This window comes from Streptomyces sp. RGM 3693 (genome assembly GCF_050471125.1).
Lineage (GTDB): Bacteria > Actinomycetota > Actinomycetes > Streptomycetales > Streptomycetaceae > Streptomyces.
This window is the reverse complement of record NZ_JBMPPQ010000005.1, coordinates 1-112979: the sequence shown is the minus strand read 5'-3', so window position 1 is coordinate 112979 and position 112979 is coordinate 1. Positions and strand designations below refer to the sequence as shown.

The following is a 112979-nucleotide window of genomic DNA, read 5'->3' as shown; positions in this document are numbered from 1 at the left end:
TCCGCATCACCGAGGCCGTGCGCGGCACGGTCACGCTGCGCACCGAGCACGGCGGCATCTCCGTCGGCGCTGCCCGCGGAGTCTCCGCCTCGCTGGACGCCGGCACCGCCTACGGCCGGATCCACAACTCCCTCCAGAACGCCGACGGCGCCACCGCCGGCCTGAACATCCACGCGACCACCGCCTACGGCGACATCACCGCCCGCAGCCTGTAAGAGCGGCACCCCTCAGGCACGGCGATCCCGTCAGCTCAGTCGAATTCCGCAACAGTTCTCAAGGAGCACACCACCATGTCCCTCACTCTTACCGACCAGGACCGCCCGGAGCTGCAGAAGGCCATCGAGGAGATGGTCGAATCCGGTTTCACCGGGGTGACGATGCGCGTGCACGACGAGCGGGGCGAATGGGTCGGCAGCGCCGGGGTGCGCAAGCTGGGCGAGACCGCGAAGCCGCCGACGAACGGGTATGTGCGGATCGGCAGCAACACCAAGACCTTCACCGCGACCGTGGTGCTGCAACTGGTGGCCGAGGGCGCGATCGGATTGGACGTCCCGGCGGTCGATTACCTGCCCGAGTTCGGGCCGGACCCGAAGATCACGGTGCGGATGCTGCTGCAGCACACCAGCGGGGTGTTCAACTTCACCGGCGAGTACTACAGCGACGGGACGTTCGCGCCGGGGATCCCCGCCACGAACACGGGCAAGGAGTGGGTGGACAACCGGTTCAAGACCTACCGGCCGGAAGAGCTGGTACGGCTGGCGTTGTCCAAGCCGGCGCGGTTCGAGCCGGGGACGGACTGGAGCTACTCCAACACCAACTACGTGCTGGCCAGGCTGCTGATCGAGAAGGTCACCGGCCACTCGCTCGCCGAGGAGATGCAGCGGCTGATCCTGGGGCCGCTCGGGCTGTCGGACACCGTGGTCCCGGACACCAGTCCGGAGATCCCCGAGCCGCACACCCACGCCTACTACCGGTACGAGGACGCCGGCCAGCAGAAGACGGTCGACGTCACCCGCCAGAACCCCTCCTGGATCTCCACCGGGGGCGACATGATCTCGACCACCCAGGACCTCCACACGTTCATCTCCGCGCTGATGGGCGGCAAGCTCCTGCCGGCCCCGCTGCTCGCCGAAATGTGCAAGCCGCACTCCAAGGCCGGCTACGGCCTGGGGGTGTTCGTACAGGCCACGGGCGAAAACGGCGGCACCGTCATCACCCACAACGGCGGCATGGCCGGCCACGCCGCGCTGATGTACAGCACGCCCGACGGCAGCAAGACCCTGACCGCCGCGCTGAACTACGTCGACGACGCCGCGCTGTCCATGGCGGTGGCATTCCAGAAGGCGGCGCAACGGCTCGTCGAGGAGGTGTTCGGCGGCGGGCACGCGGGGTCGGCTGACGCGGCCGAGCCGGCCCAGTAGGCAGGGTCGAGCGGTGCTGGCCGGGGTGTTCCGGGACGTGGTGGTGGCGGTGGCCGTCCAGGCGGCGGAGCCGGTGCGGGCCTGCCGCGTCCCTGGGGAGGGGATATTCCGGAAGTGTGGGTGTTGAAACTGCTTGTGGAGCAGGGGTGTTCAGCCGCGGGCGGCGGTCCACACTCGACCCACGAGCCGGGCCCAGCGCGGCATGGCTTCTCGGCGGGCCATCGCCACGACCATTCGCCCGGTTGTCGCAGTCAGGAGGGAAGCGTGTCTCGTCGTCCCAACTTCGACAGCCTCGTCCTCGATGCCAGAAGCGCGCACAGGGAAGGCGCCCCAGGGTTTCGGGTCAGAGTTCAGCCCCCTTTGGGCCTCAAGGTGTCCAAGCGGGATTGGCGACGTCACATCAACGCGCTCGTTGCGGCAATCGAGCAGGAGGGCTGGCGATTCGTCAGCCAAGACGTACTTTCCAGCGCGGCCGAAATAGTCTTCGAGCGAGCCTGAATCGTCAACGTCAACTCCCTGCGAACGCCCCCAGTTTACGGCTGAATCCGGTAGAATTCTTCCGTGCGTTGAGTCGACTCGACGAGGTGGGGGCCAGCAGGTGAGTGGTACGTCATCGCCGCATCCGAAGAGCGCAGCGGAGGGGATTCCTGATTCCGAGGCGCGGCGGCAGGCTCGGTCGAGCCAGCCTCCGAAGGGCCGCGAGACGGCGGGTTCACGGCTCCGGGCGACGGAGGCGAACGCGCCGACAGGGCCGCGCAGTTGCGCACCGAATCGTTCCGCAGTGCAGCGGATTGCGCTCAAGCCGCCTGCCCCCGGGCCTCTCCCCGAGGGCGGGCGCCGGCCCGGCGACGATGAACAGCCCGATCCGCTCGACTCGTTGCTGAGGAAAGTCGGACGGAGCGAGAAGATCGTCACGCCCGGAGGAATGCGAGAGAGCGGGGAACGGGACCTCTACGACGAGGAATGGCGCGCCCACGATAGTCGTGGTCCTTACGGCCAACGCCGGCGCCGTCGGAACTGATCACTTCCCTGGCCGGTATGCGCCGGGCGCGTCCAGGGTGCAGTGAAACGTGAATCATGGAAATCCCTGTGGACCAGCGGGAGCTAATGAATGTGGCTTCCTCTGGTCCGCAGGTATTTTGCGGTGAAGTTGAGGGACCGCCCCGGCATCGCGAAGTTTCTTTCTTGCGGGGTGGGGTTGTTGGGTTTGTTGGGTTTGTACGGCGCGTTTCAGGAGGGCTGGGGCGGTCGGGGCTGGTCGTCGTCGGCCCGGGGTGGGTGCTGGGCGAGGGCGGTCCAGGAGCGCAGGAGCAGGGCGTAGGCGTCGACGACGACGTCGTCCGGGAGGGCGTCCGGGGCCAGGAGGCGCTGGATGAGCAGCCCGTCCTCCAGGGCGTGGGCGATCAGGCCGAGGAACGCGGGGTCCGCGGGCGGGGTGACGTCGTGGGCGGCGAACGCCTGCTGCAGGCCGGCGGTGTGGGCGTCCCGGGCGAGGCGTTCGCGTGCGCCGAGCAGTGGGCGCAGATCCTCGTTCCGTAGGGCGTGCAGGACGAGTTCCATGCGTAGGGCGAGCCATTCGGGCAGGTGGGGGGCGCGGGCGCGGTTCCAGGCGCGGAGCTTGTCGAGGGCGTCGGCGCCGGAGGTGGCGTCCTGGGTGAGGGCGCGGACCTCGTCCAGTTCGCGGTCGGTGCGGTGCTGGAGCAGCTCGGCGACCAGGGCGTTCTTGTCCTCGAAGTTTCCGTAGAAGGCGCCGCGGCTGTAGCCGGCGCGTTCGGCGATCTGCTCGACGGAGGTGCCGTTGACGCCGCGTTCGGTGAACAGTTCGGCGGCGGCGGTCAGGAGGCGGCTGCGGGTCTGCTGCCGGCTCTCTTCGCGGGTCAGGCGCTTGCGTTGGGGTGTCACGGCGGCATCCTACGGCGCGGCTCGGAAGGAATATTCAGTTCTGCATTCAGATACGAGTGTGTATCTTCCGTGTCGAAGTGATCGAAGTAATCGAAGTGATCAGGGCGATCGGAGCGATCGACGTGATCGACGTGATCGGGATGGCGGGAGGGTCGATGGGGGCCGGTGAAGTGGGGGCGTTGTGGGCGTTGGGGGCGTCGGAGCTGGCGGGGCTGGTGGCGTCCGGCGAGGTGTCGGCGGCGGAGGTCGTGGCGGCGCAGCTGGAGCGGATCGCCGTGGTGAACCCGCAGGTGAACGCGGTGACCAGGCTGCTGGAAGACAGCGCTCGGCAGGCCGCGCGGGAGGTCGACCGGCGCCGGGCCGCCGGTGAGCGGCTGGGCCCGTTGGCCGGGGTGCCGTTCACGGTGAAGGAGAACATCCACGTCGCCAGATCGGCGACCACCCACGGTGTGCCGTACTTCCGTGACTGGGTGGCGGAGGCGGACGCGCCCCCGGTGCGGCGGCTGCGGGCGGCCGGGGCGATCCCGATCGGCCGCACCAACATGCCGGACCTGGCGATCGCCGGGGTGCACACGGTCAGCCAGCTGTTCGGGGACACCGTCAACCCGTGGGACCCGCGGCGTACCCCCGGGGGCACCAGCGGCGGCGACGCGGTCGCGGTGGCGACCGGTATGGCGCCGCTGGGCCTGGGCAACGACTCCGGCGGGTCGGTGCGCAATCCGGCGACCTTCAACGGCGTCGCGGCGCTGAAGCCGAGCTACGGGCGGTTCCCGGCCGACCACCGGATGAGCGACCAGGACCCCGTCCTCGGGCATCAACTCTTCCCCGTGGACGGACCGTTGGCCCGTAGGGTGGCGGACCTGCGCGCGGCCTACGAGGTGTTGGCGGGGGCCGACCCGCAGGACCCGCGGGCGGTGCCGGTGCCGTTGTACGGGCCGCGGCCGGACACGCCGGTGCGGGTCGGCGTGGTGACCGACCCCGGCGGCCGGGGCGACGTCCACCCGCACGTGCGCGCGGCGATCGAGGCGGCGGCCGCCGCACTTCAGGACGCCGGGCACCCCGTCGAGGAGGTGGAGGTGCCGCGGCTCCAGGACGCTCTGGACGGCTACGGCGCGCTCCTACGGACCGAGTTCTCCCTGGCCTGGCCCATGCTCAGGCGGCTGCTCACCGACGACAGCGCCCGCCACATCGAGCTCGACACGCAACGCCACCCGGCCGTCGACCTGGCGGGGTACGTCCGACAGGCCGGTGTGCGGCTCGGCGTTCAGCGGGCGTGGGCCGGCCTCTTCGAGCGCTGTCCGCTGGTGCTCGGGCCGGTGTTCACGCAGCCGACGCCGGCGCCCGTGGTGCCGAGGACCGTGGAGGAGCACGACGCGATGATGGCGCCGATGCGGCTGCTGACCGCGTCGACCTACGTGGGCGTGCCGGCCGTGGCCGTCCCCACCGGGGTCACGGCCGGGCTGCCGCAGGGCGTTCAGGTCATGGCGGGGATGTACCGCGAGGACCTGTGCCTGGACGCGGCACAGCGGATCGAGGAGCGGTTGGGCGTGCTCGCTCCGATCGATCCGGTTGATCTGGCTGATCTGGTTGATCTGACTGATCTGGCGGATTCGGCTGATCCGGTTTCTTAGGTGGCTTCGGGCGCTTCGGGCGCTTCGGGCGCTTGAGGCGCTTGGGGCAGATCGGCCGGCTCGGGCCGGGTACGGGCCTGTGGGGGGCGGGATTTGGCGGGTGGGGTGAGGGGGTGGCGGCGTACATTCGCGACATGGTGACTTCGATGACGCGGGACGAGTACGAGCGGCGGATGGCGCGGGCCGGGCGGGCCGCCGTGGACGCCGGGTTGGCCGGGCTGGTCGTCACGCCGGGGCCGGATCTGGTGTGGCTGTGCGGGTACCAGCCGACGGCCGTCACCGAGCGGCTGACGGCGCTGGTGATCGAGCCGGGGCGAGCGGCGCGGCTGCTGGTGCCCGTACTGGAGCGGCCGGACGCGGAGCGCGCCGCGGGGGCCGGGGCGCTGGAGGTTGTGGGGTGGTCCGACGGGTCGGATCCCTACGCCGAGCTGGGCAAGTGGCTGGCGCCACAGCGGCGTTACGGGGTGTCGGACGGGATGTGGGCGCTGCATCTGCTCGGGTTGCAGCGGTCGGTCCCGGGGGGTGGCTACGCGGCGCTGACCGAGGCGCTGCCGATGCTGCGGGCCGTCAAGGACGCCTACGAGGTGGAGCGGCTGGCGGCGGCGGGGGCGGCCGCGGACGCGACGTACCAGGACATCCTGGGGGCGCGGTTCGCCGGGCGGCGGGAGTGTGACGTGGCGGCGGATCTGGCGCGGCTGCTGACCGAGCACGGGCACAGCCAGGTGGACTTCACGGTCGTCGGGTCCGGTCCCAACGGCGCCAATCCGCACCATGAGGCGGGGGAGCGGGTCATCCAGGACGGCGACATGGTCGTGCTCGACTTCGGTGGGTTGAAGGACGGGTACGGGTCGGACACCACGCGGACCGTGCACGTCGGGGAGCCGGGTGCCGAGGAGCGGACGGTGCACGAGATCGTGCGGGAGGCCCAGCAGGCGGCGTTCGAGGCGGTGCGGCCCGGCGTCGCGTGCCAGGAGATCGACCGGGTGGCTCGGCGGGTGATCAAGGCGGCGGGCTACGGCGAGTACTTCATCCACCGGACCGGACACGGCATCGGGGTCACCACGCACGAGCCGCCGTACATGGTGGAGGGCGAGCATCTGCCGCTGGTGCCGGGGATGTGCTTCTCGATCGAGCCGGGGATCTATCTGCCGGGGCGGTTCGGGGTGCGGATCGAGGACATCGTGGTCTGTACGGAGTCCGGCGGGCGGCGGCTGAACGCGACGGGGCGGGAGTTGGCGGTGGTGGCGTAGGTGCGGGTGACTTTGGTCCCGGGCGGGGGTGACCTGGGGCGGATGGCGTGGGCCGTCGCCCCGGACGGCCGGGCAGGCGCGGCCGGGAGGTGCCGTGCCGGGCACCGTGGACCCCGGCCGTGAACCACCGGGCCGCCCCTACGGCACCAGGACGACCTTGCCCATCGTGCCGCGGGATTCCAGGGCGCGGTGGGCGGTCGCGGCCTCGGAGAGGGGGAAGCGCTGGACGGTGGGGACGAGGTGGCCGGCGGCGGCTTCGGTGAGGGCGGCGATCTCTAGGGTGCGGAGCGGGTTGATGCCGCCGACCCGGGCCAGCATCGGGGGGCCGAGGACGGATTCCGAGGTGATGCCGCGCTCCGCGAGTTCGGCGTCCGTGAACTCCAGCGGGCCGCCGGTGAGCGGGCCGCCGGAGGACCAGCCGAAGACCAGGTGGCGGCCGCCGTGGGCGAGGAGGTCCACGGCCGCACGGCCCGGGGCGCCGCCGACCGAGTCGAAGACGAGGGTGGCCCCGGAGGCGCCGCGCTCGTCGAGGAAACTGCGGGCGAGGACCGGCCAGTTGGCGTCGGTGTAGTCGAGGGCGAGGTCGGCACCCAGCTCGCGGACGTGGGCCACCTTGTGCGGGCCGCCGGCCAGACCGATGACCGTGGCGCCGGTGTTCCTGGCGTACTGGACGAGCAGTGAGCCGATGCCGCCGGCGGCCGCCGGGACGATCGCGATGTCGTCGGCGGTGAGGGCGGCGAAGAGCAGGATGCCCATGGTGGTGCGGCCGGTGCCGATCATGGCGACGGCCTGGGCCGGGTCCAGGCCGTCGGGGACGGCGTGCAGTCGGTCGGTGGTGGTGACGGCCAGTTCGGCGTAGCCGCCCGGGACCATGCCGAGGTGGGCGACGACGGGCCGGCCGAGCCAACTGGGGTCGGTGCCCGGGCCGATGGCGTCCACGGTGCCGGCGACCTCGCGGCCCGGCACGGTGGGCAGGTCGGGCAGCGGTACGGGGCCGCCCTCCTGGCCCGCGCGGAGGGCGGTGTCCAGGAGGTGGACGCCCGCCGCGGCCACGGCGATACGGACCTCGCCCGGCCCCGGTGTGGGGTCGTCGACCGTCTCGTGGACGAGGTTTTCCGCGGGACCGAAGGTGTGCAGCCGTATTGCGCGCATGGCGGAGTGGTCTCCTCTGGGGAGGGTCGGCAGGGGGCGCCGGTGACGGGCGACCGCCCCTGCCGGTGGGGATGGTCAACTGCCGCCACTCTGGTACCTCAAGTCGAGTTGAGGTCAAGATTTCGCTGGCGGGCGCAGGGGGCGGGGTGGTGGTCGTGGCCCGCGGGGAGGCGGTGGCGCGGGCTGTGTAGGCGGTGTCGGCGGGCGTTCACCGAGGGGACGGGCGACGGTGCCGGAGAGGTGACATGGCAGCGCGGGAACGAGGGTTTTCGCAGGTCAACGGGGATTGTCAGTGGGGTGGGTCAGCATGGGGTGTGGGCGTGGAGCGGTCCGCCGGGTGCGGGGGCCGGGCCGGTCCGCGGCAGGACAAGGGACCGGGCCCGGGGCCCGGACGGACGGAGGCGGTGAGCGCATGGGCGGTGAGCGCATGGCAGGGCGCGGCAAGGACACGGTGCGGGCGGTGCGGCGCCCGGAGGTGCGGCTGCCGGAGCTTCAGGCGTACGACGGCGGGGAGCTGGAGCCCGAAGGGGACTACGACGGGCTGGAGTTCACCGAGGTGGACTGCGCGGGGCAGTCGGCGCGGGGCGCCCGGTTCATGGACTGTGCGCTGCGCCGGTGCGCGCTGGACGAGACGGTGCTGAGCCGGGCGCGCATCATCGACAGCGTGTTGAGCGGGGCGCGCGGGGTGGGTACGGATCTGTCGCAGGCGTCGTTGCGCGACGTGGAGGTGGTGGATGGCCGGCTCGGCGGGCTCCAGCTCCACGGGGCGGTGCTGGAGCGGGTGGTGGTGCGTGGCGGGAAGATCGACTTCGCCAATCTGCGCCGGGCCAAGCTGCGGGACGTCGCCTTCGAGGGGTGCGTGCTGGTCGAGGCGGACTTCGGGGGTGCGGAGCTGGAGCGGGTGTCGTTCGACGACTGCACCCTGGCGCGGGTGGACTTCTCGGCGGTACGGATGAAGGACGTCGATCTGCGCGGTGCGGCCGGGCTGGACATCGCGCGGGGCATCGACTGCCTGGGCGGTGCGGTGATCCGTACGGCCCAACTGATGGATCTGGCACCGGCGTTCGCGGCCCAGGTGGGCGTGCGGGTGGAGTGAGGCAGGGGAGGGCGGGGGATGATTCAGATGCGGGGGAAGCGGGCCTGGAGTGCCCAGACGGCGGGGTTGTCGGCGAGGCCGTCGTGCATATCGGCGAGGTCGGCGATCAGGTCGTGCAGGAAGTCGCGGGCCTCGCGGCGCAGCGCGGCGTGGTTGAAGGTGAGGGGGGCTTCCTCGACCGGCATCCAGTCGGCGGCGACGTCGACCCAGCCGAAGCGCCGCTCGAAGAGCATCCGGTCGGTGGATTCGGTGAAGTCCAGCTCGGCGTGGACGGGGCGGGCGGCGCGGCTGCCCCGGGGGTCGGTGTCGAGCTGCTCGACGATGTCGCACAGCGCCCAGGCGAAGTCGAGCACCGGCACCCAGCCCCAGGCCGTGGACACCTCGCGGTCGGACTCGGTGTCCGCGAGGTAGACGTCGCCGCAGAAGAGGTCGTGGCGCAGGGTGTGCACATCCGCGGTCCGGTAGTCGGTCTGCGGAGGGTCCGGGAAGCGACGGGAGAGGGAATAGCCGAGGTCGATCACCTCTTGATGGTGTCACGCGCGAAGTCGCACCGGCGCGGCGGAGGGTCCGGACGGTCGGGCCCGGGCGGCGGGCGGTGCACGGGAGTCACACAACGGCAGACAGTCAGAGGGTGGGGTAATGATCGTGTCTGGTTCCTTGGTGAGACGTTCAGGGGTCGCGCTGGTGTCGGCGGCCACGTTGATGGCGCTGGCGACCGGGGCGGCGGCGCCGGTGCTGCCGGACGGCCCGGGCGCGCCGGCCGCTGCGTACGCGGTGGGTCGGGCGGGCGGCGCGGGGCACGCGGCGACCGTGCAGGGCGGCGGGCACTGGCGCGGTGGCTGGGCCGCCGCACCGCAGCAGCCGACCGAGGTGTTCGGGAAGAACTGGTCCGTCCGCGGGTTCGCGCGGCAGACCGTCCGGCAGGTCGTCAAGGTCAGCACGGGCGGCTCACAACTCCGGATCAAGCTGTCGAACCGCTACGGCACGGCGCCACTGACGGTCGCCGGGGCCACCGTCGCGCGGACCGACCGGGGCGCCGCGGTACAGGCCGGTTCGGTGCGCCAACTGACCTTCGGGAAGCGGAAGTCGGCGACCGTACCGGCCGGCGGCGAGCTGCTCAGCGACGGGGCGGGACTGACGGTGCGGGCCCTGGAATCGGTCACCGTGACGCTGTACTTCGACGCGCCGACCGGCCCGACCACCTTCCACGCGAAGGCCACCGCCACCAGCTATCGCGCGGCCGGTGATCACCGGGCCGATGCCGGGGCGGCGGCGTTCGCCGAGACCACGCAGTCCTGGTACTACCTCTCGGGCGTCGAGGTCGCCGGCGGCGCGGCCGCCCGACGGGACGGCATCGTCACCTTCGGGGACTCCATAACCGACGGGTACGGCTCCACGATCGACGCCAACCACCGCTACCCGGACGCCCTGGCCGAGCGGTTCGCCGCCGCGGGGCGGCCACGCAGCATCCTCAACGAAGGCATCAGCGGCAACCAACTGACCAACAGCACCGCCGACTTCGGGGAGAAGGCGGTGGTGCGCTTCCCGAAGGACGCGCTGCACGAGCCGAACGTGCGCACCGTGATCCTGCTGGAGGGCATCAACGACATCGGAATGAGCGTGCCGACGGGCGGGGCGAACAAGCCGACCCCCGACGTCTCGGTCCGCCAACTCATATCCGCCCAGCGTGAGTTGATCCGTCAGGCGCACCGCAAGGGCGTCAAGGTGATCGGGGCGACGCTGACGCCGTTCAAGGGGGCGGGCTACTACACCGAGCGCGGCGAGACCAAGCGGGTGGCGCTCAACCGCTGGATACGGACCTCCGGCGAGTTCGACGGGGTGGTCGACCTGGACCGGGTGCTGTCCGACCCCGCCGACCACGGGCGACTGGCTGCCGCGTACGACGGCGGGGACCATCTGCACCCGAACGACGCCGGCTACCGCGCGATGGCCGAGGCGATCGACCTCGACGCGATCTGAGACGGGGGCCTGCCGGCGCGGGCCACGCCAAGTGCCGCTGCCCGCGCCGAGCTTCGCTGCCTGTGCCGCTCCGAGCGTCGCGCCCGGGCCCCGGGCAGCGCACCGCTCCGCATGTACGGCTCCGCGCGCCCCGCCCGGCCCCGCCCCGCTCCGTATGTACGGCTCCGCGCGTCCCGCCCGGCCCGGTCCGCCTCATGTCCTCACGGCAGGGTGAGGATGCGCGGGCCCTCGTCCGTCACCGCGACGGTGTGTTCGAAGTGGGCCGCGCGGCTGCCGTCGGCGGTGCGCAGCGTCCAGCCGTCGGGATCGGTCAGGTAGTGGTGGCTGCCGCCGGCCAGGAACATCGGCTCGATGGCGATGACCAGGCCGGGCCGGAGCACGAAACCGCGGCCCGGCCGGCCGTCGTTGGGGACCTCCGGTTCCTCGTGCATCGCCCGGCCGATGCCGTGGCCGCCGAAGTCCTCGGGGATGCCGTAGCCGGCCGCGCGGCCGACGCTGCCGATGGCGTGCGAGACGTCGCCCATCCGGGCGCCGACCACGGCGGCCGCGATGCCCGCCTCCAAGGCCCGCTGGGTGGTCTCCATCAGCCGGCGGTCCTCGGGGCGTTCCGTGCCGACGGTGAAGCTGGTGGCCGCGTCACCGGCCCAGCCGTCGACGACCGCGCCGCAGTCGATGCTGACCAGGTCGCCGTCGCGCAGCCGATAGCCGTCCGGGATGCCGTGCACGATCGCGTCGTTGACGGACGCGCAGATCACCGCGGGGAAGGGGGTGGGGGCGTAGGAGGGGCGATAGCCGAGGAACGGCGAGGTGGCGCCGGCCTCGCGCAGCACCGCGCGGGCCACCTCGTCCAGGTCGGTCAGGCGCACCCCGGGGGCGGCCGCGGCGCGGGCCGCGGCCAGTGCGTCCCCGACGACCCGGCCGGCCACCCGCATCGCGTCCAGCGACGCGTCGGTCTTGATCTCCACCATCGGTATGCCTCCCCAATCCGCCGCCCGGCGCGTTGTGGTGTGCGGTGCGCGAGCGGTGTGGTGTTTCGTCACCGGCGCCGGAACGCAGCGTTCCGTCGTGCCGGGCCGGTATTTGTATACCGGTATTTGTTTACCGGTATTAGTATCACGGGCATGGTGCGGACTCCACTGACCCCTTGGGAACGCGAACGCGGTGAGCGGCTGGGCGCGCTGCTGCGTGTGGCGCGCGGCGAGCGGAGCATGGTCGAGGTCGCCGCGGCGGCCGGACTGTCCGCGGAGACGCTGCGGAAGATCGAGACCGGCCGGGCGCCGACCCCGGCGTTCTTCACGGTCGCCGCGCTCGCCGGGACGCTCGGGCTCTCGCTGGACGAGGTGGCCTCGCTGGCCGCGCCGCCGGCGGCGGAGCCCGGGGCCGCCGCACACGGCAGTGCGGCGGCGTAGCGCAAAGGCCGAGGGCCGGCCCCCTCTCGGGAGCCGGCCCTCGCTGCCGGGTGCGTCCGGCGGTGCCTCGTCGCTGTCGTGGCTCAGACGTTGACGCCGAAGTCCTGGGCGATGCCGCGCAGGCCGGACGCGTAACCCTGGCCCACCGCGCGGAACTTCCACTCCGCGCCGTTGCGGTACAGCTCGCCGAAGACCATGGCGGTCTCGGTGGCGGCGTCCTCGCTCAGGTCGTAGCGCGCGATCTCGGCGCCGCCGGCCTGGTTAACGATGCGGATGAAGGCGTTCCGCACCTGGCCGAAGTTCTGGCTGCGGTTCTCGGCGTCGTAGATCGAGACCGGGAAGACGATCTTGTCGATGTCGGCCGGCAGCGCGGCGAGGTTGACGTTGATCGACTCGTCGTCGCCCTCGCCCTGGCCGGTGGTGTTGTCACCGGTGTGGACGATGGACTGGTCCGGCGTCGCCTTGTTGTTGAAGAAGATGAAGTGCTGGTCGGAGTAGACCTTGCCGGTCGGGTTGACCGCGATGGCGCTGGCGTCGAGGTCGAAGTCCGTGCCCGTGGTCGTGCGGACGTCCCAGCCGAGGCCGACCGTGACGGCGGCCAGGCCCGGTGCCTCCTTGGTGAGCGAGACGTTGCCGCCCTTGGACAGGCTTACAGCCATGGGAAGTCCCTTTCCTCGTGGAGTCACGTCGACCTGAGGTCGGTGATGCCGTTGGTGCGAGTGGTGTCGGTGATACCACGGCGGACCTGCCCGGGAGCGGAGCCGCCGTCACCCACCTCAACGTGGCGGGGAGGCCAGGTGGTTCCAGCCCTCTTTACTTTCTTTGCCCAATCCTGATGGCCGGCCCGGGCCGCGCTCCTGAAGGCGGAGGGCCGTGCCGGCCGGGAAAACCGAGGTGACGGGCGGCCGTGAGAGCGGGATTATGGGGGGCATGTCCGGGCCCCATGTCATCCGAGGTTCGGTCGCCCTCCCGGAGGCCGAGCTGATGTGGCGGTTCTCGCGCTCCTCCGGCCCGGGCGGCCAGCACGTCAACACCAGCGACAGCCAGGTCGAGTTGCGCTTCGACCTGGCGCGGACCAAGGCGCTGCCCCCGGTCTGGCAGGAGCGGGCGCTGGAGCGGCTGGCCGACCGACTGGTCGACGGCGTGCTGACCGTACGGGCCTCCGACCACCGCTCCCAGTGGCGCAACCGCGAGACCGCGGCCGTCCGGCTCGCCGCGCTGCTCGCCGAGGCCACCGCACCGCCGCCCAAGCCGCGCAAGAAGTCACGGATCCCGCGCGGCATCAACGAGCGGCGGCTGCGTGAGAAGAAGCAGCGCGGCGACACCAAGCGCGGCCGCTCCGGCCGCGATTGGGGCTGAGGGCCGCCCCTGCCCGGGCCGTGCCCACGTCCGCCTCGGGTCGTGCCCACATCCGCCCCCGCCTCGGGCCGCGTCCGCCCCTGCCCCGGGCCGCGCCCGGCCCCGTTCACCCCAGCTGCCGGTACTTCCCCCGGAAGTACGTCAGCGGCCCGTCGTCGTCGGCCGACGCGGTCGCGGCCAGGACGCGGCCGATGACGAGGGTGTGATCCCCGGCCACCACCCGCTGCTCGGTCCGGCACTCCAGCGTCGCCAGCGCGCCCCCGATGAGCGGCGCACCGGATGCTTCGCCCCGAACGGAGGGGATGTCCTGAAAGAGCAATCGGTCGCTGATCCGGCCCTTCATGGCAAATCGCCCCGCTACGTGCCGCTGGTGACCCGACAGCACCGAAACCGCCCACAGCGGCTGCTGCGCCAGCAGGTCGTCCATCCGCGAGTCGTTGCGAACGCTCACCATTACCAACGGTGGGTCGAGGGACACGGAGAGGAACGCCGTGGCGGTCATGCCGGCGTCCTCGCCGCGCGGCCCGGCGTCCGGATCGTGGGCGGTGATCAGCACCACGCCGGCGGCGAGGCGGGACAGGGCGGCGCGGAACTCGTCGTCACTCACCCCCACAGCATGCGCGATCGGCCCGTCGCCCGGCGTGGAGGCGAGGGTGACGGTGGGCGCGGCGGTGGCGGTGGAGCCGGTGGCCGAGGTGGCGGCAGGAGTCTTCGTGAACACGCCATGAACGCTAACGTCGCCGGGTCCCCGTGTGCATCGGGCCCCGGGACCACCCGCGTCCTAGGTCCCGCGGCGGAGGCGAGGGCCGGCAAGGGGCGCGGCAATGGTCCGGACCTGGCTCCGAAGATGGCTGGAATTTGCGTTCAGGAAGTTTTCAGGAAGTGACCGGGCGGCGTTCGCGCGCGCGGATGAGTCCCTGGTCGGCGATACGTAACGACCCGTCACTGTTTGTGACTTGAGTCACATGGGCCGCTAATTGTTGACCCTGTGTACCGGGTGAACAGCTCACTGTGATTCAGTGAGCGTGGAATCGGACGACAAAGAAATCGGTGGAGTTGCTGTCGAGGTCTCAGGGAGAGCGAGCGATGGAGACCGAGTCGGAGCCCTATGTCCGTCTTGCGACCCTGCGGCAGCTGCATCAAGTGGTCGCCGAACTGAACACCGCACGCAGCCTTGCGGACACCTTGCAGTCCGTCGCCGACGGGGCGATCGTCGGGCTCGGCTTCGAGCTCGCCGCGGTCAACCTCGTACGGCCGGACGGCGATCTCGTGGTCGCCGCGGTGGCCGGCAGTGCGGGCGCGGAGGCGCTGATGGCCGGGCGGGTGGGCTCGCGCGCCTCGTGGGAGCGCCGGCTGTCCATGGGGGAGCGCTGGGGCGATCTGTGCTTCATCCCGTACACCGAGGGCTGGGTGCTGGACGACGACGACGTGCCGCAGTGGCACACCGCCGGACCCGCGCCCCGCTTCCCCGACGAGTGGCACCCGATGGACCGCCTCTTCGCGCCCATGTACACCGCCGCCCACGGCAACGGTGAACTGCTCGGCGTGCTCTCCGTGGACCGGCCGCGCAACGGCCGGCGCCCCGGCGCCTGGGGCCAGGAAGCGCTCCAGATGTACGCGTTCCAGTCCGCCATCGCGATCAGCAACGCCCGACTGCGGGCCAACATGCAGCGGGCGCTGGTCCGCCTGGAGCGCGAGCAGCAGGCGCTGCGGGCGAGCGAGGAGAGCTTCCGGCAGGCGTTCGAGTACGCGCCGAGCGGGATGGCCGTCGCCGAGATGGGCGGTGACCAGCACGGCCGGCTGTTGCGCACCAACGACGCGCTGTGCCGGCTGCTGGGCCGCCCGGCCTCCGGGATGCGGCGGCTGTCGTTCTCCGACATCTGCCACCCCGAGGACATCGGCACGCTGCTGCGCACCTCCGCCGAGGGCGGCCGGGCCGAACTCCGGCTGCTGCGCCGGGACGGCACCTACCTGTGGGTCTCGCTGCGCAACTCGGTGGTCGCCGACACCACCGACGGCCCCCGCTTCCTCCTCACCCACGTCGAGGACATCGAGGAGCGCAAGCGGCACGAGCTCCAGCTCGCGCACCGGGCCAGCCACGACTCGCTGACCGGCCTGCCCAACAGCTCCGAGCTGCGGGCCCGGCTCTCGGCCCGGCTGTGCTCCCGCCCGCCGAGCGCGCTCGCCGACGCCTACGCCTCCTCGGGCGCCGGGACCGATCCGCGCGCCCCGCACGGCTTCGCGGGGGACGGGCCGGAGCCGTTCGACGGGCTCGACGGCTTCGAGGGGGAGAAGCCGCGGGCGGTGCCGTCCGGCGCCCTGCCCTTCGACCACCACGTCCACCTCTCGGCGCCCGCCGACGGGGTCGAGGACGACGGTGCGAAGGGGCTCGCGGTGCTCTTCTGCGACCTGGACGGCTTCAAGTCGATCAACGACCGGTTCGGGCACAACACCGGCGACGCGGTACTGATCGAGGTCGCCCGCCGGCTGACCAGCGGCGTCCGGGACGGCGACACCGTGGCCCGGCTCGGCGGTGACGAGTTCGTGGTGCTCGCCGACGGGCTCGGCACGGCCGACGCCCAGGACCTCGCGGTCCGGCTGCGAAACGCGATCATCCCGCCGATCCGGGTCGAGGGTCGGGCCGTCCGGGTCGGCGCCAGCTTCGGCATCGGCTGGGCGAGCTGCGGGATGACCGCCGAAGAGGTGCTGGAGTCGGCCGACCAGCGGATGTACATCGAGAAGCGACGGTCGAAGAGCAACCGGCGGGCGGCCGGCTGAGCCGCCCCGAACGGTCGCGGCGCCGGAACCCGACCCGGTGCCGCGCATCTCACATCCGCGGTGTCCTGCCTGGGCACCGCCCGTTCACCGATCCGTAGTGATCTTGTGAACGTCGGGGACCGGCGTGGCCGGGTTCCGACGGGGTAGGCTGCGCCGATGCGGCGCGGCGGCGTCGGGTGGCCCGGAAAAGGCAATGCGCACGCAGCCCCGCGAACGCGTACGGACGCGCACAGACGCGTAGAGACCGCTTGGGAGTGACACGGAATGACGGCCGGCAACAACGGCGCGGACACGCCGGAGAACGACGACCCCTTCGCCCACCTGTACCGCTCGGAGGGCGGCGAGGGCGGTCCGGGCGCGTCGGGCGTCGGTGCCGCGCGGCAGCCAGGCGTCCCGCGGACCTCCTACAACCAGGTGCGCGCGGTCGGCGAGCGGCAGTACGGCAACCAGCAGGGTCAGCAGGCGTACGGCCGGCAGAACCCGAGCCCGCACTACGCGGCCCCCGAGACGCTGCCGGGCGGTGGCGCCGGCGAGCGCACCCGCCCGATATCCGCCCCGGAGCCCCGGAAGGGCCGCAACGGCCTGCTGATCGGCGCGGTCGCGGTGGTCGCGGTGGTCTGCATAGGCATCGGCGCGGCCATGCTGACCAACTCCGGCAACACGAAGAACGACGCCGGCGGCAATCCGGGCCCCACCGCCGCCGAGTCGGTCCAGCCCAGCAACCAGCCGTCCACCAAGCCCACCGCGGTCAACCTCCCCAAGGACGACGCGGGCGCGCTGCGCTTGGACGGCGGCGCCACCACCGCCAAGGACGTCCCCGGCGCCCGGACCGCCAGCGGTTCGTACGTCACCAACCTGAACAACCAGGGCGCGGCGGCCACTTGGACGCTCGATGTGCAGGCCGCCGGCCAGTACAAGCTCTGGGTCGGTTACGGCGTGCCCGGCAAGGACGCCAACCTCACGCTCAACGTGAACGGCCAGGCGCTGACCCGGCCGATAAGCCTCAAGAACTTCGCCGGCGCCCCCGAGGGCGCCTGGGACAAGGGCTGGACCAAGTCCTGGTCGTACGTCCAGCTCAACAAGGGCACCAACACCATCAAGCTGTCCTGCGAGAACGGCAACCAGTGCGAGGTCAACCTCGACCAGGTCTGGCTCGCCCAGCCCTGAGCCGGCGGGCCTGAGCCGACCGGCCTGAGGGGCGGGGCGTGAGCCGACCGGCCTGAGGGGCGCCGCCCGAGGGACGTTCAGGCCGCCGTGGGACGGTCCGTCACCACCACGCGCGGCAGCAGGTCCTCGTAGGTCGCCGCGTCGAACTCGCCGGCCGTGGTGGCCCGTACGGTCGCGGCGGAGAGTGCCACCGCGCGGCTCAGCCGGTCCGGCCAGGGCAACTCCTCGACCAGACCGGACAAGAGACCGGCCACCGCGGAGTCGCCGGCCCCGGTCGGGTTCCCGGCGTACCGGCGGGGCGGGGCGGCCTGCCAGGCGCCGTCGGCGGTCACCGCGAGCATCCCGTCCGGACCGAGCGAGGCGACCACCGCGTGGGCGCCGCGACGGCGGGCGTCGCGGGCGGCGCGCAGCGGTTCGGTGCTGCCAGTGAGGGCGGCCAGTTCGTCGGCGTTGGGCTTGGCGAGATCGGGGCGGGCGGCCAGGCCGCGGCGCAGCGGTTCGCCGCTGGTGTCGAGCAGGACGGGGACGCCGGCGGTGCGGGCGGCGCGGATGAGCCGGGCGTAGACGTCCACCGGGACGCCGGGCGGCAGGCTGCCGCAGAGCGCCACCGCCTGTGCCTCGCCCAGCAGTTCGCGGTAGGTGCCGAGGAAGGCGGCCCATTCGGTGGGGGAGACGGTCGGGCCGGGCTCGTTGAGCTGGGTGGTGTCGCCGGTGTTCCCGTCCACCACGGCGACGGTGCGGCGGGTGGCGCCGCCGACCGGGACCAAAGCGTCGGTGACGAGGGTCTCCTGGGCGAGCAGGTTGCGCAGCGCCTCGCCGGTGCCGCCGCCCGCGAAGCCGGTGGCGACCGTGCGGTGGCCGAGCGCGGCCAGTACGCGGGCGACGTTGAGGCCCTTGCCGCCGGCGCGTTCGGTGACCTCGGTGACGCGGTGGGTGGTGTGCGGGTGGAGCCGGGGGACGCGGTAGGTGATGTCCAGGGCGGCGTTCAGCGTGACCGTGAGGATCATGGACTCCCCTCCAGGAGGAGGCCGGCCGGACGGCCGTGGGTGAAGGCACCGCGTTCCGCGGTGACATACGGACAAGTGCGCGAGCGATCATGCCATCGCGAACGGCCGTAGGCCCAGACCCGGGTCGGCCACCCTGTGGGGCCCGGCCGCCGGTGCGGCGGCCGGGCGGGCACCGGTCCGGGCGGTCAGACGCCCGGCGGGCGGAGCAGCCAGGCACCCTGCCGGAGGACGCCCACGACGTCGTATCCGGCGTCCAGTACCACCAGGTCGGCGTCCTTGCCGGGCTCCAGGGAGCCGGTCCGGTCGGCGATGCCCAGCAGCCGGGCGGGGTTGGTGGAGAGCGCTTGCACGGCCTGTTCGACGGTGAGGCCGTCGAGCGTGACGGCCCGCTTGAAGGCCCGGTCCAGGGTGAGCGTGGAGCCCGCGATGGAGCCGGCGGTGGGGCCGTCGCTGATCCGGGCGACGCCGTCCTTGACCTCGACGCGCATGGGGCCGAGCGGATACATCCCGTCGTTCATCCCGGCCGCGCCCATCGCGTCGGTGATGAAGGCGACCCGTCCGGCGCCCGCCTGGCGGAACGCCATCTGGAGGATCGCCGGGTGCAGGTGGGTGCCGTCGTTGATCAGCTCGACGGTGATCCGCTCGTCCTCCAGGAGCGCGGCGACCGGGCCGGGGGCGCGGTGGCCGAGCGCCGGCATCGCGTTGAAGAGGTGGGTGGCGACGGTCGCGCCGGCGTCGATGGCCTGGCGGGTGGCGTCGTAGGAGGAGTCGGTGTGGCCGATCGCGGCGATCACCCCGGCGTCGGCGAGCAGCCGTACGGAGTCCAGGCCGCCGGGCAGTTCGGGGGCGAGAGTCATCATCGCGGCGGTGCCGCGGGCGGCGTCGACCAGTCGGCGGACCTCGGCGGGGTCGGGGTCGCGCAGCAGCTCGGGCTGGTGGGCGCCGCAGCGGTGCGGGGAGATGAACGGGCCCTCGAAGTGGATGCCGGCCAGATCGCCCTGCTGCACCAACTCGGCCAGGACGGCGGCCTGCCGGGTCAGGTCGTCCAGGTCGCCGGTGACGGTGGAGGCCACCATCGAGGTCGTGCCGTGCCGGCGGTGGGTGCCGATGACGGTCAGGCACTCCTCGGGGTCGGCGGACGAGAAGGAGCCGCCGCCCCCGCCGTGGACGTGCAGGTCGACGAAGCCGGGGACGATCAGGTGCCCGCTCAGGTCGAGGACGGTCGCGGTGGCCTCGTCGAGGCCCGGGTCCTGTGCCGTGTCGGGCGACCGGCCGCGGTCCTTGTCCCGGCTGCGGACCGCGGTGATCGAGGTGCCCTCGATGGTGATCCGGCCGTTGTCCGTCACGCCGGAGGGCCGGGCGATCCGGGCGCCGGCCAGGATGGTGCGCCCGGCGTCCGAGGGCCGTCCCGCGGACTGTTGCTGTGCCATCAGGCGGTTACCTCCGTGGAGAGAAGATCCCAGGCGAGCAGTCCTGCGCCCAGGCAGCCGGCGGCGTCCCCGAGGGCCGCCGGGACGATCGTGGGGAGTTGCTGGAAGGTAACGCGCCGGCGGACCGCCTCCCGCAGCGGTGCGAACAGCGTGTCGCCGGCCTCCGCGAGCCCGCCGCCGATGATCAGCGTCCGCGGGTCGAGCAGGGTCAGCCCGGTGACCAGGCCGTCGGCGAGCGCGTCCACGGCGCCCTGCCAGACCTCCCGGGCGCGCGGGTCGCCGGACTCCACGGCCTTGGCGCAGTCGGCGGCGCCGGCCTGCGGATCGCCGCAGACCGCTGCCCAGTCGCGGCCCACCGCGGCGGCCGAGGCCAGCGTCTCCAGGCAGCCGCGCTGTCCGCAGCCGCAGGCGGGGCCGCCGGGCCGGACGACGATGTGGCCGATTTCGCCGGCGCTCCCGTGGGCGCCGGCCTCGATGCGGCCGCCGATGCCGATGGCGCCGGCGATGCCGGTGCCCAGGGGCACGAACAGGAACCGGTCGGTGTCCCGGCCGGCGCCGATCCGGCCCTCGGCCAGCCCGCCGGTGCGGACGTCGTGGCCGAGTGCGACCGGGACCCCGTCGAGCCGTTCGGAGAGCAGGGCCCGCAGGGGAACGTCCCGCCAGCCGAGGTTGGCGGCGTAGACGGCGGTGCCGGTGGCCTCGTCGACGATGCCGGGGACGGCGACGCCGGCGGCCAGCGCGGTGCTGCCGAACCGCTCCCGGCCGATGTCGCGCAGCTCGGTGGCGAAGCCGAGGATCGTCTTGACGACCGCCTCGGGGCCGCGGTCCCGCCCGGTGGGGAGCCGCGCCTCGTACAGGAGGGTGCCGTCCGCTCCGGCGAGGGCGGCCTTCATTCCGGTGCCGCCCACATCAAGGGCGATGACGTGTTTCACGGGGAACAGTGTCGCGCGACCTGCCAAGAAAGGTCTAGTCCACTCACCGTGCTGAACGCCACGTGATGATCGTCAACCGGTGTCGCTGCCCGGATCCGGGCAGCGCGTACGCGTCGGTAGCCTCCCTCGGCCGCCATCCCACAGGGCCCCTGACCTGCGCAAGAGGCGGGGCGATACGGAAAGTGAATAGGGGGTGGTGTAGACCTTGTGGGGGACAGTGGGGAGACTCGCTGTTCTACGTCGATCGCGGGCGATCCCCACGACGGCGGAGGGAATACCCGCAAGCACGGAATTTTCGGGATAAAAGGGGCGGTATCAGCGGTGCGACGGCGGTACGTGAGCCTGGCGGCGGCGGGACTCGCCGCCACCATGACACTGACTCTTACCGGCTGCGGCAGCGGCTCCGGGGGCAACGGCGTCGCCCTCACGCTGATCGCCGCGGACTACGGCGACAGCAAGGCCAACAGCTCCCAGCACTACTGGGACGAACTCGTCCACGCCTTCGAGGAGCAGAACCCGGGCATCAAGGTCGACGTCAAGGTCTACAGCTGGACCGACGTCGACAAGAAGGTCGAGGACCTCGTCAACGCCGGCAAGGCCCCCGACATGGCGCAGATCGGCGCGTACGCCGACTACGCCGCCCACGGCAAGCTCTACAGCGCCGACGACCTGCTCTCCATCCCGGTCCAGGCCGACTTCACCCCCTCCCTCGCGGCGGCCGGCGAATACCAGCGGAGGCAGTACGGGATGCCCTTCGGGGCCAGCACCCGGCGCCTCTTCTACAACAAGAAGCTGTTCACCGAGGCGGGCATCACCGCCCCGCCGCAGAACTGGGCCGACATCGTCAGCGACGCCCAGGCGCTCAAGGCACACGGCGTGAAGATCCCCTTCGCGCTGCCGCTCGGCCCGGAGGAGACCCAGGCCGAGACGCTGGAGTGGCTGCTCGCCGGGGGCGGCGACTACACCGACAACATCGGTAAATACACCATCAATGCGCCCGAGAACGTCAAGACCTTCGAGTGGCTCCAGAAGGACCTCGTCGGCAAGGGCCTCACCGGCACCGACCCCGCCAAGCTCAACCGCGAGGACGCCTTCGCCGACTTCGCAAACGGCGACGTCGGCATGCTCAACGGCCACCCCACGCTGATGAAGCAGGCCGAGGCCAAGGGCATCGACTACGGCACCGTCGAACTCCCCGGCACCACCGGCAAGGCCAAGGCCACCATGGGCGTCGCCGACTGGATGATGGCGTTCAAGCAGAACGGCCACCGCACCGAGGTCGGCAAGTTCCTGGACTTCGTCTACAGCAAGAAGAACGTCCTGAAGTTCTCCGCCGACTACAACCTGCTGCCGGTCACCACCTCCGCCTCCCAGGCGATGCTCGCCGACGACAAGTTCAGCAAGCTGCACGGCTTCCTCACCCAGCTGCCCAACGCCCACTTCTATCCGTCCGACAAGACGTCCTGGCCGCTGGTCTCCAAGACCATCAAGTCACGGATGGGCGCCACGGTCGGCCCGCAGGGCAACCCCTCCGCGACCCTCACCGACATCCAGAACACCGCCGACACCGCCGACAACACCGGCGAATAGCGTCGCCCGCGGGCCCGGTGGACCACCCCGGGCCCGCCCCGGCAACGCCCTGCGCAGTGGGCTTATCGTGGGAACGTGACGACGGACGGCGGAGTGGAATGACGGACGGCACCGGTGAGGGCACACCGCGCGGGCTCTCCGCCCGCGACGAGGCGGTGCTCGCCGTCGAACGCCGCTCCTGGTCCGGCCCCGGCGCCAAGGAACGCGCCATCCGCGAACAGCTCGGCATCTCCCCGACCCGCTACTACCAACTCCTCAACGCCCTGCTCGACGACCCCCGCGCGCTCGCGCACGACCCGGGAACCGTCAACCGGCTGCGCCGCGTACGGGACGCGCGGCGGGCCCGGCGCTGAGCCGAACCGGCCCGCCCGCCCGGGGCCCGCGCCCCACCTCCCCGGCCCGCACCCCGCCGCCCCGCGGCGCCCCGACCACCCGCCCGTCACCCGACCTCCGCCCCCGGACGACGGTGCCGCGCGCCACCCCGCCGTTCCGATGCGCCCGTACACCCGGCATGCGCCCGTGTCCCGCCGGTAGGGTCGGCGTCATGGGCACCCCGAACGCCGCGCCACATCCCGAACCGGCACCGGACCCCGTGCCGGCGCCGCCCGCCGTCCCGATTCCGGACACCCCCGCCGGCCGCGAGGGCCTCGCCGCCCTGCTGGCCCACCCCGAACGCGCCGTCGTCGCCCTCGACTTCGACGGCACACTCGCCGACATCGTCCCCGACCCCACCAAGGCCCGCGCCCACCCCGGCGCCCGCGCGGCCCTCGCCCGCCTCGCCCCGCACCTGCGCGCCCTCGCGGTGATCACCGGCCGCCCGGCCGGGGTCGCGGTCCGCCTCGGCGGCTTCGACGCCCTGCCGGGCCTTTCCCACCTCGTCGTCCTCGGCCACTACGGCGCCGAGCGCTGGGACGCCGCGACCGGCGCCCTGCACGCGCCCGCCCCGCACCCGGGCATCGCCGCCATACAGGCCGAACTCCCCGGCGTACTGGACCGCTCCGGGGTCTGGCGCGGCACCTGGGTCGAGACCGCCATCGAGCGCAAGGGCGGCCGCGCCATCGCCGTGCACACCCGCCGCGCCGCCGACCCGCAGCGCGCCTTCGAGCTGCTGCGGGAACCGCTCACCGAACTCGCCGAACGCCACGGCCTGATCGTCGAACCGGGCCGGCTGGTGCTGGAGCTGCGCCCGCCCGGTATGGACAAGGGCGTCGCGCTCGCCGAATGGGTCGAGGAGACCGGGGCCGCCGCCGTCCTCTACGCCGGCGACGACCTCGGTGACCTCGCCGCCTTCGCCGCCGTCGAGAAGCTGCGCTCCGACGGGACCGGCGGCGTCCTGGTGTGCAGCGGCAGCAGCGAGGTCACCGAACTCGCCGACCGCGCCGACCTGGTCGTCGACGGCCCGACGGGCGTGGTCGCGCTGCTCAACGCCCTCGCGGACCGGATCGAGCACCGACCGGAGGCGGCGGAGCGGAACGCCGCGGGCGGAACCGCGGAGGCCCCGCCCGGGGACGGCCCGCCCGGAGACGGCCCGGCTACTCCTTGAGGCCCAGTGAGGACAGCGCCGTCGTCCAGTCGTGCGCGATGGCCTGCTGCGCCTTCGCCAGGTCGGTCTTGCCGGAGCAGATGGCGGCCTTGAGTTTGTTCTCCACGCCGTCCTTGGGGTTGTTGGGCCCGGCGCCCGGCTTGTGTCCCGGGGACGGCGGCTCGACCCAGAGGTTGCGCGGGTCGTTGGGGTCGCCGCCCAGCTGGAGGCTGATGAGGTGGTCGTACTCGGCGTCGTGCAACGGGCCGGTGTAGCCGTACGACTTGGCGTTGGCGGTCTTCTCCCGGCCGGTGATGCTCACCGGCGGCCGGATGCCCTTGGTGTACCCGCTCTGGCAGATCGTGGTCTTCAGCGTCTGCGGGGTGACCTTGGGGTTGGTGGCCCCGGGGGTGCACTTGGGGTCGGGCAGTGGCTGTTTGTCCGCGGTGTAGTGGACGTGGCAGGAGCCGGGGGCGGGCTGCTGCTGCACCGTGTACGCCGACTGCGGGCCGGGACCGACGGGTATCGACCCGGACGGGCCGGACGGCGCGGACGCGGAGGCGGACGCCGAACCGGGCGATGACGCACCGCTCTTGGGGTCGGCGCCGCCCTTCCCCGACGAACAGCCGGCGACCGTGGTCGCCAGGACGGTGGCGGCCGCAACCGCGGCCCACCGTGCGGAATGTGACCGTGCGCTGATTGGCATGGAAAAGGACTACCCCACTCCGGCCCGCCGCAGCCACGACACCGTAGCGCGGGGGAGCATCGGGGAGCGCCGAAGGGGCGGACGAGGGGCCGGCCCGTCCGCTGGCCAGCCCGTCGGCCCGCCCACCGGCCCGCCCACCGGGAGGACGCCGGGAGGGCGACGGCCGGACCGGGGCCGGACCGGGGCCGGTCCGGTGGATCAGGATCGGACGGGCCCTAGCGCCCCCGTCGGAACCGCTCGCCGACCTCGCCCTGGTCGGTCTCCCACCAGGGACGCGTCACCTCCGGCTCCGGAACCGCCGCCGCAGGTGTCGTCGCCGCCGGTGCTGTCGTCGCAGCCGGTGCCATCGACGCCGACGCCGACGACTGTGCCGGTGCCGCCGCGGCCACCGCCATCTCCCGGTCCAGCCGGGCGTCCAGCGCCCGCGTCTTCTGCCGCTCGTCCCGCACCCACTCCGCGAACACCGCGATCAGGAACGGCAGTCCGACCAGCTCGGCGATGGTCAGCATCAGCCCGCCGCCGATCATCTGGTCCTGCTGGAGGCTCGGGCCCCACGGCCGGTGCTGGGACGCGTACCAGCCGCCCGCGATCAGCGTCCCGCTGGTCATCACCACGATCCCGGGCACCGCGTCCACCAACCCGTCCAACAGGACCAGCAGCGCCCGCACCGGATGGCTGCACCACGACGGCAGCAACTCCTCCCGGGTAAGCATCGGCAGCACGAAAAGACTGCCGACGACCAGCAGTTGCAGATACATCAGCTCGTGCAGCGGACCGTGCCGCAGCGCCGTCGGGAAGTACGGCGTGAAGTAGATCGCCAACTCCGAGGAAAGCACCAGCACCGTACTGACCAGCGGGAACGTCAGGAAGCGAACGAGCCGGCCGGAGACCGTCGCGCGCACCCAACGGGCCGCCCGCCGCTCCGCCGGCAGCGCCTTGAGCGCCAGCGCTAGCGGGTCGCCCAGCGCCAGCCCCAGCGGCGCGATCAGGTCCAGCACGATGTTCTGCACCGCGGCCGGCCAGAACAGCTCGTGGTCGTAGACCGCCAGGCCCGACATCGTCGCCACCACGACGGCGCCCAGCCCCAGGCCGGCGAACGCCACCGCCCGGGCCACCGGCCAGCGCTCCCCGCGCCGCGCCAGCCGCACCACGCCCCAGGCGTAGAGACCACCCAGGACGAGGATCAGGACCAGCGCGTACGGGTCGAGCCGCCAGCTGTCGAGGAGGCGCGCGGCGGTCAGCTCCGGCAGACCGGACGCGACGGTCGTCGAAGCAAGCGTTGTCACTGTCACGGCCCACCACGCTAGCCCCGCCCGCAGACGATCTACCGGCGGGGCACCCTTCCGCACGCTCTCAAGGAGCAGCGGGACCGCTCGCGGCCGGTCATTCGCGCAGGGCCCGCAGCTGCTCCAGGAACCACCGCGCGGGCGGCAGCGCGGTCGCCGCCGCGGCCAGCCGGGCGGTCCGGGCGGCCCGCTCCTCGGCCGGCATGGTCAGCGCGGTGTGCAACGCCTCGGCGGTCTGCCCGACGTCGTAGGGATTGACCGTCAGCGCGTCCGCGCCGAGCTCCTCCCACGCGCCGGCCTCCCGGGAGAGGACCAGCGCGCACCCCGCGTCGGAGACCACCGGCACTTCCTTCGCGACGAGGTTCATCCCGTCCCGGATCGGGTTGACCAGCGCCACGTCAGCGAGCCGGTACGCGGCCAGCGACCGCGCGAAGTCGTCCTTGACGTGCAGCACGACCGGCCGCCAGGTGGCCGTCCCGTATTCCGCGTTGATCTCCTCGGCGACCTTGCCGACCTGCGCGGTGTAGTCGCGGTAGACGGCCAGGTCCTGCCGCGAGGGGTAGGCGAACGCCAGGTGCACCACCCGCTCGCGCCACTCCGGCCGGTCGGCCAGCAGCCGCCGGAAGGCCAGCAGCCCGCGCACGATGTTCTTGGACAGCTCCGTCCGGTCCACCCGGACGACGGTCTTCCGGTCGGTGCCGCCGATCTGCTCGCGCAGCGCCGCCATCCGCTCCACCACGTCGGGCCGCCGCGACCGCTCCCGCAGGAACTCCGCGTCCGCCCCCAGCCCGTGGACCCCGATCCGGGTCCGGTGCGCCTTCCGGTCCGGCGGCACCGCGACCACGCTGGGCGTCTCGTGCCGCGGCCAGTGCGCCGTGCAGTCCGGCCCCAGCGCCCGCTCGCAACACGCCGCGAACGCCCGGGCCCACCGCTGGGTCAGGAAATTCGCCCGGTCGGCGCCGAGGATGCCCAGCACCAGCTGCTGTTGGATGTCGTCGGGCAGCATCGCGAAGTACTCCGGCGGCGCCCACGGGGTGTGCGAGAAGTGCGCGATCCGGACGTCCGGCCGCACCTCGCGCAGCATCCCCGGCACCAACGCCAGGTGGTAGTCCTGCACCAGCACCGCCGCGCCGGGACTCGCGGAGTCCGCCAGCGCGCTGGCGAACGCCGCGTTGTATGCCTCGTAGGCCGCCCACTGGCCCCGGAAATCCGCGTCGAAGACCGGCTCCAGCGGCGTCTGGTACAGCATGTGGTGGACGAACCACAGCACGGAGTTGGCGACGCCGTTGTAGGCCGCGGCGTGCACATCCGCCGGGATGTCCAACATCCGGACGCGCTGTCCACCGGTGTCCGCGGTGTCCAGCAGGCCGCCGGTCCGCCGCACCGCCTCCCGGTCACCGTCACCGAGCGCCGCACACACCCACACCGCATCCGTCTCGGGCCCGATCGCCGAGAGCCCGGACACGAGCCCCCCGCCGCCGCGTTTGGCGGTCAGCTCACCGCCCGCTCCCACGGCGTACGAAACCGGCCCGCGGTTGGACGCGACGAGGACCTCGGCACCTGGCTGCACCGCACTGCGCTCGGAGACCATGTCGCGACATTAACCCGCAGGGGATCCGCGCAAACGTACGGATCGCCCCTCAGGCCGCCCGCCGTTCCGCGTACTCCGGTATTCCGGCCATCGGCGGCCGCTCCTCGGTGTCCACCTCCGTCGTCCGCGGCACGAAGCCGTTCTCCCCACGGTCGAACTGGGTCAGCCGGGGCCGCACCAAGTGCCCGCGGGCCAGCCGGAGTTGAGCGGTACGGTAGATCGCGGCGGCCATCCGGCCGAGCGCCTGGCCGCCCTGGTGGCGATGCTTGCGCACCCCTACGTCCACCTGGGCGAGCGCGTCCAGGCCGACCGTGTGCAGGGCGTCCACCAGCAGGCCCAGTTCCACCCCGTAACCGACCGGGAACGGCAGCCGCTCCAGCAGCGCGCGACGGGCCGCGTACTCCCCGCCGAGCGGCTGCACGAACCCGGCCAGCTGCGGCCAGTGGAGGTTGAGCAGCGGCCGGGCGACCAGCTCGGTGACCCGGCCGCCCTGCTCGCCCCGGCCGGCCGCGGGCACCCGGCCCTCCGCGGTCTCCAGCGGCCGGTCGTACATCGCCTTGACGAAGTGGATCTCCGGGTCGGTCAGCAGCGGCCCGACGATCCCCGAGACGAAGGTGGACGAGAATTCCCACAGGTCGGCGTCGACGAAACAGATGATGTCGCCGCTGGTCACCAGCAGCGAGCGCCACAGCACCTCGCCCTTGCCGGGCAGCGCCGGAATCCGGGGCAGCACACTGTCCCGGTGGACGACCCGGGCACCGGCCGCCGCGGCGACCTCGGCGGTACGGTCGGTGGAGCCCGAGTCCAGCACCACCAGCTCGTCGACCAGCGGCACCTCCTCGGTCATGAGGTCGGCACGGATCGCCGCGACGATCGCACCGACCGTCGCCTCCTCGTCGAGCGCGGGCAGCACCACGCTGACCGTCCGACCCGTTTGGCGCTTGGCCTCCACCAGCCGCTCCAGCGGGCGGTCCGCGGCGGACCAGGAGCGGCCGGCCAGCCAGCGCTCCACTTCTTCCAGCACGTCTACGACTCTCCTCGGTGGCCCCCGAACGGAAGCCCGTTATGTGATCCATCTCGCGGACCGGACGACTATCTCAACGGCGAGTGCCTTCGGTTACAGTCTTGAACAACGCGGATGACCCTCGCATGTCGGGGTCGCCGCGCAACAAACGCCTGGGTTTCGACCCAGCGCCATACCGCTCATCCAGAGGGGCAGAGGGATACGGCCCGTTGAAGCCCCGGCAACCCTCCAGCCGGTCTCCGCCGCAAGCCAGCACAGTGCGCGCGCGAGGCTCCCGGCTAGGGAAGGTGCCAAATCCGTCTCACGGCGAGATGCGTCGTGAGGAAGATGAGGAGAAAGGGCCTCGCCTCCATGGCTGTGCAAGTCACCGAATCCGCTCCCGCTGTCTCCCTCGGCCCCGCCGTCGCGCTGTCCTGTCGCGAATGCGGACAGCGCTTTCCGCTCGGCCCGATCTTCGCGTGCCAGGAGTGTTTCGGCCCGCTGGAAGTCGCCTACGAGCTCCCCGGCGGCGGGCCCGGTCAAGCAGCAGAATTGAAGAAGCGGATCGAGGCCGGACCCGCCAACATCTGGCGCTACGCCCCGCTGCTGCCCGTCCCCGCCGACGTGGCCGACAAGCCCAACCTCAACCCCGGCTTCACCAAGCTCGTCAAGGCCGACCGGCTCGCCGCCGAGCTGGGCGTCACCGGCGGCCTGTACGTCAAGGACGACTCCGGCAACCCCACCCACTCCTTCAAGGACCGGGTCGTCGCGATCGCCGTCGAGGCCGCCCGCGCCTTCGGCTTCACCACCCTGTCCTGCTCCTCGACCGGCAACCTGGCCGGTGCGGTCGGCGCCGCGGCGCGCCGCGCGGGCCTGAAGTCCTGCGTCTTCATCCCGCACGACCTGGAGCCCGGCAAGGTCGTGATGGCCGCGGTCTACGGCGGTGACCTGGTCGCCATCGAGGGCAACTACGACGACGTGAACCGCTTCTGCTCCGAGCTCATCGGCGACCCGCTGGGCGAGGGCTGGGGCTTCGTCAACGTCAACCTCCGCCCCTACTACGGCGAGGGCTCCAAGACGCTGGCGTACGAGATCTGCGAGCAGCTGGGCTGGCAGCTGCCGGACCAGCTCGTCATCCCGATCGCGTCCGGCTCCCAGCTCACCAAGATCGACAAGGGGCTGAAGGAGCTGATCGCCCTCGGTCTGGTCGAGGACAAGCCGTACAAGATCTTCGGCGCCCAGGCCGAGGGCTGCTCTCCGGTGTCCGTGGCCTTCAAGGCCGGACACGAGGTCGTCAAGCCGCAGAAGCCGAACACCATCGCCAAGTCGCTGGCGATCGGCAACCCGGCGGACGGCCCGTACGTGCTCGACATCGCGCGCCGCACCGGCGGTGCGGTCGAGGACGTCACCGACCCGCAGATCGTGGACGCGATCAAGCTGCTGGCCCGTACGGAGGGAATCTTCGCGGAGACCGCGGGCGGCGTGACCGTCGGTGTGACCAAGAAGCTCATCGAGAACGGCATCCTGGACCCGTCGCTGACCACCGTCGTGCTGAACACCGGTGACGGTCTGAAGACCCTCGACGCCGTCGCCGCCGGGCCCTCCGCCACCATCCGGCCGAACCTGGACGCGTTCCGCGCGGCCGGCCTGGCCGGCTGAGCCGGTCCGTCGCCCGCCCCGATTCCGCACTCGTACTTCCCTGGAAGGCAGAACCATGAGCGTCAAGGTCCGCATCCCCACCATCCTGCGCACGTACACCGGAGGCGAGGCCGAGGTGACCGCCGAGGGCGCGACCCTCTCCGAGGTCATCGCCGACCTGGAGAAGAACCACCAGGGCATCGCGGCCCGGGTGCTCGACGACGCGGGCAAGCTGCGCCGCTTCGTGAACGTCTACGTCAACGACGACGACGTCCGCTTCGAGCAGGGCCTCCAGACGCCGACCCCGGACGGTGCGGGCGTCTCGATCATTCCGGCAGTGGCGGGCGGTTGCTGACTCGGTAGCCGACGCTGACGCGCCCGCCGGCGCCGGTGTGGAACGCGCCGATCGAATTTGCGCCAACTCTTTGCCGGTAGTGACCGGAAATTGCCCCGTCCGTACGAAACGGACGGGGCAATTCCGTGTTGTGAAAGGGGATACCATTGGGGCGATCCCCCTCCGGTTATCTCCGCGTGCATGCCGAACGCATATGAGATCGCGGGGACTTGTGCGCAAGTTGTGTGCGCGTTTTGTCGTTTGCGCGGCTTATTCCCGGCCCGACTTGGCCTGGGATAACGGCATTTGAGCGCATACGGCCGATTCCCTGGCGCCAGAATTCTCGTCCGATTGACCTGTTGCGCTGGGCATTGGTCCAGATACATTCAGCGGCGGTCGACGCGTTCCGGCGCACATCCCACGGGCCATTTCCGGTGGGGTGAGGTCTGACCCGGGTCCGCGGAGTGCGGTCCTGCGCAAGGGCCAGTAATAGGGGAGTTAGGCATGGCTCAGGGCACCGTCAAGTGGTTCAACGCGGAGAAGGGGTACGGCTTCATCGCGGTCGACGGTGGTGCGGATGTTTTCGTCCACTACAGCGCGATCCAGATGGACGGGTACCGCACCCTTGAGGAGGGTCAGCGAGTCGAGTTCGAGATCTCGCAGGGCCAGAAGGGGCCACAGGCGGACATGGTCCGGGTCGCCGCCTGAGGCGGCGGCCGACTGCATCGTTGGAAGAAGGCCCGCATCCCCGAGTACGGGGTTGCGGGCCTTCTGTCGTTCCCGGACGTCATGGGCGCCCGCCGCTTCCGGGCGTCGCGGGCGCCTTGCCGTTCCCGGGCGTCACGGGCGCGCCTCGCGGGGTGGTACGCGGGCGCGCGCGGGCGGTGTGTAGCTGTCTCGGGGACGGGGTCCGGTCGCCTCGCGGACGGGGGCCCGGCCGTCTCACGGACGAGGGGTCCGACCGCCAAGCGCTTGCACTCGATGGGTGCGAGTGCTAATCATTGCGTTAGCACTCTCCCCGTGAGAGTGCTGAATGTGGACTGGGTCGGTGAGGCCCGCACGCCAGGTGGGGCAAGGAACCACACGGTATGCAGGCCGTCCGTCGCGGGCGCCAACACGGTCCGGTATTTCCGCCCCCAAGCTCTCGGCTTCGTTCGAGCACGGGGACCCCATCAGTCCGGAGGGACCACTTCACATGGCCAAGATCATCGCGTTCGACGAGGAGGCGCGGCGCGGCCTTGAGCGCGGTATGAACCAGCTCGCCGATGCCGTCAAGGTCACCCTCGGCCCCAAGGGCCGCAACGTCGTCCTTGAGAAGAAGTGGGGCGCCCCCACGATCACCAACGATGGTGTTTCCATCGCCAAGGAGATCGAGCTGGAGGACCCGTACGAGAAGATCGGCGCCGAGCTGGTCAAGGAGGTCGCGAAGAAGACGGACGACGTCGCCGGTGACGGCACGACGACCGCGACCGTCCTGGCCCAGGCACTGGTCCGCGAGGGCCTGCGCAACGTCGCCGCCGGCGCCAACCCGATGGCCCTGAAGCGCGGCATCGAGAAGGCCGTCGAGGCCGTCTCCGGTGCGCTGCTGGACCAGGCCAAGGAGATCGAGACCAAGGAGCAGATCGCCTCCACCGCGTCCATCTCCGCCGCTGACCCGCAGATCGGCGAGCTGATCGCCGAGGCGATGGACAAGGTCGGCAAGGAAGGCGTCATCACCGTCGAGGAGTCCCAGACCTTCGGTCTGGAGCTGGAACTCACCGAGGGCATGCGCTTCGACAAGGGCTACATCTCGGCGTACTTCGCGACCGACATGGAGCGCATGGAGGCGGCGCTTGAGGACCCGTACATCCTCATCGTCAACTCCAAGATCGGCAACGTGAAGGACCTGCTGCCTCTCCTGGAGAAGGTCATGCAGTCCGGCAAGCCGCTGCTGATCATCGCCGAGGACGTCGAGGGCGAGGCCCTGTCGACCCTGGTCGTCAACAAGATCCGCGGCACCTTCAAGTCCGTCGCGGTCAAGGCGCCCGGCTTCGGTGACCGCCGCAAGGCCATGCTCGGCGACATCGCCATCCTCACCGGTGGCACCGTCATCTCCGAGGAGGTCGGCCTCAAGCTGGAGAGCGCCGGTCTCGACCTGCTCGGCCGCGCCCGCAAGGTCGTCATCACCAAGGACGAGACCACCATCGTCGACGGTGCCGGCGACAGCGAGCAGGTCCAGGGCCGGGTCAACCAGATCCGCGCCGAGATCGAGAACAGCGACTCGGACTACGACCGCGAGAAGCTCCAGGAGCGCCTCGCGAAGCTGGCCGGCGGCGTGGCCGTCATCAAGGCCGGCGCCGCGACCGAGGTCGAGCTCAAGGAGCGCAAGCACCGCATCGAGGACGCCGTTCGCAACGCGAAGGCGGCCGTCGAGGAGGGCATCGTCGCCGGTGGTGGCGTGGCCCTGCTGCAGGCTTCCTCGGTCTTCGAGAAGCTGGAGCTGGACGGCGACGAGGCCACCGGTGCCGCCGCCGTGAAGCTGGCCCTGGAGGCCCCGCTCAAGCAGATCTCCGTGAACGCCGGCCTTGAGGGTGGCGTCATCGTGGAGAAGGTGCGCAACCTGACTCCGGGTCACGGCCTGAACGCCGCGACCGGCGAGTACGTCGACATGATCGGCGAGGGCATCATCGACCCCGCCAAGGTCACGCGCTCCGCGCTGCAGAACGCCGCCTCCATCGCGGCGCTGTTCCTCACCACCGAGGCCGTCATCGCCGACAAGCCGGAGAAGGCCGCTGCGGCCGCTCCGGGCGGCATGCCGGGCGGTGACATGGACTTCTGATCCGCCGCGGCTCCGGCCGCTGGTTGATCAACGTCCGCTCGTTCGCCGGGGCGGTACCTCCTCTCCCAGGGGGTACCGCCCCGGCGGCGTTTTCTCCGGGCCCCTCGCCCTACGAGGCTGTGAGGCTACGGAGCTGCGGAGCTACGGGCCGTGGGGCTACGGCCGGTATTGCGGTGGGTGTCAGGGCCGGCGTTACGGCAGGCGGTCGAGGAGCCAGGTGGACAGCTCTTCGGTGATCAGGGTGTGCTCCTCGTTCTGCGAGGCCAGGACGAAGTCGTCCAGCGGGCTCTCGTCCGGGGCGAGTTCATCGATCGGGAGATAGAGGTCGGCGTGGTTGCTCGGCTCCCGTACGGCGACCGCGCTGACCGCCGGGACGAAACAGCGCCCCCGGACCGGGTTCTCCACGGCGAACCCCAAGATGGGCGCCAGCTTGTTGAGCACGTAGGCGAGGATGCCGAAGCCGTCGAGGGTGCCACCGGGGGCGCCGTCGATGTCGGGCAGCCCGCTGGTGCGGATCTCACGGGTCGGGACGGTGACCACCCGGAGCTTGGCCACCAGCTGGTCGTCGCCCTCGGACTGGGTGCGCAGTTCCGTCCCGTAGATGGCGTGGCCCTTGCCGATGACGGCCTCGACACCCGGCCGGATGCCGTTGCCGGAGCCGTCGCCCGGCCCGTTGGCGACGGCGAGGAGACGGGGCAGCCGGGGCCAGTTGCCGACCTCCTGGAGCTTGTCGAGGAAGTCGGTGCGCAGCGGGCTGGGGCCCGGCTTGTCCCCGCGGGTCAGGTGCCGGGGCGAAGCCGTTGTGGTTCGCATCCGTATCCCGGCGAGGCAATGACAACGGGTTCGTCACTCTCCGCACCAGGTCGTATGTGGACAGTCATGATCGCTGCTATGCGGAAGCGTGATCGTTGATCGATCGGGAATGATGAATTGCTCGCGCGAACGCGTGTTCCCTCGATCAAGGCCGGTCGGAAAGCGGTCGCCCGGCGATCGTCCGGCACCCCGACCGAGCCTCAAACCCGATGCCGTAATTGGCTGGATCATGTGATCAGGGGATTGGCTGGGCCTGACGAGTGAAGGCTCGGCGCGCCTCCGACCGGCGCGCCAATGGGGAGGGCTTTGCCAGGGAGAACCTTCGCACTAGGCCCCCGCCCCCACCCGGAACAGGACCCGCCCGTGCCGAACGTCCCGAACCCCACGCGGACCGGTGCCCGCACCGTCTACGAGCCCGTGGTCACCCCCACCACCCGCTACGCCGGCCGGGAGGCGACGGCGGCCTTCCTCTTCGCCGTCGCCGCCCTGCTCTACAACTGGTGGCTGCTGGAATTCCGCCTCCGCACCGGCCTCGACCCCCGCCACTCCTACGTCAGCGAGCTCTACGCCGCCGACCAGCCGCTGCGCCACCTCTTCGGCGGCCTGGAGGGCGGCTGCGCACTCCTGGTCGTCACCGGCGCCCTACTGGCACGCAGTACACCCGCCGGCCACGGGCGCTGGGCCCGCACCGGCTGGCTCGCGCTGGTCGGCCTCGGCCTCTCCTCGCTGGCCGACGTCATCCTCCCCATGTCCTGCGCCCCCTCGGTGGAGCCCGGCTGCGTGGAGGTCCATCCCTGGCACACCGCCACCAGCGCCTTCGCCCACTTCTTCCTGTTCGCCTCGATGGCGACCCTCAGCCGCGCCGCCGCCGTACAGCGTCCCCCCATGCCGCTGGTCCGCCGCTGGGGCCCGCGCGTCCTGGCCGTGGCCATGCCCGCCGCGATCCTGACCATCGGCCCGCTCATCGGCCACCCCGGCTGGCACGGCGTCCCGCAGCGCGTGCACCTGACACTGGTGGGCGTGTGGTTCGCCCTGTTGGCTTGGGAGTTGGGCCGCTCGGCCCGCCGGCGGCGACGTTGGGCCGGCCACTGGGACGGCCCGTGGGAGCGGTACGTGGAAGGACTCAGGCGTGTATGGCGGACCGAACCTGCCGGGCGCGGGAACGGACCCGGTCCGGAGCAAGGCGGCCCGGAGCGAGCTGGTCCGGAACGGGCCGGTCCGGAGTGAGTGGAGCCGGAGTGAGCCGGTTCGGAGTGAGCCGGTCCGGAGTGAGCCGGTGCGGAGTGGGTGGGGCCGGACGGTGGTTCGATGGGGGCCCGCCGATCCCGCCGATCCCGCCGATCCCGTCGATCCCGCCGGCACCGCCGGTTTCGTCCCGGCAGTCGCGGCAGATGCCGCCGGGGAGCGCCGCCGGGCGTCCCGGCGCGCGGCAGACCGTGCACTCCATGATGCGGAGCGGTGTGGTGGGCGCGGCGGCCTGCGTGGTGGGCGTGGCGACCGGTGCGGTGGGGGCCTGGGTGACGGGTGGCAACTTGGCCGACAGTCGGGACAGGACGAACCGGGCTGGGTGGTGGACGGGCGTGGGCAGTCCAGCAGTCAACGCGGCCAGGACCTGGTCCGGCGACGCGCCCCTGGCCAGCCATTCCGCCGCGTGCGGTGCCAGCGAGGTGCAGTCGGCCGCCGAGAGCGTCAGGCGGGGTTCGGTCCGGCCGAGGCCCGCGAGGAGGGCGTAGGCGGGGCTGTGCGGGCGGGAGGGAACGAGGTTTGCCGGTCGGTGCTCGTCCGTTTCGGCCTGCGGCACGTTCCCGGTGGGTAAGGCCGCCCACCAGGAGTCGTCCCGTGCCGTACGGGAGAAGTACGTCCGCGTCACCCACCGCGGGCTGCCACTGCCGACGATGCACGGCTCGGTGAACCGCCGCAGGTGACCGGCCTCCGACAACCGGCGCAGGGCGGTGCGGAGGGCGCACTGCCCGTAGTCCGGCAACACCTTGGCCAGTGTCTTCACCGAGACGTCGGCCCCTTCGGGGAGCCGGTCGAGGTACGCGGCGATGGACGCCTCGCGGCGGGGGAGGTGAGCGAAGTCGGTGGCGCGGCGGGGGCGTTGGTCCGGGGCGCTGCGTTTGCCAAAACCTGGTTTGGCGAGGGGGTGGGGGGCTGCGGGCGCGAGGGCGGGAAAGCTAGAGTCTTCATAAGCCACGAGATCGGTTTCCTAAGTTCATCGATCTTGATGGTGAGACCCCGGCGTGGTGTTGGTAGCACCTGCCGGGGTTGTTTTGTTGCTGCGCACGCTAGACGGGCGGGACGCCGCGTGGCAAGCCCGCTACGGAACGTCATCCGGCCTGGTGCGCGCGGGAGTTGGGGCGCGGGGGAGGGTGGGTGGGGTACTGGCCCGTCCACCCGTTCCTTGAAAAGAGGGCTCGGATTACGAGGCTTGAGCCCCGGGGGTTGGCCCGGGGCGCCGCGGTCGGCTGGAGTCGGTCCGCTCGCCTTGATGCCGTCGATGAACGCGGGCCATGCCGGCGTCCGAACAAGGCGGGCCATGTCGGCGTCCGAACAACGTGGACTATGTCGGCGTCCGAACAACGCAGACCATGCCGCCGTCCGAAACGCGAGCGCCGGGCCGTGGGGGGCCTTGGAGCCGCGAACGGGGGCGATGCCGGGGGTGGTTGTCGGGGTAGTCGCCATGCCACCTCGTCAAGGACCGCCCGCTGAGTGGCTAACCGACTCCTCAAGGACCGGGCGCGGAGCGGCTGCCCGACTCCTTCGAGCGGAGCGGCTACCCGACTCCTTCGAGAGCGGTGCTCCGGGTGTCTGGGTCCGGGGTGTCTGGGTCCGTTCGTCGGGGGGTGTCGGAGGGCGTTGCGTCGGCTTCGCCTTCTTGTTCCGCGTGCGGTGTCTCGGGGGCCGTGTTCAGAACCGCGCGTTGCTGCTTGCTGAGGCCGAAGAGGTAGGTGGCGGCGAAGCCGACCGCGTAGCCGATGAGGAGGCCGAGGGCGTAGACGGTGACCGTCGTGCCGAGTGAGTGGTTGCCCTTGACCAGGGGGAAGAGGGCCCAGCCGGAGGGGCCGATGGCGGTGGAGCCGACGGCGTCGCCGAGTTGGTTGAACAGGCCGACGAAGCCCCCGCCGACCGCGCCGCCGATGCAGGCGGTGACGAAGGGGCGGCCGAGGGGGAGGGAGACGCCGTAGATCAGGGGCTCACCGACACCCAGGAAGCCCGCGGGGAGGGCGGAACGGATCGTCGTGCGGATCGAGCGGTTGCGGGGGAGGCGGAGGTAGACGGCGAGGGCGGCGCCCACCTGGCCCGCGCCGGCCATGGCGAGGATTGGGAGGAGGGTCGTATAGCCCTGCTGTTGGATCAGGGTGGTGTGGATGGGGATGAGGGCCTGGTGGAGGCCCAGCATGACGAGGGGAAGGAAGAGACCGCCGAGGAGGAAACCGGCGAGGGCGCCGCCGTGGGCGAGTAGCCAGTCGGCGGTGGTGCCGATGGCGGTGGAGACCTCACCGGCGACGTACATCAGGCCGAAGACGGTGACCAGGCCGGTGAGTAGAACGGTGAGGGTGGGCGTGAGGAGGACGTCCAGGGCCTCGGGGATACGTCTGCGGAGCTGTTTCTCCAACTGGGCGGCGAGGAGGGCGGCGGCGAGGGCGCCGAGGACGCCGCCTTGGCCGGGGGCGAGCTTCTGGCCGAAGGCGGTGACGTTGGCGATGCCGGGGAAGACGATCACCGCGGCGACCGCGCCGCCGAGGACGGGGGTGCCGCCGAATTCCTTCGCGGTGTTGTAGCCGACGAAGACCGCGATCAGGGACATGAAGCCGGAGGCGATGGCGGTCAGGGCGGGGACCAGGGCGGGGAGCCAACCGGCGTTGGTGAGCAGGCCGTTGAGACCGGCGATGATGCCGCAGCCGATCAGGGCGGGGATGAGCGGCACGAAGATGTTGGCGATGCGGCGGAGGAAGAGTTTGACGGGGGTGGTGTTGCGGGCCTTCTGGCGGGCCTTGAGGGCGGCGCCTTGGGAGGCCAGGTCGGTGGCGGTGGTGTCTGTGGGGGCGGTGATCTCTGTCGGGGGCGGGGCGTCTGCGGTGGTGTCTGTCGGGGTGGCGGCGTCTGTAGGGGTGGCAGCGTCTGTGGGGGTGGTGCTGTGGGGGTGGGGGTGGTGGGGGGCGGCTTTTGAGGGGGCCGCTGGGGCGCCGCTTTCTTCCTTTTTACGGCAACGATTACGGAGAGTGATTTGTTCCTGCGGAGCGTTACCGGGGTTGCCGGCTTTGGCCGTCAGGCGTTCGAACTCGGGGGTGACTCGGGCGACCGTGCCGGGGCCCAGGACGATCTGGTAGGTGTCGTCCTCCACTACGCCCAGGACGGCGGGGAGTGCCTTGAGGGCGTCGTCCTGGACGAGGGTGCGGTCCTGGATGCCCAGGCGGAGGCGGGTCATGCAGTGGGCGATGGAGGTGACGTTGTCGGCGCCGCCGACGAGGGGAAGGAGCGCGGCGGCGATGGCGCGGTTCTTGTCTTCGGTCATGTGTGGCGCCTTGCTGTCGGATGACTGGCGGTGGGTCAGGTCGTATGGGCGTGACCGGCGGTGGACTGGAGGGCGGTGCGGAGGTGGCCCTTGGAGGCGTTGAGGAGGCGGGTGGCTTCGTGGCCGTCCACGCCGCCGAGCAGGACGAGGATGGCGTTCTTCACCTCGCCGTCGGTTTCGGTGAGGGCGGCCTCGATCTCCAGGTCGGAGGCCCCGGTGGCGAGCGCGACGATGCGGCGCGAGCGGGCCCGTAGTTTGTCGTTGGAGGCCCGGACGTCGACCATCAGATTCCCGAAGGTCTTGCCCAGGCGGATCATGGTGATCGTCGAGATCATGTTGAGGACGAGCTTCTGGGCGGTGCCTGCCTTGAGGCGGGTGGAGCCGGTGATCAGCTCGGGGCCGACGACGATCTCGATGCCGTGCTCGGCGGCCGCGGCGAGGGCGGAATCAGCGTTGCAGGACAGGCCGATGGTCAGGGCGCCGATCGTTCGGGCGTGCTCGACCGCGCCGACGGCGTATGGCGTGCGGCCGGAGGCGGAGATGCCGACGACGACGTCGCGGTCGGCGATGGCGAGCGCGGTCAGGTCGGCGGCTGCCAGCTCCTTGCTGTCCTCGGCGCCCTCGACGGCGGTGACCATCGCGGACGGGCCGCCCGCGATCAGGCCGAGGACCTCGGAGGGGTCGGTGTTGAAGGTCGGCGGGCACTCGCTGGCGTCCAGGACGCCGAGGCGGCCGGCCGTACCGGCGCCGGCGTAGATCAGGCGGCCGCCGCGGGCCATACGGGCGGCGGCGGCGTCGATGGCGGCGGCGATCTCGGGGAGGCGCTCGGCGACGGCGGTGGGGACGGTGGTGTCCTCCTCGTTCATCAGGCGGGCGATGTCGAGGGTGGGGCGGCGGTCGATGTCGGCGAGGTCGGGGCGGTACGCCTCGGTGGTGAGGGAGGCCAACTGGGAGCGGAGGGCTGAGTAGTTGGGGTCGGTGGGTGGCATGGGGCGGGGCTCCTTGGGGTGCGGGGCCTTGGGGTGGCGAGGGTGTGGTTGCGGCTGTCGGGTGGGGGTGCGCCGCTTCGCTTCCGGCTGCCCGCCGGCGGTGGGTGCCGCTGTGCCCACCCGCGCCTCAGCGGCCCGACGGCCCACAGCTGGGCGTGGCGGCGGTGCGACTGCCCGCAGCGGGGTGTGGCGCGGCCGCCCCGGGTGGGGGTCGGCCACGGTGTGACGGGGGTGCTGCGGTGTGGTCAGTGGCGGGGGTTGTGGCGGTGGGCGAGGGCCTCGTAGGAGGCGGAGAGGGCGGGGGCGGCGGTTTCGTAGGTGCGCTGGGCGACGCCTATGAAGAGGCAGTCGATGACGAGGAGTTGGCTGGTGCGGGAGGACATGGCCGCGGGGCGCAGCTCGCTCTCGCGGGCCGTGGACGTCGTCAGGATGTGGTCGGCGTAGGCGGCGATCTCGCCGTCCGGGCGGCCGGTGATGGCGATCGTCGTCGCGCCGTGGTCGAAGGCGACCCGCAGCGGCTCTATGACGTCCGTCGTCCGGCCGGAATGGGTGATCGCGATGGCCACGTCACGGGCCCGCATCTGCACGGCGTTGGTCACGGCGAGGTGCGGGTCGGAGTGGGCATGGGCGATGAGTCCGATGCGCAGCAGTTTCTGGACCAGGTCCTGGGCGACGAGGTTGGAGGCACCTATTCCGTAGACGTCGATCCGGCGGGCGGAGGCGAGGGCGGCGACGGCCGCTTCCAACTGGGTGACGTCCAGTGCGGCGGCGGTGTCGGCGAGGCACTGCTGCTCTTCCTGCGCGAGCTTGGCGACGACGTCGATCAGGGAATCGTCGACCGCTATGTCCGCCGTGACGACGGGCGCGCTGCCGGTCGCCTGCTGTGCGGCGAGCGCGGCGAGGGCGAGGCGCAGGTCGCGGTAGCCCGGGTAGCCGAGCAGGCGGGAGGTGCGCACGACGGTGGCTTCGCTGGTGCCGGTGCGCTCGGCCAGGCCGGTGACGGTGAGGGCGGCGCAGCCGGCCGGATCGCTCGCTACCGTCTCTGCGACCCGCTGCATGGAGCGGGTCATCGTCGGCGCGAGCGTGCGGACCTTGGCGGCCAGTGCCGCGGGGGCCGGTGGCGCCGGAGTTGAGGCCGGCCCGGCACCGATGAAAGTTTCCTTCACTCCGCTACTCATGTCTGAAAGGTATTTTCAGCATCGGTGACGCGTCAATACCCTCCGTGAAGCCTGTGGACGGACCGCTGATGGTGTCCGGGTCGGCTGTGGATAACTTCAGCCGGCCGGCGGCTTCGCGCGAGAATGAGGTCATGGAGCTGGAACAGGCATTGCACGCCGCGCGAGCGCTGGTGCTCGCCGACCTGATGGCGGACGACGTAGCGGACGCCGAGATCGTCTCGCTCGTCGAGGATGCGGTCACGCATCGTCGATGGTGGGTGGAGCAGTGGCCTGAGGGCGCGTCGTTCGTCGCGGGACTGATAGCGCAGGACGTACAGGACGCATTGTTGGAGCGGTACGGTCGCTGGCCGTTGTGCCCGGTGTGCACGGAGTCGGGAGATCCGCACGCGCTCGATGTGGAGCCGGAGTTGGGCCCGGATCCGCACTGGGTGTGCCCGAAGACGGCGGTCGCTGTCGCCCCGGTCGGGCGGCTGCGCGCGCCGACGGAGGGCTGAGGTGGTGATCTACATCGACCCGCCCATCTGGCCGGGGCACGGTCGTATGTGGTCACACCTGGTGAGTGACGGCTCGTTCGACGAACTGCATCGCTTCGCGGCGGCGCTGGGCGCGCCCCGCCGGGCCTTCGAGCGCGACCACTACGACCTGCCGGCCGAGCGGTACGCCGATGCCGTGCGGGCGGGGGCGGTGGAGGTCGGCTCCAAAGAGCTGGTGCGTCGCCTCACGGAGGCGGGGCTGCGGCGGCCGAAGGGGCGGTGAGGGTGGGGAGGGGGGTGAGGTGGGTGGGGGAGTGTGGGGCGGAGTAGGTGCAGGACCAGCCGACGTTCGCCTCCGCCGGCTGGTTGCATGCGCGGCCGTCAGTGGTGTTCTGCGGTCTCCGAGGAGCGGATGGCGGACGGCGCGGTGGAGGCGCCGCCGGAACGGGTGCCGGGGTCCGTGCCGGAATCGGCGTCGGATCGGGGTGCCGAGGACGCGACCACACGGGAGCGGGCCGAAGCGCGGTGGAGGCGGAAGGCGAGGGCCGTGGTGAGGACGGCGACGGCGGCGAGGGCCGAGCCGGTCCAGGCGACGGACGGGTAGCCCCAGCCGGCGCTGATGGTCAGGCCGCCCAGCCAGGGGCCGAGGGTGTTGCCGATGTTGAAGGCGGCGGTGGTGGTGGCGCCGGCGAGGGTCGGGGCGGCGTTCGCCACGTTGAACATCCGGGCGTTGAGGGCCGGGGCCGTGGTGAAGGCCGTGACGCCGAGCATGAGGGAGAGTGCCACGGCGGCGATCGGGCTGTGCGCGGTCAGCGCCAGGATGGCGAGGACGGCGGTGGAGGCCGAGATTCCGCCGAAGAGCGTGCCGAAGAGGTGGGCGTCGGCGATCCGGCCGCCGATGAACGTACCGATCAGCGCGCCGACGCCGAAGAGGGCGAGCACCGTCGGGACCCAGCTTTCGGCGAGGCCGGCGGTGTCGGTCAGGAGCGGGGAGAGGTAGGAGAAGAGGGCGAAGACCGCGGCGCCGTTCATGGCGGTGGCGATCAGTGCCAGCCAGACCTGCTTGTCCTTGTAGATGGTCAGCTCGCGGCGGAGCTGGGGGCGGTCCTCGCCGGTGGGCACCTTCGTACGGGGTACGAGGGCGACGACGCCGATGAGGCCGATCACGGAGAGCCCCGCCACCGCCCAGAAGGCGGAGCGCCAGCCGGCGTGCTGGCCGAGCAGTGCACCGGCCGGGACGCCGGCGATGTTGGCGATGCTCAGGCCGCCGACCATGACGGCCATGGCGCGGGCCCTGGCGTTGACCGGGACCAGTGAGACGGCCACGGCCGCGCCCACCGCCCAGAAACCGGCGCAGGCCAGGGCGCTGACCACCCGGGACACGAAGAGGACGGTGTAGGAGGGTGCCAGCGCGCCCGCGACCTGGCCGAGGCCGAAGAGCGCGAGCAGGGTGATGAGGGTGGTGCGGCGGGGGAGGCGGAGCGTTGCGGCGGCCAGTACGGGGGCGCCGACCACCATGCCGATGGCGAACGCGGAGACCAGCAGTCCGGCCTGTGGGATGGAGACCCGGAGATCGCGGGCGAGCGGCTGGAGGATGCCGGAGAGCATGAACTCGCTGGTGCCCAGGGCGAATACGGACAGGCCGAGGACGTAGACGGCGAGGGGGAGGCGGGCACGGGGAGGGGAGGCGGCTGGTGCTGGCATGACAGGTATCAACCGGGGAATGGGTGCTGGCATTCCCGGGTGAGGGGTGGTGTCCGCCACGCGGAGTCCGTGCCGGGTGCTCGACCGGACCGGACCGGACCGGTCAGTCGGAGTCGGAGGCGGAGTCGGTGCCGTTGTCGCTGCCGCTCTCCAGGAGGGCGAGTTCGGTCGACAGGTTGTGGCGGGCCGGTTGCTCCCAGCGGTCGTGGCCCTGGGGGGTCCTGAACAGGCGGGGGAGCGCGAGGAGTTGGCGGAGGACGGCGGCGCGGCCGGCCCGGAAGTCCGGGTCGGGGACGAAGCCGTACTCGGTGCGGACCGCGGCGGCGTAGGTGGCGTAGGCGTCGGGGGAGCCGGCCAGGACGGCCAGGTCGGCGTCGCACAGGACGGCGCCGTTGCGGTCGTCGGGGGCCGGGTCGTGGGTGACGGTGAGGCGGACGAGGCGGGCGACCTCGGCCGTGCGGGGTGGGGCGATGCCGAGTTCGGGGAGGGCGCGCTCGGCGAGGGCGGCGCTGCGTTCCTCGTTCTCGGAGCGGTCGGGCCGGTAGACGGCGTCGTGGAACCACGCTGCCAATTGGACGGCCGGCAAGTCGTCGGCGTACGCGGCGAGTTCGTCGACCCGGTCGAGGACGGCGGTGAGGTGGTCGGTGGTGTGGTAGTGGCGCTGCGGTTCGGCCCAGCGGTCGAGGAGGTTGGCCGCGTACGGGGCGGGGTCGGGGCGCTGCCGGGTGCCGCGGGCCTGGGTGTCGTCGTGGGCCTGGGTGCCGTGGGCCTGGGCCACGGTGGCCGCCCAGCGGGCGGCCAGGTCGGGGCGGGGGTCGGTCATGTCGGCCATTGTGCCCGGTCAGGGGGCGGGTTCGTCGCGGCAGGAATGGAGTTCGATCTCGTCCGCGGTGGGTTTGTAGTGAGCTTGCCAGTCGACGTCGGCTTCGGGGATGGAGGGGAGTGAGGATTTGAAATCCTGGTCCCAGTCGCTGGTGATGACGTAGGCGCGCAGCGCGTCGCGGAGTTTGTAGCAGTCGGCGCGGTGTCCTTTTGCCATGGCGATTCCGTAGCGGTTTGCGGAACCGATGGTGAGTTTGGGGATGACCCGAAGGTTCTTGTGCCTCTCGGTGAATCCATAAAGGATCATTTGGTCGGTCGAGACCGCGCTGGCGTATTTCGTATTGAGGTCGTCGATGCAGCTGGAGGCGTCGGGCGCCTCGTACCACTTGCTGTCGGTGTATTTCTTGAGGGTGTCGAGGGAGGTGGTGCCCGTCCAGGTGCAGACGCGTTTGCCGTCGAGGTCGGAGATGTTCCGGATGCTGTGATCGTCCTTGCGGACCATGAAGCCCTGCAAGGTGGAGGCGTACGGGCCGACGAAGTCGAGTTCTCGCATGCGGTCGGCGGTGATGGAGAAGGTCGCGACGACCAGGTCCTTCTTCTTGTTTTTGAGTACGGTACCGCGCAGTTCCGAGGGGACTGCGCCGAAATCCGGTTCCACATTGAGTGTTTTGAGCACGTGATTGGCGACCTCGACGTCGAATCCGAGGGGGTGATAGTGCTCGATTGAGCTGGTGCCGGGTTGGTCGTCCTTCACGCCTACCGCGACCCTGCCGGAGCTGAAGAGGGAATCCGAGGAGCCGCAGGCGGTGGCGGTCGCGGCGAGGGCGACGAGGACGAATAAGGGAGCCAACGTGGTGCGGCGAATCGTCATGGGGTCCCCGTTTCTTCCGTGCGTGGTGCTGGGCGGGCGTGGTGCGGTCACGTGTCGTGACGGGTGTGGTGCGGTCACGTGTCGTAGAGCGTGGCCTGTGTGGTGCGGATGTCCAGGAGGCAGCCCTGGGCCGTCCTGAGCTGGACGTCGATCCGTACGGTGCGGACCTGCCCGCCGAGGAGGAAGTCGGCGGTGCCGCCGTGGCGGACGGTCGTCGGCTGGGCCGTGCGGCCGGAGCCGAGCAGGGTGAGGTCGGCCGAGGAGTCCGGGCGGCAGGTCGGGCTGGCGGTGTCGTGATCGTTGATGGCCAGGGTGAGGCGGAGGGCGTTGCGGGACTCCTCGGGGGTGGCGATGTCCAGGCTCAGGGTGACGTGGCTGCCGTTGGACAGGGCGCGCTGCACCGGCGGGGTGATCCTCCCCGTGACATCGATCTCGCCGTGGGTGACGACGTTCCGGAAGGCCAGGTAGCCGCCGACGGTGGCCAGGACAGAGACCAGGGAGAGCGCGGCGACGACGCGGGTGACGGCGGGGCGCTGGATGAGGACGCGGCCGGTTGCGGTGCCGAGGGAGACGGCGGCCAGTACTCCCCACAGGGCGTACTGGGAGGCCGGGCCGTCCGGCCAGGTGGTGCCCGCGATGATCAGGGCGGCGCAGGCCAGGAGCAGCGGCAGCCAGCGGGCGCTGGGGTGTTGCAGGGCCCAGCGGATGAAGACGTTCCGGATGTTGCCGGCGGCGATGGAGTGGTCGCCGGTGGCGGTGGCGTCGTTGTGGATGTGCTCCGGGTCCGGCCGCGGTGGTGTGCGGGGGGTCATGCGTCGTCCCGGGGGCTGGGGGCGCCTCCCATGTTGATGGTGCCGTGGATCTCCCCGGCGGCGATGGAGCCCTGGCCGGTCGCGGTGGGGTTGTTGTAGACGATGCGCGGGCCGGTGGCGGCGGTGAGCTGTGCGACGTGGCGCCGGAAGCCGCCGGTGTCGTGGTCCTCGGCGGGGGCGTGCAGCCAGTTGGTGAGGGCGGTGGCGAGTAGTCGGCGGTCGTGGTCGTTCAGGGTGGCCAGCAGTTCGTCGAGGGCGTCGGCGCGGTCGGTGTCGAGGTGCGGCCGGGTGGTGTCGTCGTCGCCGAGGGTGACGGTGCCGTCGCGGCGGTGCAGTAGGCGGCGGAAGAAGCCCTCGCCGGCGGTCACGGTGCGTTCGGCGAGCCGGTCCTGGGCGGCGGTGAGGACGGAGGTGCCCAGGCTGTTGGCCGCTAAGACGAGATAGGGGGCTATTTCGGCGGATACGGACGCAAGGTCGGACATCTGGGTTCTCCGTGCTAGAGGCCAGGGGCGAGCAAGGTTCCGGCGCAACGCCCTTATGGGAAAGGCGTGTTACCCAAGTGAAGGCTGATCCACACTCGCGCCATTGGGTGGTTTTCGGGGTGGCGAGGGCGGAGGAGGCGGGTGGATTTCGGCCGCGTCGCGGGGCGGATGGCGGTGTCGTGGTCAAGGAGCGCTTAGGCTGGGTATTGGACTAGACCTGTGAGGACCGTGGGGTCAGGGTGACGGGCCGCGGCAAGCGCGTGCGGCGTCGCCCCCGCCGCCCGTCCCGCGGGTTCTGACCACGTCGTTCGTCAGCGGAAGGTTGGGTCGTATGAATCAGCGCGCGCTCCTGGAGGTGATCGCGCTCGGTCCCGAGGACGCGGTCGCCGCGCAGGCCGGCGGTGCCGACCGCCTGGAACTGGTCGCGGACATGGCGGCGGACGGGCTGACCCCGCCGCGCGCCACGTTCGCCGCGATCCGCGCCGCCGTCGGCATTCCGCTGCGGGTGATGCTGCGCGCCGCCGACGGCTTCGCGGCGGGCGACGTGGACGCGCTGTGTGCGGAGGCGGCGGCGCTGCGGGCGGAGGGGGCCGAGGAGTTCGTCCTGGGGTTCCTGACGCCGGACGGGCGGCCGGACCTGGCGGCGGTGCGGGCGTTGGTCGAGGTGATCGACGGCTGCCGGTGGACGTTCCACCGGGCCATCGACCGGGCCGCCGACCGGGACGCGCTCCGCAAGGAGCTGGCGGGCTTCGCCGGCCCGGCCGGGCTCGACACGTACCTGACCGCGGGTGCCGCGGAAGGCGTCGACGCGGGGCTGGCGACGCTGGTCGCCGAGCGGGCGCACAAGGCGGCGGACGAGCCCGGGTACGCGCCGCGGATCCTGGTGGGCGGCGGGCTCCGGCTCGACCACCTGGCGAAGCTGCGGGCGGCCGGGCTGGACGCGTTCCACATCGGGGGCGCCGCCCGGCCCGGCGGATGGGCCGAGCCGGTGGATGCGGCGGCCGTGCGGGAGTGGCGGGCGGCGTTGGACGCGCCGGTGGTCTCGCGGGTCTGAGGGCGCGTCAATCCGTAGGCGGTGTGGGGTCGTTCGCGGGGGGGGGGAGAGGTCGGCCGGGCGACCTCTGGGCGGTCGGGTGGTCGGCCGGCCTGGCGGTCCGTTGGGTGGCCGGCCGCCCAACCGCCGCCCAACCGGCTGAAAGCGGGCAGACCTCCCCTTGTTAGGATTTACGCGAATCGGCAAGGGGGGAGTGCATTCCATCCGCTTGGGGGGATTCGCTTCCTCCTGGTGCCCTCCGGCCTGCACGACCCATCGCCTGGAGGGCAGATGCCCCACTCCGTCATATCCCGGCGGCCTCGGACACCGGGCCGCTCCGCGCGTTCGCGACGCCTGCTGACCGGAGCCGTCGCGTTGACCCTCGCGGTCACCGCCGGCCCGCTCGTCGCGCCCGCCGTCGCGGCCACTCCGGCTGCCGCCGAGGCCGCTGCCGCCTCCGCGCAGCAGCTGAAGATCGCTCCCGGCTCTGAGATCGTGAGCGCGGGACGCACCGGTTTCCTCTCCGCCGCCGCGGACAAAACCGTGTCGTGGACGCGTTACGCGGACGGCGAGACGACCCAACTCGCCCAAGACGCCAGCATGTTCACGGACTCCACGGTGCACGGCGCCGCGTCCGACGTCGTGGCGCTGGGCGACGAACCGTATGCGCCCAGCTCCAAGAAGATCACGCTGCGTGACATGGGCACGGGGTCGTCCACCGTCATCGACCTCACTCCGTACGGCTACTCGTACGCGGGCACCGTCGGCACGTCGGTGATCGCGCTGAAGGACACCGGAGAGACCCGGGAAGCCCACATCCTGGAGAACGTGGGCGGAAAGGTGACCGACCGGGCGGTCACCGGCCTGCGCTTCGCGGCACGGGACATCGAGGCGGTGGCGGGCGGCCCGGGCGCGGTCGTGCTGCGGTACAAGCCGGACGACGTCGTCGGCACACTGTTCAGCGAGTACGTCGTGGTCGACCTGGCCTCGGCCAAGGTCGACCACCACACTCTGGGCGCCGACCGCTCGCGCGTCGCGGTGTCCGGCAGCCACGTGGTCGTCATGGGGCACGAGAACAACAACCGCGACGACATGAAGCTGGAAGTGGAGAAGCGCGGCGACAACCAGCAGCGCACGACCCATTCGCCCGGCCACATGTACGACCCGATGGTGGGTCTGGTCGGCAACTGGGTGCTGTACGGCAGCAAGAGCAAGGTCCACGAAGGCTGGGCCAACTTTCCCCAGGGGCTCTACGCGATGCCGGTCGACGGGTACGTCTCCCACAAGGTGATGGACCACGCCACCTCCGTCACGCCCACACCGGACGGCGACCTGCTGGTGATGGGCGGCACGGCCGAGCACGGCGAAGGTCTCTACCGGGTCTCCATCGGGGCCCTCGCCGAGCCGGTCGCCAAGCTGATCGCCGGCACCGGCGAGCCCACCAAGGTCACCGTGCTCGACTCCGAGGTTCCGGCCGTCGCCGAACTGGACAAGGGCCGCTGGAAGCCGCGCTGGCGGCTCTCCCGCCCCAACGTCAACGAGGTGGCCGTCACCCTGCGCCACACCGCCTCCGGCGTCGAGCGCAAGGTCGAGATCCCGATCGACCCCGACGTGTCGACGTCCGGAAAGCCCACCTGGATCGAGCTGGACTGGGACGGCCTGCTCGGCCCCTCCTACGCCCCCGACCAGGCCGCCCCCAATGGCGACTACACCTGGAGGCTGACCGCCAAGCCCACCAACGGCGTCGGCCCGGACCTGAGCGCGAGCGGCACCTTCAAGGTCGCGCGCAAGCCCGCGCCGCACGACTACACCGACAACGGCTCGCCGGACCTGCTCATCAGCGACGGGGGTGACCTGACACGCAGGGACACCTACCGCGACCCGAAGAACGGGCAGATGAAGACCCGCGACGCGGCGAAGATCGGCTGGGGCTGGGACATCTACAACCAGGTCACGGCCGTCGGCAACGTCGCCGGCGCGGACCACGGCGACGTGGTCGCGCGGGACAAGGACGGGGTGCTGTGGCTGTACCTCGGCAAGGGGGACGGCACCTTCGACGGCCGGGTGAGGATCGGCGCCGGCTGGGGCGACTACACCCAGCTCACCGGCGGTGGCGACGTCAACGGCGACGGCCGTGGCGACCTGCTGGCCCGTGATTCCGCCGGGGTGCTCTGGCTCTACAAGGGCACGGGCAACTGGAAGGCGCCGTTCGCCCCCCGCGTGAAGATCGGCGCCGGCTGGAACATCTACGACCAGATCACCTCGGTCGGCGACGTGGCCGGCGGGCCCGCGGGCGACGTGGTGGCCCGGGACAAGGACGGGGTGCTGTGGTCGTACCTCGGCAAGGGGGACGGCACCTTCGACGGCCGCGTGAAGATCGGCGCCGGCTGGGGCGGGTACTCCCAGCTGATCGGCATCGGTGACGCGAACACCGACGGCAAGGCCGACCTCCTGGTCACCTCGTCGGACGGCGACTCGTACGTCTACCACGGCACCGGCAGCTGGAAGGCGCCGTTCGCCCCGCGCGAGCAGACGGAGATCTCGGTCTATCGGGGCCAGACGCTGTCCTGAGCAAGGGAGTCGGGGGCGGGCGCCCGGTGGACGCACGCCCCCGACTCCGGCCCGAGGGCGGGGTGGGGTGGGGAGCCATGGGGCGGGCGGGAGGAGAGGCCGTTTTCTCCAGGGGGCGCGCCGCTCGGGCGGCGACGCCCGGCCAGCGCGCCAACGGTCAGTCGTTCCCCAACTGCTCCGGCAGGTCCGTCGCGTGGACGATCGTCAGGCCGGAGACCGGCCGGGTCAGGCACACGTACAGGCGGCGCAGGCCGGTCCGTTCGTCCGGTTCGCCGTCCACGATCGCCGCCGGCTCGTCCAGCACCACGTAGTCGTACTCCAGACCCTTGGCCAGGGTCGCCGGCACCAGCGTCAGCCGGGCCTCGGCCGAGGTCTCCGCACCCGGGGGCAGGCAGCTGATGCCGGCCTCCTCAAGGGCCGTGCGCAGCACCGGAATGCGGGCATCCGCCGCGATCAGGCCGATCGATCCCTCCTTGGCCAGCGCGTCGCGGCAGGCCGCCAGGACGGCCGCGTCCCGATCCGCGGACTCCACCGCACGGAGGGCGAAGTCGCCCGCCGACTCGCGGATGGAGGTGGCCTCCTTCAGGTCCGGCGCGATCGCCGGCAGCAGACGGGACGCGTAGGCGATGACCTCGCGCGGTACGCGGAAACCCTGGGTCAGCTCCTCGACGACGGAACCGGGCTTGCCCAGGTGGGCCAGCGCCTGCTGCCAGGTGTCGGTCGCCCACGGGGTGGTGCCCTGGGCGATGTCGCCCAGGATCGTCGCCGAGCCGGTGGAGCAGCGGCGGCCCACCGCCCGGTACTGCATGGGGGAGAGGTCCTGCGCCTCGTCCAGCACCACATGGCCGAGCGAGTGCGTCCGGGCCACCAGATCCGTCGCCTCGTCGATCAACACCGCGTCCGCGGACGACCACTTGGCGCTCTTCACGCTGCGCGGCGCCCGCTTTCCCGAACCGGGCAGCGCCCACAGGATGATCTTCTGCTCCTCGTCGGTGAGGAGCCCGTTCGCGTGCTCGGCGAGGAAGTCGGCGTCGACCAGCAGCCGCAGCACCAGCTTCGCCGGATCGACCGGCGGCCAGATCGCCTTGACCGCCGCCTTCACCGCGGCATTACGGGCCACCGCGTCCTGCACCCGGTCGTCGGGCGCCTCGCCCGCCTGCTCCATCCGCACCAGGACGGCGTGCGCGATCCGCTGCGGCAGCGCCTCGCGGGCCGCGCCGTACCGGATGTCGCGGTCCTGCAACTCCCGCACGATCTCTTCGAGTTCATACGCCGGGATGCGCCAGCGGCGGGAGCCACGGACCACCACGCAGGGCTCCTGCGGCGGCGTCACGTGCGAGCGCACCGCCCGGCGCAGCACCTCGGCCATCCGCGCATCGCCCTTGACCATGGCCGCGGCCGCGTCGTCCGTGCCGCGCACCTCCACATGGCCCACCAGGTCGTCGATCGTGGCCTGCTTGACCTCCAACTCCCCCAGGGCGGGCAGCACCTGCTCGATGTACTGGAGGAAGGAGCGGTTCGGACCGATGACGAGGGTGCCGGAACGGGCCAGCCGCTCCCGGTGGGCGTACAGCAGGTACGCGACCCGGTGCAGGCCCACCGCCGTCTTACCCGTACCGGGCGCCCCCTGGACGCAGACCGTGCCGCCGATGCCGGCCCGGACGATCTCGTCCTGCTCGGGCTGGATGGTGGCGACGATGTCCCGCATCGGACCGACGCGCGGGCGCTCGATCTCCGCCTGGAGGAGGGCGCTGGTGGTCTCGGCCTCGGCCGGGTCGGTGAGGTGCTCGTCCTCGTAGGCGGTCAGCTCGCCGCCCGTGTAGCCGAAGCGGCGGCGCAGCCTGAGGTCCATCGGGTCCTTCTTGGAGGCCCGGTAGAACGGCTGGGAGACGGGGGCGCGCCAGTCGATGACCATGGGGTCGCCGTCGGCGTCGTGGACGTGGCGGCGGCCCACGTAGAAGTTCTCGCCGTCGGCACCCTCGGCGAGTTCGATGCCGGGGGCGTGGAGGTAGTCGAGCCGACCGAAGAAGAGCGGGGTGCCGGAGAGGTCGGCGAGGGACTTGATGCGGGCGTCGATCTCGCCCTGGAGGACCTTGGCGTTGACCCAGTTCGCGGCGACGTCCGCGATGTTCAGGGCCTCGGCGTCCTTGCGCATGGCGCGGAGGGCGGCGCGGGAGGCGGCGAGGTGTGCGCGCTCCCGCTGGAGCGGGTCGGCGGGCGGCACCGGCGTTGCGGGGTGCTGGTCGGGTGTCGGGTGGGCGTGCGAGGGCACGGCTTGCCTCCGGTGACGGGTCAATCCTCGGTACGCGGCGCGACGGCGCGACGGCGTGCGACGGCATGATGCGAAGGGCCGACCGGTTTCCGACCGGACGGCGGCGCTCCCCTGAACGGGAGACAGGCAGGCGCGCGATTGTAGTCAGCACCTATTCGGGACGCCAACGGATTTTTCGGCGGGGAGCCGGTGCGGGGTGCGGGGCACGGGGCCGTGCGACGCCGTCCTCGGGAGGGATAACCCTGAGGTCCCTAGGTCTCCCGTAGGGGACAGCATGAGCCCACAGGTTGATGCCGGGGCGTGGAGAAATGGACCTGTGGGTCGATGTGCGCCATTCGCGCGAAAACGATGATGGAGACATGAGCAGCGCAACGATTTCCTCAGCCCCTGTCCACGCCGTCCCCCGACGCTCGGCCAAGGGCGCCACGGCCCTCGGCGCCGCCCCGCCCACCGGCTCGGCGGCCCGCGACGAACACCGCCACCCGATGGGCAACGCCGTCCGCGCGGTGAAGGTCTTCGCCGCGGCCGCGTTCAGCGTGGTGGTGATGGGGGAGTACGCCGAGGGGTGAGGCTAGGCGCGCGGAGAGCCCGCACCGAGGCCCGCAGCACGGCGAGCCCGAGCAAACGCGAGTCCGAGCACGTTCCAGCCTGAGCACGTTCCAGTCCGAGCAAGCGCAAGTCCGCGTACGTACCAGCCCGAGCAAGCACGAGTCCCGTCCGACAACCCCAGTCCGACAACCCCGTCCGACAACACCCGTCACATCAGCCGCTGCGTACTACTACGCACCACTGCGACCACTGCGACCACTGCGCGGCACCCCATGTGCCGCAGGTGCCGCATGTACCGCAGGCGCGGTCGGCAGTGCCGGCGGCCGACGTTGCGCGGTTCGGCCGGATAGCGCACCTTTCGTGCGTGTGGCAGCCGATTCCGCATGGACAACTGGTTGACCGGAAAGCGTTACGGACGGTCGGTCTCGAACGACTAGCGTCGCCGCAGAGAGCGCGCTCAGGGCGACGAGGAGGAGTCAACGGGTGTCTGCCGCCGACGGGACGGGGACGTGGACATGGAGACGCACCTGGGCGCAGAGCATCGCCAGCCCCGGCCGACTGGCGATAGGCGTGGCGCTGCTCGTCCTGTCCTGCGCCGGGTTGTACGCGCTCTCCCTGGCCGTGCAGCTCCCGATGTCCGACATAGAGGTCTACCGCGCCGAGGGCCAGGCCGCCGCGACCGGCGGTGACCTCTACGGCTTCACGGTCACCAAGTGGGCGCTGCCGGCGACGTACCCGCCGTTCGCCGCCCTGCTGTTCATCCCCACCACCTGGATCTCGCTCACCGCCCTCAAGATCACCTGCGTGCTGGTCAACGCCGTCCTGCTGGCACTGCTGATCCATCTCTCCTGCAAGGCCGCCGGCCTGCGCCGGGCCGCGTACTCCGCGCCGCTGCTCCTCGGCGCCACCGCCCTCGGCCTCTGGCTCGAACCGGTCTTCCAGACCCTGGTCTTCGGACAGGTCAACCTCGCCCTGACCTGCCTGGTCCTATGGGACCTTTCGCGTCCGGACGGCGCTCGCTTCAAGGGCTTCGCCATCGGCCTCGCCGCGGGCATCAAGCTCACCCCGGCGATCTTCGGGGTCTACCTGCTGATCACCGGGCGGGTGAAGGCCGCCTTCACCAGCCTCGCCGGATTCGTGGTGTCGGTGCTGCTCGGCGCGCTGGTACTGCCCGCGGCGAGCGTGGATTTCTGGACGCAGCGGATGTTCGAGACGCAGCGGGTCGGCAAGGTGTGGATCGTCGACAACCAGTCGCTCCAAGGACTGCTCGCGCGGCTTCTGCACACCACCGAGCCGGGGGCGTGGTGGCTGGCGGCGGCCGCGGTCGCCGCCGCGGCCGGGCTCTGGATCGCCCGCCGGTGTCACGTCCACCGCGGCCTGGACCTCTGGGGCGTCCTGGCCACGGCCGTCACGGCACTGCTGGTCTCGCCGATCAGCTGGTCGCACCACTGGGTCTGGTGCGTGCCCCTGCTGGCCGTGCTGATCGCCCATGCCCGACGTGACGCCTGGCGCTGGGCGCTGGTGGCCGCCGTCGCGGTCACCTTCACGGCCCGCTCGATGTGGGCGCAGTACCACAAGGGCACCCTGGCCCTGCACTTCTCCTGGTGGCAGCAGCTGCTCGCGGCCCCCTACCCGGTGCTCGGCCTCGCCCTGCTGGCCGCGCTGGCCTGGTGGACGCGCCGGACCCCCGGCGCCCCGGGGGGTCTCCCGGACGCACGTCGGGTCCCCTCGCCACGCGCCGCCGGCCGCCGGCCCGCCGAGGCCCCGGCGAGCTGACGACCGTCACTTAGGCCCCGGCGAGCCGACGGCCGTCACTGAGATCCCGGCGGGCCGGCGAAGCCGCCACCGAGATCCCGGCGGGCTGACGAAGTCGCCACCGCCGTCCCCGCTCACGCCGAAGCGGGGTCGTCCTCCCCGGCCGTGATGCCGTCCTCGCCCGCCGTCAGCAGCTCGTTCCCGCCCGCCGTCAGCAGCTCGTGCGCGTCCATGATCCGGTACGCGTAGCCCTGTTCGGCCAGGAAGCGCTGGCGGTGGGCGGCGAAGTCCTGGTCGACGGTGTCGCGGGCGACCACCGAGTAGAAACGGGCCTCATGACCGTCCGCCTTGGGGCGCAGCACCCGGCCCAGCCGCTGGGCCTCCTCCTGCCGGGAGCCGAAGGTGCCGGACACCTGGATCGCGACGGTGGCCTCCGGCAGGTCGATGGAGAAGTTCGCGACCTTGGACACCACCAGCACCGAGATCTCGCCCTCCCGGAAGGCGTCGAAGAGCTTCTCGCGCTGCGCGTTGCTCGTCTCGCCCTTGATCACCGGGGCGTCGAGGTGCTCGCCCAACTCGTCCAGCTGGTCGATGTACTGCCCGATGACCAGCGTCTGCTCGCCCGCGTGCCGACGCACCAGCGCCTCGGTCACCCGCCGCTTGCTGTCCGTGGTGGCACAGAAGCGGTACTTCTCCTCCGTCTCGGCGGTGGCGTACGCCAACCGCTCCGAGTCGGTCAGATCCACCCGCACCTCGACGCAGTCCGCCGGCGCGATGTACCCCTGCGCCTCGATCTCCTTCCACGGGGCGTCGAACCGCTTGGGCCCGATCAGCGAGAAGACGTCCGACTCCCGCCCGTCCTCGCGCACCAGCGTCGCGGTGAGCCCCAGCCGCCGCCGCGCCTGGAGGTCGGCGGTGAACTTGAAGACCGGCGCGGGCAGCAGGTGCACCTCGTCGTAGACGATCAGGCCCCAGTCCCGGGAGTCGAACAGTTCCAGGTGCGGGTAGACGCCCTTCCGCTTGGTCGTCAGCACCTGGTACGTGGCGATGGTGACCGGCCGGATCTCCTTCTTCGTCCCGCTGTACTCGCCGATCTCGTCCTCGGTCAGCGATGTGCGCTTGACCAGCTCGTGCTTCCACTGCCGGGCCGAGACGGTGTTGGTGACCAGGATCAGTGTGGTCGCCTTGGCCCGCGCCATCGCCCCCGCGCCGACCAGCGTCTTGCCCGCGCCGCAGGGCAGCACCACGACGCCGGAGCCGCCGTGCCAGAAGCCCTCCACGGCCTGCGACTGGTACGGGCGCAGCGACCAGCCGTCCTCCGCCAGCTCGATCGGATGCGCCTCGCCGTCCACGTAACCGGCCAGGTCCTCGGCCGGCCAGCCCAGCTTCAGCAGCGTCTGCTTGATCTGCCCGCGCTCGGACGGGTGCACCACGACACTGTCCGGGTCGATCCGCGCGCCGACCAGCGGCTGCACCTTCTTCGAGCGGAGGATCTCCTCCAGCACGGGGCGGTCGGTGGTGGACAGCACCAGGCCGTGCGCGGGGTGCTTGGTGAGCGTCAGCCGGCCGTAGCGCGACATGGTCTCGGCGATGTCGACGAGCAGCGCGTGCGGGACCGGATACCGGGAGTACTGCACCAGTGCGTCCACGACCTGCTCGGCGTCGTGGCCGGCGGCCCGCGCGTTCCACAGTCCGAGCGGAGTCACCCGGTAGGTGTGGATGTGCTCCGGCGCCCGCTCCAACTCGGCGAACGGCGCGATGGCCCGCCGACAGGCGTCCGCCAGCTCGTGGTCCACCTCCAGCAGCAGCGTTTTGTCGCTCTGGACGATGAGAGGTCCGTTCACGCGCCTCGCCTTTCGCATTCCGGTGTGCACCGTCGGCCCGGGCCGCCAGGCGGCCCCGGGTGCCAAACGTCCAGTGTGCCGCATCGCACCGACAAGCCGGCCCGGTCGGGCGTCGGGACCCTTCTGCGACGCCCCGGCGGCGGGCCACGCAGCGCATCGGGAGCAGGGCCGGGGTCCGGACGTCGGTCGGGTCCAGCAGGGCAGGGGTCTGGACGTCGGTCGGGTCGGGGCCGGAGAGCGCGCTGCGGGTGGTTTCGAGGAAGGCCGGTCATCGTGACCTCCGGCGGTTTCCCGCAGGTCAGAGTGTGTCGTCGGCGAGTTCCGAGACGCCGGTGATGCGGTGGAGGGGGTAGGTGCGGACCTCGTCGGAGGTGTGGTCGTAGGCCGTGACGTAGCCGCCCTCGACGCGGACGGGGGCGATCACCCGCTGGCTGGCGGCGCCGTCCGCGTTGACGTAGCCGATCCAGACGGGCGAGCTGGTGAGCACCGCGGCCTGCATGGTGGCCAGGGTCTCGGCGGAGGTGGTGCGGGGCAGCGCACCCGGGGCCGGGGCCGGGGCGTCGGTGGGTGCGGCGGTGGGCTTGCGTTCGGCGGTGGCGGCCAGGTCGCCGGCGCGGATGGCGCGGACCGCCGCCTCCAGCAGGGTGCGGTCGGGCGGCGGCGGGCCGTCCGGGACCGGGGTCGGGGCCGTCCGGGGTGGCGTGCGGTAGGAGTCGGAGCGGGCCACCAGGACGTCGCCGGCGGCGGATTCGGCGGCCGGTGCGTAGCCCATCGCCCGTAGGCCGTCGAGGAGTTGCTCCGGGGAGGACTGGGTGGCGAGCACGGTCGGGGCCAGTCGACGCAGGCGCAGTGCGGCGGCGCGGCGGTCGGCGAGGATCTCCGAGAGCAGCGCGTCGTCGTCGCAGCGGACGTAGGCGGTGGCCGCGCCGACCCGCAACTGGCCGTGCTTACGGGCCACGTCGTTGATGAGGTAGGCGAGCGGCTGGGGGACCGGGGTGCGGGAGTGGGTGGTCAGGAACTCCTGGAGTTCGGCGGCGGACCGGCCGCTGTCCAGGGCGCGGCGTACCGATGCCGGGGTGAAGCGGTAGACCGTGGCGCCGCCCTTGGACTCGATGTCGGCCAGCACGCCGAGCGCCTCGGCGAGCGGGCGGCGCAGCGGGCCGGGGGCGACGGCGGTCAGGTCGGCCTGGAGCAGGACGTGGTCGAGCGGTTCGGGCAGCAGCGGGGCGAGCAGCGCGGCGGCGCGGGTGGCGGCGGTGGTCGCTTCGGTGGGGGTGAGGGGGGTCGCGCCCGGGCCCGCTGCGCCGTCCTGGTGCTCGCGTTCCTCGTGCGGGCCGGTGGCCGGTCCGGGAGCCGTTTCCGTGGCCCGGTCGGCGCCGATCAGGGTGCGGCCGTGGGTGGCGAGGGCGCCCCGGCCCGTCACGCCCAGCAACTCGGCTTCGAGGAGCGCCCCTTGGGCGAGGCGGGAGCGCAGGTCCCCGGTCGCCGTGCCGGCCGGGCTGTCCGGGGCGGTGGCCGGCGAGGGGGCCTGGCCCGGCACCTGGGCCGCGGGCGCCGGCGTGGGGGCCTGGGCGGCCGGCGCGGCGGCGCGCAGCGGCCGCTCCCAGCGCAGTCGGGACAGCAGCGCCGACTCCGGTACGGACGTGCCGGGCGGGAGCGTGGCCAGCAGGGTCAGTACGCGGTGGCGGACCTCGGGGGCCGGGGAGCGGTCCAGGTGCGGGCCGAGGGCGGCCAGTGCGCGGCCCTTGGTGTCGGCGGTGCCTACCAGGCCCGGGGTGCGGGTGGCGGGCAGCCAGGCGGCGACCAGGATCGCCCAGCGTTCGTGGTCGGGCAGCTGGAGCCAGTCCTCGGCGGCCGGGGTTGCGGCGTAGCGTTCGTCGGCCTCGCCGTCGGTGGCGATCAGCCCGGCGGCGTAGGCGAGTTCGAGCCAGAGGGCGGCGAGCTGCTCGGTGGTGTCCAGGGCGGTCGCGGTCCGCTTGAGGTCGCGGATGCTCAGGCCGCCGGCGCGCAGGACGGGCGGGCCGCCGAGGTCCCACTCCTTGAGGAGTTCCTCGACGGTGGCCAGTGCGGTGAACGCCTGGCTCGCGGCGGCGTTGTCCACAAGCTGTGGATCGCGCGCGGTGGTCGGAGCGAGGGCGGGCGGCGCCGGCTCGGGGACGCGGTGCGCGCGCCCGGCGCGCAGGTGCAGCGCGGCCTCCCTGGGCAGAACGACGTTGCGGGCGCCCGCCGGCAGCAGCAGCCCGCGGTCCAGCAGCCACTGCACATGCGCGGCCGGCCGGTCGGTGACCGCCCCGTACGGCGGGCCCCACAGCAGCTTGTCCAGGACGGCCACGGCTTCGGCGGGCGCGGTGTCCAGGAGGGCGGCCGTCCGGGCGCGGTCGGAGAAGACGGCGGTGAGGGCGGCGACCGCGGACACCGGGTCATGGGTGGCGGGCAGGCCGACCGCGGCCAGGATGTTCTGGAGCCGGCCCGGCGACATCCCGGCGGTGGCCTCGGCGACGGTCGGGCCCAGACCGGTCGGCGAGGGGCGGGTGGGGCTGGGGGTGAGCAGTTCCCGGGCGGTGCGGACCAGCCGCAGCCGGTCGTCCGGGCCCCACACCAGCGCCTGGGCGCGCAGCGCCGCCACTGCCCCGGGCAGGGCGGCGGCGACCGCCTCGTCCCCGTCGTCCCCGGCCATCAACGCCGCCAGCGTCCCGTACGGGCAGGGGTCCGGCGCGACCGCCAGTGCCTCGGCGGTCTGGAGGGCGAAGGCGTCCAGCCGCTCCACCGCCCGGACCACCGATGCCCGGGTCCCGGCCCGGGTGGCCAGCTGCGTCAGGTCACCCGGCACCGGGTTGAGCAGGTCGGGCCGGGCCCGCAGCAGGCCGGCGAGCCCGCGGTCCGAACGGGTCCTGAGCTCCTCGGCGAGGGTGCGGGGGGTAGCGGTGGTCATTCGTCTTACGTTAGCCGGGCGGGCGGGACGACGGGAGCAGGCGGCGGGCGCGGAGCGGGCGGGGTGAGCGGGCAGGGACGGCGGGACGGTGGGGCGCTCCCCGGCGGCCGTCGCGCCGTGCCCGCGCCGTGCGCCGTGTCGGCCGCCGTTGCGCGGCGCTGCCCGTCCGTAGTGGCGCGCGCCGGGCTGGGTGCCGTTCCGTGGGTGGTCCGCGGTGGCGGTGCGGGTCCACGGGGTACCGTCGGGGCAGCAACCAGCGCACGCCGCAGGGGATTTCGTGGGGATCGAGAGCGAGCAGCTCGTCTTTGACTATCTGAGCCGGGTGGGCGACCTGGCCCAGCGGCGGGGGCTGCCGTCCGGCACCCGGATGCGGCTGGTGGCCTCGCTGCGGGCCGAGATCGACGCGCAGAAGGGCGACCCGAAGGCCGATTCGGTGCCCGGGGTGAAGCGGATGCTGGCCCGGCTGGGGACGCCGGAGGCGGTGGTGAAGGCCGCGGCGGACGCGGCGGGCGGGCCCGGCGCGGAGGGTGCCGTCGGGACCGGCATCCGGGCGGCCGGGCCGGTGGCCGGGCCCGCGGAGCCGGTCGGCCCCACACCGTGGGCCGGTGCGCGGGGCAAGCTCGGCGGGCTGATCGGCAAGGTGCCCGCGCCGCGCGACGGGGACGCGGCGCAAGCCGAAGAGGCGGGTCGGCGGCCGGGTTTCTTCACGAAGCGGGCCGGTCAGCCGGCCGTCCCGGAGGCACCGTCGGGCGGTGCGCCGCCCCATCTGGCCGGCGCCGACGAACTGGGGGACGAGGAGGACCCGCCCGACTGGTGGCGGGTGGAGGCCGCGCCCTACGGGGCGGAGGCCATGCCCTTCGGGGCGGCGGCCGGGCCCCGCGGGGTGGAGGATTCCGTGCCCGGTTTCGTCGGCGGTATCGAGCTCCCGGAGGTCTGGGAGCGGCCGGCGGAGGAGGGCAAGGACGGTGCGGGCAAGGACGGCAAGGGTGCGCCGTCGGTGGAGAAGGGCGGCGGCAAGGGGCGTGGGCGGGTCCTGCCGGCCCTGTTGCGACGGACCCTCGGGCGACCGGCCAAGGAGGCCGCGGCCGAGCCGGCGGCCGGGGCGGACGGCGCAGAGGGTGCGGACGGCGCGGAGGGCGGCGCGGAGGCATCGGTTCCGGTTCCCCTGCGGGCGTGGCTCAGCCCGGTGCTGACGCTGGCCGTGCTGCTGCTGGTGGCCGGTGCGGTGGCCGGGTCCTGGCTGGCGCTGGCCGGCGGCTGGGGGATCGCCTACGTCTCGCGCCGGCTCAGCCGTAGGGAGACCAAGTTCGCGGCGCTGGGCGTGCCCGGGATGGTCGTCGGCGGCCTGGTGGTCTGGGTCTGGGGCCGCTTCGACGGCCGCTGGGGCGCACCGATCGCCCCCGGGCACCTGGGCCAGGAACTGCTCGCCGGTCTGCCGGGCGTGGTGCGGGTGGCCGCGGTCGCCTCGGCGCTGTTCCTGCTCTGGCGGATGCGGCGGGCGGCGGGTTGAGGTGCGGGCGGCGCACCGGAGCGCCGCTCGCGCCGCCTCACTTCTTGGCCAGCCGCTGCTGGATCTCGTCGAGGATCTTGTCGGCCGCGGTGTAGCCGATGCCCTGGATCCACAGTTGGTCGTCGACGCGGAGCGACTGGCCGTTCTTGACGGCCCGGAGGTTCTTCCAGAGGGGGCCGGCGGTGATCTGGGCCTCCTTGGACTTCTCGGGGCTGCCGTAGGTGGAGTAGAAGACCGCGTCGGCGTCGGCCTTGGTGATCAGCTCGGGGCTGACCTCGACCATCAGGCCGTTCTGCGCGTCGTTCACGACCGCGGTGGGGCCGGTGCCGAGGTCATCCAGGACGGTGCCGATGTAGCTCTGGCAGCCGTAGATGCGGGTGTCGGCGCCCTCGACGAAGCGGACGACGTTGGTGCGCAGGGCGCGGGCCTTGGTCGGGCCGCCGAGGGCCTGGGTGACGCGTTCGGCGTGCGTGCGGTAGGCGGCGACGGCGCGTTTGGCCTCGGGGATCTTGTTGAGCGCGGCGGCGTGGACGGCGAAGTTCTGCTTCCACGGGTAGCCGGTGGTCTCGGTCATGACGGTCGGCGCGATCTTGGTGAGTTCGGCGTAGCGCTGACCGTCGCGGACCTTGTTGGTGAGGATCAGATCGGGCTTGAGGGCGGCGATCGCCTCCAGGTTGGGGGCGCCGATCTTGCCGACGTCCTTGATGCCGGCGAGCTTGTCCTTGGGCAGGTAGTCGAGGAAGCCGGAGGCGGCGTCGGAGCGGGTGGCGCCGACGGGGGTGACGCCGAGGGTGAGTGCGGAGTCCAGTTCGGCGGTGTCCAGCACGACGACCCGCTGCGGGGCGTTGGGGACGGTCACCTCGCCCATCGCGGTGCGCACCGGGTGGCCGCGGCTGCCCTTGGGGGCCGGCGCGGGCCAGGTGGTGGTGGGCTGTGCGGGGCATTCCGCCGCTTTGAAGGTGCCGTTGGGGCCGGCGGCGGAGGCGCCCGAGTCGCCGCTGCCGCAGGCGGTGAGCAGGAGCGCCCCGGCGGCGGCGACGGCGGCCGCGGCGGCACGGGTGGTGGTGGTGCGGGTGGGGGAAGCCACCGCAGGGCGGGCGCGGGCGGTCTTCGCCGGACGGGTGGGGTCGGTCTTCGCCGGACGGGTGGGTCGGGTCTTCGCCGGGTGGGTGGGTCGGGTCATCGCCGGGTGGGTGGGTCGGGTCATCACAGCCCTTTCGGCTCGGCGGCAGGGAGGTCGACGGGGGAGTCGACGGGGCGGATGCCCCCAGGAGCGGTCGTCACTGCCGGGGTTCCCCTTCCCAGGGACGGCCCGGCACCACCAGGGGCGAGCCGGTCACCGGGTCCGGGACGACCACCGAGTCCAGGCCGAAGACCTCCCGGACCAGGTCGGCCGTGACGACCTTCTCCGGGTGTCCCTGGGCGACGACCCGGCCGGCCTTCATGGCCACCAGGTGGTCGGCGTAGCGGGCGGCCTGGTTGAGGTCGTGCAGGACGGCGACGACGGTCCGGCCGCGTTCGTGGTTGAGCTGGCGCACCAGGTTCAGGACCTCCACCTGGTGGGCGATGTCCAGGTAGGTGGTCGGCTCGTCCAGGAGCAGCAGATCGGTCTCCTGGGCCAGTGCCATGGCGATCCAGACCCGCTGCCGTTGGCCGCCGGAGAGCTCGTCGACCGGGCGGTCCGCCAGCGCGGCCACGTCGGTTCGCGCCATCGCCTCGGTGACCGCCCGTTCGTCCTGTGCCGACCACTGCTGCCACCACCGCTGGTGTGGCTGCCGGCCGCGGGCCACCAGGTCGGCGACGGTGATCGCCTCGGGCGCGACCGGGGTCTGCGGCAGCAGCCCGAGCGACTGGGCGATCTTCCGGGTGGGGATCTTGGCCAGGTCCGTCCCGTCCAGGAGGACCGCGCCGTGGCGCGGTCGCAGCAGCCGCCCCAGGGCCCGTAGCAGCGTCGACTTGCCGCACGCGTTGGGGCCGACGACGACGGTGACCGCGCCGTCCGGTACGTCCAGGTCCAGGCCCTCGACGACGGTGCGTTCCTCGTAGGAGAGGGTGAGGTCACGGGCCGTCAGACGGGCCGTGGCGGGCTCCTGGGCGGCGGTGTCCGCCTCGGCCGCCGGCCGCGGGGTGCCGGTACCGGTCACGCTTGTCCTCCTGTGGCCCGGCCACGGGCCCGGTGGCCCCTGACGATCAGCCAGATCAGATACGGGGCGCCGACCGCGGCGGTCAGCACGCCGACCGGCAGCTCGGTCGGCGCGAGCAGCTTGCGGGCGAGCAGGTCGCCGAGGACGACGATGACGGAGCCCAGCAGCGCCGAGCTGAGCAGCGGGATCTGCGCGGTCCGGGTCAGCCGGCGGGCGATCTGCGGGGCGAGCAGCGCCACGAAGTCCACCGGCCCGGCCGCACCGGTCGCCATCGACGCCAGCACCACCCCGACCGCCACCAGCCCCAGCCGGGTGCGGCCCAGCCGGATGCCCAGCGCGGTCGCGGTGTCGTCGTCCAGGGAGACGGTCCGCTGGGCGCGCGCCGCCCACAGGACGGCCGGCAGCAGCGCCAGCAGCGCCCACCCCAGGGGCGCCGCCTCCGGCCAGCCGCGCCCGTTGAGCGAGCCGGTCATCCACACCTGGGCCTGCTGGGCCACCAGGTAGTCGCCCTTGGTGAGGAACAGTTGGGTGACCGAGCGCAGCGCCACCGCGAAGCCGATGCCGATCAGCACGAAGCGGGTGGCGTGCAGCCCGCCGCGCCAGGCGAAGACGTAGACCAGCAGCGCCGCCAGGAGCCCGCCGGCCACCGAGACGTACGGCAGGACCGCGAACGTGGGGGTCCCCCCGCCGAAGGCAGGGGGAGTGACGCCGAAGGTCATCGCGCCGACCGTCACCGCCCCCGCGCCCTGGGTGACGCCGATGATGTCGGGGCTGGCCAGCGGATTGCGGGCGACCGTCTGGATCAGCCCGCCGGCCACCCCGAAGGCCGCGCCGACCAGCAGCCCGACCACCATCCGGGGCAGCCGTAGCGTGCCGACGACGAGTTCCTGCGCGGACGGTTCGCCCGCCAGCACCTTGAGCACTTCGGAGGGCGCCACCCAGCTCTCGCCGGCACACAGGTACGCCACGCAGACCACGGCCAGGAGGACGGCCAGTACGCCGGCGACCACGGTGGCGCGGCGGTGCAGCAGGAAGGAGCCGCGGCCGGCCCTTACCAGCGCGTACCCGGCGGGGCGGACCGCGGTCGGGCGGGCGGCGGGGGAGATCTCGGGGGCCGTCATGCCGCCACCGCCCGTCGCCGGACCAGGGTGACCAGGAATGGCACGCCGATCAGTGCGGTCATCACGCCCGCCGGGACCTCCGACGGCGGGAACAGCACCCGTCCGACGGTGTCCGAGACCAGCACGACGACCGGGCCGAGGAGCGCGGCCATCGGCAGCGTCCAACGGTGCTCCCCGCCCACCAGCGCACGGGCGAGGTGCGGGACGGCGAGGCCGACGAAGGCGATCGGACCGGCCGCCGCCACGCCCGCGCCGGTCAGCACGGTCGCCCCGAGCCCGCCCACGATCCGCACCGTGGCGACCTTCTGGCCCAGGCCGCGGGCGACGTCCTCGCCGAGCGCCAGGGCATCCAGCCCGCGCGCCACCGACAGCACCAGCACCGCGCCGACCAGCAGGAACGGCCAGATCTGGGCGGCCACCGCGGCGTCCCGACCGGTGAGCGAACCCACCTGCCAGAACCGGAACTCGTCCAGTGCCGCGGCCTTGGTGGTCAGGATCGCCATCGACACCGACACCAGCAGCGCGTTGATCGCGGCGCCGGAGAGCGCCAGCTTGACGGGGGTAGCGCCGCCCCGGCCGCGGGTGGCGATGCCATAGACGACGACGGCGGCGACCCCCGCGCCGGCGAACGCGAACCAGACGTAGCCGGTCAGGGTGTGCACCCCGGCGAAGGCGATGGCGGCCACCACGGCGGCCGCGGAGCCCTGGCTGATGCCGAGGATGCCGGGGTCGGCGATCGGGTTGCGGGTGAGGCCCTGCATGACCGTGCCGGCCATCGCCAGCGCGGCGCCGACCATCAGGCCGATCAGGGTGCGCGGCAGTCGTAGGTACCGCACGACCTGCGCGGCGTCGTCGGTGCCGCCGTGGACGAGGGCGTCGAACACCGCGGAGGGCGCGAACGCACGGCTGCCGACGGCGAGCGAGAAGACCACCGCGAGCAGCAACGCCAGCACCGCCAGCGCGGTCAGGCCGAGCCGTCGGCTCCGCTTCCGGTGCGTCACGGGCATGGCATCACGGGTGTCGGGTCCATTCGCGCGGTCTGGAGCTGTCGGTACGGACCCGCGGTCACCGCACGGCAGCCACGGGTTAGGTAAGGCAAGGCTAACGGTATGTCCTGGTCGGTTCCGTTCGCAGGGGCGCAGGCACAATGGCAGGCATGGCTGCGCATCCCCTGACCGTCGGGTTCGACCTCGACATGACGCTGATCGACTCCCGCCCCGGAATCAAGGCCGCCTACGAGGCGCTCGCCGCCCGCACCGGCACGTACATCGACGCCGCCGCCGCGGTCACCCGGCTCGGGCCGCCGTTGGAGGAGGAGATCCGCCGGTGGTTCCCGGCGGAGCGGGTGGCGGAGATCAGCGACGTCTACCGCGAGCTGTACCCGACGCACGCGGTCACCGGGACCCTGGCGATGCCGGGCGCGCGGGAGGCGATCGACGCGGTGCACGCGGCCGGTGGTCGGGCCATCGTCGTCACCGCCAAGTACGAGCCCAACGCCAAGCTGCACCTGACGCACCTGGGCATCGCCGCGGACGCGGTGATCGGCTCACTGTGGGCCGAGGCCAAGGCCGAGGCGCTGCGCGCACACGGCGCGTGGGTCTACGTCGGCGACCACACCGGTGACGTGCGCGGTGCCCGGACCGCCGGCGCGCTGTCCGTCGCGGTCGCCACCGGACCGTGCGACGCCGGCGCACTCCGCGCGGCCGGCGCCCAGGTGGTGCTCGACGATCTGACCGCTTTCCCGTCGTGGCTGGATCGTTACGTAGCGGATCCGGATCGTTACGTAGCGGGTGGCGCCGACGGGGACGGGGCGAGGGCCGCCTCCGCCTGACGGCGTTGGGCGGACACGGAGCGGACCACTCCGGCACCCGCGATCAGGAAACCGGCGCCCATCAGCATGGACACCCAGTAGAACTCCCACGGCAGCGGGTGCGTACCCAGGAACAGTGGGAGCACCGTGACGAGAGTGGCCACTGCGCCAACTAGGAACACGATCGCGCCGATTCGGACTAGCAGATCCCCGGCCTGGGGCGTTTCATCAGACACCTGACCAGGGTAAGTCGGGGCCAGAGGCGCCGAGGATCCCCCTGGCGACGTCTTGTCACCGGGCCCCGGACCATTAGCCTTGGAGTAGGCGGGCTCGGTGGCCCGCTGCACTGTTATCTAGACCCATTTTCTCCGCCGCGGCCTCCCCGTGCCCGCGGCGGACCCGCCCGCATTTTCCGACGAGTACGAGGACGAGGACAGACGTGCCTACCGGCAAGGTCAAGTGGTTCAACAGCGAGAAGGGCTTCGGCTTCCTCTCCCGCGACGACGGCGGTGACGTCTTTGTCCATTCGTCGGTGCTGCCCGACGACGTGGAGGCGCTCAAGCCCGGCCAGCGCGTCGAATTCGGTGTCGTCGCAGGCCAGCGCGGTGACCAGGCACTGAGCGTCATCCTCCTCGATCCGACCCCCTCGGTGGCCGCGGCCCAGCGCCGCAAGCCCGACGAACTCGCCTCGATCGTCCAGGACCTCACCACGCTGCTGGAGAACGTCACCCAGCAACTGGAGCGCGGGCGTTACCCCGACAAGGCGCACGGCGCCAAGATCGCCGGCATGCTGCGGGCGGTCGCCGACCAACTCGACGTCTGAGCCGGACCGCTCAGAGGAACGTCAACGCATCGCGGCCGAGGGGCGGAACGAGCCCCTCGGCCGCGGCGCGGGTGAGCAGCCCGCGCACCGCGGCATAGCCGTCCTCGCCGAGGTCGGCGGTGAATTCGTTGACGTACAGCCCGATGTGCTGGTCGGTCACCTTCGGGTCCATCTCCTGGGCGTGCTCCAGGACGTACGGCCGGGATGCCTGCGGGTCGTCCCAGGCCATCCGGACCGACGTGCGGATCGCCGCCGCCAGCCCGCGCAACACCGGTTCGCCCAACGACCGCTTGGCGATGATCGCCCCCAGCGGGATCGGCAGACCGGTGGTCAACTCCCAGTGCTCGCCCATGTCCGCCAGGCAGTGCAGCCCGTAGTCCTGGTACGTGAAGCGGGCCTCGTGGATCACCAGGCCGGCATCGACCTTGCCGTCCCGCACGGCCGGCATGATCTCGTGGAACGGCAGCACCACCACCTCGCCGACCCCGCCCGGCACTTCGGCCGCCACCCACAGCCGGAACAGCAGGTACGCGGTGGACCGCTCGCTGGGCACCGCGATCGTCTTCCCCGCCAGGTCCGCCGCGGCGCCCGGCTTCCGGGTCAGCACCAGTGGGCCGCAGCCGCGCCCCAGCGCCCCGCCGCAGGGCAGCAGCGCGTACTCCTCCAGCACCCACGGCAGCACCGCGTACGACACCTTCAGCACGTCCAGCTCACCGCGCTCGGCCAGGCCGTTGGTGACGTCGATGTCGGCGAAGGTGACCGCCAGTTCCGGTGCGTCCGGGACCCGGCCGTGCGCCAGGGCGTCGAAGACGAACGTGTCGTTCGGGCACGGGGAATAGGCGATGGACAGCGGCCGGGTCACGGGGTCCTCCGGGGGGTGTGGGGTGGTGCGGCCGGAGCGCCGGAGGGCGTCGCCGCCGCGGGGGCGCCCGACAGGGCTCCGGGGAGCGTGCGGAAGGCGCCGGTCAGCGCGGCGAGGGCGGGGCCGATCCGCCAGGCGGCGCGGTCCCGCGGACCGACCGCGTTGGAGACCGTGCGGATCTCCAGCACCGGCAGGCCGTGCGCGGCGGCCGCCTCGGCGACGCCGAACCCCTCCATCGCCTCGACCAGCACCCCGGGGTGACGCTCCGCCAGCTCGGCGGCGCGGGCGGCACTGCCGGTGACCGTGGAGACCGTGACGACCGGTCCGGTCGCCCCGCCGGTCGCCGCGGCGACGGCCGCCACCAGCGCCGGTTCGGGCAGGTGCGCCACGGTCCCGAAGCCGAGTTGGGTGACCGGGACGAAGCCGTCGGGGGTCTCGGCACCCAGGTCGGCGGCGACGATCGCGTCCGCGACGACCACCGACCCGAGCGGCGCGGCGGGCGGAAAACCCCCGCCGATGCCGGCCGAGACCACCAGGTCGTACGGGGCGCCGGCCAGGGCGGCGGCGGTCAGTGCGGTGGCGGTGCCGGCGGCCGCGGCGGCCGGGCCGACGCCGGCGGCCAGCACGTCCGGGGCCGGCGACCCGGCGGGCGCGCGGTGCAGCGCGTAGCCGCCGGGCAGCACCTCGGGCCGATGGCCGTCCGTGCCGTCCCCGGCGTCCAGCGCGGCGCATACCGCGTCACGCTCGGCGGCCACCGCGGTGACGACCAGCGTCCGCATCAGACGCCCCGCACCGCGTGCCACCGGTCCCCGGCCCCCGCGCTCAGTGCGCTCAGTCCTTCAGCTTCAGGTTGAAGTGCCACAGGGCCATCGGGCCGGCGCCCTGGGCCTTGCCGGCCTCGGCGACCATCAGGGTGACCTCGGGCAGGGACTCGCTCTGGCCGGTCGCCGGGTTCGTCGCCTTGAACAGCTCGTCCGTGCTGAAGGTGCGGTACGTGTCGGTGCTGGGCGCCGACATCACCGGTCCGCCGCCGACGACGAACCAGCCGACCTTGGCCACCTTCGGGTCGACACCCACGCGGACCCGTTCGCCCGGGCGCACCGTGATGGTTTCGCCGCCCTTCTTGGTGATGCAGCTCTGCACGGCCTGCTTGTCGAGGGACTTGCCGTCGCCGTCACAGCCGGGGGTCACCTCCGCCGTCACCGTCTTCGTGCCGACGGTCACCGTCGCCAACGAGGTCGGCTGCTGACAGGCGGAGAGGGTGAGCAGGCCCAGGGTCACGGCACCGAGGGCAGCGGCGGCGCGGCGGCCCTTGCCCCGGGAGATCAACGCAGCGGTCATACGGGGCAGGCTATCGGGCGTCCCGGCGCACGCCACGCGCGGGTGCGGCGCGCCGCACCGGAGCCCGCCGCACGGGGTGCCTCGCGCGGCGGCGTCACACCCCCCGCGGGGCCGGCCGGCCGCCCTGGCGGGCCGCGCCCAGCAGCCCCCGCACGGCCAGCGCGGCACCCAGTGCCACCAGTCCCGCGGCCACCACCATGCCCAGCGTGCCGATCAGCGGCAGCGCGATCCCGAGCGCGCCGCCCACCACCCACGACAGCTGGAGCACCGTCTCGGACCGGGCGAACGCCGAGGTCCGCACCGCCTCCGGCACATCGCGCTGGATCATCGCGTCCAGCGACAGCTTCGCCAGCGCCTGGCAGAGCCCCGCGGTGGCCGCCATCACGGGCACCACCACGACCGCCAGCACCTCGTAGAACAGCGCCGCCAGCGCCGTGGCGGCCAGCGCCAGCCCCAGCACCGCCGCGATGATCGGCTCCGGGCCGCGCGCCTTCAGCCAGGCGCCGACCGCCGTGCCCAGGGCGTTGCCGACCCCGGCCGCCACCGCCACGAGTCCCAGCGACACCGCCGGCCCCAGCCTGCCCAGCGGGTGCTCGCGCAGCAGGAACGCCAGGAAAAAGGTGAGGAATCCGGAGAGGGAGCGCAGGGCCGCGTTCGCCTGGAGACCGTGCAGCACGGCCGGGCCGACCGTCCGCAGTCCCGGCCGCCGCCCGCGCGCCCCGCCGTGCGCCGCGCCGTCCCGGGACGCCAGTCGGGCCCGCGCCTCGCCCTTGCCCGAATCCACCGCATGCGGCAGCGAGAACGACAGGAACGCCCCGGCCAGGAACACCGCGCACGCCCCGTACAGCGGCCAGGCCGGCCCGATCAGGTGCAGCCCCGCGCCCACCGGCGCCGCCACCCCGGTCGCCAGCAGCCCCGCCAGCGTCACCCGGGAGTTGGCCCGCACCAACGAGACCCGCGGCGGCAGGAGCCGCGGCACCACCGCGCTGCGCACCACCCCGTACGCCTTCGACGACACCAGCACCCCCAGCGCGGCCGGATACAGCCCCAGCCCGCCGCCGGCCACCATCCCCGACATCATCAGCGCCAGCACCGCACGGGCCAGCATCGAGCCGGCCATCGCCGCCCGCCGGCCGTGCGGCACCCGGTCCAGCAGCGGCCCCACCACCGGCGCCAGCAGCGCGAACGGCGCCATGGTGACCAGCAGGTACAGCGCCACCCGGCCGCGCGCCTGGTGCGTCGGCACCGAGAAGAACACCGTCGAGGCCAGCGCGACCGTGATCATCATGTCGCCCGCCGCGTTCACCGCGTGCAGTTCGATGAGCTGGGCCAGCCCCGATTCCCCCGCGCCCTGCGCATGCGTGGCCCGCCGTACCCCCCGGGCCGCGCCGGCCAGTGGCCGGTGCAGCGCGCGCCCGACCGCCCGGCCCGCCCGGCGGGCCTTCGACTCCCTCGTCGCCCTGACGGCAGCCACCTGGTCATAGTGCCCCAACTCGCCCCAGAGGTGGCGTTTTCTCCCCCCGTTCCGGCGGGGCGCACCGGCCGTCCGGCCGTCACCGTGGCCCTCCCGCCCGGTCACGGTCGGAGAGATTTGCTGCTCCCGCCGAGGGGTCGTGCAGCGTTGAAGGGGTAGCGTGTCCAGAGCGCCACCGGCGGTCCGTTCCGGCCGCGTACCTCATTTCCCTGCGATCCCGCAGAATAGGACGTAAGAGGTGCGCTCGACCGAACGATCCAGCCGGGCGCGGACGTCGACGCGGTCCCCCGGTCCGCTCCGCCCGCCCCGGTCCCGCCGGTCGTCCGGACAGGACCAGGACAGCCCCGGCTGGCGCGCTCGTGAGACGGCGTGGAAGAGAGAATCGATTCTTGTGAGTGCTGCGATGCGAAGCCGTACCCCGGACCGCCTGTGCGCCGAGGCGGTCGACCTTGCCCGTGCGGCGGCCGAGGAGGTCGCCACGCCCGGCATGGTCGGCGAGCACATCGATGCCATTGCCGAGGCGGACCGCGTCGTCACCCACCTCTTCGCCTGCAAGGAGCCCGGCTACCGCGGCTGGCGCTGGGCCGTCACCGTCACCCGCGCCTCCCGTGCCAAGGTCATCACCCTCGACGAGTCGGTCCTGCTCCCCGGCACCGACGCGCTCCTGGCACCCGAGTGGGTGCCCTGGAGCGAGCGACTGCGCCCCGGCGACATGGGCCCCGGCGACCTGCTGCCCACCGAGGCCGACGACCTGCGGCTGGAGCCCGGCTTCAGCGGTGAGGACGCCCCGCCGCCGAACTCCCCGGTAGCCGAGGGCATGGCCGCCGACATCGCCGACACCGAAGAGGCGGACATCGTCCCCGGCTCGCCCGCGATCCAGCCGGCGCCCGCCCGCGGCAGCATCGCCGCGGCCGCCGGGGAACTGGGCATGTGCCGCGCCCGGGTCCTGTCCCGCTACGGCCTGCACGCCGCCGCCGACCGCTGGGAGGATTCCTTCGGTCCCAAGACCCCGATGGCCCAAGCGGCCCCCGCCACCTGTGTGAGCTGCGGCTTCCTGACGCCGATGGCCGGTTCCCTGCGGCAGGCGTTCGGGGTCTGCGCGAACGAGTTCTCGCCGGCCGACGGCCGCGTCGTCTCGCTGTCGTACGGGTGCGGGGCGCATTCGGAGGCGGCCGTCATGCCGAAGCCTCCGAAGCCGGCGGAGCCGGTGCTGGACGAGACGGTGGTCGAGCCGGTCTCGATCCGGCCCGTGGCGGACGGGGGGTCCGTGGAGGACGCCGGTCCGGCGGAGGAGCTGGGTCACAGCTAGGGGTTTTTGTTGGGCGGGGGCGTCACTGACCTCCCGTTCGCCCGCCTCACAACACCCCCGCCACCGGCGGAAACCCGTACGGCGGGAAAGCCGACAACGTGGGGGTACCGTCGGGACAGACACGGTCTGACCGAGGGAGACGAGAAACGTGGCAGGTATGCCGTGGGTGCGGGGCGCGGACGACGGCGCCGACCCGTTCGGTACGGCCCGGTTGCGGCGCGGCGTGCTCGACGCCTGGGCCGCCTCGCCGGCCCGGTTCCGTGAGGACGCCAACGCCGAGGAGGACCTCGCGCTCGGCGGCTACCGCGACCGGCTCGCCGTGGAGCTGGCGCAGAACGCGGCGGACGCGGCGGCCCGGGCCGGCGTCGCCGGCCGGTTGCGGCTCACCCTGCACGCCGCCGACGGCGACGCGCCCGCGGTGCTCGTCGCCTCCAACACCGGTGCCCCGCTGGACGCCACCGGCGTCGAATCGCTCTCCACGCTGCGCGCCTCCGCCAAGCGGGAGAGCAGTGTGGCGGCCGGTGCGGTCGGCCGGTTCGGCGTCGGGTTCGCCGCGGTGCTGGCGGTCAGTGACGAACCGGCGCTGGTGGGCCGTACCGGCGGCGTCCGCTGGTCGCTCGCGGAGGCCCGGGAGCTGGCCGAGGCGGTGGCCGCGCACAGCCCCGGCCTGGGAGGTGAACTCCGCCGCCGTGAGGGGCACGTACCGCTGCTGCGGCTGCCGCTGCCCGCGGAGGGCACCGCGCCCGAGGGGTACGACACCGCGGTGGTGCTGCCGTTGCGCGACGGTGCCGCGCAGGACCTCGCCGAGCGGCTGCTGGCCGGTCTCGACGCGGCGCTGCTGCTGACCCTGCCGGGGCTGGCCGAGGTCGTGGTGGAGACGCCGGAGGGCGTCCGGACGCTGACCCGGCGTCAGGACGACGGGTACGTGCTGATCGAGGACAGTGAGCGGGGGGTCACCCGGTGGCGGGTGGCGACCGACGGCGGCACGTTGGACGCGGCGTTGCTGGCGGACCGTCCGGTCGAGGAGAAGCTGCGGCCGTCCTGGTCGGTGACCTGGGCGGTGCCGGTGGACGCGACGGGTGCGCCGGTGCGGCCGGGCACCGTGCCGGTGCTGCACGCGCCGACCCCGACCGACGAGCCCCTGGGCCTGCCCGCGCTGCTCATCGCCTCGTTCCCGTTGGAGCCGACCCGGCGTCATGTCGCGCCCGGTCCGCTCGCGGACTTCCTGGTGGGCCGGGCGGCCGCCGCGTACGCGGGACTGCTCGGCGGTTGGCAGCCGGTGTCGGCCGGCACCCTGGATCTGGTGCCGGGGCTGCTGGGCAAGGGCTGGCTGGACGGTGAACTGCGCCGGCAGGTACTGGAGTTGCTGCCCCGGGTGCGGTTCCTGCCGAGCGCGGCGGCAGAGACCGCCACGTGGGGCGAGGGTGAGGGCGAGAACGGCGAGCGGTACGTCCTGCGGCCGGTGGACGCCGAGTTGGTGGAGGGCGCCGGGGCGGCGACCGTCGGGGTGTTGGCCGAGCTGTTCCCCAGCCTGCTGCCGGCCGGGCTCGAACGGCGGGCGGAGCTGCGGGCGCTGGGCGCGGCCCGGGTGCCGCTCACCGAGATGATCGACAGGCTGGCGGGCGTGGAGCGGTCGCCGGAGTGGTGGTGGCGGCTCTACGACGCGCTGGCCGGCACCGACCCGGACCGGCTCAGTGGCCTGCCGGTGCCGCTGGCGGGCACCGGGCGGACCACCATCGGGCCGCGTCAGGTGCTGCTCCCGCTGCCCGACGGCGGTCCGGACGCCGGGGACGAGGCCGCGGACCGGCACCGCACGCTCACCCGGCTGGGGCTCAAGGTCGCCCACCCTGATGCCGTCCACCCGCTGCTGGAGAAGCTCGGCGCGACCCCCGCCGCACCCCGGGCCGTCCTGACGACGCCTCAGGTACGGGCGGCCGTCGCGCACTCGCTGGACGCCGACGAGGACGCCTACGACGTCTTCGCGGACGAGCTGGCGCCGGGCGCCGGAGTGCCGCTGGGCGCGGAGGAGCTGGCCGAGGCGGTCCTCGGGCTGGTCCGGGACGCCGATCTGGCGCCCGGCGACGAGCCCTGGCTGGCCGCGCTGGCGCTGCCCGACGAGGACGGCGAACTGGCGCCGGCGGGCGAACTGGTCCTCCCCGGTAGCGACTTCGAGCGGGTCATCCGCGAGGGCGAACTCGCTGCCTGCGAAGCGGAGCTGGCGGAGCGGTGGGGCGCGCAGCCGCTCACCGCGGTGGGGGTGCTGGCCACCTTCGCGCTGGTCTGGGCCACCGATGTGGTGCTCGATCCGGACGAACTGGAGCCGCGGGACGGCGACTTCCCCGAGCCGGACGACGCCGGACTGCTGGACGCCGTGGACGTGTGGTGCGAGGACATCCTCGACCTGCTGCCGGAGACCCCGGTGCCGCCGGTCGTCACCGAACTCGTCGCGGTCCGCGACCTCGACCTGGTCGCCGACGACGCCTGGCCGCAGGTCCTGGAGATGCTCTCCCAACCGCCGCTGCGGGACGCCCTGACCACGCCGGTGCGGGTACTGCTGCCCGACGGCACCACCGAGTCGGTGCGGCCGTACACCGCCTGGTGGCTGCGCGGCCACCCGGTGCTGGACGGGCGCCGCCCCGCCGGGCTGCGTGCCGCGGGCGGCGATCCGCTGCTGGCCGGGCTGTACGAGGCGGCGGACGCGGGCCGGGTCGACGCGCAGGTGCTGCGCGCCCTCGGTGTCCGTACCTCGGTGGGGGCGCTGCTCGACGAGCCGGGCGGCGCGGCCGAGCTGCTGACCCGGCTCGCCGACCCGGACCACGGTGTGGGCATCGGGCAACTCCACGCCCTGTACGGCCTGTTGACCGATCTCGACCCGGATCAGGTGACGCTCCCCGACGAGCTGCGGGCGGTCGTCGACGGGGAGATCCAGGTGGTGGACGCGGCGGACGCGCTGGTCGCCGACGCCCCGGACCTGATGCCGCTGGCCGGCGGCCGGGCGCTGCTGCCGGTGCGGCCGGCCCGCGCCGCGGAGCTGGCCGAGCTGTTCCAGGTGCGGCGGCTGAGCGAGGCGGTCGCCGCGGAGGTCCGCTCCGACGGGGCGGCGCACGACGTTCCGGAGGCAGTCCGCGCCCTGCTCGGCCCGGCCGCCCCCGACGCGTACGTCGAGCACGAGGAACTGCTGGTCGACGGCTCCGAGGGCCCCGACGGCCCCGACGGGGGTGTGGAGTTGGACTGGCGGTGGAGCCCGGACGGCACTCTGCACGCCGCGACCCTGGAGGGCGTGGCGGCCGGTCTGGCCTGGGCGAGTGGGCAGTGGCCGCGCCGGTTCGAGGTCGCGGCGCTGCTGGAGGATCCCGAGCGGGTCGACGAACTGGCCCGCGCGCGGTGGTTCGACTGAGAACGGTGCGCCCGGTGTGACCGGGGCATGACGGAGGCGGTCGTCGGACGTACGGGTCCGGCGGCCGCCGTCGTGTTTCCGGTCGTCCCGCCGGCCCGGCCGGCCCGACCCTCCCCGTCGCCCCGGGGCGTGCGAATACGGAAAAGCAGGATGCCCCGGGCAAACGGTGCGTCAAGAACGGAGCCTGGCACGGAAGTTGCCGGATCCCGCCGACAGGCTAGAGTGCCAGAGCGATCTTCGATCATTCTCTCGTCGCACACCGAGACCCTTCCTGGAGGGTGCCCGCCGCGGATCGGCATCCCGATGCCCGGGCCCCGTCCCTGCCGATCGCCCCTCCCGCCGTCGCCATCGCCACGAGGACCTGTTTGATGCCAGCACGGATATCCTCCCGCCCCGGGGCAGCACCCACGCCGCTGGGCGTCGCACTGCGCACACTGGCGGTCGCTCTGGTGGTGACCGGCGGGCTGTGCGTCGGCGTGGTCCTGCTCGTACCGGAGTCCGCGCGCGCACGCTCCTCGCCTGGAGTGGCGGGATCTGCGCGGTGCTGCTTCTACTGGTAGCGGTGTGCCGCTGACCGATCCGGCGAAGTAGGCCCCGGCCCGCAGTTTGTCGGCCTACGATCATGTGTGTGCAGCTTCGTTACCAGTACCGCGTCACCTTGACGCCAAGTCAACGTATCGACGCAGCCAGGGTGTTCGGGTGCAGGCCCGTGGTCTGGAACGATGCGTTGGCGATCACCAGGCCGCGCAAGGCGTCGAACAGGTCGCTCGGCAACCCGAAGACCCGCACGGCTGAGGGACCGTACTGGGCGATCCCGAAGAACCCGGAACTCGGCAAGACGCTCATCACGGCCGCGAAGAAGACCGCCGAGCGGGCGTTCCTGTCCGATGCGCCGGTCGGTGTGATGCAGCAGCCCCTCCGGGACCTGGACGCGGCATGGAAGGCGCACGAGGACTCCAAGTCCGGCAAGCGCAAGGGTCCGAAGGTTGCCCCGCCGAAGTTCAAGTCCCGCAAGGACAACCGGCAGACCGCACGCTTCACCCGTTCCGACCGGTTCGCAGTCCTCGGCAGCGGCAGGCTTCGCTTGCCCAAGATCGGCGATATCAAGGTCACGTGGACCCGGGAACTTCCCTCGAACCCGACCAGTGTGACGCTGATCAAGGACCGCTCCGGCCGGTACTTCGTGTCCTTTGTCGTGGAGTCCGACCCGGTCGCCGACGTTCTTCCGCCGGTCGACCGGGACCAGGGCATCGACCTGGGGCTGACCCGCTTCGCCGTGCTCGCCGACGGGTCACACATCGCCTCGCCGAAGTACCTACGCAGGGCTGAGAAGAAGCTGAAGAAGCGACAGCGGGAACTGTCGCGGAAGGAGAAGGGCAGCAACAACCGGGACAAGGCCCGCGTCAAGGTCGCCCGCGCACACGCCAAGGTCGCCGACTCACGCCGCAACTTCCCTCACCAGTGGTCTCACAAGCTGACGAGCGAAAACCAAGCCGTCTTCGCCGAGACCCTGAACGTGCGTGGACTGGCGCGCACCCGACTGGCCAAGAGTGTGCACGACGCGGGCTGGACACAGTTCGTGATGTTCTGCGAATACAAGGCGACCCGGCGCGGCCGGGGCTTCGCCAAGGTCGCCCGGGACTTCCCGTCCTCTCGGGTCTGCTCGGCCTGTGGCTTCCGCGACGGCCCCAAGCCGCTCGACGTCCGCACCTGGACCTGCTCGGGTTGCGAAGTCCGGCATGACCGGGACTGGAACGCCGGACGTAACGTCCGAGACGAAGGCCGCTGCATCCTCGCGGCCAGCACGACAGAACCCCCCACCCCCGGACCGGGGGCCCGACGCCGGTAACGGCAGCGGTAAACGCCTGCGGAGCGCAGATAAGACCTGGGGAAGTCCTGGCAGCGCGCACAACCCCCACCCACGTGGGAAGGAAACAGGAACCCACCCGAAGCCGTGGCCTCAGTACGACAGGGGCCACGGCAGGCGGAGAATCCCCATGCTTCAGCGCGGGGAGGCGGAGGCCAATCCAAGGACCTGACCGTCGACCAGCTCGCCGCGATCGCCTCCGGGATGTCCGTGGAGTTCGGGGACGGCACGGGGGGCGTGCGGCAGGCGATGACGGAGTTCCACGGCGGGTTGCTGTTCATCGTCGAGGCGGGCAACGGCGCCCACCTGGCGCTGATCGCCGTCGAGGACGCCGACGTCGGCCTGATCGGCTTCCACATGAACGAGCTGGTGGAGCAGATCGGCGAGTACCTCCAGGCCGCCCCGCGCGCTGAGGGCGGGCCGTCGGCATGAAGCGGCTCGGTCCTGACGACGATCCGGACCGGCTCTACACCGTCACCCGCGGCCGCAGCCGGTCCGCCGACGATCACACGCTCGACCTGGTCACCCTCATCGTCAGCGCATGCGATCCGACCCCGGGCATGCAGTCCGAGCACGTCCGGATCCTGACCCTGTGCCGTCGCCCGACGGCCGTGGTCGAGCTCTCGGCGGAGCTGCGGATGCCAGCAGGTACGCGGCGAATTCGTCGCGGGTGAGCAGGCCGGCCTCGGCGACGTCCGGGTCCTGGGCGAGGTTGCCGAGGAAGCCGATGATCGCGGTGTACCAGCGGTGGAAGCGGCCGTGATCGGCCCGGTCCAGGCCCAGCATGTCCGCGATGACGTTGACGGGGAAACGGGTGGCGAAGTCGGCCACCGGGTCCTTGAAGGCCCGTTCGACGTCCTCGTACCGCGAGATGACGTAGCTCTGGGTGGCCTCGTGGTGCAGCAACGGGAAGTCGTCGCGCAGCACGCGATAGGCGGAATAGGGGTCCGCGGCGAATTCGGATGTCCGGCGCTTCTCGGTTCACCGGATGCCTCCAAGGGGGCCCTGGCCTTCAGGCTGGGGGGCGGGGTGTGGCAGTCCGCAGCGATCAGGGGCTCTCAATTATCAGACCTTCCAGGTGGGTTGGGGATCATGGTGACACCGGCGCGGGCGACGCTGGAGACCGGGCACGCCCGCTATGCCTACCCGTGTCACCGGGCCCACCCCCTTCCCGTGACTTCTGCACAGCTGTACGCCACAGTTGTTCAGGCCGGACATCTCCCTTCATGTCGGCTCGCTGGGCATTCGCCGTTCCGTAAGTGCAAATATGGCCCACGAGGGCGTACGCGGCGCTTTTACGGGGGTTTTCCAGGGCTTTTCGGGGAAGCGGCGCAGTATCGTCCGCGGAATCTTGCTCGAACGTGAAGACGCAGTTCAAGAGCGGTAAAAAACCGATGGGTAGGTTGCTCGGTGATCTCTTGGCGTGGTTGCATACCGGCCTGTTCGCAAGGAGCCAGACCGGTTCCTTTTCAGGTCCCGGCGCCTTGCCGAGAAATTCAAAAAAGCGAAGGGAAAAGCACGCCATGCGTAACGACTTCACCCCTGTGGCCGCCACCGAGATTTCCGACAGCGAGCTGGACGCCGTATCCGGTGGCCTCGCCACCCTCGGCGGCGAGATCGCCGGTCACGGCGCCGTGGTGCACGTCGGCGACGTCCTCGGCACAGCCGAGTCCCTCGCCCCCGCGATGCCCGGCGGTCCGCTCGGCGGCCTGGTGACGGTCCGTACGGTCGGCTTCTGAGCCGAGCGGTTCGCCGTGGTCGTCACCACGCGGCGTTAAGACACCGGGACCCCGGGGCGTCATGAGGCGCCCCGGGCTCCCGCACGACACCCGGCCCGGTGGCCTTCCCGACCGCAGGGCGTCAAGGCCACCGGGCCTGGCCGGGGTTCAGCGGCCGGGGAAGGAACGGCGGTAGTTCCCCGGGGAGACGCCGAGGTGCCACAGGAAGTGGTGGCGGAGGTCGTTGGCGGTGCCCAGGCCGCTCAGCGCGGCGACCTTCTCGATCGGTAGGCCGGTGGACTCCAGGAGCGATTGGGCGTGCACCAGCCGCTGGTTGAGGAGCCACTGGAGCGGGGTGGTGCCGGTCGCGGCCTGGAGACGCCGGGCACTACCCGGGCGACGACGCCACCGTGGACGTCCAGATCGCGGCGATCGGGCACCTGCTGCACGCCGCGGCGGCGCGCGGGATCGACACCGCGCTGCCGGAACTCCTCAAGGGCCTGATGGAGCGGACCGCTGCGGCGGGGCACGGCCAGGACAGCTACGCCAGCGTCATCGAGGCGCTGCGCCGCCCCACGGCCGCCTGACCTTCCGCGGTGCGGGTCACGCCGGGAAGCGCCGCCCCACCCACCGCCAGGCCACCTCCAGCAGCAGCGCCGCCACCGCCGCGATCGCCACCGCCGTCCACGGCATCGTCGTCCCCACCAGCCGCAGGTCGAAGAAGCGCTGGAGCCACGGCGTGACCAGGACGATCAGGAACCCCAGCCCCATGAGGAGGACCAGACCGATCCGCCACCAGGTGTACGGGCGGGCGATGATCGCCAGGACGTACAGGGCGGTGAGGAAGAGGGTCAGGGTGGCGGCGCTGGTCTGCGCGCTGAGGGCGTCCGGGCCGGTGTAGTAGGCGCGGGCCAGCAGGTAGGTGGAGAACGCCGCGAGGCCGGTGATGACGCCGGAGGGGACGGCGTAGCGCATCACCCGGCGGACGAAGTGCGGGCGGGCCCGCTCCTTGTTGGGCGCCAGCGCGAGGAAGAAGGCGGGGACACCGATGGTCAGCGTGGACAGCAGCGTCAGATGCCGGGGCAGGTACGGGTAGGGGATCTGGCAGCAGGCCACCAGGACGGCCAGCAGCACCGAGTAGACGGTCTTGGTGAGGAAGAGGGTGGCGACCCGGGTGATGTTGCCGATCACCCGGCGCCCCTCGGCCACCACCGACGGCAGGGTCGCGAAGCTGTTGTTCAGCAGCACGATCTGGGCCACCGCCCGGGTCGCCTCGGACCCGGACCCCATGGCGACGCCGATGTCCGCGTCCTTGAGGGCCAGTACGTCGTTGACGCCGTCACCGGTCATCGCGACGTGATGGCCGCGGGACTGGAGCACGCCGACCATGTCCCGCTTCTGCTGGGGCGTGACCCGCCCGAAGACGGCGCCCCCTTCGAGGGCTTGGGCCATCGCCTCGGGGTCGTCGTGCGGCAGGTGCCGGGCGTCCACGGGGGAGTCGGCGCCGGGCAGCCCCAGCTTGCCGGCGACCGCCCCCACCGACACCGCGTTGTCACCGGAGATCACCTTGGCCTGCACGCCCTGCTCGGCGAAGTACCGCAGGGTGTCGGGGGCGTCCGGGCGGAGCCGCTGCTCCAGGACGACCAGGGCGACGGGCCGGACCTCGCGTGCGACGTCGGGGTGGTCCAGGGGCCGGTCGACGCGGGCCAGCAGCAGCACGCGCAGGCCCTGGGCGCCCCGCCGGTCGATCTCCGGCAGCAGCGGGTCGTCGTCGGGCAGCAGCACGTCCGGTGCGCCGAGCAGCCAGGAGGAGGGCTCCCCGCCGGGCTCCTCGAAGGCGGCGCCGCTGTACTTGCGGGCGGAGGAGAACGGGAGCGTGCCGGTGCACCGCCAGGAGTCCGGGGCCGGGTAGGCGTCGGCGACGGCCTGGAGGGAGGCGTTGGGGCGCGGGTCGGACGCCCCGAAGGCGCCGAGCACCTGCTGGACGCGGTCCGGGTCGTGGTCGCCTTGCGGCTGCAGGGCACTGTCGCCCAGCGTCCGCAGCTCGCTGACGTCCATCCCGCCCTCGGTGAGGGTGCCGGTCTTGTCCAGGCAGACCACGTCGACCCGGGCCAGGCCCTCGATGGCCGGCAGCTCCTGTACCAGGCACTGTTTGCGGCCGAGCCGGACGACGCCGATGGCGAAGGCGACCGAGGTCAGCAGCACCAGCCCCTCGGGGATCATCGGCACGATCCCGGCGACCATCCGGCGGATCGCGGAGTCGGCCGGCAGTCCCAGGGTCAGCAGGTGGCTGAGGATCAGGCCGAGCGCGGTCGGGATCATCATCCAGGTCACGTACTTGAGGATCTGGCTGATGCCGGTGCGCAGCTCGGAGTGGACCAGGGTGAAGCGGCTGGCCTCTTCGGCGAGTTGCGCCGCGTACGCCGCCCGGCCCACCTTGGTCGCGGTGAACGCGCCGTTGCCCGCGACGACGAAGCTGCCGGACATCGCCGGGTCGCCGGGCTTCTTCACCACCGGGTCGGCCTCGCCGGTCAGCAGCGACTCGTCGATCTCCAGGCCGTCGCTCTCCAGCACCTCGCCGTCGACGATGACCTTGTCGCCGGGGCCGAGTTCGATGACGTCGTCGAGGACCACCTCGGAGGTGGGGACCGCGACGGCGGACCCGTCGCGGCGGACGGTCGGCCGGGCCTCGCCGATCAGGGCCAGGCTGTCCAGGGTCTTCTTGGCGCGCAGCTCCTGGATGATGCCGATGCCGGTGTTGGCGACGATGACGAAGCCGAACAGGCCGTCCTGGATCGGGCCGACGATCAGGATGATCACGAAGAGGACGCCGATGATGGCGTTGAACCGGGTGAAGACGTTGCCCCGGACGATGTCCGCGGTGGAGCGGGAGGACCGCAGCGGGACGTCGTTGACCTCGCCCCTGGCCACCCGTTCGGCGACCTCGGCGGTGGTCAGTCCGCCCCGGGCCACCTCCCGGCCGTTCCCGGTGGCGGGCCGGCCGCCGCCGGGCTCCGGTTCCTCGACTTCGGTCTGCGTCGGGTCCGTCATGCCCTAGACGTTACGGGCGTAATGACCGCTTCACCCGCTGGCGGTCGACAGGAGTGGTGTGGGGGTTCTGTCCGGTTACGCGGCAACCCCGGGTGGGCGGGCGGCGTCCGGTGGCGGGCCGGGCGGGGTGGCGGCCCGGTGCGGATGAGGGAGCGTCAGGCGGCGTTCGCGGCGTCCGGGGTGGCGGTGGCCGCCGCCCGCTTGATCGCGGCGTCCCGCTTGCGCACGTACCAGATGCCCAGCAGGCCGAGCCCGCCGCCGGCCAGGCAGGTCCACAGGAACCAGGTGTGGCGGTGGTCGGCGTACCAGCCGTAGAAGGGCAGCTGGGCGAAGAAGAGCACGAACCAGATGACGGTGCCGCCGGTGATCGTGCCGACGACGGGACCTTCGAGGGGCGCCGGGGCCTCGCGCAGTTCGGACTTCTTCCACATGGGAGTCAGCTTACGGGGCCGGGAGCGGCGCCGGTTCGAGCCCTGTGCGTAGGCGCCCGAGGGGTCTACGCGCGGAGATAGCGATCAACGAATTGTTTATTCATACTGAACCTTTCCGGAACTGACTGGTTCGGATCGTTGATTCCTCCAATCTGATCCCTCCACACTGTTCCCGTCCATTGGTTGCTGTCCCGCCGCCTGTGCGTGTCCCGGCCTTGGGGCAGACCCCAAGGCCGTCGCGCCTGCTCCGGCCCGTACGACTGAGGTCCCGCATGTCGCCCTCGACCCCCTCGCCGGTCGACGCCCTGAAGAGTCCTGGCCCACAGCCGCCCAAGAACGGTCTCGACCGCTTCTTCAAGATCTCCGAGCGGGGCTCGACGGTCAGCCGCGAGCTGCGCGGCGGACTGGCCACGTTCTTCGCGATGGCCTACATCGTGGTGCTGAACCCGATCATCCTCGGCGCCGGTGTCGACAAATACGGCCACCACTTGGACAACGGCCAGCTGGTCACCGCCACCGCCCTGATGGCCGGTCTGGGCACGGTCCTGATGGGCGTGATGGGCAACGTCCCGATCGCCATCGCGGCCGGCCTGGGCATCAACGCCGTGGTCTCGCTCCAGCTCGCGCCCAAGATGAGCTGGCCGGACGCGATGGGCATGGTGGTGCTCGCCGGTCTGGTGCTGATGGTCCTGGTCGCCTCCGGGCTGCGGCAGCGGGTGATGGACGCCATCCCGGGCGGGCTGCGGCGGGCCATCGCGATCGGCATCGGCCTGTTCATCTCGCTGGTCGGCCTGGTCGACGCGGGCTTCGTGTCCCGCAACCCGGACGCCGCGCACACCACCGTCCCGCTGAGCCTGGGCCAGGGCGGTCAGCTCAAGGGCTGGCCGGTGCTGGTGTTCGTCCTCGGTCTGGCGCTGATGTTCGTGCTGACCGTCCGGAAGACCAAGGGCGCGATCCTGATCGGCATGGTCACCATGGCCGTCGTCGCGATCATCATCAACGCGGTGGCGCACATCCCGGACGCGTCGTGGGGGCTGGCCGTCCCGAACGTCCCGGACAAGATCGTCGGCGCGCCCGACTTCGGACTCATCGGGCAGATCAGCCTCTTCGGCGGCTTCAAGGAAGTCGGCGTGCTGACCGGCTGCCTGTTCGTCTTCACCGTCCTGCTGTCCGGCTTCTTCGACGCGATGGGCACCATCATCGGCGTCGGCGAGGAGGCCGGGCTGCTGGACAACGAGACCGGCAACCTGCCGAACATGGGGCGGATCCTGATGGTCGACGGCATCGCGGTCGCCGCCGGCGGCTTCGGCTCGGCCTCCGCCAACACCTGCTTCGTGGAGTCCACCGCCGGCGTCGGAGAGGGTGCCCGCACGGGCCTGGCGAACCTGGTCACCGGTGGGTTGTTCCTGCTGGCGCTGATCTTCACGCCGCTGGCCACCGTCGTCCCCTCGCAGGCCGCCACGCCCGCGCTGCTGGTCGTCGGCTTCCTGATCATGGCCTCGAACGTCCGGGACATCGACTGGGGCGACTTCACTGTCGGCATCCCGGCGTTCCTGACCGTCGTCTCGATGCCGTTCACCTACAGCATCACCAACGGCATCGGCATCGGCGTGCTGGCCTTCATCCTGCTGCGGGCGGCGACCGGCCGCTTCAAGGAGATCCCGTGGCTGCTGAACGCGGTCGGGGTCTGCTTCCTCGTCTACTTCCTGCTCAACCCGATCGAGCAGGTGCTCGGGGTCAGGTAGGCGGCGGCCCGGTCGGGCCCGTCACGAGGGTCTGGGGGCCGGCCGGCCCCCAGCCGTGCAGCCGCTCGGTCTCGTCGACCGAGCTCGACAACCGTTCATCGAAGTCCTCGCGGATGAGCGTCCGGACGACATAGTCCTGGACGCTCATTCCGCGTTTTGCGGCATGCTGCCGAAGGCGCTCCAGCAGCTCCCCGTCGACGCGCAGGCTGAGCACTCTCGATCCCATACCGACACGGTCCCTGCACGGTGCGGTCAGGTGTGTCGCTTTCCGCGACGTCCTCACTCATATGGGTGATGCCCGGGTGACGCGGAACGGGCCCGGGGCCGCCACTTTCCTTAGAAAGGCTAATGAGCTATGCTAAAGACTATGCCGGAACTGTCCAACGGTGTCGACGTTGACGCCGTGAATTCCCTGCGGTCCGCCGTGATGCGCCTCTCGCGCCGCCTGAAGCACCAGCGGGTCGACGAGTCGCTCAGCCCCACCGAGATGTCGGTGCTCGGCACCCTCGCCCGGTGCGGCCGGGCCACGCCCGGCGAGCTGGCCCGCAAGGAGCACGTACAGCCGCCGTCGATGACCCGCATCGTGGCGATGCTGGAGGCCAAGGGACTGGTCCGGCTCGAGGCCCACCCCGACGACCGCCGCCAGAAGGTGGTCACCCAGACCGAACAGGCCGAGGCGATGCTCGAAGAGAGCCGCCGCAAGCGCAACGCGTGGCTCGCCGAGCTGGCCTCCGGGCTGGACGAGGACGAGTGGGCCAAGGTGCGGGACGCCGCGCCGGTACTGGAGAAACTCGCACAGCTGTAGAGCCATGGCTTGAAGGAGGCGAACCCACTTTGAGTACGGGATCCGGAGCACACTCCGCCCCCGCACCGAACTCCCACGACGACACGGTCACCGACGACGCGACCGCGACCACCCCGGGCTCCACCAAGGCCCCCGGTGTCGCCGCAGGACCGGCCGGTGCCGGGACTGCCACCGCCGGCACCACCGCCGGCCACGCCGCCACACCGCGCACGGGCATGTTCAGCTCCCTCCGCATACGCAACTACCGCCTCTTCGCCACCGGTCAGGTGGTCTCCAACACCGGCACCTGGATGCAGCGCATCGCCCAGGACTGGCTGGTACTCAGCCTCACCGGCTCGTCCGGCGCGGTCGGCATCACCACCGCGCTCCAGTTCCTGCCGATGCTCCTCTTCGGCCTCTACGGCGGCGTCCTCACCGACCGCTTCGCCAAGCGCAAGCTGCTGCTGTGCACCCAGTCCGCGATGGGCCTGACCGGTCTGGCGCTGGCCGGCCTCACGCTCAGCGGCCAGGTCCAGGTCTGGCACGTCTACGCGGGCGCCTTCCTCCTCGGCCTGGTCACGGTCGTCGACAACCCGGCCCGGCAGGCGTTCGTCTCCGAAATGGTCGGCCAGCGCGACCTGCGCAACGCGGTCAGCCTGAACTCCGCCAACTTCCAGTCCGCCCGGCTGATCGGCCCGGCCGTCGCCGGTGTCCTGATCACCGCCCTCGGCAGCGGCTGGGCGTTCCTCTTCAACGGCCTGTCGTTCCTCGCCCCGCTCACCGGCCTGTTGATGATGCGCACCGCCGAACTCCACAAGGTGGACCGGGTCCCGCGCAGCAAGGGGCAGCTTCGGGAGGGCCTGGCCTACGTCCGCGAGCACCCCGAACTGATCTGGCCCATCGTCCTGGTCGGCTTCATCGGCACCTTCGGCTTCAACTTCCCGATCTGGCTGACCGCCTTCACCTACAAGGTCTTCCACGCCGGGGCCGGCACGTACGCGCTGTTCAACGGCCTGATGGCGGCCGGTTCGCTGATCGGTGCGCTGCTCGCGGCCCGCCGCGCCGGCTCCCGGCTGCGGATGCTGGTCGGGGCGGCGCTGGTCTTCGGACTGCTGGAGTGCGTCGCGGCCCTGGCGCCCGGGTTCTGGGTCTTCGCGGCGCTGCTCGCCCCGATCGGCCTGGTCGGTCTGACGATCAACGTCACCGCCAACTCCAGCGTCCAGATGGCCACCGACCCGGCGATGCGCGGCCGGGTGATGAGCCTGTTCATGATGGTCTTCATGGGCGGTACGCCGCTGGGTGCGCCGCTGGTCGGCTGGGTCACCGACGCCTACGGTCCCCAGGTCGGCTTCCTCGCCGGCGGGGTGATCTCCATGGCGGCCGCGGCCCTGGTCGGCCTGGTCCTGGCCCGGTCCGGCGGACTGCGCCTCAAGATCGATCTGCGGCGCGGGCACCCGCACGTGGCGTTCGTCCCGCGGATGGGCGCCGCCGGTGAGGCGGCGGAGAAGGAGTTGGCGCCGGCGGCGTAGGACCGGTCCGGTGGGTCAGGGTCGGACCCGGCCATGGCCCACCGGACAGGCCCTAGGGCCTGTCCGGCCGTCTGTCGGGCACGGCGGCGATCGTGGGGCAACACTGGCTCCATGAGACTCTTCGCCGCCGTGCTGCCCCCGGAGCACTCCCTCGGTCAACTGGCCTCGGAAGTGGGCCAGTTGAAGAAGCTCCCGGGCGCCGACCGGCTGCGCTGGACCGGTCACGACGGCTGGCACTTCACCCTCGCCTTCTACGGCGAGGTGCCCACGGACGTCCTCCCCGAGCTGCACGAGCGACTGGCCCGCGCCGCCCACCGGCACGCCCCCTACGACCTGCGGATCGCCGGCGGCGGCCGGTTCGGCGACCGGGTGGTGTGGGCCGGGGCGGACGGCGACCGGCCCGCCATGCGCCACCTCGCGGACGCCACCGAGGCGGCCGGTCGCCGGGTGGGCCTGCGGATGGGCGACCACCGCCCGTACACCCCGCACCTCACCCTCGCCCGGAACCGCACCGGCGGCCTCGACCTCGTCCCGTACGCCGCGGCCCTGGCCGACTTCGCGGGCAGCCCCTGGACGGTCGAGGAGATCGCCCTGGTGCGCAGCCACCCGCCCGCGCCCGGCGTCCCCGGCAGCCAGCCGCACTACGAGCCGGTGGCGCGGTGGCCGCTGGGCGGCTGAGCCGAACACCCGGGTCGGCGAAGGGTCCGGTTCGGGCCCGGTTACGCTCAAAGGGTGGATCCCAAAACCCGTAACCGGATCATGTCCGGTCTGTTCGCCGTGCTGCTGATCGTCGTCATCGTGGCGGCGGCGCTGCGCTGACCCGAGCCGTCCGCCGGGGCGCGGCCGCTGACCAGCCGGGCGGCCGGCCCGCCGGGCTCGACGGGCTCACCAGGCGAACGCCTCCGGCGACGGTCCCGGCCCCGGGAAGACCTCGTCCAGACCCGTCAGCAGCTCCGCCGGCAGCTCCAGTTCCACCGCACGCAATGCCGAGGTGAGCTGGTCGGCGGTGCGCGGACCCACGATCGGGCCGGTCACCCCGGGCCGGCTGAGCAGCCACGCCAGGGCCACCTCGCCCGGCTCCAGGCCGTGCTTGTCGACCAGGTCCTCGTAGGACTGGATCTGCGCCCGGACGGCCGCGTCGGCGAGGGAGTCCGCGGCCCGGCCGGAGGTCGAGCGGGCCGACCCGGTGCCCTCCCTCTCCTTGCGGAGCACCCCGCCCAGCAGCCCGCCGTGCAGCGGCGACCAGGGGATCACGCCCAGCCCGTAGTCCCGGGCGGCCGGGATGACCTCCATCTCAGCCCGCCGCTCCGCGAGGTTGTACAGGCACTGCTCGCTGACCAGGCCGTACGAACCCCGGCGCGCGGCCGTCTCGTTGGCCTTCGCGAGGTGCCAGCCGGCGTGGTTGGAGGAGCCCGCGTAGAGGATCTTCCCCTGCTGGACGAGGACGTCGACGGCCTGCCAGATCTCGTCCCACGGCGTGTCCCGGTCGACGTGGTGGAACTGGTACAGGTCGATGTGGTCGGTGCCCAGGCGCGTCAGGCTGGCGTCCACCGCCCGACGGATGTTGAGCGCGGAGAGCTTGTCGTGGTTGGGCCAGGCCGGCTCGCCGTCCGGCCCCATGTTGGCGTACACCTTGGTGGCCAGCACGGTCTTGTCCCGCCGGCCGCCGCCCTGCGCGAACCACGAGCCGATGATCTCCTCGGTGCGGCCCTTGTTCACGCCCCAGCCGTAGGCGTTGGCGGTGTCGAAGAAGTTGATGCCCGCGTCCAGCGCGGCGTCCATGATGCGGTGGCTGCCCGCCTCGTCGGTCTGCGGCCCGAAGTTCATCGTCCCGAGGACGAGGCGACTGACCTTGAGTCCGGTGCGGCCCAGCTGCGTGTACTTCATGGTTGTCCAGCCAAGCCCTTGGAGCCCACTCGAAGCAAGCGGTCAGGGGGCGTAACGGCCGCCGACGTCCCACGCCTGGTGCATCGCGTCGGCGAACGCGCCGGCCAGCAGGTGCTCGCCCAGCACCGACGGATGGGTGCCGTCGTAGGTGGCCGTGTCGATCTCCCAGCCCTCCGGTTCAGAGGCCAGCAGCAGCGGCGAGCCGGGCGTGTCGAGGTCGGCCACCGCCTTCGCCAGCAGCTCGTTGAAGCGCGTGCACTGGTCGCCGAAGTCCGGGTCCATCAGCGTCCGCACATTGGGTATCACCGGCATCAGCACCGCCCGGATGTGCGGCCGGGCCGCCCGGGCGCGGTCCACGAAGCGCCGCACGTTCTGCGCCGTCTGCTCCGGGTCGGTGTAGAACCCGAGGTCGATCAGCCCCAGCGACACCAGCAGGGTGTCCGCCCGGTGCTCCCGCACCGCGTCCTCGATCAGCGGCGCCATGTGCAGCCAGCCCTCGCCCCAGCCGGCGAGGTGGCACTGTGCCTTCTCGGGGAACGCCGGGTCGGCGTACGCGGGGGAGTCCGCGGCGCCGGTGGCCGGGTCGTGGAGCGTGCGGCGCGGTCCGACGATGCGGTACGGGCCGGCGTACGTCGCGTTGAGGTGCTGCCACATCCGGTAGCGCCACGTGAAGTCGCCGGAGCTGCCGATCGTCATGGAGTCCCCGACGCACATGATCCTCATCTGGCCATGATGGCCGACAACGCTACCGCCGGGTACGTGACGCTGGCCACGCCGCCCCGGGCGGCCGGGCGCCATGGCAGGCTGTGCCCCATGTATGCCGCCGTGCGCCGCCCCAGGAGCCCGCGACGTCCGCTCCCGTACGCGACGGGGGTGGCGGCCGCGGCGCTCGCGCTGCTGACCGCGGCGGGCGGGCCGGCCGCGGCCGCGGAGCCCGACGGCTTCACCCTCACCGACCCCCGGATCACCGAGTCCAGCGGCCTGGCCGCCAGCCGCGCCCACCCCGGCATCTACTGGACGCACAACGACAGCGACGACGGCCCCTACCTCTACGCCGTCGACGCCGCCACCGGCCGCACGGTCGCCACCGTCACCCTGCGCGGCATCGGGGCGCCGCGCGACGTCGAGGCGATCTCGGTCGGCCCGGACGGCCGGATCTACGTCGGCGACATCGGCGACAACCTCGGCGGCAGCTGGGACCACGTCTGGATCTACCGCTTCCCCGAGCCGAAGCAGCTGCGCGACGTCACCGTCACCGCCGAGCAGTTCACCGTCCGGTACGCGGACGGGCCGCGGGACGCCGAGGCGTTGATGGTGCACCCGAAGACCGGCCGGGTCTACCTCGCCAGCAAGAAGCAGGGCGGCGGGGCCGCGCTCTACGAGGGCCCGGCCCGGTTGTCGACCTCCGGGAGCAACACCTTCCGCAAGGTCGCCCCGGTGGACCTGTGGGTGACCGACGGCGCGTTCTCCCCGGACGGCACCCGGCTGGTGTTGCGCGGCTACTTCGGCGCGCGGATGTACCGCTGGCGGGACGGCCGCCCGGACGACCTCGGCGGGGTGGCGGTGCCGCTGCAACGACAGGGCGAGTCGGTCAGCTTCACCCCCGACGGCCGCACGCTGATGTACGGGTCGGAGGGGCGCGGCAGCCAGGTCGAGCCGGTGGCGCTCAGCGGGGAGCAACTCCCGGACACGGCCCGGCGGGACGACGGCGCGGCCCACGGGGACGCGTCCGGCGGGGACGCCGCGGCCGGGCGGCCGGGCGAGCGGTCCGGCGACCCGGCGCCCAGCTACGGCAAGGGGGCGCTGGTGCTGGCGGGGGCGACGGCGCTGATACTGGCCCTCCGGAGCCTGCTGCGGCGGAGCCGCCGCTAGGGTCCTCGCCGGTCCGCCGGCCTGTCGGTCCGCCGGCCTGTCGGTCTGTCGTCCCGTTGGTCCGCCGCCCCGGCCCGGGGTCCGCCGCCCCGGCTACGCCTCTGGCGCGTCCTCGACCGGCCGCAGCTCGTAGTGGAGCGTGCGCTCCCGCCGCAGTCGGTGGACGAGCGGCACCACCAGCCCGTGGATGAGCGGGTACTTCCGCGTCAACGACCGTTCGGCGCGCCGGTATTCGCGGGTGGTCGGGTCGAGCAGCCGGGCCCGGGCCCGGAGGGTGGAGCCGGTGGGTTTCCCGCGCCAGGTGGAGGCGCAGAACTCCACCTCGGGGAAGTTCCGCATCCGTTTGACCTTCCAGGCGCTGCCGAAGGTGCGGAAGTAGGCGTGGTCGCCGTCCACCGCGAGGTTGACCGGGGTGCCGACGCCGGTGCCGTCCTTCTTGTAGGTGGTCAGCAGGATCGTCCCCTGCCGTTCGAAGGGGGCGAGGCCGGGGCTGGGAGGGGTCCGCATGCCTCCATGGAGGCACATCCAGCCCGTTTCGTCACGTCTCGTCGCGGTGCGTCCCGTGCGGCGGCCGGTCGCGGTGCGCCCGTTCGGGGGCGCGGTCGGGGCTCCGACGGCACCCTCGGCGGTGGTCGGCGGGCGGGGCGCGGCCGATCCGCTGCACGAACCCTTCGGCGACACCGCCGCCGCGAGTCGCTGCCGCCCGGCCCCCCACTAGGCGCCCTGGTTCCCGAACTGCGGTGTCAGTGGCCGTAGTTACGGTGCACCCATGACGAACGCCGACGTCCATGAGGGCGCCACGCACCACGACGACGATGCCGACAGATCGCGCGGCAGCGCGCACGGCACCCAGAGGCCCGCATCGTCGGATCGGTCGAGCTCGACTACGGGAACACGTACCAGGAGGATCACGTCGTCCTGCCCACCGGCGAGGAGGTGTTCGTCGGCGGGTGGGACTGCGATGACGAGGACGTCTGGAGCTTCGACGGCGACCCGGAGGAGGTGCTGCGCGCCCTAGGCATCGAGCGCGAGAAGGCGGCCGAGGTGGGCTTCGACCTCGACGAGGAGCCCCGCGACCGCATCTGGTCCGACCTCGGCGTGATGGCCCTCGGGCTGCACCGCCCGGTCGCCGGCGGTGGCGTCGAGCACCGGCGGGTCTCCTGCTTCCGCGTGCGCCGGTCGGAGGAGGGCGCCGGCAACCTCGGCGACGTGTGGTTCCAGGGGTTTTAGGGGTTCCAGGGGTTCTAGGGTCGGTCCGGTGGATCAGGGTCGGATAGGCCCCGGCGGATCCGGCACGCAGAGGGCCCCGGCGGTCTTGCTGCCCGCCGGGGCCCTCCGTGTGCGCGTCGGTGGGGTGCCGTTACAGCTGGCCGACCACGTGGTCGATGCAGGCCGTCAGCGCCTCGACGTCCGCCGGGTCGATCGCCGGGAACATCGCGATCCGCAGCTGGTTGCGGCCGAGCTTGCGGTACGGCTCGGTGTCGACGATGCCGTTGGCGCGCAGCACCTTGGCGATCGCCGCCGCGTCGATGTCGTCGGTGAAGTCGATCGTGCCGATGACCTGCGAGCGCTTCGCCGGGTCGGTGACGAACGGGGTGGCGTACTTGGAGTCCTCGGCCCAGCCGTAGAGGGTGCGCGAGGAGGCGGCGGTGCGGCCGACCGCCCAGTCCAGGCCGCCCTGGCCGTTGATCCACTCCAGCTGCTCGTTGAGCAGGAAGAGGGTGGCGAGGGAGGGGGTGTTGTACGTCTGGTTCTTCAGGGAGTTGTCGATCGCCGTGGGGAGCGAGAAGAACTCCGGGACGTGGCGGCCGGACGCGTGGATGGCGCGGGCGCGCTCCAGGGCGGCCGGGGAGAAGACGCCGAGCCACAGTCCGCCGTCCGAGGCGAACGACTTCTGGGGCGCGAAGTAGTAGACGTCGGTCTGGGCGATGTCCACCGGGAGACCACCGGCGCCGGAGGTGGCGTCGACCAGCACCAGGGAGCCCTCGTCGGCGCCGGCCACCCGCCGGATCGGGGCCGCGACACCGGTCGAGGTCTCGTTGTGGGTGAAGGCGTAGACGTCCACGCCCGCCTCGGCGACCGGCTCCGGGTGGGTGCCCGGGTCGGCGGAGATGACGGTGGGCTCCGCCAGCCACGGCGCCTGCTTGGCGGCCTTGGCGAACTTCGAGGAGAACTCGCCGAACGAGAGGTGCTGCGACTTGTTCTCGATCAGGCCGTGCGTCGCGACGTCCCAGAACGCGGTGGAACCGCCGTTTCCGAGGACGACCTCGTAGCCCTCGGGGAGCTGGAAGAGATCGTGCACGCCCTGCCGCACCCTGCCGACCAGGTTCTTGACCGGGGCCTGGCGGTGGGAGGTGCCGAGCAGCGAGGTACCGGTGGCGGCCAGCGCGTCGAGCGCCTCCGTACGCACCTTGGAGGGGCCCGCGCCGAAGCGTCCGTCGGCGGGCTTGAGGTCAGCGGGGATCTCGATATCAGCCACGGGGGAAGCCTAAGGGGTTGCGCGGGGGCCGGGTGGAGCGTCCAGCCGGTGAGATGACCTGCGGTCGGAGTATGGACAAGGGGCGTCACAGGCGCCTCATGGGCACCTCACGTCCGCCGGGTGCGGGCCGCTACGCGCCGTCGGCCGCGCCGTCCGCGCCGCCGTCCGTCGCGCCGTCCGCCGCGTAGAGGCCGGTGAGCGCCGCCGCGGCGTCGGCCAGCACCCGGCGGGCCTCGGGCGGGTCCAGCACCTCCAGGGAGTCGCCGAACTGGAGCAGTTGGCGGACGGCGGAGAGCACCGGATAGCCGAGCTCCAGGACCGCCCAGCCGTCCGCCGCCCCCGCCCCGTGGCGCGGCGCCTCCTCCTCGCCCTCCCCACTTTCCCCGCCGCCCCCCTCTTCCCCGTCCGCCGCGTCACCCGTCCGTGGGGGCCCGGTCAGTGCGCCGCCCAGGATCCGCACCGCCAGGTCCAACCGCTCCCGGCGGATCCGGGCGGTCACCCGCACCGGCGCCGGCCGCTCCTCCACCTGCCGCCGCAACTGCGCCCAGACCTCCGCCAGCTCCACGCCCGGCCGCCGTCGCACCGGGACGTCGGTGACGGCCGCCGACGCGACCCGGTCCGCCCGGAACAGCTGCGGCCGGCCGCGCCGGTCGGCGACCAGGTACCAGGTCCCGGCCTTGGCGACCAGCCCGTAGGGGTCGACGGTGTAGGTGCGCAGCCGGGTCTCGCCGCTGTGCCGGTAGCGGATCCGTAGCCGCCGGTCGGTGAAGACGGCGGTCTGCAACTCGTCCAGGTCCACCGCCGGGCGGGGGCCGCCGAGCCAGCGGTCGGGGTCCACCAGGATGCGCCGGCCGGCCAGTTCGGCGGCCGGGCGGTGCGGGGCCGGCAGCGCCGCCATCACCTTGCGCAGCGCCGAGCCCAGCGCGTCGTCCAGGCCGAGCGCATGGTGCGCGCCCTGCGCGGCCAGGATGAACAGCGCCCGGGCCTCGTCGGTGGTCAGCCCCGTGACGTCCGTCCGGAAGCCGGGCAGCAGCGCGATCCCGCCGTGCCGGCCGCGCTCGGCGTAGACCGGTACTCCGGACGCCGACAGCGACTCGACGTCCCGGTAGACGGTGCGGGTGGAGACCTCCAGGCGCGCGGCCAGTTCGCTCGCCGGAACCCGGCCGCGGGTCTGGAGGAGCAGCAGGATCGAGAGCAGACGGTCGGCCTTCACCCCCGGTTTATATCCCGCCGCCCAACTGCTTTTTAAATATGACGGCCGGTGTCAAGTTATTGCCCGAGAGTGCGACGCATGACGACGACCGAAGCCCTCGCCCCCGCCTCTCGCCCTACCGCCACCGCCCCGTTCACCCCGCTCGCACCGGAGGCGGTGGCGGACCTCGTACGGCAGGTCCGCGGGCCGGTGTTCCGCCCCGGCGACGAGGGCTACGACGCCGAGCGCTCCGGTTTCCAGGCTGGCTACCGGCACCGCCCTGCCGTCATCGTCGGCGCGACGGACGCCGCCGACGTGGCCGCCGCGGTCGGCTTCGCCCGCGCCCGGCGGTTGCCGGTCGCCGTCCAGGTCACCGGGCACGGCCTCGCCACCGCCACCGACGGCGGACTGCTGATCAGCACGCGGCGGATGACCGACGTGACCGTGGACCCCGTGGCGGGCACCGCTCGGGTCGCCGCGGGCGCCGTCTGGGGCCAGGTCATCGCGGCGGCCGCCCCGCACGGACTGGCCCCGCTCAACGGCTCCTCGCCCGGCGTCGGCGTGGTCTCGTACACCCTCGGGGGCGGGGTCGGGGTGCTGGCCCGCACCTACGGGTTCGCCGCCGACCACGTCCGGGCCGTCGACCTGGTCACCGCCGACGGGCGCCGGGTCCGGGTCACCGCCGACACCGACCCCGACCTCTTCTGGGGGCTGCTCGGCGGCGGACACGGCCTCGGCGTGGTCACCGGCATGGAGTTCGGGCTGGTACCGGTGGCCCGGCTCTACGGCGGTCAACTCGTCTTCGGCGCCGAGCAGATCGACGACGCACTCGCCGCGTACCTGCGCTGGACCGACACCGTCCCCGACACCCTGACCTCCTCGCTCGCGCTGATCGTCTACCCCGACCTGCCGCAGCTGCCGGCCCCGCTGCGCGGCCGGCACCTCCTCCAGATCCGGATCGCGTACACCGGGCCCGCCGAGGAGGGCGCGCGCCTGGTGGCGCCGCTGCGCGCGGTCGGCCCGGTGGTCAGCGACGACCTGCGCGAGATGCCCTACGAGGAGTCCCACACCATCCACCGCGACCCCAGTGACCCGCACGCCTACAACGGCGACAACGCGCTGCTCAGCGGGTTGGACGCGGCGGCACTGCAACGGGTGGCCGCACTGACCGGGCCGGCCGCGCCGATGATGGTGGTGGTGCAGCTCAACCACCTGGGCGGGGCGCTGACGACCGGCCCCACCGGCGGTACCGGGGCCGGGGCGGTGGGCCACCGGGACGCCCGGTTCGCGCTGCGGATGCTGTCGCCGCTGGGCGACGCCGCCCCCGAGGCCGACCTGGCGACCGTACGGGAGGTGCACGCGGCGGCGCTGGCGGTGGTGGCACCCTGGCGGATCGGACGGAGCGTCAACTTCCTCCTCGGCGAGCAGCGGGGGCGGGCGGACGCGGCGGAGGTGGCCCGCAGCACCCACGGGACGGCGGCCCGGTCCCGGTTGGCGGACCTCAAGGCCGCGCACGACCCGGAGAACGTCTTCCGCTTCCACCCGTACGAGGCGTGAGCTCCCCCTCGTACCTCTGCCGCCCGTACGCCTGCCGCTCGTACGTCTTCCGCCCGTACGCCTTCGACGCGTCCGGCGTCCGCCTGAACGGCCGCCGCCCGTGTACGGCTAGCTGAAGACGGCCGCCAGCACGATCAGCGCCACGAGGAGGGCGAGGGTCTCCCACCGGGCCGCTCGGCGCAGCGTGTCGAGCGACGGCAGACCGCCGGACGACCGGTGGGGCTGCCAGGGGGAGGAAGCGTCCGACTCATGGTGGGAGGAGTGGTGGGAGGAGTGGTGGGACGTGTTGTGGGAGGTGCCACCGGATGTGTCGTCGCTCATGCGTTCCATGGTAGGCAGCGACACCGTTATCCACAGCCCTTGCCTCGACCCCTCCCTCCAAGGGCAGTCTGGGGACATGGCTGAGCGCACGGAGATGGACAAGCGGAACGGCGGCGGACCCGGCACGAGCGGACGGGGAAGGGACCGGGCGGCGGCCGCCCGCCGGGACCTGGCGCGCGAACTCACCGCGGCGGTGCGGGGCGAGGTCTCGGCCGCCGCCGCCGACCGGGCCCTGATGACGATGGACGCGTCCAACTACCGGCGGGTCCCGGACGCGGTGGTCGCGCCCCGGGACGCCGAGGACGTCGCCGCGGCGCTACGGGTCTGTCGCGAACGCGGCGTCCCGGTGGTGCCGCGCGGCGGCGGCACCAGCATCGCCGGACAGGCCACCGGCACCGGCGTCGTCCTGGACTTCACCCGCCACCTGCGCCGGATCGTCGCACTGGACCCCGCGGCCCGCACCGCCGTCGTCCAGCCCGGTGTGATCCTCGACGACCTCCGGGCCGCGGCCGCCCCGCACGGGCTGGCCTTCGGCCCCGACCCCTCCACCCACAGCCGCTGCACCCTCGGCGGCATGATCGGCAACAACTCCTGCGGCTCGCACTCGGTCGCCTGGGGCACCACCGCCGACAACGTCCACACCCTGGACCTGCTCACCTACGGCGGCGAGCCGGTCCGGGCCGGCCGCGGCACCGACCCCGAAGGCCGCCCCACTGGCCTCCCGCCACGCCTGCGCGACGGCGTCAAGGCCCTCGTGGACCGGGAGTTGGCGCTGCTGCGCACCGGCTATCCGACCGGCCTCCCGCGCCGGATCTCCGGCTACGCCCTGGACGCGCTGCTCCCCGAGGCGGGCACCGACCTGGCCCGTGCCCTCACCGGCAGCGAGGGCACCCTCGGCGTCGTCACGGAGGCCACCGTCCGGCTCGTCGAGGCCCCCGCGGCCCGTGCGCTGGCCATCCTCGCCTACCCCGACGAGAGCGCCGCCGCCGAGGCCGCCCACACCCTCCTCCCGCATCATCCGCTGACCGTCGAGGGCATGGCCGCCGACCTGGTCGGCAAGCGCGCCGCCGGGCTGCCCGACGGCGGCGCCTGGCTGTTCGTCGAGACCGGCGGGGCGAGCCGCGCCGAGGCCGCCGCCCGGGCCGAGGCGCTGTGCCGCGCGGCGCGGGCCGACGGCGCCACCGGCCACACCCTCGTCACCGACCCCGCCGGCCAACGCGCCCTCTGGCGGATCCGCGAGGACGCCTCCGGGGCCGCCAGTCGGTTGCCCGACGATGGGGGTACCGCCCGCGCGAGCGGAGCCGAGCGTGGGGGAGAGGCATGGCCCGGCTGGGAGGACTGCGCCGTCCCACCGGCCCAACTAGGGCCCTACCTCCGGGACTTCCGCGCCCTGCTCACCCAGCACGGCCTGCGTGGCACCCCCTACGGCCACTTCGGCGACGGCTGCATCCACGTCCGGATCGACTTCGACCTGCTCACCCCGCCCGGCATCCGCCGCTTCCGGGAGTTCTCCACCGACCTGGCCGCCCTGGTGGTGGCGCACGGCGGTTCGCTCTCCGGCGAGCACGGCGACGGACAGGCCCGCGCCGAACTCCTCCCCGCGATGTACGGCGAAGAACTGGTCGGCCTCTTCGGCCGGTTCAAGGACCTCTGGGACCCGGCCGCGGGCCTCAACCCCGGCATGCTGGTCCGCCCGGCCCGCCTCGATGACAACCTCCGCTTCGCCCTGCTGCCCAAGGGGCCGGTCCCGGTGGAGTTCGGCTACCCACACGACGGCGGCGACTTCTCCGCCGCCGTTCGCCGCTGCGTCGGCGTCGCCAAGTGCCGCACCGAACAGCTGGGTTCGGGCTCGACGGACGTCATGTGCCCGTCCTACCGGGCTACCGGCGAGGAGCAGCACTCCACCCGCGGGCGCGCCAGGCTGCTGCACGAGATGCTGGCCGGCGAGGTGGTCACCGACGGTTGGCGCTCCCCGGAGGTGCGCGACGCCCTCGACCTCTGCCTCTCCTGCAAGGGCTGCCGCAGCGACTGCCCCGTAGGGGTCGACATGGCCACCTACAAGGCGGAGTTCCTGCACCACCACTACGCGGGTCGGCTCCGCCCCGCCGCCCACTACGCCATGGGCCGCCTGCCCCAGTGGCTGCGCGCCGCCGCCCCCGCGGCGCCGGTCCTCAACGCGCTCGCCCGCACCCCACTGGCCGCGGTCGCCAAGCGGCTCGGCGGGATCGCGCCGGAGCGGGAGATCCCGGAGCTGGCGGGGGAGACGTTCCGTCGGTGGTGGTGGCGCCGGCACACGACGACGGGTGCGCCTGCGGGCGGCCGGACCGTCGTCCTCTGGCCGGACACCTTCACCAACTTCCTCTCCCCGGAGGTGGGGCGGGCCGCCGTCCGCGTTCTGGAGGCCGCCGGACTGCGGCCCCTGCTCCCGCCCACCGCACCCCTGGCGGCCCACCCGGTGCTCCCGCTGCCCCGCCTGCCCCGCTCCGGCCTCTGCTGCGGCCTGACGTACGTCTCCACCGGCCAGCTCACTCAGGCCCGGGCCGTCATGCGCCGGACGGTGGACGTGCTCAGCCCCCTCGTACGCCCCGGCCGCCCCCTGGTCGTCCTCGAACCGAGCTGCGCCGCGGCGCTCCGCACCGACCTGCCGGAGCTGCTCGCCGACGACCCCCGCGCCGCCCGGCTCGCCGCCGCCGTCCGCACCTTCGCCGAGGTGCTGGAGGAACTCGCCCCCGACTGGGCCCCACCCCGCCTCGACCGACCGATCGCCGGTCAGACCCACTGCCACCAGCACGCGGTCCTCGGCGACGCCGCCGACCGCCGACTCCGCGAACGGGCCGGTCTGGACGGGACGTTGAGCGGTGGCTGCTGCGGTCTGGCCGGCAACTTCGGCTTCGAGCGCGGTCACTACGACGTCTCGGTCGCCTGCGCCGAGGACCAACTCCTGCCCGCCGTGCGGGAGGCCGGCCCGGACACCGAGATCCTCGCCGACGGCTTCTCCTGCCGCACCCAGCTCGCCCAGCTGGGGGCGCGCCGGGGGCGCCACCTGGCGGAGGTACTGGCGGAGGCGCTGGAGGCGGGGGAGCCGCGGGAGGGGAGCTAGCTGGCGGCCCGCGGTCCGGCGGCCGTACTAGCCCATGACCTCGCGGGCCAGGGCCACCAGGTCCGGGATGCGGGGGTGGCCGGGGCCGTCGCGCCAGGCGATCACGACGGGGACGGGCGGGGCGTCGGTCAGCGGGACGTAGGCCATCGCCGGGTGCGGGTGCATACCGGCGGTGGCGGACGTGGTGACCCCGACCGCGCGGCCACCGGTGATGGCGGCGATCCAGTCGTCGGTGTTGCCGATGGTGATCGTCGAGGAGGGGCGGGCGGTGGGTGGCCAGAGGCCGAGGAAAGTGGTCCCGGAGACCGTGTTCAGGGCGATGGTGCGGGTGGCGAGGTCGGCGAGGGAGATGCTGGGGCGGCGGGCCAGTGGGTCGTCGGCGGGGAGGCCGGCCACCCGGGGCTCGGTCGTCAGCTCCTCGGTGACCAGGCCGGGGGCGCTGACCTCGCCGCGCAGGAGGGCCGCGTCCACGTCGCCGCGGGTGAGGCCGGCCGTGCGGTCGTCGATGCGGAGGAGTTCGAGCGGGGTCTCCGGGTGCTCCTCGTGCCACCGGCGGAGCAGGGTGGTGGTGTCGGCGCCCGCCGCGGACCAGGCGTGGCCCAGGCGGAGCGGCCAGCCGGTGCGGCGCCCGTAGGCCAGGGCACGGTCGAAGGCGGAGAGGGCGAGGGTGGCCTGGTCGCGGAAGGCGAGGCCGTCCGGGGTGAGCGCCAGGTGGTGGGTGGTGCGGTCCACGAGGCGGATGCCCAGCGCGTCCTCCAGTTGGCGGAGGGTGCGGGAGACGGCGGGCTGGGTGAGGTGCAGGCGTTCGGCGGCGCGGGTCACGCTGAGGGTGTCGGCGATGGCGAGGAAGCAGCGGAAATGACGCAGCTCGATGCTCATGCCTGCGGAGCATAACAACCGGCGAAAACACATTTCACGTGCGGGAATGTGGGTCGTAGCGTGGGGGTGTGAATGCTTCCTCCGCGTCCTCCGCGTCGTCCGCGGGCTCTTCTGCTGGTTCGTCTGCTGGTTCGTCTGCGGGTTCCCCTGCGGGTTCGTCTGCGGGTTCCTCTGCGAGTTCCCCTGCGGGTTCCTCTGCGGGGTCCACCGCTGGTTCGTCTGGGTCTGGTGCGTCCGGTTCCGGGATACCTCAGCCCGTGCCGCCCTCGCCCGAGGTGCGGTCGGCCGAGGTGGAGGCCGCGGCCCGGGGCGTGGGCGATACGGGCGCGGCGCGGGCGCGGGGCCGGCTGGTGTCGGTGGGGCTGGTCATCGGCGGGATCGTCTCGTTGCAGTTCGGGTCGTCGGTGGCGGTGCTGCTGTTCCCGCGGGCCGGGGCGCTGGGCGTGGTCACGCTGCGGCTGGTCGTCGCGGCGTTGGTGCTGCTGATCGCCTGCCGGCCGAAGGTACGGGGCTACGGGCGGGGGGACTGGGCGACGATCGTCGCCTTCGGCGTGGCGCTCGTCGGCATGAACTCGCTCTTCTACCAGGCGATTGATCGCATTCCGTTGGGGGCCGCGGTCACCCTGGAATTCCTCGGGCCGCTGATCCTGTCGGTGGCGACGTCGCGGCGGCTGCTGAGTGTGGTGTGGGCGGCGCTGGCGCTGGGGGGTGTGGTGCTGCTGGGGCGTGCGGGGTTCGACGGGCTGAATCTGGTCGGGGCCGGGTGCGCGGTGGCTGCCGGTGGGCTCTGGGCCGCGTACATCCTGCTGTCGGCGCGGACCGGGCAGCGGTTCCCGCAGGCGGACGGGTTGGCGCTGGCGATGACGGTGGCGGCGGTGCTGAGTCTGCCGCTCGGGGTGTTCAGTGCCGGGACGGCGCTGCTCAATCCGGTGACGGTGGGGCTGGGGGCGGCCGTGGCGCTGATGTCGTCGGTGCTGCCGTACACGCTGGAGTTGCTGGCGCTGCGGAAGCTGCCGGCGTCCGGGTTCGCGGTGATGATGAGCCTGGAGCCGGCTGCGGCGGCCACGGCCGGGTTCCTGGTGTTGGGGCAGGCGTTGGGGTGGGTGGAGTTGGTGGCCATCGGGCTGGTGGTGGTGGCCAGTGCGGGGGCTGTGCTCAGTGGGGCGCGGCGCTGAGAGTTGCGCTGTCTGCGGTGTCGGCTCTACCGCCGTGGGGGCGGGCGCCTTGCGGGTTCCGCCTGGTGGGTGGGGCCGGAGGGGCTGCCCCGGGGTACGTCCTCGGTGCGGGCGCTTCTGGTCAGTGGGATGAGGAATACCCCGGCGTTTGCTCCAGATCCTGCGGGCGCACCCCGGGACATCCCCTCCGGCCTACGCCGTTGCCGACTTTCCGCCCGTGGGCCTGCACGTCGGACACGCGCAAGGTGGATAGCGCCCCGGCATGTCGTCGACGAGCCGCATCGGGTCGTCGGTCCGCACGACGACCGTACGTAACGGAGTGCGTTCACCGGCCGCCGAAACCCGGTACACCGAGAGCGTCATCCGACGCGGGCTGATCTTCACCGGGCCCGCCCCCGCTGCATTTCCGTACGCTCACGAATCCAGGCGGCCAGTCGGAACACTTCGGAAGCGGAAATTCCGCCCAGTTCGACCCGCCCCCGCTCCAGGACGGGAAAACCGCCGCGGAGGGAGGGGAATACGAACCCCACGGTGGCCAGCGCCGACGCCAACTCCTCTGCGGCCCGCTGTCCTTGGGCCAAAGCACTGTCCCTGTCCCCGGATGAGGGCTTTTTCTGATTCATGGCTCCGATCGTCGGGCCGCCTGCCTAGCCTGACCAGTAATGGCGCGTGTACGGAGGGTATGCGTAGCTCTACGCGAGGGGCCACGATGAATGCAGACGGTAATGGGGAGCGGGTGCCGGCGGCACTGCGGGTGTTCGGCGGGCAATTGAAGCTCTTCCGGGAGCTGGCCTCGCTGAGCCGCGAGGAGTTGGGCAGGCGGCTCGGCTACGCCTCCCACACGATCAAGTCGTACGAGCTCGCCCAGCGCATCCCGGAACCGGCGACGGTGGAGCGGTTGGATGATCTGCTGGGGGCGAAGGGAGTGCTGCGGGCGGCGATTCCGTTGCTGGAAGAGGTGCAATATCCGAAGTTCTTCCGGGACCTGCCCAAGCTCGAAAAGAGGTGCACAAAGCGCTACTCGTACGACCCGCACTGCGTGCCGGGGCTGCTACAGACGGAGGAGTACGCAAGGGCGGTGATCGGTTGGTGTATCCCGGCCTTCACGGAGGACGAGGTGGCCCGACTGGTCGGAGCGAGGCTCGATCGCCAAGCAATGCTCACCCGCGACGATCGCCCCGCCGCGCATTTTGTCGTCGAGCAGGCCGCGCTGGAGCGTCCGATGGGCGGGCGAGAGACCCACCGGGGGCAAATGGAGAAGCTGTTGGAGTGGGTACAGCTGCACAATGTATCCATCCAGGTCATGCCGACGAGCGTGGCGCACCCCGGTCTGGACGGCGCGATGACGCTGCTGGATATGCCGGACCCGCGCACAGTGGTCTACGTTGAAGGTCAGGCCCATGGAGTGCTTGTATCCGACCGCGAGAAGGTCAACCGCATGGCGCAGCGCTATGACATGATCCGAACGCAGGCCCTGTCCCTCAACGAATCCTTGCAATTCATCGAGGAGTTGGCTGGTAAGGCATGAAGAGCGAACTTGTATGGATGAAGTCCAGCTACAGCGGCCCGCAGGCCGCCGATTGTGTAGAGGTGGCCTTCCAGCCTCACGTCACCCGCGTCCGCGACTCCAAAGACGCAACCGGCCCCCACCTCACCCTCACCCCCACCACCTGGGCCGCCTTCCTCCGCTACGCGGCCGACGTCGCGCCCGTGCGGCGGTAGTTCAGGCAGGGGGCGGGCGCGTCGAGAGAGTTCGGCGCGTCATGGCAGAAAATCATGCATGCGTGCTTGATTGTTTCTGGTGGCGCTGCCACGCTCGGTTCTCGCATCACCGCAGCTGTCAACGTGCCCTGTCCGTAAGGGATATGGGCGTCCGGTGTGGATGAGGAGAGCGCGCGATGGCCGATCCGCAGGAGGTTCGGGAGGTCCTTGCGGACCTGCGGGCCGAGGGTGAGGAGCTGGACGGGCTGGTGGCGGGGCTGCCCGAAGCCGAGTGGGGTCGGGCGACCCCGGCGGCCGGGTGGAGCATCGCGCACCAGATCGCGCACCTGTTGTGGACGGACGAGCGGGCCGTGCAGTCCGCGGTCGATCCCGAGGGGTTCGGGCGGGAGGTGGCGGCGGCGCTGGCGTCGCCCGACACGTTCGTGGACGAGGGGGCGGAGCGGGGGGCCCGGATGCCGCCCGCTGAGCTGTTGGCGCGGTGGCGGGCGAGCCGGGCGGAGCTGCTGGAGGTGCTGGCGGCGCAGCCGGCCGGCGGCAAACTGCCCTGGTACGGGCCGCCGATGAGTGTGGCGTCGGTGGCGACCGGGCGGCTGATGGAGACCTGGGCGCACGGGCAGGACGTCGCGGACGCGCTGGGGGTGCGGCGGGTGCCGACCGCGCGGCTGCGGCACGTCGCCCGGATCGGGGTGCGGGCCCGGGACTACGCGTACGCGGTGCGTGGGCTGACGCCGCCGGGGGAGGAGTTCCGGGTCGAGTTGGCCGGGCCCGGCGGTGAGGAGTGGGCGTTCGGACCGGCGGGGGCCGCGCAGCGGGTCACCGGGGCGGCGCTGGACTTCTGTCTGTTGGTGACGCAGCGGGTACACCGGGACGATGTCTCCCTGGTGGCCGTGGGGGCGGACGCCGAGCGGTGGTTGGGCATTGCGCAGTCCTTCGCCGGGCCGGCGGGTCCGGGGCGGGCGCCGGGTGAGGTGCGGCGGTGACCGGCGCGCGGGAGCCGCTGCGGATCGGGAACGCGTCCGGCTTCTACGGCGACCGGTTCGAGGCCGTACGGGAGATGCTGACCGGGGGGCCGCTGGACGTGCTCACCGGGGACTACCTCGCCGAGTTGACGATGTTGATCCTCGGGCGGGACCGGCTGAAGGACCCGCGGCTGGGGTACGCCAAGACCTTCCTGCGGCAGTTGGAGGAGGGGCTGGGGCTCGCCGTCGAGCGGGGCGTGCGGATCGTGACGAATGCGGGCGGGTTGAATCCGGCCGGACTCGCCGATGCCATACGGGAGTTGAGCGTCCGGGTCGGGGTCCCGGTGCGGGTCGCGCACGTCGAGGGCGATGACCTGGTGGGGCGGGGCTGGGGCGAGGGAGTGCTCACCGCCAACGCCTATCTGGGCGGTGCGGGGATCGCGGAGTGCCTGCGGGGCGGCGCGGATGTGGTGGTCACCGGGCGGGTGACGGACGCGGCGCTGGTCAGCGGGCCGGCCGCGGCGCACTTCGGCTGGGCGGCGGACGACTACGACCGGCTGGCGGGCGCGGTGATCGCGGGGCACGTACTGGAGTGTGGGACGCAGGCGACGGGCGGCAATTACGCGTTCTTCGGGGAGTTGGGGGACGTGCGGCGGCCGGGGTTTCCGCTGGCCGAGATCCACCGGGACGGCAGCGCCGTGATCACCAAGCATCCGGGGACCGGGGGCGCGGTCACGGCGGGGACGGTGACCGCCCAGCTGCTCTACGAGACGGGCGGTGCGCGCTATGTGGGGCCGGACGTCACGGCGCGGCTGGACACCGTACGGCTGACCGAGGTCGGGTCGGACCGGGTGCGGATCGACGGGGTGCGCGGCGAGGCGCCGCCGGCGACCGCGAAGGTCGGGCTGACCCGGATGGGCGGCTGGCGCAACGAGGTGGTGTTCGTGCTCACCGGGCTCGACATCGAGGCCAAGGCGGCGCTGGTGCGCGGGCAGTTGGAGGACGCGTTGGGGCGGGCCACGAGCCGTCCGCGCGAGGTGAGGTGGTCGCTGGTGCGGACCGATCACGCGGACGCGGGGGTGCAGGAGGAGGCGAGCGCGCTGCTGCGGCTGGTGGTGCGGGACCCGGATCCGGAGGCCGTCGGGCGGGCACTGAGCGGGGCTGCCGTCGAGCTGGCGTTGGCCAGTTACCCGGGCTTCCACGTGACGGCGCCGCCGGGAAAGGGCGCCCCGTACGGGGTGTTCGAGGCGGCGTACGTGCCGGTGGGGGACGTGCGGCAGGTGGCGGTGCTGCCGGACGGGGGGCGGGTGGAGATCGCGCCCGCGCCGGTGGCGGCAGGGGCGCCGGCTGTCGTGGAAGGGGAGCTTCCGGTGCCATTGCCGGCGGGGCCGACCCGGCGGGCGCCCCTGGGGGTCGTCGCCGGGGCCCGTAGTGGTGACAAGGGCGGGTCGGCGAACGTCGGGGTGTGGGTCCGGACGGACCAGGCGTGGCGGTGGCTCGCGCACGAGCTGACGGTGGCCAGATTCCGCCAACTTCTGCCGGAGACAGGTGAGTTGGAGGTCCGCCGCGAGGTGTTGCCGAACCTGCGGGCGCTGAACTTCACGGTGGACGGGCTGCTGGGCGAGGGCGTCGCTTCGCAGGCCCGGTTCGATCCGCAGGCCAAGGCGCTGGGGGAGTGGCTGCGCTCCCGTCATGTGGAGATACCGGAGGGGTTGCTGTGACCGTGCTCAGGAGCGCGCTGGACCCGAGCGGTGCCGAGTACGCCGAGCGGCGGGCGGTGATGCTGGGGAAGCTCGACGAGGTGGCGGGGGAACACGCCAAGGCGCTGGCCGGCGGCGGGGAGAAGTACGTCGCCCGGCACCGCAAGCGCGGCAAGCTGCTGGCCCGGGAGCGGATCGAGCTGCTGGTGGACCCGGACACGCCGTTCCTGGAACTGTCGCCGCTCGCGGGGTGGGGCAGCGACTACGCGGTGGGGGCGTCGCTGGTCACCGGGATCGGGGTGATCGAGGGCGTGGAGTGCCTGATCACCGCCAACGACCCGACGGTGCGCGGCGGGGCGAGCAATCCGTGGACGTTGAAGAAGGCGCTGCGGGCCAACGAGATCGCGTTCGGCAACCGGCTGCCGGTGGTCAGTCTGGTGGAATCGGGCGGAGCCGACCTGCCCAGCCAGAAGGAGATCTTCATTCCGGGCGGGGCGCTCTTCAAGGACCTGACGAGGCTGTCCGCGGCGGGCATTCCGACGGTGGCGGTGGTCTTCGGGAACTCGACGGCCGGGGGCGCGTACGTCCCCGGGATGTCGGACCACGTGATCATGGTGAAGGAGCGGGCCAAGGTCTTCCTCGGCGGGCCGCCGCTGGTGAAGATGGCGACCGGCGAGGAGAGCGACGACGAGTCGCTGGGCGGGGCCGAGATGCACGCCCGGACGTCCGGACTGGCGGACTACTTCGCGGTCGACGAGCCCGATGCGCTGCGGCAGGCGCGGCGGGTGGTGGCGCGGCTCAACTGGCGCAAGGCGCACGGCGATCCGGGCCCGGCCGAGCCGCCGGCGTACGACGAGGAGGAGCTGCTGGGGATCGTCCCGGGCGACCTCAAGGCGCCGTTCGATCCGCGCGAGGTGATCGCCCGGATCGTGGACGGGTCGGACTTCGACGAGTTCAAACCGCTGTACGGGGCGAGCCTGGTCACGGGGTGGGCCGAGCTGCACGGCTATCCGGTGGGGGTGCTCGCCAATGCGCAGGGCGTGCTGTTCAGCGCGGAGTCGCAGAAGGCGGCGCAGTTCATCCAGCTGGCCAACCAGCGGGACATCCCCCTGATCTTCCTGCACAACACCACCGGCTACATGGTCGGCAAGGAATACGAGCAGGGCGGCATCATCAAGCACGGCGCGATGATGATCAACGCGGTGTCCAATTCGCGGGTGCCGCACCTCTCGGTCCTGATGGGCGCCTCGTACGGGGCCGGGCACTACGGGATGTGCGGTCGGGCCTACGACCCGCGGTTCCTGTTCGCCTGGCCGAGCGCCAAATCGGCGGTGATGGGGCCGCAGCAACTCGCCGGGGTGCTCTCCATCGTGGCGCGCGCCTCCGCGGCCGCGAAGGGGCAGCCGTACGACGAGGACGGCGACGCGGCGCTGCGCGCCATGGTGGAGCAGCAGATCGAAGCCGAATCGCTGCCGATGTTCCTGTCCGGGCGGCTGTACGACGACGGCGTCATCGACCCGCGCGACACCCGCACCGTCCTCGGCCTGTGCCTGTCCGCCGTCCACACCGCGCCGGTCGAGGGCGCGCGGGGCGGCTTCGGCGTCTTCCGGATGTGAGGTTCCGTGACCAGTAACGATTCCGCGGCGGTGACCATGACCGGGACCGATTCCGGGGCGGTGACGGCGATCGAGACCGATTCCGGGGCGGTGCCCATGGCCGGGGCCGGTTTCGGGGCGGCCGGCCGTACCGAGATCCGTTCGATCCTCGTCGCCAACCGCGGTGAGATCGCCCGCCGCATCTTCCGCACCTGCCGGGAGCTGGGCATCGCCACCGTCGCCGTCTACTCCGACGCGGACACGGACGCCGCGCACGTACGGGAGGCGGACGGCGCGGTCCGCCTGCCGGGAGAGACGCCCGCGGACACCTATCTGCGCGGCGAGCTGATCGTGCAGGCGGCGCTGACGGCCGGGGCGGACGCGATCCACCCGGGATACGGGTTCCTCTCCGAGAGCAGCGCGTTCGCCGCCGCGGTGGCGGAAGCGGGGCTGGTGTGGATCGGGCCGCCGCCGGCCGCCATCGAGGCGATGGCCTCCAAGACCCGCGCCAAGGAGCTGATGGCGGCGGCCGGGGTGCCGCTGCTGGCACCGGTCGATCCGGCCGCGGCCACCGCGGGGCAGCTGCCGCTGCTGGTGAAGGCGGCGGCCGGCGGCGGTGGCCGCGGCATGCGCATCGTGCGCGAACTGGCTTTGCTGGCCGAGGAGTTGGCGTCGGCGCGGGCGGAGGCGGCGGCCGCGTTCGGGGACGGGGAGGTGTTCGTCGAGCCCTATGTGGAGGGCGGGCGGCACGTCGAGGTGCAGGTCCTCGCCGACGCCCACGGCGCGGTCTGGACGCTCGGCACCCGCGACTGCTCGCTCCAGCGGCGCCACCAGAAGGTCATCGAGGAGGCCCCGGCCCCCGGACTGCCCGACGCGCTCCGGGACACCCTGCACCGGGCCGCCGCGCAGGCCGCGCGAGCCATCGACTACCGGGGCGCGGGCACCGTCGAGTTCCTGGTCTCTCCCCCTGCCTCCGGCGGGGGGACCCCCACCTCCGGCCGGGCGTACTTCCTGGAGATGAACACCCGCCTCCAGGTGGAGCACCCGGTGACCGAAGAGATCTACCGGCTCGACCTGGTGGCCCTCCAGATCGGCGTCGCCGAGGGCCGGCCGCTGCCCGCCACGCTGCCCGAACCGCACGGCCACGCCGTCGAGGCCCGGCTCTACGCGGAGGACCCGGCGGCCGGCTGGCAGCCGCAGACCGGCACCGTGCACCGGATCGGCGTACCGGACGGCGTCCGGCTGGACTCCGGCATCACCGACGGCGACACCGTGAGCATCCACTACGACCCGATGCTCGCCAAGGTCATCGCCTGGGCGCCCACCCGCGCCGAGGCCGTGCGCAAACTGGCCGGCGCCCTGGAACGGGCCCGGATCCACGGCCCGGTCACCAACCGCGACCTGCTGGTCCGCTCGCTGCGGCACCCCGAATTCGCCGCCGCCACCGGACTGGACACCGGCTTCTACGACCGCAACCTCGACACCCTCACCGGGACCGACGCGGCCGGTGCCGCCACGACCGGCGACGGCCTGTCCGCGCTGGCCGCCGCCCTGGCCGACGCGCACGGCCGCTCCCGCTTCGGAGGCTTCCGCAACGTCCCCGCCGGCCCGCAGGTCAAGAGCTACGCCTGCGCGGGCACCACCCACGAGGTCCGCTACCGACTCGGGCGCGCCGGGCTCACCGCCGAGGACTTCCCCGGCATCCGACTCCTCCGCCTGGCCGCGGACCAGGTGGTGCTGGACGTCGACGGGCTGCGACGGACGTTCGCGGTAGCCCGCTACGGCGACCGGGTCCACGTCGACTCGCCGTTGGGCGCCCGCACCCTCACCGCGCTGCCCCGGTTCCCCGACCCCACCGCCCGTACCGAGCCCGGGTCGCTGCTCGCCCCGATGCCCGGCACGGTCGTCCGGATCGCGGACGGACTGGCCGAGGGCGACCGCGTCACGGCCGGCCAGCCGCTGCTGTGGCTGGAGGCCATGAAGATGGAACACAAGATCACCGCACCGGCGGCCGGCACCCTGACCGCCCTGCCCGCCCGCACGGGACAGCAGGTCGAGGTGGGCACGCTGCTCGCCGTCGTCACTGACTGACGGGGGTTGGTCGCGTAACTGGCTTACGTGCCATGTCCGTTACTCGTATCCGGCTGTCGGATACCGGTTGCCGGTTGCCGGTTACCGGTTACCGGTTACCGGCTGTCGGTCGCAGGCCGCCGGCCACTGGTTGCCGGCCACCGACTACTCGCCATCCGTCATCCGCCTCCACCATCCGCCTCCACCATCCGCCTCCACCATCCGCCTCCACCATCCGCCTCCACCATCCACCATCTGTCGTCCGTAGGAACTCACTCACCGCCCCAGGAGCCGTCATGAGCAACGCCCTGAGCAATTCCGTGATCGAGTCCGAGGAACACCGCGCCCTGCGCGCCGCCGTCGCCGCACTCGGCAAGCGCTACGGCCGGGAGTACTTCACATCCGTCGTCGCCGAGGGCAAGCACACCGACGAGCTGTGGCAGGACGCCGCCAAGGCCGGCTACCTCGGCGTGAACCTCCCCGAGGAGTACGGCGGCGGAGGCGCCGGCATCACCGAACTCGCCCTGGTCCTGGAGGAGTTGGGGGCGGCCGGCTGCCCGCTGCTGATGCTGGTGGTCTCGCCGGCGATCTGCGGCACGGTCATCGCCCGCTTCGGCACCGAGGAACAGAAGCGCACGTGGCTGCCCGGACTGGCCGACGGCAGCCGCAAGATGGCCTTCGGCATCACCGAACCGGACGCCGGATCCAACTCCCACCGCATCACCACCACCGCCCGCAAGGAGAGCGGCGGCGACTGGATCCTCAACGGGCGGAAGATCTTCGTCTCCGGCGTCGACATCGCCGAGGCGACGCTGATCGTCGGCCGCACCGAGGACGCCCGCACCGGCAAGCTCAAGCCCTGCCTGTTCATCGTCCCGCGCGAGGCCCCCGGCTTCGGCCGCAGCCCCGTCCCGATGGAACTCGCCGCCCCGGAGAAGCAGTTCGAACTCACCCTGGACGACGTACGGCTGTCCGCCGACGCCCTGGTGGGCGACGAGGACGCCGGACTGCTCCAACTGTTCGCCGGCCTCAACCCGGAACGCATCATGACCGCCGCGTTCGCCCTCGGCATGGGCCGCTACGCGCTCGCCAGGGCCGTCGACTACGCCCGCACCCGCCAGGTCTGGAAGGAGCCGATCGGCGCCCACCAGGCCCTCGCCCACCCGCTCGCCCAGTGCCACGTCGAACTGGAACTGGCCGGGCTGATGATGCGGAAGGCGGCACTGCTGTACGACGCGGGCGACGACATGGCCGCCGGCGAGGCCGCCAACATGGTCAAGTACGCGGCGGCCGAGGCCGCGGTCCACACCGTCGACCAGGCCGTGCACACCCTGGGCGGCAACGGCCTCACCCAGGAATACGGGCTGGCGTCGCTGATCACCGCCGCCCGGGTGGCGCGGATCGCACCGGTCAGCCGGGAGATGATCCTCAACTTCATCTCCCACCAGTCCCTGGGGCTGCCGAAGTCGTACTGAGGAAGCGGCCGGTGCGCCGGACCCGGCACCACCGGGCGCGGCGCACCAACGCCCGTCATACGGGAGGGAGTTCCACCGCCCCCGCCGCCACCCACTGCCGCACCCAGGGGAAGGGCCTTATGGCACCCAAGACACCCGACGCACCCAAGTCGTCCGATGCGTTCGGCGCTTCCGAAACATCGATGGCGTCCACGGCGTCCCGCCACTCCCACCGCTCCGACCACTCCCACCGCTCCCACATCTTCCGCAGTGCGTACCCCGACGTCGCTCCCGTGGAGTTGCCGATCCACGAGGCCGTCCTCGGGCGGGCCGCCGCGTACGGCGCGCGCCCCGCCCTCATCGACGCGCTCACCGGCACCACGCTCGACTACGCCCGGCTCGACCACCTCAGCCGCCGCCTGGCCGCCGCGCTCGCCGCGTCCGGGCTCCGCAAGGGCGACGTACTGGCCCTGCACAGTCCCAACTCGGTGCTCTTCCCCGTGGTGTGCTACGCCGTTTCGCGCTGCGGGGCGGCGGTCACCACCGTCCACCCGCTCGCCACCGAGGCCGAGTTCGCCCGGCAGCTGACCGACTCCGGGGCGTCCCGGATCGTCACCGTGGCGGCGCTGCTGGACACCGCCCGGGGCGCCGCCCGCCAGGCCGGCGGCATCGCCGACATCCTTCTTTGCGACCGCGCCGAGGGCCACCGGTCCGTCCTCGACCTGCTCGACGACGACCACCCGGACCCCGAACCGGAGATCACCCCCGCGACCGACCTGGCCGCGCTCCCGTATTCCTCCGGCACCACCGGCGCCCCCAAGGGCGTGATGCTCACCCACCGCAACATCGCCACCAACCTCGCCCAACTGGCGCCCGTGATGGCCAACGGCCCGGGGGACCGCATCCTGGCGGTGCTTCCGTTCTTCCACATCTACGGCTTCACCGCCCTGATGAACGCCCCCTTGCGCAACGGTGCCACCGTCGTCGTCCTGCCCCGCTTCGACCTGCGCCAGTTCCTCGCCGCGATCGAACGGCACCGGATCACCGAGGTCTACACCGCACCCCCGATCGTGCTGGCGCTCGCCAAGCACCCGATGGTGACGGAGTTCGACCTCTCCTCCCTACGGCGCGTGCTCTGCGCCGCCGCACCCCTGGACGCCGAACTCGCCGCCACCTGCGCCCGCCGCCTGGGCCTGCCCACCGTCCTCCAGGCGTACGGGATGACCGAACTCTCCCCGGCCACCCACGTCGTACCGCCCGACGCGGCCCAGCCGGCACCCGACCACCACCCCTCAACACCGGTGCTGCGCGCCGAAAGCCCTCTGCCGCCCCCGGGCGCGGTCGGCACCCTCCTGCCCAGTACGGAGCTGCGGATCGTCTCCCTGGAGACCGGGCAGGACCTCGGACCGGGGCAGAGCGGCGAGATCGTCATCCGGGGGCCGCAGGTGATGCGCGGCTACCTGGGACGACCCGCCGAAACCGACGCGATGATCGACCCCGACGGCTGGCTGCATACCGGCGACATCGGGCGGACCGACGGCGACGGCTGGCTGTATGTCGTCGACCGCGTCAAGGAGTTGATCAAATACAAGGGGTACCAAGTGGCCCCCGCCGACCTGGAGGCGCTGCTGCTCGCCCACGAAGCCATCGCGGACGCGGCCGTCATCGGCGTCACCGACGAGGACGGCAACGAGGTCCCCAAGGCATTCGTGGTGCGCCAGCAGGGGGCCGAACTCACCCCGGACGAGGTCATCGCCTACGTTGCAGAGCGAGTTGCCCCGTACAAGAAGGTGCGCCGCGTGGAATTCCTGGACAGCGTGCCGCGTGCCACCACCGGAAAGATCCTCCGGCGCGAACTCCGCGCCAGGGAAAGGAATTCGACGGCCCGATGACGTACGTGGAGCGCGCCCACGAGCGCGGAATCACCACCCTCACCCTCAACTCCCCCCACAACCGCAACGCCCTCTCCACCCGCCTGGTGGCCGAACTGCACCAGGCCCTCGCGGACGCGGCCGCCGACGACGCCGTCCGGGCGGTGGTGCTCGCCCACACCGGCGGCACGTTCTGCGCCGGCGCGGACCTCTCCGAGGCCACCTCGGGCGCCGCCAAGGACGGCCCCCTGGGGCTCGCCCGGCTGCTGCGGACCCTCGTGGAACTGCCCAAACCGGTCGTCGCCCGGGTGACCGGCCACGTCCGGGCCGGCGGGCTTGGGCTGCTCGGCGCCTGCGACCTCTCCGTCGCCGGCCCCGAGGCCACCTTCGCCTTCACCGAGGCGCGGCTCGGACTCGCCCCCGCGGTGATCTCGCTGCCGCTGCTGCCCCGGTTGGACGCCCGTGCCGCCGCCCGCTACTACCTCACCGGCGAGAAGTTCGGGCCGACCGAGGCGGCCCGGATCGGACTGGTCACGCTCACCGCCGACGACGTCGACACCGGACTGGCCCCCCTCCTGGACGGACTCCGCAAGGGCTCCCCCCAAGGGCTCGCCGAGTCCAAGAAGCTGGTGACGGCGCACGTACTGGCCGCCTTCGACCGGGACACCGACGCGCTCGCCGAACAGTCCGCGCGACTCTTCGGCTCCGTGGAGGCGCGCGAGGGCATGACCGCCTTCCTCGAACGACGGGACCCGGCATGGGCGCGCTGACCCCGGCCCGCGGCGCCAAGGAGCCCCAGCAGGAGCGCAGCCGCGCCACCCGGCTCAAACTCCTGGAGGCCGCCATCGCCTGCCTGGCCGAACGCGGCTGGACCGGCAGCACGGTCTCGGTCGTCGCCGAACGGGCGGGCGTCTCCCGGGGCGCCGCCCAGCACCACTTCCGCACCCGCGAGGACCTGTTCACCGCGGCCGTCGAGCACGTCGCCGAGAAGCGGCAGGGCGCGCTGAAGGCCCTGGCGCACGACCTGCCGCCGGCCGGGTCCATCGCCCGCACCTGGATCATCGTCGAGGAACTGGTCGGCCTCTACACCGGCCCGCTGTTCCGGGCCGCGCTGCACCTGTGGGTGGCCGCCTCCGACGAGGAACAACTCCGCGAACGCGTCACCGCCCTGGAGGCCCGGGTGGGCCGCGAGACGCACCGCACGGCGGTGGCCCTGCTGGCCGCCGACGAGTCCGTCCCCGGCGTCCGGGAGACCGTCCAGGGGCTCCTCGATATGGCCCGCGGACTGGGCCTGGCCAACCTCCTGACGGACGACTCGGCCCGCCGGGACCGGGTCGTCGCCCAGTGGTCCAAGCTCATCGACTCCGCGTTGCGAGGTGTTTAAACCCGTTGCGCCTGACGGCGCGGGGCCTCGTACGTTTTTGGCTTTCCCGCCGTATCGCCTGCGGCGGGCGTTGCCGCTGCGCGGGCTGTTCGGCCGCGGTGCTGGGGCTGTGGGGGTGGAATCCAGGAGAGTTGGAGTACCGGCAGTGGGCGTGTGCAGGTCCGTTGTTGAGTGGTGACCGTTAGGCAACCACTCGGCCTAGCCACCCACCCTCTTTCCCCACAC

At 72.5% G+C, this 112979-nt stretch carries 97 protein-coding genes, 5 pseudogenes and 1 riboswitch (1 of these 103 running past the window's edge); of the genes and pseudogenes, 54 read left to right on the top strand and 48 right to left on the bottom strand.

Annotated elements, in window-relative coordinates:
* Together ACO0M4_RS39920 and ACO0M4_RS39915 are read left to right on the top strand one after the other, a co-directional pair.
* Positions 1–215, top strand: partial view of a DUF4097 family beta strand repeat-containing protein gene (locus ACO0M4_RS39920; RefSeq protein ID WP_430376182.1) — the 3' end only. The gene continues 478 nt to the left of window position 1, outside the view; only the last 215 of its 693 coding nucleotides appear in the window; its start codon lies beyond the left edge, outside the window; the stop codon is at positions 213–215.
* A gap of 75 nt (positions 216–290) precedes the next feature.
* The gene (locus tag ACO0M4_RS39915; protein WP_430376181.1) at positions 291–1421 is read left to right on the top strand and encodes a serine hydrolase domain-containing protein; all 1131 of its coding nucleotides are present in this window, start codon (positions 291–293) and stop codon (positions 1419–1421) included.
* Between the two features lie 1230 nt (positions 1422–2651).
* Here the strand turns inward: ACO0M4_RS39915 and ACO0M4_RS39910 are convergent.
* On the bottom strand, positions 2652–3323 hold the full coding sequence (locus ACO0M4_RS39910) for a TetR/AcrR family transcriptional regulator (protein ID WP_430376180.1): 672 nt from the start codon (positions 3321–3323) through the stop codon (positions 2652–2654).
* Positions 3324–3478: 155 nt separating this feature from the next.
* Between ACO0M4_RS39910 and ACO0M4_RS39905 the strand changes: the two genes are divergently transcribed.
* A complete protein-coding gene (locus tag ACO0M4_RS39905) occupies positions 3479–4954 on the top strand; it encodes an amidase (RefSeq protein ID WP_430376375.1) in 1476 nt (491 codons plus the stop codon).
* A 146-nt stretch (positions 4955–5100) separates the two neighbouring features.
* Positions 5101–6204, top strand: coding sequence for an aminopeptidase P family protein (locus ACO0M4_RS39900; RefSeq protein WP_430376374.1), 1104 nt, complete (start codon positions 5101–5103; stop codon positions 6202–6204).
* 138 nt (positions 6205–6342) lie between these two features.
* Here ACO0M4_RS39900 and ACO0M4_RS39895 read toward each other — a convergent pair whose 3' ends face one another.
* Positions 6343–7356 carry a zinc-binding dehydrogenase gene (locus ACO0M4_RS39895; protein WP_430376179.1) on the bottom strand — a complete coding sequence of 338 codons (1014 nt, stop codon included), beginning with the start codon at positions 7354–7356 and terminating at the stop codon, positions 6343–6345.
* Between the two features lie 412 nt (positions 7357–7768).
* Between ACO0M4_RS39895 and ACO0M4_RS39890 the strand changes: the two genes are divergently transcribed.
* Positions 7769–8452, top strand: a complete 684-nt coding sequence (locus ACO0M4_RS39890) for a pentapeptide repeat-containing protein (RefSeq protein ID WP_430376178.1) — start codon at positions 7769–7771, stop codon at positions 8450–8452.
* A 23-nt stretch (positions 8453–8475) separates the two neighbouring features.
* Here ACO0M4_RS39890 and ACO0M4_RS39885 read toward each other — a convergent pair whose 3' ends face one another.
* On the bottom strand, positions 8476–8973 hold the full coding sequence (locus ACO0M4_RS39885; RefSeq protein WP_430376177.1) for a hypothetical protein: 498 nt from the start codon (positions 8971–8973) through the stop codon (positions 8476–8478).
* Between the two features lie 118 nt (positions 8974–9091).
* Between ACO0M4_RS39885 and ACO0M4_RS39880 the strand changes: the two genes are divergently transcribed.
* Complete coding sequence (locus ACO0M4_RS39880; RefSeq protein WP_430376176.1) at positions 9092–10432, top strand: SGNH/GDSL hydrolase family protein; 1341 nt, start codon at positions 9092–9094, stop codon at positions 10430–10432.
* Between the two features lie 200 nt (positions 10433–10632).
* On the opposite strand, the gene map is transcribed toward ACO0M4_RS39880, so the two are convergent.
* Positions 10633–11400: a type I methionyl aminopeptidase gene (gene map, locus ACO0M4_RS39875; RefSeq protein ID WP_430376175.1), complete on the bottom strand. Its 768-nt coding sequence runs from the start codon at positions 11398–11400 to the stop codon at positions 10633–10635.
* A 153-nt stretch (positions 11401–11553) separates the two neighbouring features.
* Here map and ACO0M4_RS39870 point away from each other — a divergent pair, with 153 nt between their 5' ends.
* Positions 11554–11841 (top strand): helix-turn-helix domain-containing protein, encoded by a 288-nt coding sequence (locus ACO0M4_RS39870; protein WP_430376174.1) that lies wholly within the window; start codon positions 11554–11556, stop codon positions 11839–11841.
* Positions 11842–11924: 83 nt separating this feature from the next.
* Here the strand turns inward: ACO0M4_RS39870 and ACO0M4_RS39865 are convergent, their stop codons facing one another.
* On the bottom strand, positions 11925–12500 hold the full coding sequence (locus ACO0M4_RS39865; RefSeq protein WP_390019612.1) for a TerD family protein: 576 nt from the start codon (positions 12498–12500) through the stop codon (positions 11925–11927).
* A gap of 271 nt (positions 12501–12771) precedes the next feature.
* On the opposite strand from ACO0M4_RS39865, the gene arfB reads away from it, so the two are divergent.
* Positions 12772–13200, top strand: coding sequence for an alternative ribosome rescue aminoacyl-tRNA hydrolase ArfB (gene arfB / locus ACO0M4_RS39860; RefSeq protein WP_430376173.1), 429 nt, complete (start codon positions 12772–12774; stop codon positions 13198–13200).
* Positions 13201–13306: 106 nt separating this feature from the next.
* Here arfB and ACO0M4_RS39855 read toward each other — a convergent pair whose 3' ends face one another.
* Positions 13307–13921 (bottom strand): flavin reductase family protein, encoded by a 615-nt coding sequence (locus ACO0M4_RS39855; RefSeq protein WP_430376172.1) that lies wholly within the window; start codon positions 13919–13921, stop codon positions 13307–13309.
* A gap of 365 nt (positions 13922–14286) precedes the next feature.
* On the opposite strand from ACO0M4_RS39855, the gene cdgB reads away from it, so the two are divergent.
* A complete protein-coding gene (gene cdgB / locus ACO0M4_RS39850; RefSeq protein ID WP_430376171.1) occupies positions 14287–15978 on the top strand; it encodes a diguanylate cyclase CdgB in 1692 nt (563 codons plus the stop codon).
* Positions 15979–16242: 264 nt separating this feature from the next.
* Positions 16243–17145, top strand: coding sequence for a CBM35 domain-containing protein (locus ACO0M4_RS39845; protein ID WP_430376170.1), 903 nt, complete (start codon positions 16243–16245; stop codon positions 17143–17145).
* 77 nt (positions 17146–17222) lie between these two features.
* On the opposite strand, the gene ACO0M4_RS39840 is transcribed toward ACO0M4_RS39845, so the two are convergent.
* The 3 genes from ACO0M4_RS39840 to ACO0M4_RS39830 form a co-directional block, all read right to left on the bottom strand.
* On the bottom strand, positions 17223–18152 hold the full coding sequence (locus ACO0M4_RS39840; RefSeq protein WP_430376169.1) for a 1-phosphofructokinase family hexose kinase: 930 nt from the start codon (positions 18150–18152) through the stop codon (positions 17223–17225).
* Positions 18153–18337: 185 nt separating this feature from the next.
* A complete protein-coding gene (gene nagA, locus ACO0M4_RS39835; RefSeq protein ID WP_430376168.1) occupies positions 18338–19582 on the bottom strand; it encodes an N-acetylglucosamine-6-phosphate deacetylase in 1245 nt (414 codons plus the stop codon).
* Entirely contained in the window at positions 19582–20514 is a 933-nt protein-coding gene (locus ACO0M4_RS39830) for an ROK family protein (RefSeq protein ID WP_430376167.1), read from the bottom strand. The genes nagA and ACO0M4_RS39830 overlap by 1 nt, the downstream gene beginning before the upstream one ends.
* Before the next feature lie 369 nt (positions 20515–20883).
* Here ACO0M4_RS39830 and ACO0M4_RS39825 point away from each other — a divergent pair, with 369 nt between their 5' ends.
* The 3 genes from ACO0M4_RS39825 (at position 20884) to otsB (ending at position 23647) form a co-directional block, all read left to right on the top strand.
* Entirely contained in the window at positions 20884–22104 is a 1221-nt protein-coding gene (locus tag ACO0M4_RS39825; protein WP_430376166.1) for an extracellular solute-binding protein, read from the top strand.
* Positions 22105–22202: 98 nt separating this feature from the next.
* Complete coding sequence (locus ACO0M4_RS39820; protein WP_430376165.1) at positions 22203–22457, top strand: DUF3263 domain-containing protein; 255 nt, start codon at positions 22203–22205, stop codon at positions 22455–22457.
* A 191-nt stretch (positions 22458–22648) separates the two neighbouring features.
* A complete protein-coding gene (otsB, locus tag ACO0M4_RS39815; RefSeq protein WP_430376164.1) occupies positions 22649–23647 on the top strand; it encodes a trehalose-phosphatase in 999 nt (332 codons plus the stop codon).
* On the opposite strand, the gene ACO0M4_RS39810 is transcribed toward otsB, so the two are convergent.
* From ACO0M4_RS39810 to ACO0M4_RS39795, 4 genes are all read right to left on the bottom strand, one after another.
* Entirely contained in the window at positions 23637–24332 is a 696-nt protein-coding gene (locus tag ACO0M4_RS39810; protein WP_430376163.1) for a hypothetical protein, read from the bottom strand. The two genes, otsB and ACO0M4_RS39810, sit on opposite strands and share 11 nt — an antisense overlap.
* A 215-nt stretch (positions 24333–24547) precedes the next feature.
* Positions 24548–25624, bottom strand: coding sequence for a cytochrome c oxidase assembly protein (locus ACO0M4_RS39805; protein WP_430376162.1), 1077 nt, complete (start codon positions 25622–25624; stop codon positions 24548–24550).
* 91 nt (positions 25625–25715) lie between these two features.
* Positions 25716–27209, bottom strand: a complete 1494-nt coding sequence (locus ACO0M4_RS39800; RefSeq protein ID WP_430376161.1) for an alpha,alpha-trehalose-phosphate synthase (UDP-forming) — start codon at positions 27207–27209, stop codon at positions 25716–25718.
* Positions 27210–27258: 49 nt separating this feature from the next.
* Positions 27259–28233, bottom strand: coding sequence for a glucosyl-3-phosphoglycerate synthase (locus tag ACO0M4_RS39795; protein ID WP_430376160.1), 975 nt, complete (start codon positions 28231–28233; stop codon positions 27259–27261).
* A gap of 176 nt (positions 28234–28409) precedes the next feature.
* Positions 28410–28567: riboswitch (SAM riboswitch) on the top strand.
* Between the two features lie 17 nt (positions 28568–28584).
* Here ACO0M4_RS39795 and thrC point away from each other — a divergent pair.
* The 4 genes from thrC (at position 28585) to groL (ending at position 33002) form a co-directional block, all read left to right on the top strand.
* Complete coding sequence (thrC, locus tag ACO0M4_RS39790) at positions 28585–29871, top strand: threonine synthase (RefSeq protein WP_430376159.1); 1287 nt, start codon at positions 28585–28587, stop codon at positions 29869–29871.
* 55 nt (positions 29872–29926) lie between these two features.
* A complete protein-coding gene (locus ACO0M4_RS39785; RefSeq protein WP_385861534.1) occupies positions 29927–30205 on the top strand; it encodes a MoaD/ThiS family protein in 279 nt (92 codons plus the stop codon).
* Positions 30206–30688: 483 nt separating this feature from the next.
* Complete coding sequence (locus tag ACO0M4_RS39780; protein ID WP_003949956.1) at positions 30689–30892, top strand: cold-shock protein; 204 nt, start codon at positions 30689–30691, stop codon at positions 30890–30892.
* Positions 30893–31379: 487 nt separating this feature from the next.
* Positions 31380–33002 (top strand): chaperonin GroEL, encoded by a 1623-nt coding sequence (groL, locus tag ACO0M4_RS39775; RefSeq protein WP_430376158.1) that lies wholly within the window; start codon positions 31380–31382, stop codon positions 33000–33002.
* A 192-nt stretch (positions 33003–33194) separates the two neighbouring features.
* On the opposite strand, the gene ACO0M4_RS39770 is transcribed toward groL, so the two are convergent.
* A complete protein-coding gene (locus tag ACO0M4_RS39770; protein WP_430376157.1) occupies positions 33195–33815 on the bottom strand; it encodes a hypothetical protein in 621 nt (206 codons plus the stop codon).
* Between the two features lie 363 nt (positions 33816–34178).
* Here ACO0M4_RS39770 and ACO0M4_RS39765 point away from each other — a divergent pair, with 363 nt between their 5' ends.
* On the top strand, positions 34179–35042 hold the full coding sequence (locus ACO0M4_RS39765; RefSeq protein WP_430376156.1) for a DUF998 domain-containing protein: 864 nt from the start codon (positions 34179–34181) through the stop codon (positions 35040–35042).
* Here ACO0M4_RS39765 and ACO0M4_RS39760 read toward each other — a convergent pair.
* The 5 genes and pseudogenes from ACO0M4_RS39760 to ACO0M4_RS39740 all read right to left on the bottom strand — a co-directional run bounded on the left by ACO0M4_RS39760 (position 34939) and on the right by ACO0M4_RS39740 (position 40501).
* Positions 34939–36012, bottom strand: coding sequence for a hypothetical protein (locus tag ACO0M4_RS39760; RefSeq protein ID WP_430376155.1), 1074 nt, complete (start codon positions 36010–36012; stop codon positions 34939–34941). The two genes, ACO0M4_RS39765 and ACO0M4_RS39760, sit on opposite strands and share 104 nt — an antisense overlap.
* Before the next feature lie 392 nt (positions 36013–36404).
* Positions 36405–36500 (bottom strand): annotated as a pseudogene (locus ACO0M4_RS39755) (DUF397 domain-containing protein); the annotation flags it as partial.
* 91 nt (positions 36501–36591) lie between these two features.
* A complete protein-coding gene (locus ACO0M4_RS39750; protein WP_430376154.1) occupies positions 36592–38334 on the bottom strand; it encodes a PTS transporter subunit EIIC in 1743 nt (580 codons plus the stop codon).
* Between the two features lie 35 nt (positions 38335–38369).
* Complete coding sequence (gene murQ, locus ACO0M4_RS39745; RefSeq protein WP_430376153.1) at positions 38370–39323, bottom strand: N-acetylmuramic acid 6-phosphate etherase; 954 nt, start codon at positions 39321–39323, stop codon at positions 38370–38372.
* Between the two features lie 245 nt (positions 39324–39568).
* The gene (locus tag ACO0M4_RS39740) at positions 39569–40501 is read right to left on the bottom strand and encodes a MurR/RpiR family transcriptional regulator (protein WP_430376152.1); all 933 of its coding nucleotides are present in this window, start codon (positions 40499–40501) and stop codon (positions 39569–39571) included.
* Between the two features lie 131 nt (positions 40502–40632).
* Between ACO0M4_RS39740 and ACO0M4_RS39735 the strand changes: the two genes are divergently transcribed.
* Together ACO0M4_RS39735 and ACO0M4_RS39730 are read left to right on the top strand one after the other, a co-directional pair.
* The gene (locus ACO0M4_RS39735; protein WP_018540318.1) at positions 40633–40995 is read left to right on the top strand and encodes a hypothetical protein; all 363 of its coding nucleotides are present in this window, start codon (positions 40633–40635) and stop codon (positions 40993–40995) included.
* 1 nt (position 40996) lies between these two features.
* The gene (locus ACO0M4_RS39730; RefSeq protein ID WP_430376151.1) at positions 40997–41257 is read left to right on the top strand and encodes a DUF4031 domain-containing protein; all 261 of its coding nucleotides are present in this window, start codon (positions 40997–40999) and stop codon (positions 41255–41257) included.
* A gap of 98 nt (positions 41258–41355) precedes the next feature.
* Here ACO0M4_RS39730 and ACO0M4_RS39725 read toward each other — a convergent pair whose 3' ends face one another.
* From ACO0M4_RS39725 to ACO0M4_RS39705, 5 genes are all read right to left on the bottom strand, one after another.
* Entirely contained in the window at positions 41356–42678 is a 1323-nt protein-coding gene (locus tag ACO0M4_RS39725) for a Cmx/CmrA family chloramphenicol efflux MFS transporter (protein WP_430376150.1), read from the bottom strand.
* A gap of 103 nt (positions 42679–42781) precedes the next feature.
* Positions 42782–43501, bottom strand: coding sequence for an HD domain-containing protein (locus ACO0M4_RS39720; protein WP_430376149.1), 720 nt, complete (start codon positions 43499–43501; stop codon positions 42782–42784).
* Positions 43502–43519: 18 nt separating this feature from the next.
* A complete protein-coding gene (locus ACO0M4_RS39715; protein WP_430376148.1) occupies positions 43520–44371 on the bottom strand; it encodes a transporter substrate-binding domain-containing protein in 852 nt (283 codons plus the stop codon).
* Positions 44372–44445: 74 nt separating this feature from the next.
* Positions 44446–45183, bottom strand: a complete 738-nt coding sequence (locus ACO0M4_RS39710) for a hypothetical protein (RefSeq protein WP_430376147.1) — start codon at positions 45181–45183, stop codon at positions 44446–44448.
* The gene (locus ACO0M4_RS39705; RefSeq protein ID WP_430376146.1) at positions 45180–45665 is read right to left on the bottom strand and encodes a hypothetical protein; all 486 of its coding nucleotides are present in this window, start codon (positions 45663–45665) and stop codon (positions 45180–45182) included. The genes ACO0M4_RS39710 and ACO0M4_RS39705 overlap by 4 nt, the downstream gene beginning before the upstream one ends.
* A 331-nt stretch (positions 45666–45996) precedes the next feature.
* Here ACO0M4_RS39705 and ACO0M4_RS39700 point away from each other — a divergent pair, with 331 nt between their 5' ends.
* Together ACO0M4_RS39700 and ACO0M4_RS39695 are read left to right on the top strand one after the other, a co-directional pair.
* Positions 45997–46719 (top strand): copper homeostasis protein CutC, encoded by a 723-nt coding sequence (locus ACO0M4_RS39700; RefSeq protein WP_430376145.1) that lies wholly within the window; start codon positions 45997–45999, stop codon positions 46717–46719.
* Between the two features lie 354 nt (positions 46720–47073).
* The gene (locus tag ACO0M4_RS39695; RefSeq protein WP_430376144.1) at positions 47074–49269 is read left to right on the top strand and encodes an FG-GAP repeat domain-containing protein; all 2196 of its coding nucleotides are present in this window, start codon (positions 47074–47076) and stop codon (positions 49267–49269) included.
* Positions 49270–49426: 157 nt separating this feature from the next.
* Here ACO0M4_RS39695 and ACO0M4_RS39690 read toward each other — a convergent pair whose 3' ends face one another.
* Positions 49427–51541: a HelD family protein gene (locus tag ACO0M4_RS39690; RefSeq protein WP_430376143.1), complete on the bottom strand. Its 2115-nt coding sequence runs from the start codon at positions 51539–51541 to the stop codon at positions 49427–49429.
* A gap of 359 nt (positions 51542–51900) precedes the next feature.
* Here ACO0M4_RS39690 and ACO0M4_RS39685 point away from each other — a divergent pair, with 359 nt between their 5' ends.
* Complete coding sequence (locus tag ACO0M4_RS39685) at positions 51901–52110, top strand: hypothetical protein (RefSeq protein ID WP_430376142.1); 210 nt, start codon at positions 51901–51903, stop codon at positions 52108–52110.
* 463 nt (positions 52111–52573) lie between these two features.
* Positions 52574–53866, top strand: coding sequence for a glycosyltransferase 87 family protein (locus ACO0M4_RS39680; protein WP_430376141.1), 1293 nt, complete (start codon positions 52574–52576; stop codon positions 53864–53866).
* Between the two features lie 113 nt (positions 53867–53979).
* On the opposite strand, the gene ACO0M4_RS39675 is transcribed toward ACO0M4_RS39680, so the two are convergent.
* Both ACO0M4_RS39675 and ACO0M4_RS39670 read right to left on the bottom strand, forming a co-directional pair.
* Entirely contained in the window at positions 53980–55689 is a 1710-nt protein-coding gene (locus ACO0M4_RS39675; RefSeq protein WP_430376140.1) for a DNA repair helicase XPB, read from the bottom strand.
* 298 nt (positions 55690–55987) lie between these two features.
* Positions 55988–58621: a helicase-associated domain-containing protein gene (locus ACO0M4_RS39670; RefSeq protein WP_430376139.1), complete on the bottom strand. Its 2634-nt coding sequence runs from the start codon at positions 58619–58621 to the stop codon at positions 55988–55990.
* 277 nt (positions 58622–58898) lie between these two features.
* On the opposite strand from ACO0M4_RS39670, the gene ACO0M4_RS39665 reads away from it, so the two are divergent.
* Positions 58899–60131 (top strand): hypothetical protein, encoded by a 1233-nt coding sequence (locus ACO0M4_RS39665; protein ID WP_430376138.1) that lies wholly within the window; start codon positions 58899–58901, stop codon positions 60129–60131.
* 37 nt (positions 60132–60168) lie between these two features.
* On the opposite strand, the gene ACO0M4_RS39660 is transcribed toward ACO0M4_RS39665, so the two are convergent.
* The 4 genes from ACO0M4_RS39660 to ACO0M4_RS39645 all read right to left on the bottom strand — a co-directional run bounded on the left by ACO0M4_RS39660 (position 60169) and on the right by ACO0M4_RS39645 (position 64403).
* Positions 60169–61314 carry an ABC transporter substrate-binding protein gene (locus tag ACO0M4_RS39660; protein ID WP_430376137.1) on the bottom strand — a complete coding sequence of 382 codons (1146 nt, stop codon included), beginning with the start codon at positions 61312–61314 and terminating at the stop codon, positions 60169–60171.
* A 97-nt stretch (positions 61315–61411) separates the two neighbouring features.
* Positions 61412–62203, bottom strand: a complete 792-nt coding sequence (locus ACO0M4_RS39655; RefSeq protein WP_430376372.1) for an ABC transporter ATP-binding protein — start codon at positions 62201–62203, stop codon at positions 61412–61414.
* 68 nt (positions 62204–62271) lie between these two features.
* Positions 62272–63396 carry a FecCD family ABC transporter permease gene (locus tag ACO0M4_RS39650; RefSeq protein WP_430376136.1) on the bottom strand — a complete coding sequence of 375 codons (1125 nt, stop codon included), beginning with the start codon at positions 63394–63396 and terminating at the stop codon, positions 62272–62274.
* Positions 63393–64403: a FecCD family ABC transporter permease gene (locus tag ACO0M4_RS39645; protein ID WP_430376135.1), complete on the bottom strand. Its 1011-nt coding sequence runs from the start codon at positions 64401–64403 to the stop codon at positions 63393–63395. Before ACO0M4_RS39645 ends, ACO0M4_RS39650 begins: the two co-directional genes overlap by 4 nt.
* Positions 64404–64552: 149 nt before the next feature.
* On the opposite strand from ACO0M4_RS39645, the gene ACO0M4_RS39640 reads away from it, so the two are divergent.
* Entirely contained in the window at positions 64553–65227 is a 675-nt protein-coding gene (locus ACO0M4_RS39640) for an HAD family hydrolase (RefSeq protein ID WP_430376134.1), read from the top strand.
* On the opposite strand, the gene ACO0M4_RS39635 is transcribed toward ACO0M4_RS39640, so the two are convergent.
* Positions 65176–65442 (bottom strand): hypothetical protein, encoded by a 267-nt coding sequence (locus tag ACO0M4_RS39635; protein WP_430376133.1) that lies wholly within the window; start codon positions 65440–65442, stop codon positions 65176–65178. The genes ACO0M4_RS39640 and ACO0M4_RS39635 overlap by 52 nt on opposite strands.
* Before the next feature lie 203 nt (positions 65443–65645).
* Here ACO0M4_RS39635 and ACO0M4_RS39630 point away from each other — a divergent pair, with 203 nt between their 5' ends.
* Entirely contained in the window at positions 65646–66029 is a 384-nt protein-coding gene (locus tag ACO0M4_RS39630) for a cold-shock protein (RefSeq protein WP_100605962.1), read from the top strand.
* A gap of 10 nt (positions 66030–66039) precedes the next feature.
* Here the strand turns inward: ACO0M4_RS39630 and ACO0M4_RS39625 are convergent, their stop codons facing one another.
* The 4 genes from ACO0M4_RS39625 to ACO0M4_RS39610 all read right to left on the bottom strand — a co-directional run bounded on the left by ACO0M4_RS39625 (position 66040) and on the right by ACO0M4_RS39610 (position 69706).
* Positions 66040–66891: a 1,4-dihydroxy-6-naphthoate synthase gene (locus ACO0M4_RS39625; RefSeq protein WP_430376132.1), complete on the bottom strand. Its 852-nt coding sequence runs from the start codon at positions 66889–66891 to the stop codon at positions 66040–66042.
* Positions 66888–67670 carry a futalosine hydrolase gene (locus ACO0M4_RS39620; RefSeq protein WP_430376131.1) on the bottom strand — a complete coding sequence of 261 codons (783 nt, stop codon included), beginning with the start codon at positions 67668–67670 and terminating at the stop codon, positions 66888–66890. The genes ACO0M4_RS39625 and ACO0M4_RS39620 overlap by 4 nt, the downstream gene beginning before the upstream one ends.
* 52 nt (positions 67671–67722) lie before the next feature.
* Positions 67723–68232, bottom strand: coding sequence for a hypothetical protein (locus tag ACO0M4_RS39615; RefSeq protein ID WP_430376130.1), 510 nt, complete (start codon positions 68230–68232; stop codon positions 67723–67725).
* 94 nt (positions 68233–68326) lie between these two features.
* Positions 68327–69706 (bottom strand): MFS transporter, encoded by a 1380-nt coding sequence (locus tag ACO0M4_RS39610; RefSeq protein ID WP_430376129.1) that lies wholly within the window; start codon positions 69704–69706, stop codon positions 68327–68329.
* Between the two features lie 403 nt (positions 69707–70109).
* On the opposite strand from ACO0M4_RS39610, the gene ACO0M4_RS39605 reads away from it, so the two are divergent.
* The 6 genes and pseudogenes from ACO0M4_RS39605 to ACO0M4_RS39580 form a co-directional block, all read left to right on the top strand.
* Positions 70110–71015 (top strand): DUF3027 domain-containing protein, encoded by a 906-nt coding sequence (locus ACO0M4_RS39605; RefSeq protein WP_430376128.1) that lies wholly within the window; start codon positions 70110–70112, stop codon positions 71013–71015.
* A 157-nt stretch (positions 71016–71172) separates the two neighbouring features.
* Positions 71173–74412 carry a sacsin N-terminal ATP-binding-like domain-containing protein gene (locus ACO0M4_RS39600; protein ID WP_430376370.1) on the top strand — a complete coding sequence of 1080 codons (3240 nt, stop codon included), beginning with the start codon at positions 71173–71175 and terminating at the stop codon, positions 74410–74412.
* Between the two features lie 368 nt (positions 74413–74780).
* Positions 74781–74972 (top strand): hypothetical protein, encoded by a 192-nt coding sequence (locus tag ACO0M4_RS39595; RefSeq protein WP_430376127.1) that lies wholly within the window; start codon positions 74781–74783, stop codon positions 74970–74972.
* Positions 74973–75034: 62 nt separating this feature from the next.
* Positions 75035–76261, top strand: coding sequence for an RNA-guided endonuclease InsQ/TnpB family protein (locus ACO0M4_RS39590; protein WP_430376126.1), 1227 nt, complete (start codon positions 75035–75037; stop codon positions 76259–76261).
* A 105-nt stretch (positions 76262–76366) separates the two neighbouring features.
* Positions 76367–76711, top strand: coding sequence for a roadblock/LC7 domain-containing protein (locus ACO0M4_RS39585; RefSeq protein WP_430376125.1), 345 nt, complete (start codon positions 76367–76369; stop codon positions 76709–76711).
* Positions 76708–76941, top strand: a pseudogene (locus ACO0M4_RS39580) (DUF742 domain-containing protein); the annotation flags it as partial. The gene ACO0M4_RS39585 and the pseudogene ACO0M4_RS39580, both read left to right, overlap by 4 nt.
* Here the strand turns inward: ACO0M4_RS39580 and ACO0M4_RS39575 are convergent.
* A pseudogene (locus ACO0M4_RS39575) lies at positions 76892–77203 on the bottom strand (cytochrome P450); the annotation flags it as partial. The pseudogenes ACO0M4_RS39580 and ACO0M4_RS39575 overlap by 50 nt on opposite strands.
* Before the next feature lie 599 nt (positions 77204–77802).
* Here ACO0M4_RS39575 and ACO0M4_RS39570 point away from each other — a divergent pair.
* Positions 77803–78018, top strand: a complete 216-nt coding sequence (locus tag ACO0M4_RS39570; RefSeq protein ID WP_430376124.1) for a hypothetical protein — start codon at positions 77803–77805, stop codon at positions 78016–78018.
* Positions 78019–78165: 147 nt separating this feature from the next.
* On the opposite strand, the pseudogene ACO0M4_RS39565 reads toward ACO0M4_RS39570, so the two are convergent.
* Positions 78166–78381, bottom strand: a pseudogene (locus ACO0M4_RS39565) (helix-turn-helix domain-containing protein); the annotation flags it as partial.
* Between ACO0M4_RS39565 and ACO0M4_RS39560 the strand changes: the two are divergent.
* Positions 78375–78584 (top strand): annotated as a pseudogene (locus ACO0M4_RS39560) (NAD(P)-dependent oxidoreductase); the annotation flags it as partial. The pseudogenes ACO0M4_RS39565 and ACO0M4_RS39560 sit on opposite strands and share 7 nt — an antisense overlap.
* Before the next feature lie 16 nt (positions 78585–78600).
* Here ACO0M4_RS39560 and ACO0M4_RS39555 read toward each other — a convergent pair.
* Together ACO0M4_RS39555 and ACO0M4_RS39550 are read right to left on the bottom strand one after the other, a co-directional pair.
* Positions 78601–81048, bottom strand: a complete 2448-nt coding sequence (locus ACO0M4_RS39555) for an HAD-IC family P-type ATPase (RefSeq protein WP_430376122.1) — start codon at positions 81046–81048, stop codon at positions 78601–78603.
* A gap of 155 nt (positions 81049–81203) precedes the next feature.
* Complete coding sequence (locus ACO0M4_RS39550; protein WP_430376120.1) at positions 81204–81479, bottom strand: DUF2530 domain-containing protein; 276 nt, start codon at positions 81477–81479, stop codon at positions 81204–81206.
* A gap of 272 nt (positions 81480–81751) precedes the next feature.
* Here ACO0M4_RS39550 and ACO0M4_RS39545 point away from each other — a divergent pair, with 272 nt between their 5' ends.
* Positions 81752–83224, top strand: coding sequence for an NCS2 family permease (locus ACO0M4_RS39545; protein ID WP_430376119.1), 1473 nt, complete (start codon positions 81752–81754; stop codon positions 83222–83224).
* Here ACO0M4_RS39545 and ACO0M4_RS39540 read toward each other — a convergent pair.
* Positions 83217–83450: a hypothetical protein gene (locus ACO0M4_RS39540; protein ID WP_430376117.1), complete on the bottom strand. Its 234-nt coding sequence runs from the start codon at positions 83448–83450 to the stop codon at positions 83217–83219. The genes ACO0M4_RS39545 and ACO0M4_RS39540 overlap by 8 nt on opposite strands.
* Positions 83451–83591: 141 nt before the next feature.
* Between ACO0M4_RS39540 and ACO0M4_RS39535 the strand changes: the two genes are divergently transcribed.
* The 3 genes from ACO0M4_RS39535 to thpR all read left to right on the top strand — a co-directional run bounded on the left by ACO0M4_RS39535 (position 83592) and on the right by thpR (position 86215).
* On the top strand, positions 83592–84029 hold the full coding sequence (locus tag ACO0M4_RS39535) for a MarR family winged helix-turn-helix transcriptional regulator (RefSeq protein WP_100606736.1): 438 nt from the start codon (positions 83592–83594) through the stop codon (positions 84027–84029).
* 29 nt (positions 84030–84058) lie between these two features.
* Positions 84059–85537: an MFS transporter gene (locus ACO0M4_RS39530; RefSeq protein WP_430376114.1), complete on the top strand. Its 1479-nt coding sequence runs from the start codon at positions 84059–84061 to the stop codon at positions 85535–85537.
* A gap of 111 nt (positions 85538–85648) precedes the next feature.
* Positions 85649–86215, top strand: coding sequence for an RNA 2',3'-cyclic phosphodiesterase (thpR, locus tag ACO0M4_RS39525; protein WP_430376112.1), 567 nt, complete (start codon positions 85649–85651; stop codon positions 86213–86215).
* 207 nt (positions 86216–86422) lie between these two features.
* Here thpR and ACO0M4_RS39520 read toward each other — a convergent pair whose 3' ends face one another.
* Together ACO0M4_RS39520 and ACO0M4_RS39515 are read right to left on the bottom strand one after the other, a co-directional pair.
* Positions 86423–87424 carry an aldo/keto reductase gene (locus ACO0M4_RS39520; protein ID WP_430376110.1) on the bottom strand — a complete coding sequence of 334 codons (1002 nt, stop codon included), beginning with the start codon at positions 87422–87424 and terminating at the stop codon, positions 86423–86425.
* Positions 87425–87466: 42 nt separating this feature from the next.
* A complete protein-coding gene (locus tag ACO0M4_RS39515; protein ID WP_430376368.1) occupies positions 87467–88138 on the bottom strand; it encodes a GDSL-type esterase/lipase family protein in 672 nt (223 codons plus the stop codon).
* A gap of 99 nt (positions 88139–88237) precedes the next feature.
* Here ACO0M4_RS39515 and ACO0M4_RS39510 point away from each other — a divergent pair, with 99 nt between their 5' ends.
* Positions 88238–89296 (top strand): hypothetical protein, encoded by a 1059-nt coding sequence (locus ACO0M4_RS39510; RefSeq protein WP_430376108.1) that lies wholly within the window; start codon positions 88238–88240, stop codon positions 89294–89296.
* 93 nt (positions 89297–89389) lie between these two features.
* Here ACO0M4_RS39510 and ACO0M4_RS39505 read toward each other — a convergent pair whose 3' ends face one another.
* Entirely contained in the window at positions 89390–89803 is a 414-nt protein-coding gene (locus tag ACO0M4_RS39505) for a PPOX class F420-dependent oxidoreductase (protein WP_430376106.1), read from the bottom strand.
* Between the two features lie 318 nt (positions 89804–90121).
* Here ACO0M4_RS39505 and ACO0M4_RS39500 point away from each other — a divergent pair, with 318 nt between their 5' ends.
* Positions 90122–90526 carry a DUF6333 family protein gene (locus ACO0M4_RS39500; protein ID WP_430376366.1) on the top strand — a complete coding sequence of 135 codons (405 nt, stop codon included), beginning with the start codon at positions 90122–90124 and terminating at the stop codon, positions 90524–90526.
* 130 nt (positions 90527–90656) lie between these two features.
* Here the strand turns inward: ACO0M4_RS39500 and serC are convergent, their stop codons facing one another.
* Positions 90657–91775, bottom strand: a complete 1119-nt coding sequence (serC, locus tag ACO0M4_RS39495) for a phosphoserine transaminase (RefSeq protein ID WP_430376104.1) — start codon at positions 91773–91775, stop codon at positions 90657–90659.
* A 130-nt stretch (positions 91776–91905) separates the two neighbouring features.
* Positions 91906–92988 carry a helix-turn-helix transcriptional regulator gene (locus ACO0M4_RS39490; protein WP_430376102.1) on the bottom strand — a complete coding sequence of 361 codons (1083 nt, stop codon included), beginning with the start codon at positions 92986–92988 and terminating at the stop codon, positions 91906–91908.
* Positions 92989–93066: 78 nt separating this feature from the next.
* On the opposite strand from ACO0M4_RS39490, the gene ACO0M4_RS39485 reads away from it, so the two are divergent.
* Entirely contained in the window at positions 93067–94524 is a 1458-nt protein-coding gene (locus ACO0M4_RS39485; protein WP_430376100.1) for an FAD-binding oxidoreductase, read from the top strand.
* A gap of 108 nt (positions 94525–94632) precedes the next feature.
* On the opposite strand, the gene ACO0M4_RS39480 is transcribed toward ACO0M4_RS39485, so the two are convergent.
* On the bottom strand, positions 94633–94845 hold the full coding sequence (locus tag ACO0M4_RS39480; protein WP_430376098.1) for a hypothetical protein: 213 nt from the start codon (positions 94843–94845) through the stop codon (positions 94633–94635).
* 76 nt (positions 94846–94921) lie between these two features.
* Between ACO0M4_RS39480 and ACO0M4_RS39475 the strand changes: the two genes are divergently transcribed.
* Positions 94922–97945: an FAD-binding and (Fe-S)-binding domain-containing protein gene (locus tag ACO0M4_RS39475; protein WP_430376096.1), complete on the top strand. Its 3024-nt coding sequence runs from the start codon at positions 94922–94924 to the stop codon at positions 97943–97945.
* Positions 97946–97972: 27 nt separating this feature from the next.
* Here the strand turns inward: ACO0M4_RS39475 and ACO0M4_RS39470 are convergent, their stop codons facing one another.
* On the bottom strand, positions 97973–98824 hold the full coding sequence (locus ACO0M4_RS39470; protein WP_430376094.1) for a LysR family transcriptional regulator: 852 nt from the start codon (positions 98822–98824) through the stop codon (positions 97973–97975).
* Between the two features lie 257 nt (positions 98825–99081).
* Between ACO0M4_RS39470 and ACO0M4_RS39465 the strand changes: the two genes are divergently transcribed.
* The 11 genes from ACO0M4_RS39465 (at position 99082) to ACO0M4_RS39415 (ending at position 112754) form a co-directional block, all read left to right on the top strand.
* Complete coding sequence (locus tag ACO0M4_RS39465) at positions 99082–99999, top strand: EamA family transporter (protein WP_430376092.1); 918 nt, start codon at positions 99082–99084, stop codon at positions 99997–99999.
* 709 nt (positions 100000–100708) lie between these two features.
* Entirely contained in the window at positions 100709–101527 is an 819-nt protein-coding gene (locus ACO0M4_RS39460; RefSeq protein WP_430376090.1) for a helix-turn-helix domain-containing protein, read from the top strand.
* Positions 101524–101721: a DUF397 domain-containing protein gene (locus tag ACO0M4_RS39455; protein ID WP_430376088.1), complete on the top strand. Its 198-nt coding sequence runs from the start codon at positions 101524–101526 to the stop codon at positions 101719–101721. The genes ACO0M4_RS39460 and ACO0M4_RS39455 overlap by 4 nt, the downstream gene beginning before the upstream one ends.
* 176 nt (positions 101722–101897) lie before the next feature.
* On the top strand, positions 101898–102701 hold the full coding sequence (locus tag ACO0M4_RS39450; protein ID WP_430376087.1) for a TIGR03084 family metal-binding protein: 804 nt from the start codon (positions 101898–101900) through the stop codon (positions 102699–102701).
* On the top strand, positions 102698–104401 hold the full coding sequence (locus tag ACO0M4_RS39445) for an acyclic terpene utilization AtuA family protein (protein ID WP_430376086.1): 1704 nt from the start codon (positions 102698–102700) through the stop codon (positions 104399–104401). Before ACO0M4_RS39450 ends, ACO0M4_RS39445 begins: the two co-directional genes overlap by 4 nt.
* Complete coding sequence (locus ACO0M4_RS39440) at positions 104398–105996, top strand: acyl-CoA carboxylase subunit beta (protein WP_430376084.1); 1599 nt, start codon at positions 104398–104400, stop codon at positions 105994–105996. The genes ACO0M4_RS39445 and ACO0M4_RS39440 overlap by 4 nt, the downstream gene beginning before the upstream one ends.
* A gap of 96 nt (positions 105997–106092) precedes the next feature.
* The gene (locus ACO0M4_RS39435; protein ID WP_430376364.1) at positions 106093–108066 is read left to right on the top strand and encodes an acetyl/propionyl/methylcrotonyl-CoA carboxylase subunit alpha; all 1974 of its coding nucleotides are present in this window, start codon (positions 106093–106095) and stop codon (positions 108064–108066) included.
* A gap of 275 nt (positions 108067–108341) precedes the next feature.
* Positions 108342–109520: an acyl-CoA dehydrogenase family protein gene (locus ACO0M4_RS39430; RefSeq protein ID WP_430376082.1), complete on the top strand. Its 1179-nt coding sequence runs from the start codon at positions 108342–108344 to the stop codon at positions 109518–109520.
* A 182-nt stretch (positions 109521–109702) separates the two neighbouring features.
* The gene (locus tag ACO0M4_RS39425; RefSeq protein WP_430376363.1) at positions 109703–111391 is read left to right on the top strand and encodes a 4-coumarate--CoA ligase family protein; all 1689 of its coding nucleotides are present in this window, start codon (positions 109703–109705) and stop codon (positions 111389–111391) included.
* Positions 111388–112140: an enoyl-CoA hydratase family protein gene (locus tag ACO0M4_RS39420; RefSeq protein ID WP_430376080.1), complete on the top strand. Its 753-nt coding sequence runs from the start codon at positions 111388–111390 to the stop codon at positions 112138–112140. The genes ACO0M4_RS39425 and ACO0M4_RS39420 overlap by 4 nt, the downstream gene beginning before the upstream one ends.
* Positions 112128–112754, top strand: a complete 627-nt coding sequence (locus ACO0M4_RS39415; protein WP_430376078.1) for a TetR/AcrR family transcriptional regulator — start codon at positions 112128–112130, stop codon at positions 112752–112754. Before ACO0M4_RS39420 ends, ACO0M4_RS39415 begins: the two co-directional genes overlap by 13 nt.
* The last annotated feature ends 225 nt before the right edge of the window (positions 112755–112979 follow it).

Excerpts from the sequence above, each read along its gene's own strand:
- ACO0M4_RS39915 (WP_430376181.1), top strand. The coding sequence starts at position 291 with ATGTCCCTCACTCTTACCGACCAGGACCGCCCGGAGCTGCAGAAGGCC.
- ACO0M4_RS39905 (WP_430376375.1), top strand. The coding sequence starts at position 3,479 with ATGGGGGCCGGTGAAGTGGGGGCGTTGTGGGCGTTGGGGGCGTCGGAG.
- ACO0M4_RS39900 (WP_430376374.1), top strand. The coding sequence starts at position 5,101 with ATGACGCGGGACGAGTACGAGCGGCGGATGGCGCGGGCCGGGCGGGCC.
- ACO0M4_RS39895 (WP_430376179.1), bottom strand. The coding sequence starts at position 7,356 with ATGCGCGCAATACGGCTGCACACCTTCGGTCCCGCGGAAAACCTCGTC.
- ACO0M4_RS39890 (WP_430376178.1), top strand. The coding sequence starts at position 7,769 with ATGGGCGGTGAGCGCATGGCAGGGCGCGGCAAGGACACGGTGCGGGCG.
- ACO0M4_RS39880 (WP_430376176.1), top strand. The coding sequence starts at position 9,092 with ATGATCGTGTCTGGTTCCTTGGTGAGACGTTCAGGGGTCGCGCTGGTG.
- map (WP_430376175.1), bottom strand. The coding sequence starts at position 11,400 with ATGGTGGAGATCAAGACCGACGCGTCGCTGGACGCGATGCGGGTGGCC.
- ACO0M4_RS39870 (WP_430376174.1), top strand. The coding sequence starts at position 11,554 with ATGGTGCGGACTCCACTGACCCCTTGGGAACGCGAACGCGGTGAGCGG.
- ACO0M4_RS39865 (WP_390019612.1), bottom strand. The coding sequence starts at position 12,500 with ATGGCTGTAAGCCTGTCCAAGGGCGGCAACGTCTCGCTCACCAAGGAG.
- arfB (WP_430376173.1), top strand. The coding sequence starts at position 12,772 with ATGTCCGGGCCCCATGTCATCCGAGGTTCGGTCGCCCTCCCGGAGGCC.
- cdgB (WP_430376171.1), top strand. The coding sequence starts at position 14,287 with ATGGAGACCGAGTCGGAGCCCTATGTCCGTCTTGCGACCCTGCGGCAG.
- ACO0M4_RS39845 (WP_430376170.1), top strand. The coding sequence starts at position 16,243 with ATGACGGCCGGCAACAACGGCGCGGACACGCCGGAGAACGACGACCCC.
- ACO0M4_RS39840 (WP_430376169.1), bottom strand. The coding sequence starts at position 18,152 with ATGATCCTCACGGTCACGCTGAACGCCGCCCTGGACATCACCTACCGC.
- nagA (WP_430376168.1), bottom strand. The coding sequence starts at position 19,582 with ATGGCACAGCAACAGTCCGCGGGACGGCCCTCGGACGCCGGGCGCACC.
- ACO0M4_RS39825 (WP_430376166.1), top strand. The coding sequence starts at position 20,884 with ATGACACTGACTCTTACCGGCTGCGGCAGCGGCTCCGGGGGCAACGGC.
- ACO0M4_RS39820 (WP_430376165.1), top strand. The coding sequence starts at position 22,203 with ATGACGGACGGCACCGGTGAGGGCACACCGCGCGGGCTCTCCGCCCGC.
- otsB (WP_430376164.1), top strand. The coding sequence starts at position 22,649 with ATGGGCACCCCGAACGCCGCGCCACATCCCGAACCGGCACCGGACCCC.
- ACO0M4_RS39810 (WP_430376163.1), bottom strand. The coding sequence starts at position 24,332 with ATGCCAATCAGCGCACGGTCACATTCCGCACGGTGGGCCGCGGTTGCG.
- ACO0M4_RS39800 (WP_430376161.1), bottom strand. The coding sequence starts at position 27,209 with ATGGTCTCCGAGCGCAGTGCGGTGCAGCCAGGTGCCGAGGTCCTCGTC.
- thrC (WP_430376159.1), top strand. The coding sequence starts at position 28,585 with ATGGCTGTGCAAGTCACCGAATCCGCTCCCGCTGTCTCCCTCGGCCCC.
- ACO0M4_RS39785 (WP_385861534.1), top strand. The coding sequence starts at position 29,927 with ATGAGCGTCAAGGTCCGCATCCCCACCATCCTGCGCACGTACACCGGA.
- ACO0M4_RS39780 (WP_003949956.1), top strand. The coding sequence starts at position 30,689 with ATGGCTCAGGGCACCGTCAAGTGGTTCAACGCGGAGAAGGGGTACGGC.
- groL (WP_430376158.1), top strand. The coding sequence starts at position 31,380 with ATGGCCAAGATCATCGCGTTCGACGAGGAGGCGCGGCGCGGCCTTGAG.
- ACO0M4_RS39770 (WP_430376157.1), bottom strand. The coding sequence starts at position 33,815 with ATGCGAACCACAACGGCTTCGCCCCGGCACCTGACCCGCGGGGACAAG.
- ACO0M4_RS39750 (WP_430376154.1), bottom strand. The coding sequence starts at position 38,334 with ATGACCGAAGACAAGAACCGCGCCATCGCCGCCGCGCTCCTTCCCCTC.
- murQ (WP_430376153.1), bottom strand. The coding sequence starts at position 39,323 with ATGCCACCCACCGACCCCAACTACTCAGCCCTCCGCTCCCAGTTGGCC.
- ACO0M4_RS39740 (WP_430376152.1), bottom strand. The coding sequence starts at position 40,501 with ATGAGTAGCGGAGTGAAGGAAACTTTCATCGGTGCCGGGCCGGCCTCA.
- ACO0M4_RS39735 (WP_018540318.1), top strand. The coding sequence starts at position 40,633 with ATGGAGCTGGAACAGGCATTGCACGCCGCGCGAGCGCTGGTGCTCGCC.
- ACO0M4_RS39725 (WP_430376150.1), bottom strand. The coding sequence starts at position 42,678 with ATGCCAGCACCAGCCGCCTCCCCTCCCCGTGCCCGCCTCCCCCTCGCC.
- ACO0M4_RS39720 (WP_430376149.1), bottom strand. The coding sequence starts at position 43,501 with ATGACCGACCCCCGCCCCGACCTGGCCGCCCGCTGGGCGGCCACCGTG.
- ACO0M4_RS39715 (WP_430376148.1), bottom strand. The coding sequence starts at position 44,371 with ATGACGATTCGCCGCACCACGTTGGCTCCCTTATTCGTCCTCGTCGCC.
- ACO0M4_RS39710 (WP_430376147.1), bottom strand. The coding sequence starts at position 45,183 with ATGACCCCCCGCACACCACCGCGGCCGGACCCGGAGCACATCCACAAC.
- ACO0M4_RS39705 (WP_430376146.1), bottom strand. The coding sequence starts at position 45,665 with ATGTCCGACCTTGCGTCCGTATCCGCCGAAATAGCCCCCTATCTCGTC.
- ACO0M4_RS39700 (WP_430376145.1), top strand. The coding sequence starts at position 45,997 with ATGAATCAGCGCGCGCTCCTGGAGGTGATCGCGCTCGGTCCCGAGGAC.
- ACO0M4_RS39685 (WP_430376142.1), top strand. The coding sequence starts at position 51,901 with ATGAGCAGCGCAACGATTTCCTCAGCCCCTGTCCACGCCGTCCCCCGA.
- ACO0M4_RS39670 (WP_430376139.1), bottom strand. The coding sequence starts at position 58,621 with ATGACCACCGCTACCCCCCGCACCCTCGCCGAGGAGCTCAGGACCCGT.
- ACO0M4_RS39660 (WP_430376137.1), bottom strand. The coding sequence starts at position 61,314 with ATGACCCGACCCACCCACCCGGCGAAGACCCGACCCACCCGTCCGGCG.
- ACO0M4_RS39650 (WP_430376136.1), bottom strand. The coding sequence starts at position 63,396 with ATGACGGCCCCCGAGATCTCCCCCGCCGCCCGCCCGACCGCGGTCCGC.
- ACO0M4_RS39645 (WP_430376135.1), bottom strand. The coding sequence starts at position 64,403 with ATGCCCGTGACGCACCGGAAGCGGAGCCGACGGCTCGGCCTGACCGCG.
- ACO0M4_RS39640 (WP_430376134.1), top strand. The coding sequence starts at position 64,553 with ATGGCTGCGCATCCCCTGACCGTCGGGTTCGACCTCGACATGACGCTG.
- ACO0M4_RS39620 (WP_430376131.1), bottom strand. The coding sequence starts at position 67,670 with ATGCGGACGCTGGTCGTCACCGCGGTGGCCGCCGAGCGTGACGCGGTA.
- ACO0M4_RS39615 (WP_430376130.1), bottom strand. The coding sequence starts at position 68,232 with ATGACCGCTGCGTTGATCTCCCGGGGCAAGGGCCGCCGCGCCGCCGCT.
- ACO0M4_RS39605 (WP_430376128.1), top strand. The coding sequence starts at position 70,110 with ATGCGAAGCCGTACCCCGGACCGCCTGTGCGCCGAGGCGGTCGACCTT.
- ACO0M4_RS39600 (WP_430376370.1), top strand. The coding sequence starts at position 71,173 with ATGCCGTGGGTGCGGGGCGCGGACGACGGCGCCGACCCGTTCGGTACG.
- ACO0M4_RS39595 (WP_430376127.1), top strand. The coding sequence starts at position 74,781 with ATGCCAGCACGGATATCCTCCCGCCCCGGGGCAGCACCCACGCCGCTG.
- ACO0M4_RS39590 (WP_430376126.1), top strand. The coding sequence starts at position 75,035 with ATGTGTGTGCAGCTTCGTTACCAGTACCGCGTCACCTTGACGCCAAGT.
- ACO0M4_RS39570 (WP_430376124.1), top strand. The coding sequence starts at position 77,803 with ATGCGTAACGACTTCACCCCTGTGGCCGCCACCGAGATTTCCGACAGC.
- ACO0M4_RS39555 (WP_430376122.1), bottom strand. The coding sequence starts at position 81,048 with ATGACGGACCCGACGCAGACCGAAGTCGAGGAACCGGAGCCCGGCGGC.
- ACO0M4_RS39550 (WP_430376120.1), bottom strand. The coding sequence starts at position 81,479 with ATGTGGAAGAAGTCCGAACTGCGCGAGGCCCCGGCGCCCCTCGAAGGT.
- ACO0M4_RS39545 (WP_430376119.1), top strand. The coding sequence starts at position 81,752 with ATGTCGCCCTCGACCCCCTCGCCGGTCGACGCCCTGAAGAGTCCTGGC.
- ACO0M4_RS39540 (WP_430376117.1), bottom strand. The coding sequence starts at position 83,450 with ATGGGATCGAGAGTGCTCAGCCTGCGCGTCGACGGGGAGCTGCTGGAG.
- ACO0M4_RS39535 (WP_100606736.1), top strand. The coding sequence starts at position 83,592 with ATGCCGGAACTGTCCAACGGTGTCGACGTTGACGCCGTGAATTCCCTG.
- thpR (WP_430376112.1), top strand. The coding sequence starts at position 85,649 with ATGAGACTCTTCGCCGCCGTGCTGCCCCCGGAGCACTCCCTCGGTCAA.
- ACO0M4_RS39520 (WP_430376110.1), bottom strand. The coding sequence starts at position 87,424 with ATGAAGTACACGCAGCTGGGCCGCACCGGACTCAAGGTCAGTCGCCTC.
- ACO0M4_RS39515 (WP_430376368.1), bottom strand. The coding sequence starts at position 88,138 with ATGTGCGTCGGGGACTCCATGACGATCGGCAGCTCCGGCGACTTCACG.
- ACO0M4_RS39510 (WP_430376108.1), top strand. The coding sequence starts at position 88,238 with ATGTATGCCGCCGTGCGCCGCCCCAGGAGCCCGCGACGTCCGCTCCCG.
- ACO0M4_RS39505 (WP_430376106.1), bottom strand. The coding sequence starts at position 89,803 with ATGCGGACCCCTCCCAGCCCCGGCCTCGCCCCCTTCGAACGGCAGGGG.
- ACO0M4_RS39485 (WP_430376100.1), top strand. The coding sequence starts at position 93,067 with ATGACGACGACCGAAGCCCTCGCCCCCGCCTCTCGCCCTACCGCCACC.
- ACO0M4_RS39480 (WP_430376098.1), bottom strand. The coding sequence starts at position 94,845 with ATGAGCGACGACACATCCGGTGGCACCTCCCACAACACGTCCCACCAC.
- ACO0M4_RS39475 (WP_430376096.1), top strand. The coding sequence starts at position 94,922 with ATGGCTGAGCGCACGGAGATGGACAAGCGGAACGGCGGCGGACCCGGC.
- ACO0M4_RS39470 (WP_430376094.1), bottom strand. The coding sequence starts at position 98,824 with ATGAGCATCGAGCTGCGTCATTTCCGCTGCTTCCTCGCCATCGCCGAC.
- ACO0M4_RS39460 (WP_430376090.1), top strand. The coding sequence starts at position 100,709 with ATGAATGCAGACGGTAATGGGGAGCGGGTGCCGGCGGCACTGCGGGTG.
- ACO0M4_RS39455 (WP_430376088.1), top strand. The coding sequence starts at position 101,524 with ATGAAGAGCGAACTTGTATGGATGAAGTCCAGCTACAGCGGCCCGCAG.
- ACO0M4_RS39450 (WP_430376087.1), top strand. The coding sequence starts at position 101,898 with ATGGCCGATCCGCAGGAGGTTCGGGAGGTCCTTGCGGACCTGCGGGCC.
- ACO0M4_RS39435 (WP_430376364.1), top strand. The coding sequence starts at position 106,093 with ATGGCCGGGGCCGGTTTCGGGGCGGCCGGCCGTACCGAGATCCGTTCG.
- ACO0M4_RS39430 (WP_430376082.1), top strand. The coding sequence starts at position 108,342 with ATGAGCAACGCCCTGAGCAATTCCGTGATCGAGTCCGAGGAACACCGC.
- ACO0M4_RS39425 (WP_430376363.1), top strand. The coding sequence starts at position 109,703 with ATGGCGTCCACGGCGTCCCGCCACTCCCACCGCTCCGACCACTCCCAC.
- ACO0M4_RS39420 (WP_430376080.1), top strand. The coding sequence starts at position 111,388 with ATGACGTACGTGGAGCGCGCCCACGAGCGCGGAATCACCACCCTCACC.
- ACO0M4_RS39415 (WP_430376078.1), top strand. The coding sequence starts at position 112,128 with ATGGGCGCGCTGACCCCGGCCCGCGGCGCCAAGGAGCCCCAGCAGGAG.